Origin of the sequence: Gardnerella vaginalis, assembly GCF_040427915.1 — a bacterium.
Taxonomy (GTDB): Bacteria; Actinomycetota; Actinomycetes; order Actinomycetales; family Bifidobacteriaceae; genus Bifidobacterium; species Bifidobacterium vaginale_C.
The window spans coordinates 1,268,770-1,384,112 of the sequence record NZ_JBETXJ010000002.1; the positions used below are offsets into that span (position 1 = coordinate 1,268,770).

Genomic DNA, 115,343 nt, shown 5'->3' on the forward strand with positions numbered 1-115,343 from the left:
TCCTCTTCTATACTAAATATTTCTTCAATACTTGTATCAAAAAACTTAGCAATTTTAAAAGCCAACGGCAGTGACGCTATATATTTCCCAGTTTCAATGGAAGTTATGGTCTGCCTTGTAACTCCAACTTCATTTGCCAATTCTTCTTGAGTTATTTTATGCTGTTTTCTTAATTGAGAAATTGCATTTTTCATTTTCCTCCTCCAACAGCAAGCTCACTTTACATATAATGTATAGCTCGCTTTGCTTTTTTTGTCAAGCGTACTTTGCTTTTTTATAATTTCTTAAACTAAAAGACTATAGATTTTATTAACCATGTTCGTATAAAAAATGATGGAACAGAACCACAGTATTATGTAAAAGATAGCCACGCTTCGATTATTCCAAGAGATATTTTCTTTAAAGTTCAAGAAGAAATGGTAAGACGAGCCAACATGTTTAGCGGTGAGGAGAATAAAAAAAGAAGAGTCTATTCCAGCAAGTACGCTTTATCCAGTCTATGTGTTTGTGCTAAATGCGGGGATATTTACAGAAGAATTGCTTGGAACAATCGAGGAGTACGTTCTGTTGTTTGGCGTTGTTGTACCAGATGGGAAAATGGTCCTAGTGCTTGTGATGCTCCGACAGTAAAAGAGGAAGAACTGCAGTCTGCCATAGTGAAAGCCATAAACAAGGTGTTTAGTATACCGGATGAAGTATTGGATACGTTGAATAACAATATTAGAGAAATTATCGCGGGCAACAACTTAAGCGAGATTGAAACGGTTGATAAAAAAATCGCAGACAAACAAGCGATACTACTAACCTTGCTTAAAGCTAAAAAAGACTACACGAAAATAGCTGATGAGATTGATGAACTTAAAGTTAAGAAACAGCAGCTTCTTATAGAAAAAGCAGGTCAAGAAGATGCTAAAAGACGAATCAGAGAAATGGAAGATTTTCTGAAAAGTGAGCGTCACGAGCTTAGTGAATATGATGAGAAGCTGGTAAGAAAGTACATCAAGAAAATAAAAGTTTACGAGGACAAGTTCAGCGTAACTTTTAAATCAGAGATTAGTGTGGATATTGAAAGGGCATCGTAAAAGCCAAAAGAATGTGAGCATTTGAAATGTTACAAAACTCAGCCTAGGGGGAATCATCTCTAGGCTGTTTTTTGTTTTTAGGTTCAAAGACCAAGTTATCAAGCCAATCTTAAACTTTTTAACGATAGCTTTTCCTATCGTTAAAAAGTGCACCCACTATCAATAGTGTGCACTCAAAAAAGTGTAGCTATACTTGGAGTTCTCTCAATCCAACTGGCGACAATGAGTTTAATGTAACCTACAGTGTAGACCAGCTCATTACAGAGGGAGAAAATACAAAGACCGTCCACTCTGCTTATATAGTGAGTGTCTATGTAGATGGTTCTGGAAATATGGTACTGGTTAAGAATCCGACCATTACCAACATACCTAAGAAATCAAGTTATAAACCAAAAGCCATTGAAAGTGAGGGGACGGTTGATTCCATTACAACCAATGAAATCAATGAGTTTTTAACGACGTTCTTCAAGCTCTATCCTACAGCGACAGCCAGTGAACTTTCCTACTATGTGAATGACGGGATATTAAAACCAATCGGAAAAGAGTACATCTTTCAAGAACTGGTAAATCCTATTCACAATCGTAAGGATAATCAAGTCACGGTATCGCTGACAGTGGAGTATATCGACCAGCAGACCAAAGCAACGCAGGTATCTCAATTTGATTTGGTACTTGAAAAGAACGGGAGTAATTGGAAGATTATAGAATAACAAATATTGGTACATTATTACAGCTATTTTGTAATCACGTACTCTCTTTGATAAAAAATTGGAGATTCCTTTACAAATATGCTCTTACGTGCTATTATTTAAGTATCTATTTAAAAGGAGTTAATAAATATGCGGCAAGGTATTCTTAAATAAACTGTCAATTTGATAGTGGGAACAAATAATTGGATGTCCTTTTTTAGGAGGGCTTAGTTTTTTGTACCCAGTTTAAGAATACCTTTATCATGTGATTCTAAAGTATCCAGAGAATATCTGTATGCTTTGTATACCTATGGTTATGCATAAAAATCCCAGTGATAAAAGTATTTATCACTGGGATTTTTATGCCCTTTTGGGTTTTTGAATGGAGGAAAATCACATGAAAATTATTAATATTGGAGTTTTAGCTCATGTTGATGCAGGAAAAACTACCTTAACAGAAAGCTTATTATATAACAGTGGAGCGATTACAGAATTAGGAAGCGTGGACAAAGGTACAACGAGGACGGATAATACGCTTTTAGAACGTCAGAGAGGAATTACAATTCAGACAGGAATAACCTCTTTTCAGTGGGAAAATACGAAGGTGAACATCATAGACACGCCAGGACATATGGATTTCTTAGCAGAAGTATATCGTTCATTATCAGTTTTAGATGGGGCAATTCTACTGATTTCTGCAAAAGATGGCGTACAAGCACAAACTCGTATATTATTTCATGCACTTAGGAAAATGGGGATTCCCACAATCTTTTTTATCAATAAGATTGACCAAAATGGAATTGATTTATCAACGGTTTATCAGGATATTAAAGAGAAACTTTCTGCCGAAATTGTAATCAAACAGAAGGTAGAACTGTATCCTAATATGTGTGTGACGAACTTTACCGAATCTGAACAATGGGATACGGTAATAGAGGGAAACGATGACCTTTTAGAGAAATATATGTCCGGTAAATCATTAGAAGCATTGGAACTCGAACAAGAGGAAAGCATAAGATTTCAGAATTGTTCTCTGTTCCCTCTTTATCATGGAAGTGCAAAAAGTAATATAGGGATTGATAACCTTATAGAAGTGATTACGAATAAATTTTATTCATCAACACATCGAGGTCCGTCTGAACTTTGCGGAAATGTTTTCAAAATTGAATATACAAAAAAAAGACAACGTCTTGCATATATACGCCTTTATAGTGGAGTACTACATTTACGAGATTCGGTTAGAGTATCAGAAAAAGAAAAAATAAAAGTTACAGAAATGTATACTTCAATAAATGGTGAATTATGTAAGATTGATAGAGCTTATTCTGGAGAAATTGTTATTTTGCAAAATGAGTTTTTGAAGTTAAATAGTGTTCTTGGAGATACAAAACTATTGCCACAGAGAAAAAAGATTGAAAATCCGCACCCTCTACTACAAACAACTGTTGAACCGAGTAAACCTGAACAGAGAGAAATGTTGCTTGATGCCCTTTTGGAAATCTCAGATAGTGATCCGCTTCTACGATATTACGTGGATTCTACGACACATGAAATTATACTTTCTTTCTTAGGGAAAGTACAAATGGAAGTGATTAGTGCACTGTTGCAAGAAAAGTATCATGTGGAGATAGAACTAAAAGAGCCTACAGTCATTTATATGGAGAGACCGTTAAAAAATGCAGAATATACCATTCACATCGAAGTGCCGCCAAATCCTTTCTGGGCTTCCATTGGTTTATCTGTATCACCGCTTCCGTTGGGAAGTGGAATGCAGTATGAGAGCTCGGTTTCTCTTGGATACTTAAATCAATCATTTCAAAATGCAGTTATGGAAGGGATACGCTATGGTTGCGAACAAGGATTATATGGTTGGAATGTGACGGACTGTAAAATCTGTTTTAAGTATGGCTTATACTATAGCCCTGTTAGTACCCCAGCAGATTTTCGGATGCTTGCTCCTATTGTATTGGAACAAGTCTTAAAAAAAGCTGGAACAGAATTGTTAGAGCCATATCTTAGTTTTAAAATTTATGCGCCACAGGAATATCTTTCACGAGCATACAACGATGCTCCTAAATATTGTGCGAACATCGTAGACACTCAATTGAAAAATAATGAGGTCATTCTTAGTGGAGAAATCCCTGCTCGGTGTATTCAAGAATATCGTAGTGATTTAACTTTCTTTACAAATGGACGTAGTGTTTGTTTAACAGAGTTAAAAGGGTACCATGTTACTACCGGTGAACCTGTTTGCCAGCCCCGTCGTCCAAATAGTCGGATAGATAAAGTACGATATATGTTCAATAAAATAACTTAGTGTATTTTATGTTGTTATATAAATATGGTTTCTTGTTAAATAAGATGAAATATTTTTTAATAAAGATTTGAATTAAAGTGTAAAGGAGGAGATAGTTATTATAAACTACAAGTGGATATTGTGTCCTGTATGTGGAAATAAAACACGATTAAAGATAAGGGAAGATACTGAATTAAAAAAATTCCCCCTCTATTGTCCGAAATGCAGACAAGAAAATTTAATTGAAATAAAGCAGTTCAAAGTAACTGTGATTACAGAGCCAGACGCAAAGACGCAGAGCCGATAAAATGAGATTAATACAATCTCATTTTATCGGCTCTTTCCGTTATGTATGGATTCTTTTAATTAGTCTTCGATGTTTCTTGCTTCGTTGATACCGCTGGCTAAAGATTCCATTAAGGATAGTTCTTTGTCTGTAAAGCTATCCATGTATTTCTCTATCTGTAATCGTCGGGTGCTTTTTACCAAGTTATTAGCAGGTAAGAAAAATTCGGCAGTGTCAAGAATTTTGTGTAAACTCCACTAGTTGTCAATCAAGCTATCAATCCAATAATATTTGCTTTTCTACGAAAAGCAAATATTATTGGATTTCGAATTTTTCGTGCAGGTCATAAGACGCTAATCCAAATCCTCTATGAATTCTTTCTTTAGATAATTCATTTTGTTCAATACAAAATACTCCTAGATAACGATTTAAACTATCCTCTGCTGGAAACTGTTCCTTTGCTTTTAATCGTTTTTTTAATCAAAAAATCAGACATTTAGTTTCTGGTGAAGCGATTACTTTCGTTGGTCAGATGCCATTAGAAGGTGTCTTTTTAGAATTGCTGATTGAGCTTCTTAAGCCTGGAACAACATTAGCTTGCGTATTTCCTAAGACACATTTAATGGCGCGTGGTTTAGAAGCAAAAACTATAAGAAAATTATTATTAAATAAGTTTGGACTCCGTCTGGTTTTTACATATCCAGGAGACGAAATTTTTGATGGTGTAACAAAAGATACTTGTGTCCTTGTTGGCAAAGTGAAAACTTCATCTGAGTACATAAAAGTTATTTCAAGTTATGACACTATTCCTAATATTGATATTCACAGATTTGTGCAAACTCTCTCAGATGATATGACATATAACTTTTCTCCAATGATGCCAGGAATTGTTGCGAGAAAGATTTCAGTACAGGGAATGATTGCTGACATTGAGGATGGATGGAGAACACTTAATAGTGAAATGTCTGATGCAGTCGCCTTTGTAAAAGATAATTTTAAGAATTCAAGTCAATTTCTAGAGTTATCTATCTCTAATTACATAATTAAAAGAGGGCACGCGGGGAACGAGGGCGGCAGCGATATTATATTTTTTGACGCTCGTAGTGAATTATATAACAAATTTGAAAATAAAAATATCAGCTTTTCAATCGGAATGCGTAATGCTAAATTGGATACAATAGATATTGGAACAGGAGATAACTATTTTCTGGATATTTCCAATAACTCTGACCAGGTCATAGATGCAATTATTGACACATATAACAAATTACCTGAAAGAAAAGGCAAACAGCAGCGTGGGAGAAAAACAAAGCAGGAATGGAAGAAGATATTAGCCAAAGAGAGCAAAGGAGAATTTGGCGCAAATTCTGTATTGATTCCAAGGGGCATCAGAGCAACGGGGAAAATTTATCTATCAAAAAATCCTGTATTTGTGTCTACAAATTTTGTTGTTTGTACGTTGCCTTCATTGAGCGAAGCAATCATGCTATCCACTTGGATGAGCACAATTTTTTATCAATTAATATGTGAAGTATCATCTAAAGATCAAGAGGGAATGAGAAAAATGGAGATTTGCGATATAGAAAAAACATTCATTCCAGTTTTTGACAACATTAAAAAAGAAACGAAAGATGCGTTGTTTAAAGAGTATTCTTCAATAAGATTTTTAAAATTGATTGACCCACAAATACGACAAGTAGATAGAATATGGGCAAATGAATTGTTTGGAGAAAACTCAGACACTATGTTAGATAATGCACGAAGAATGCTTGAATATCTCGCAAAGAGAAGGAACGCTTGATTTTTTATTCATTTAATGAATTAACTATTATACTGCCCCATTTATTAGAATGGGGCAGTAATACTGAGTGTTATAAACAATTAATAATAAATTTTGGCAGTATTTATTCTTCTACGTTTTCCATGATGTCTTCCAGTTTACAGTCCAATGCTTCGCAAATTTTGATGAGAACTTCAGTGGTGACGTTTTCACCTTTGCCAAGTTTTGCAATAGTTGATGAGCTGATTTTTGCAGCATTTTGCAAATCAGCCCTGTTCATGTTTTTTATCTATTAGTAGTTTCCATAGTCGGTTAAGAAAATAAAAATTTACGAGGACAGGTTCAGCGTAACTTTTAAATCAGAGATTAGTGTGAATATTGAAAGGGCATCGTAAAAGCCAAAAGAATGTGAGCGTTTGAAATGTTACAAAAGTCAGCCTAGGGGGGGGGATCATCTCTAGGCTGTTTTTTATGCTCAAGAATCAAGCTATTAAGCCAATCTTAAACCTTTTAACGATAGCCTTTCCTATCGTTAAAAAGTGCACCCACTATCCATAGTGTGCACTCAAAAAAGTGTAGTTATACTTGGAGTTCTCTCAATCCACGTCGAGAGTGTCGTATTGATGTCAAAGGCTTAATAGGTGGGTGCAAATTTGCCCTTGTGTAGCAAGGCTTAGCGAGGGCTATCGTTAAAAGGTTTAATGTGCGGCGGCTTTAAGCTGGGTTCTCGTGATTTTTGAGTGCAGTTTGGCTGTTTGAGGGAAGATGTCGACGCTCTAGGGTTGAGTGCACAGGATGTTAACGTTAAAAGGTGCACACACTTTGCACCCACCCTGTGAAGTGGGAAAATATAGCTCAAAAGGTAAAATGAAACCTGATTATTAGTATGTGCACGAGGAGGTGCTTAAGGAATGGATAATAAGAAGTTTATCGCAGAGACGAAAGATGTTCGTTTAACGGTGAAACGTGCTGATACTTTTGGCGTGAGCTTTGTTAACTGTGAACAAGATATGTTGAGGGTTGAGGAAGCGCAAAATGTTATAAGGCTTATTCAAACTAAAAAAGTCTCAGCTTCGAATTGGCTGAGGTGGTTTACTCAGGGTATGCCTGAAATTGTTGTGAGTTTGCCACATGATGTGGAATTTTGTGAGGTTGAATCTGATTCTAATCAAGTGCTCATCACGGATATTGAGATTGGTAAGCTTTATGTAGAAGTGAACAATGGCAAGGTAGAAGTTGTTAATTTGAAGGCGGATGATGTCTTTCTTAAATGTTATAATGGGTCGGCTTCAGCAACAAACGTAGAAGTAACTCATGTTTGTACGCTTGATACGTTAAATGGCATGAGTATTTTAGAAGGAACAATCACCAAGGATGCAAGCCTTGAAGTAGATTGTGAGAATGGTGTCACCGAGGTTTCAGATAAGAAGAAGGTAAATTGTAAAAACGATGGATTTGCGCATTACATGGTGCACTGTCTTAATGGGAAAGCTATTGCGAAGTAGCAGACATATAGATCAAAAAAGAAGCAATAAAACTTGATATAAGTTGGAATTAGAGCGTATATAGACATACCGATAAAGGAGGAAGCCGTATATGCTCTATGTAAAATTTGATGATTTCGAAGATGTTAGCGTCATGGGAAATGAGAAAGATCATGGAATGTTTATTCCGATTAAGGATGGGAATGTGTATGCTGAGTGCGAACGGTGCGGTGTAGTTGAAAGGATCACCTCACCATGCGAATTCATTGCTAGCACATTTAGGTCAAGAGTGAACTTCAATGAAGGTTATGAACTTTGCGAGAAGTGCTTGCAAGAGGTTGAGTTTGTTACTGTTGCTTTGAGAACTGGAAAATTACCTAATCGAGAATTGAAATAACTGAAAAAGCAAAGCAGTGATAACCGTAGTAATACAGGAAAAACTAAACGTTAAAAGGTGCACACACTTTGCACCCGGGCGGTAAATGATAATTTAGGGAGGCGTTTTATGTCAGTAATTAAAATTGAAAACCTCACTTTCTCATATTATGGATATGTAAAACCCATATTTAAAAATGTATCGTTTTCCTTTGATACAAACTGGAAAACGGGATTGATAGGAAGAAATGGAATCGGTAAATCAACTCTATTTAAGTTACTTTTAAATCAAGAAACTTATCAAGGTAAAATAAGCAAGGATGTTGAATTTATTAAATTTCCACCAAATATAAGCGATACTTCAAAATTAGGAATTGAGTTATATAAAGAACTAATATCAGATGATGAAGAATGGAAGTTATTTAGAGAACTCAGTTTGCTAAATGTAGATGAGAACCTTGTTTACAGAGAGTTTGAAACGCTTTCTAAAGGGGAACAAACAAAAATCCTTTTAGCTATTTTGTTTACAAGAGAAGATGGCTTTTTACTTATTGATGAACCAACAAACCATTTAGATATGGACGGAAGAAAAATTGTAAGTGAATATCTGAAAAGTAAAAAAGGATTTTTGCTTATATCTCATGATAGAGATTTTTTAGATGGTTGTATCAATCATGTTATTTCTATTAACAGGAATTCTATTGATGTCCAATCGGGAAATTTTACATCATGGTATGAAAACAAAGTGATGAAAGACCAATTTGAAATTAGTCAAAATGAGAGATTAAGAAAAGATATTAAACGATTAAAAGAGTCTGCAAGACAAAGTCAAATTTGGTCTGATAAAATTGAAAATACTAAAAATGGTGTAAAAGTATCAGGTGTAAAACCAGACAAAGGACATATAGGTCATCAATCAGCCAAGATGATGAAAAAATCTAAGAATTTGGAGAATAGACAAAACAAGGCAATAGAAGAAAAACAGAGTTTACTAAAAGATATCGAAACAAAGGAAAGTCTATTATTGCATCCATTACATCATCATAAAAATCCTCTAATATCGGTTAGCAATTTATCATCATGCTATGGAGAGAGACAGATCCTAAATAATGTAAGTTTCGAGATAAAGCAAGGCGACATAGTGGCTATATATGGGGGTAATGGTAGCGGAAAATCAACCTTGATTAAAATTTTATTAGGTATAAATCACGAGTATACAGGTGAGATAAAATTAGCAGGTAATTTAAAAATCTCGTATATTCCTCAAGACACATCTAATTTAACAGGTAGCCTAAATGAATATATTCACAAGCAAGATGTTGATGAAACATTGTGTAAAACAATTCTAAGAAAATTAGATTTTTCAAGAGAATTATTTGAAATGGATATGAAGAATTATAGTGATGGACAAAAAAAGAAAGTTTTAATTGCTGTAAGTTTCTCAAAGCCAGCTCATATATTTGTTTGGGATGAACCACTGAATTATATAGATGTAATATCAAGAATACAGATTGAGGAAATTATAAAAGAAGCAAAGCCTACACTCATATTTGTGGAACACGATAAGCGATTTGTAGAAGATATCGCTAATAAAATAATACAATTTTAAGTAAAATCCAAATCCCAGTTTGTAGTGCCTTAGACTTTTATCATCATACGACATTCCCCTTGTCAGCTTCTTTCCTGCAACGAACGTTAAGGCTCTTTTTTGATGCATGGTTATCATCAGGGTAGTCTTGAAACATGTGAGACTGTCGTATTGATGTCAAGGGCTGATTAGGTGGGTGCATTTTTGCCCTTGTGTAGCAGGGGTTTGCGAGGGCTATCGTTAAAAGGTTTAATGCGTGCCTGTTCTAATCTGAGTTCTCGCGGTTTTTGAGACCAGTTTGGCTGTTTGAGGGAACATGTCTACGCTCTAGTGTCGAGTGCACAGGATGTTAACGTTAAAAAGTGCACACACTTTGCACCCCCTTGTCTAAAAAATTTAACATTTTGAAAGGAGGAATAATGGAAACAATAGTATCCGCTTTATTAGTTTTTGTTTCTACATCCATTGACTACTTAGTTGTTTTGACTATTTTATTCGCTAGTCAAGGAAAGAAAGGTTTGAAATCAATTTATGTAGGGCAGTATTTAGGTACAGGACTGCTTGTACTGGCTAGTCTTATTGCCGCTTACTTTTTAAATTTTATTCCACAAGATTGGATTATCGGACTCCTTGGTCTAATTCCGCTAGGTCTTGGTATAAGAGCAATTTTTGTGGATGAAGATATTGATGAAGAAGATATCGAGGGGAAAATTACCGGAAATGGATCAAAAATCTTAGCATTTACAAGTTTAACAGTGGCAATGGGTGGAGATAATTTAGGAATTTATATCCCTTATTTTACAGGAAAGAGTTTGATTGAGATTAGTATAAGTTTAGTAATATTTGCCTTAGGGATTTTGATTCTATGCAAATTATCTCAAAATCTCGCCTCAATTTCTGCTATCGGAGAGACTGTGGAAAAGTACGAAAAAATAATTGTACCAGTCGTGTTTATTGGACTCGGTCTCTATATATTGATTGAAAATGGAACTATTAATTATTTCATAGGTCAAGTCCTAAAAGTGGTGTAAATTCATTTCCTTCCCTTTATCTGCTATTTTTATGTTCAAACTCAAACGAGAAAATAAGTGGTGCTTCCCACCGTCACGGCGCTTCACCGTGCTATCTGATGCAGGAGGCTGATTAGGTGGGTGCATTTTTGCCCTTGTGTAGCAGGGGTTTGTGAGGGCTATCGTTAAAAGGTTTAGCGTGTGGCGGCTTTAGGCTGGCTTGGTGTGGTTTTTGAGCGCAGTTTGGCTGTATGAGGGAACATGTCTACGCTCTGGGGTTGAGTGCACAGGATGTTAACGTACTTCGCTTGCGTTGAAAGCACACTGTGCTTTCAACTTTGAGCAAGCTCAGCGAATCGAAGTGCATTCGCGAATTATGTTTTAATCGCTCATGCAGGTCGATTCGCCACTTTGCACCCACCCTGTGAAGTGAGGATATACAGTATAGTTTGCGTAATTATTTATCACGCAAAAAACATGATAATAAAATTTATACAAGCAAAAAGAGATGTTACTCAAATGGCATAATTGTAAAAAGTTACTTTATAACATTCTCCTATATCGTGGGGCTTAAATCTAAGCCCCACTTTTTATATTAAAAACTATTTTTTCAAATAAATAAAAGTCAAAGACTTTACATATTTAACGCTTATTCTTAGCTAAAATACCTGTTTTTAATATCATTCGTAAGCATGCACTGAACAAAAAAATACAAAACAATATATTGCATATAAAAGGTGAAATACTGCGCGCAGTTATTGCGCCTAAGTTTACAGTAAATGTCGCAAAAATACCGATAATAATTCCTTCAGTAAAATGAGTATAATGGTAACGAGCATTAGCAATACTACCACTTATAGCTGTAGGAAGCGTGACAAGCAAAGCAGTTCCTCTTGCCATAAGGTCTCCCATGCCGAGCAAAAGTTGCACGCATGGCACTATAATTCCTCCGCCACCAACGCCTAAAATACCTGAAAAAATACCAGAAAAAACGCCTATAAATATAAGACATATAGCTTTTAAAAAACTAACATTAAAATCTACATTTCTTAACGGAATCCAAACTTGACTAGAACATATAACTAGTAATACAAAAAGTGTAAAACACCAAGGAAATATTTTTTTAGGCAAAATATGTGAAAAATATACCCCAATTTGTGATCCGAAAACTGAACCTATTATTAGAAAAAATGCTGATAAAAATGACACTTTGCCGTCTAAACCGTAAACAATGCTTCCACAAAGCGACGTTATAATTATGGCAACAAGAGAAGTAGCAGTAGCATGACGCTGATCAAATTTCATAAAAACAGTTAATGCAGGAACTATCACAATTCCCCCACCTACAGCGAACAATCCTGATAAAAAACCTGCTAATAGTCCAATGAAAACGATTAAAACAATATTATGGAAATTATATTTGGTTTTAAAAATATTTCTCAACATATATCTTTTCTTCACAAATTACCTCCTCGTACTTTATCCACTACTTTTACTATGTTATATGAAAAATAGAATATTTCCATATTAGTTCAATTGTAATTTATGTATTTATTTATCTAATTAACGTAATTAATGGGTAATAAGAAGTTTATCGCAGAGACGAAAGATGTTCGTTTAACGGTGAAACGCGCTGATACCTTTGGCGTGAGCTTTGTTAACTGTGAACAAGATATGTTGAGGGTTGAGGAAGCGCAAAATGTTATAAGGCTTATTCAAACTAAAAAAGTCTCAGCTTCGAATTGGCTGAGGTGGTTTACTCAGGGTATGCCTGAAATTGTTGTGAGTTTGCCACATGATGTGGAATTTTGTGAGGTTGAATCTGATTCTAATCAAGTGCTCATCACGGATATTGAGATTGGTAAGCTTTATGTAGAAGTGAACAATGGCTTTGTATCCACTGGAGAAAGATAAAATTCATATTTAATGAAATTGACAATCAGGCCTTATGGAGGGTTTTATGGCTGAGATTTGGGATGCGTATGATAAAGAATTTAATAAATTAAAGAATATTACATTAGTGAGAGGAGAACCAATTCCTGACGGCATGTATCATTTGGTGGGCGAAGTAATTGTTAAACATATAGATGGGACTTACCTTATTATGCAAAGAGATTTTGAAAAGAAATTCGGTGGAATGTGGGAGTTGACAGCAGGTGGTTCTGCATTGCAATATGAAACACCATTAGAATGTGCAGTAAGAGAATTAAAAGAAGAAACAGGTATTGAAGCTTCAAAAATTATGGAGATCGGAAGATTTATGCAGGATGTTTACCACTCTCTTTATGTTGAATATCTATGCGTAACCGATTGTAAGAAAAATGCAATTGCTCTTCAAAAAGGAGAAACGGTTAATTATAAGTGGGTAGATAAAAAGAGCCTTTTGGAAATGAGCCAAGACGAGTTAGTATCATCAAGGGCAATCAAACTTATTAAAACAGTAGATATATAAATTCAAGTTTGGCTGTTTGAGGGAAGATATCAACGCTCTATGGTCGAGTGAACAGGATGTTAACGTACTTCGCTTGCGTTGAAAGCACACTGTGCTTTCAACTTGAGCAAGCTCAGCGAATCGAAGTGCATTCGCGAATTATATTTAATCGCTCATGCAAGTCGATTCGCCACTTTGCACCCAGGCTGTGAAGTGGTAAAATATAGCTCAAAAGTTAAAATGAGGCCTGATTATTAGTATGTGCACGAGGAGGTTTTTAAGGAATGGATAAGCTCGTTCGTTTTTGCCGTGAAGTAGCGACATTCGGCTTGACGGTTGCTTTAATCGCGATGCTGCTTGCCTTAATATGGGGTGGCACACTTGCTATTAGAGTTGGTTTTACCTCTTTTGTTATTGGTGTCACAGTGATCTCGCTTAAGACTGTCCTTCGAAAGACTGATTGAATTTTGTTTGGTTCAAGTCAATAGTTGAATATCTCACGTTGGGTGACTATTACTGATCTCTGTCAGTAATAGTCACTTCTTTTTATGAATATTAAAGTCAGGCTCAATGTCCGTCCTGTTTAGCCGGTGATTAGTTAGGGTGATCGTTAAAAGATTAACAACTGTATCAATGAAAATGCACGGAAATTGCAGAACCAGGATGAGTATGAGAAAAAATATGCGAGTCTAGTGAACAGGTTTAATACCGTAGAAGCAAGGCTTAAAGAAGTAAAAGCTAGCATTGTCGACAAGCAAGCAAGACGTGATGAGGTTGAATATTTTATTGATGGCTTGAAAAACAGGACTTGTTAACTGTGTTCTATGAAAACGTCTGACTTAGCATGGTTGACCATCTAACCGTGCATCAAGATGGAAAGGCTGATATTATCTTCCTTGATGGGAGTGTAATGAAAGTAGACGAGTAAATAACAAATATACAATATATGAAGGCAAGTCAATATAGATTTTTTCTTGTATAATTAACTCAAGAAAAGTTAGCATAAAAGGTTGGCAAGCCATGAAAAAACTGACAAAATCCTTGACAGACAGACAGTGTAGTTCTGTCTCTTTTCACGTAGAATTTTTTAATTGGTAGAAATATATATCTGATGGATAGGTATGTGTTCCTGCCTATTTTATGCAATTTTTCAAAACAATAAAAAGAACATTATTAGATTAAAAAGGAGGATTTATGAAAAATATGAAAAAATGCCCAAAGTGTGGGGGAAGTGAAATTATATTTGTGCCTGGATCTGCTGGGGCTTATGGGACTGGAAATAATGTTATGACTGGACATACAATTATGTCAGCAGTACCTGTTGATAGGTATATTTGCACTGCCTGTGGTTTTAGCGAGGAGTGGATTGACCTTGATAATATGGGTAAATTAAAAAAGAAATATGATGAGATTTAAATGAGAGTTACTTTTATATGAGGGTGGGATAATAGTTAAGACAGCAGGTCGAGGATTACAATCGACCTGTTTTTATGTTTAAGGCACTTAGCTTTCAAGATATAATGAGTATTAGAAGATAAATTTGTAAAAGCTCATTTCAATAGATGAAGGAGGTGCTTTCATGTCCAATTTAAACTCAAATTACACTAAGCAACTCATTGATGATTACTGTGTGCTAGATACCGAAACGACCGGCTTATCTGCTTATTATAATGAGATTATTGAGATTGGTATCTTAAAAGTTAGAAATAATGAGATAGTAGACCGTTATGATCAGCTGGTTAAGCCGAGTACCGGAGTAGATGGTTTTATTACAGCATTAACAGGAATAACTAATGAAATGTTGGAGAGTATGCCGTCTATCGCTGATGTGAAAACGGCTGTGCTTTCATTTATTGGTGAGGATATTATTCTTGGGCATAGTACTTCTTTTGATATGCGTTTTTTGAATGAGGGTTTTAAGGAACAATTGTCTAATCAGTATATGGATACGATGCAATTTGCTCGTAAACTGTATCCTGAGTTGAAGCATTACAGGCTTTCTGATTTAACTGATTATTTGGGTTTGCATAATAATGAGCATCGTGCTTTAGTTGATTGTATTGCGACGAAAGAATTATATGATGCTGTTAAAACACGCATGGCTGAGAAGAATCTAGTAATTGAAGATTTATGGCCTGTTAGCGGAAGTCACGGTGGTAAAGGGATAGATATCAAAGCAATTAAGCCTGATGAAGTGGTTGTTGATGAAGATGGATTTTTCTATAATCGGCACGTGGTTTTTACTGGTAAGCTTGAGAAAATGGTTCGCAAGGATGCTAAGCAGATTGTAGCGAATCTCGGCGGTGTCTTAGATAATAGTGTGACTAAGCAAACAAACTATCTGATACTTGGGGATAATGATTACAATGCAATTCTTAAAGGTGAGAAGTCATCAAAGCATAAGAAAGCAGAAAAGCTCAAGCTTGAGGGGCAAGATATAGAAATTATTGATGAGCGTACTTTCTATGATTTGTTAAATGAGTGAAATTGGATGATTGAGAGGTAGTTAGGTGTCTAAAATAAATGTTGAAGGTTCAGATATCAGCATTATTGCCATTGGCAATAGAGATTATATTTCTTTAACGGATATGGTTAGAAATATTGATAACGGTTCTGCTTTGATTGAAAAGTGGCTTAGGAATAAGAATACAATAGAGTTTTTAGGTATTTGGGAAGAAATGTATAACACGAATTTTAATTCCACCGAATTCGAGGGAATTAAAAATGAAGCAGGACTTAACCGTTTTATATTATCTGTTAAGCAATGGGTGTAGAAATCAATTTTATTTATGCAAATGAAGCGGATATTCTTAATGTTTCTTTATTTGGAATAACAGCTAAAGAGTGGCGTGATGAAAATCCGGATTTAAAATGCAATATTAGAGATTATGCAGATATATCTCAGCTTGTTTGCCTTTCTAATCTTGAGAATCTTAATGCGGTATTTATAAATGAAGGTATGAGTCAATCTGAAAGATTGGAGAAATTAAAGGCAAATAGCTATTGAACAAATGAGGATACTGTCTGAAAGTGAATCAATTAAAAAATTGCAATAAGCTGCGTCGTATCATTGGGAAACAGTAGCGGTGTCTCGGGAAGAGTTTCGTATACCAGAAAACTATATGAATAAGGATGAATTGTATCTCTTTGCGTCACGAGATATTCTGGATTCTCACTATGATTTGTCTAAAGTCACTCTTGGAGATAAGCCCATCAAATTAGTTGACTCACAGTTTAATTTGCCTAGTTCAGGGTATAAAGCTTTATTTTTAGTTGGTAAATTTGATTTAAAAGACAAGCCAAGCTCTAATGTTCTTAAAGTACCAGTACTTAATAAAATAGGTAATGTTGCTATAGGTTATAAGGAAAACTAGTAATATTTTTCACTCAAGAATCAAGCTATTAAGCCAATCTCAAACTTTTTAACGATAGCTTTTTCTATCGTTAAAAGATGCACCCACTATCCATAGTGTGCACTCAAAAAAGTGTAGCTATACTACCCGTTCTCTCAATCCATACAGAATCGGTGGCGCTCCTTTGCAAATCGCACTTAAATAATATATCGTTTTGATGACACCTGCTTGCGTACAGTCTAGGTCCTGAATTTAAAAAGTTGCTTGTTGAATATTATGAGGGTGAAGATTTGCAGGTGATTGCTTCGTTTATGATGGATATTGTTGGAAGCATTAAACGAGCACTGATTGGCTATTTTGTTTGCTGCGTGCATTTTCTGCATAAGAAGATAAGTTAACCAATTTGAGCGTAATTTTAAAGTTGAACTTGAAATTTACGCCCATTATTAGAACACTGCGGCTTCAATCTCAAAGGTGAATTTTTAATTTGTTTCGTTTATAATAGAAACAACTATAAAAAACAATAAATTTATCGACTATAATCGAAATTGTAAGCAAAGCTGTAATCGAAAGGTGTGAGGATATGTCATATATATTACGTAAAAAATATCTTAATAAGATCAAACCTTTTATTGACAAGCCTATTGTGAAGGTGATTACAGGTATGAGACGAGTGGGAAAGTCCACTTTGTTAAAAATGATTCAATCTGAATTGCTTGTAGACGTTCCTCAAAGTCGTATTATTTATATCAATTTAGAATCAGCTCAATACTTATCTGTGAAAAATGATTTTGATCTGCAGAAATTAATTACAGAACGTAGTCAACAAATAGAAGGTAAAATATATTTTTTCTTTGATGAAATTCAATTAGTTTCTCACTGGGAACGTGTTATAAATGCGCTTAGAGTTGATTATGATTGCGATATTTATTTGACTGGTTCTAACTCAAAATTATTGTCCGGAGAGCTTGCCACCTTGCTTGCAGGGCGTTACGTAAGTTTTGAGGTGCTTCCTTTTACTTTTAGCGAATTCGTGAATTTGTATCAAAGTTTGAATTTAAGCATACAGGAATTATTTCAGCTATATATCAAAATTGGTGGTATGCCTCCTCTTCATTATTTTAATGGGGAAGAGGAGCCGAGTTTTAGATATTTAAACGACATTTATAATACCGTTGTTGTTAAGGATATACTTGAATACAATTCGATCCGAGATGTTGACGTATTTAATCGCATTTTACTTTTTTGTTTAGATAATATTGGACAAAGTTTTTCAGCTAACAGTTTACGAAAATATTTTGTTAGCGAAAATCGTAAAGTTTCAGTCGATACCATTTTGAATTACTTGAATTTTTGCCAAGCGGCGTATCTTCTAAAAAAAGTTCCACGCTATGACAGTGTTGGGAAAAAGTTACTGACGGTTGAGGAAAAATATTATGTAACAGATCATGGTTTTAGGCAAGCAGTAGGTTTCTCAAACGTTGCGTCAATTGAACGTATTCTAGAAAATATTGTCTATATTGAGCTTTTGTCTCGTGGTTTTCAGGTTCAAGTTGGTCGTATTAATAATCAAGAAATCGATTTCATTGCTACTAGACAAGGTGAAACTGAGTATTATCAAGTCTCTTATTTGATGGCTAGCGAAGAGACTCGTAGCCGGGAATTTGGTGTTTATCGATTGGTTAAGGATAATTATCCTAAATATGTTTTGTCGATGGATACAATGAATTTTTCGCAAGAAGGGATTATACACAAATATTTACCAGATTTTCTACTAGAAGAGAATGCGTAATCTGCTTGATTTTGCTCTTATGTAGATTATGTTTCGCGATGGCTATTATTAAAAGGTTTAATTTGAAAGCGTAAGTGCGATGTTTCATAGTTTTCCTTGCGAATTGGCGGGATATTAGTACTACGATTGGCGAGTTTTCATTCCGACGATTGGCGAAATTCTGTTCCGATGTTTGGCGGCATCAGTGAAGATGATTGGAAAGGGCGGTGAAAAAATGAAAGAAAACGAATTGGCGGTCGGTTGCGCTCATTTGTCGGCAGAAATTGCGCTTTTAACGGCAATTGCCAACTGAACTTGCTACTACGCAACTGCTGTTTTAGCTATAATTTCACCATGATCATGATGAATTCTAGTTTGAAATGGAGATGTTTTTATGATTTTAGCAGATAAAATATTGGAACTGCGTAAACAAAACGGTTGGTCGCAGGAAGAATTGGCGGACAAATTGGGCGTCAGTCGCCAAGCTGTTTCCAAATGGGAAGGCGCACAAAGTATCCCGGATATGGAACGGATAATTGCATTGAGCCGTTTGTTTGGTGTTAGTGCAGATCTTCTGGTAAAAGATGAAATTGATGTTATGGGGAAGAACGTCAACGCAGATGAAAATGCCTGCCAGGAAGATGCTGGCGTTCGCATGCGGGTAATTGAACTGGAAGAAGCCTCCGCTTATATTGCTCATAGAATATCATTTGCCGCTTATGTTGCTCTAGGTGTTCTTCTTTGTATTCTGGCGGCAATCCCGTTGGTCGGCAGTGATCTTTTGCTTTCTCACACAGTAAATGCGCAAGTCGGTAAAACTATGGGCTTAGTATTTAGTGTTGCGATTATTACTGTAGCTGTAGCTATTTTTATTATTCAGAGTTTCCACGGAAAGCGTTATCAATATTTGGAAAAAGAGGACTTTGAAACAGCTTACGGTGTTGACAGTGTGCTCAAAGAACGCTTGGAACGGTTCATGCCGTCGTATGTGCTGCGGACGGTCAGTGGTGTCGTTTTATGTATGGTTGCTTTTATTTTTCTTATAATTTCGGATATAGCGCCGAAATTTTATCAACTTTCATCCGGCTTTTTTGTAGTTGTCGCTATTGCTCTGGTGGCAGCAGCTGTTTATTTATTCGTACAGGCGAATATTGTCCGCTCGTCCTATTACCGTTTGCTGCAACCAAAGAAAAAAACTGTCTATCCTACAAAGATTAGGTTATTCCTCCAAGCTTACTGGCTTATAGTTGTCTGCATTTATTTAGCCTACAGTTTCATTACGTCCGATTGGGGAAAAAGTTGGATTGTTTGGCCGTTGGCCGCATTGACTTACGGAGTAATAGAAGTGGTGCTCAAAGCGTGGAGGCTCGGAAAGAAATAAGTGACTTTCAGCGTCGATTTTGTGGCGATGTTTGGCGACGTCAGTGAGGATGATTGGAAAGCGCGGTGCGTAAAATACATGTCATCAAATCATAAAGGGCAAGATATTTAGTGTGCTGTGATAGTTTGCGTTTTCGTTCTGACATTTGTTTGTGTTCATAAAGGTGAGTGTAAGACTAAATAATCTTGTTAGAAAGAAAAAATTTGTGCTAGTTTGAAAGATTTAATAAAATACTCTCATTGGTGTAGCATACGTAAATAACAGTATCCGACGCGCCTCTTAACAATGCAGACCAAGTCGGGTCTTTTGATTTTTGGTCTATAACCCGATATTTAACAAGGGAGTTGTTCAAGTGGTGAATAGTAGGAAGTTTGTAGCAAAAACGAAAGATGTTAGCTTAACGGTTAGAAGGGCTGATTCTTTTAGTATTAGTTATGTTAATTGTGAAAAAGATATATTTCATATTGAAGAAAATCAAGACGGTATAAAACTTGTTCAAACAGAGAAAGTGTCGGCTTTTTACTGGTTGCGTTGGCTTGCTAAAGGCAGTCCTGAGGTCATTGTTTCGTTGCCAGAGAGTGTTGATTTTTGTGAGATTGAAGCTGAGTCGAATCAAGTATTAGTAACGGATATTAAAGCTGACAAGATTTATGCCGAGGTTCATAATGGCAGGGTGGAAGCAAGGAATGTTCAGGCGAATGATGTTTTTCTAAAGTGTCTTAATGGTTCTGCTGTGGCGAATAATGTTAAGGTTGTTGCTTCTTGCATGGTGGATACGTTAAATGGTACGAGTGTTTTAGAAGGAGAAATTACCAAGGGTGCATGTCTTGAAGTAGTTTGTGAGAATGGTATTAGCGAGGTTTCTGATAAGAATAAAGCTAATATTGGGCGCAAAACAGATGGATGTGCTCACTACGTTGTGCATTGTTTGAATGGGAAAGCTGTAGTGAAGTAATACTGTTGTGGTGTTTTATGTCCGCTACTTTGACTAGTCGCACGAAATAGAGTTTGTCATATTCTAAAAATGCTTCGGAATGTTGGAGTATTAGGCTTGGTGGTTTTTAATCCAAGTGTAAAGGTCATTTTCATTTGCTTTGCCTGATGCAACTTTGAGAATAATATCGATCAGTTCTTCATTTGGCAAGTTTCTCATAGACTTTTGTATTCTTTTTGATGAACATATCCGATAAAGCCATGACCTCATCATCAGCTGGAGTAGAAACCTCATCGGTTTTTGGGAATTCTAAAATCACATAGCGCGGAGAGTTGTTTTTTAGTATTACAGCTGAGCCGTATTTATCGACAAGACGAGCAACCTTTGAGAAGTTTTGATTGGCTTCATAAATTGAAATCAGCGTATCTGTATTTACATTCATAACGATAGCCTCCTTTTAAGGAGTTTGTACCCTATATTTTAGGATGAATCATTCCTAAGTATTTCAAATCTACGTCATAACTATTAACTCAGAAAAGATGTGACAGGTGTCAATCGGAACTCATGGTTTGCCGATTGAGGCTGTATAAATACAACAGTCTTAGGTTGAGCATTAGACGGCAACGTAGCAAAAAATACTTGACTAAAATACTTGACTATGACGTTGCGTAATACTTTATTCTAGTGATAAGGAAGGAGGTGAGATAGTGAAAACAGTGAATGAAGTCAGCAAGATAGCAGGAATTAGTATTCGTACTCTTCAGTATTACGACAAAATAGGTTTGTTAAAACCGTCTGCTTATTCGGAGTCAGGATATAGGTTGTATGGTGATGAGGATCTAAAGGTACTACAATCCATTTTGCTGTTTAAAGCTTTGGAATTTCCGCTCAAAGAAATTAAAGAAATAATAACCAGTGAGCATTTCGACAAAGATTTAGCACTGGAACAACAAATCAAATTATTAATTCTGAAAAAAGAGCATTTGGAAAATTTAATTCTTTTTGCAAAGGGATTAAAAGAATTAGGAGGTAACTATATGAACTTTACAGCATTTGACACAAGCAAAATTGATGAGTATGCCAAACAGGCAAAAGAGTATTGGGGAGATACACCGGAATTCAAGGAATTTGAAGCTAAAGAAAAAAGGAGAAACAGCGAGGAAACAAAAATGCTCCATAAACAACTCATGCTGATTTTTGCAGAATTTGGCAAGGTAAAATCACAACCCAGCGATTCAGTTGAAGTTCAGGCTTTGGTAAAGAAACTGCAGGACTTTATTACAGCTAATTTCTATAAGTGCTCGAATGAGATTTTATCTGGACTTGGCAAGATGTATGCTTCTGGTGGTGATTTTACGAAAAATATAGATGCGTTTGCAGGCGAAGGGACATCAGTATTTGTCAACAAGGCAATCGAATATTATTGCAAGTAAGTTTTATAATCGAGTTATTGATTAAAAACACTTAATTAATTAATGTAGTGCTCCCAAAAGTTGGACCAAAAATCTAACTTTTGGGATCATTGCAAAAAGGTGCTTTAATTTTCTACCAGAATAAAAAATTGTTTTGTAGAAAATAGATTCTCAAACTTTTTAACGATAGCTTTTTCTATCGTTAAAAGGTGCACCCAGTATCCATAGTGTGCACTCAAAAAAGTGTATAAATACTACGAGTTCTCTCAATTCAGATTGAAGTACTGTTTTTAGTAGTCTTTAGTGTTAATTTATCATCGCATTTATTACCATTTTTGCTTAATTCTCAATCATTAAGAGTTAATGATACCCAGTTGCATATTGCAGTTAGAGAAGCTCTTGCAAACACGTTGATTCATGCTGATTATTATATGCGAGGAAACGCGGTTATTACATATAATGATGCTGTGAGTACTGATGTTGATGGTTCTTCACAATCTTCTATAGAAACAAATAGCGCAAATGATGGTTTTAAGCTTTCTTTTGCAAACCCTGGGTGTTTACGTATGCCTATAGAAGTGGCTTTGACTGGAGGTTTTTCTGATTCTCGAAATCCCGCACTGCTTAAAATGTTTGCACTGATTTCTGTTGTTGAACGTGCAGGAAGCGGATTTGATGCTATGCGAGCTGGATGTGATTGGGCTGGAATACCTCATCCAAGGTTAAGTGAGTCCTTTAATCCTGACCGCACCACTCTTGAATTTTTTGTAAACGATAAGAATAACTTTGTATCTGTTTCTGCAAAAAACAAAACTGAACTTAATGCTAATTTATTGAATTTAGTGAACGGTACTTATAATTCAGAACTTACTACAAATTCACTTTCGCAAGATTCTAATAACTCGCACAAACGTATGAGCGTTGACGATTGCTATAAAAAGATTATTGAAGCAGTAAATAATCATGGAACAATAAAGCGTGAGCAAGTGCAAAATATTCTTAACGTGGGTAGCACCAAAGCTAAGCAATTGTTATCTTATTTAGTTAGTAGGGGAGATATTTCAGTTTGTGGAAAAGGTTGGTCTACTACTTACGTTTTTAACCGCTAGTTAAACAAAAACCGCACATGTGTGAATTAATCCACGAACATGTGCGGTTTTTGTTATTTATTACTGATTAATCAAATCAGGCGTTTACGCGATCGATACCAGACTGTACGTCAGCAATCACGGAATCCCAAGACTTGATGAAGGCGGCAACACCATCGGCCTCAAGCTTGTCGGTAACATCCTTGATGTTGATGCCAAGCTCAGCAAGCTTGTTCATAACAGCATGGCTCTCTTCGTAAGTACCCTTAACGGAAGGAGCACCGTTGCCGTGATCAGCAAGAGCGTTCAAAGTCTTCTCTGGCATGGTGTTAACAACATGCTCAGCAACCAACTCGTCAACGTACTTGCAATCAGAGTAAGCTGCGTTCTTGGTGCCAGTAGAAGCCCAAAGTGGACGCTGCTTCTTAGCACCCTTGGCCTCAAGTTCAGCCCAACGTGGATCAGCTGCGAACTTCTTCTCGAAGAGTTCGTAAGCCAAGCGAGCGTTAGCAACAGCAGCCTTGCCTTCAAGAGCCTTAGCTTCTTCAGAACCATTAGCTTCGAGGAGCTTGTCAACAGCGGTATCAACGCGGGAGACGAAGAAGGAAGCTACGGAGCCGATGTGCTTCAAGTCGTGGCCGTTAGCTGCAGCCTGAGCGATACCTTCGATGAAGGCGTCGATAACCTGCTCGTAGCGCTCGAGGGAGAAGATCAAGGTTACGTTCACAGAAATACCCTTAGCAAGGGTAGCGGTGATAGCTGGAAGACCTTCCAAAGTTGCTGGAATCTTGATCATAACGTTTGGACGATCAACCTTTGCCCAAAGCTCTTCAGCCTGCTTCTCAGTGTTAGCAGTATCGTGAGCCAAACGTGGGTCAACTTCGATGGAAACGCGACCGTCAACGAAATCGGTCTTTTCAGCAATCTCGCGGAAGATATCAGTTGCGTTACGAACATCGGTGGTGGTCAACTCGCGGATAGCGGTTTCAACGTCAACCTTGCCGAGTTCCTTAAGCTGTGCGTCGTATGGACCAACCTGGCTCAAAGCCTTCTGGAAGATAGATGGGTTGGTAGTAACACCAACAACATTCTTGTTAGCAATCAAATCCTGCAAAGAACCAGACTCAATGCGGGTACGGGACAAATCGTCCAACCAAATAGAAACGCCGGAATCGCTAGTGCGCTGCGTTGCTTCAGTCATGTTATCTCCTTAACACTGTGCTCCACCAGTTGGAACACGTTGGTAGTGTTGGCGTTTTTACAGGAAACAGCGGTTGATGCTAAACCAGCTGTAGCTTAACATCAACACGCCTTTGCTGTTTCCAGTGAAGTTGCTAAATTAGCACTTCGAGTTTTGTGATGAATCAATTTTATTTTGATACATCAAGTTTTTATTTTGCTTAATTTCTATCTTAAGCGCGAGCTTCTTCGATAGAAGCCTTAGCAGCTTCTACTACATGCTCAGCAGTAATGCCCAAATCGATCATGTTCTGACCGCCGTCACCCTGCAAGCCGTACTGTTCGATAGAAACAGCCTTGCCGCAATCGCCAAGATACTTATACCAAGGCAATGCCAAGCCAGCTTCGATGGAAACGCGAGCCTTGACGGACTTTGGCAAGATTGCTTCCTTGTACTCTTCGTCTTGCTCTTCGAACCACTCGAGAGATGGCATAGAAAGAACGCGAGCCTTAATGCCTTCTGCTGCCAAAGTCTTAGCGCCAGCAACAGCCCACTGAACTTCAGAGCCAGTAGCCATGATGATTACGTCTGGAGTGCCTTCGCAGTCAACCAACACATAACCGCCGTGCTTTACGCCTTCGCGAGCCTTCTCAGCAGTTTCTGCGAGGGTCGGCACGCCCTGACGGGTCAAAATCATAGCGGTTGGGTAGTTGTTCTTCTTCTCGAAGAAGTAGCGGTAAGCTTCAGCAGTCTCATACTCATCTGCAGGGCGTACAACCTCAAGCTGAGGAATAGCGCGGAATGCAGCCAAGTGTTCGATTGGCTGGTGAGTTGGACCATCTTCGCCCAAGGCTACGGAGTCGTGAGTCCAAACGTAGAGGTTTGGAATCTCCATCAAAGCAGCCAAGCGAACTGCTGGGCGCTCGTAGTCAGAGAACTGGAAGAATGTGCCGTTGAATGGGCGAGTGTCAGAACCAAGCAAAATGCCGTTGGTAATAGCACCCATTGCGAACTCGCGCACACCAAAGTGAAGCTGGCGACCGTACTCGGAAACGTTTGGCCAAGTGCGAGTTGCGTCTTCGGATGGACCGAAGGAGTCAGCGCCCTTAATATTGGTGTTATTGGAGCCACCCAAATCAGCGGAACCGCCCCAAAGTTCTGGCATAACAGCAGCGATTGCGTTAAGAACTGCGCCAGAAGCCTTACGGGTAGCGACCTTGGAACCGGCTTCGAAGCCAGCGACCAAGTCGTCAATAGCCTTGTCGAATCCTTCAGGAAGCTTGCCAGCCTTAAGACGCTCGTAAAGAGCAGCCTTATCTGGGTTTGCAGCAGCCCACTTTGCAAGAGCTTCATCCCAAGCCTTGTGAGCAGCCAAGCCGCGCTCTGCAACCTTGCGAGCATGAGCCAAAGCTTCTTCGTCGATTGGGAACGAAACTTCTGGATCGAAACCGCAAAGTTCCTTCAAGCCCTTAACAGCTTCTTCACCAAGCTTAGAGCCGTGGGAAGCTTCATTGTTGGTCTTACCTGGGGTTGGCCAAGCAATCAAAGTGTTAACCTTAATGAAGTGAGGCTTATCGGTAACTTCCTGAGCCTTTTCAATAGCTGCAGCCAAAGCCTGAACGTCTTCCTTGTAGGAGCCGTCTGGTTGGATGAAGCTAACTTCATCGGTGTACCAACCGTATGCACGGTAACGAGCAAGAATATCCTCGGAGAAGGTGAGCTTAGTATCGCCTTCAATCTGAATGTGGTTTGCATCGAAGATTACGGTCAAATTGCCAAGCTTCTGGTTTCCAGCCAAGGAAGCAGCTTCAGAAGAAACGCCTTCCTCAACGTCGCCTTCGCCGCAGATAACCCAAACCTTGTGATCGAATGGGGAAGTGCCAGCTGGAGCTTCTGGATCAAGAAGACCACGCTCAAAACGCTGGCCATAAGCGAAACCAACAGCAGAAGCAAGACCCTGTCCAAGAGGACCAGTGGTCATTTCAATGCCTGGAGTCAAGCCATATTCTGGGTGACCTGGAGTACGCGTGTCTGCGCCGCCACGGAAATACTTGAGATCATCAAGAGTCAAGCCGTATCCAGAGAAGAACAGCTGCACATATTGCGTAAGCGAAGCGTGACCGCCAGAAAGAATAAAACGATCGCGACCGGCCCACTTTGGGTCAGCTGGATCGTGCTTAATGAAGTGCTGGTACAAGGTGTACGCAATCGGTGCCAATGAAACAGGGGAGCCAGGATGTCCGTGTCCTGCTCGCTCAACAGCATCAGCCGAGAGAACCTTCGCCATCTTTACGGCGCGCTCGTCTAATGCAGACCAGTTGAATTCGGTCATGTGATCTACTTTCCTTCCAATAATTCGGGTTTTTTGCGCACAGCTTACGCTGGCCATCACCCTCACATTGCCATTTAATCCTATCTTTTATATCAGACGAATTTCTAACAAAGTGTGTCAAAACTTAACAAAAGTTTATATTTATAGTTAGTTGTTAAGATAACAAAAAATAGTTAATCACATATTATTCTGGAATATATAATAGTTGACAGTAAAAGTTACATTACCTAAATAAAAGGAGGATCAATGCAGTCACGTCGCATGATGATACTCCGTGCGGTTGTTGAAGATTATATTCGTTCACACGAGCCAGTTGGGTCAGCGTCTTTGGCTAAAAATCACAAATTAGGTGTTAGCTCTGCAACAATTCGCAACGATATGTCAATACTAGAAGAAGAAGGTTATTTAATTCAGCCACATACATCTGCTGGTCGAATTCCTACGGAAAAAGGATACAGATATTTCGTTGATGGAATGGCAGCGCTAATACCACTTTCTAATGCACAAAGAAGAGGAATACGCAGTTTCTTAAGTGGATCTGTAAGTTTGCAAGACACACTTCAACGTTCAGCTCGTCTTCTTGCAAGTATAACTGGGCAGGTTGCTCTTGTTGCGTCACCTGCATTATCTAGATCAAAAGTAAAAAGAATTGAGATCGTTCAAGTATCGTCATCAACTCTTCTTGTTGTAGTAATTACAGACGCTGGAGGAGTAGCGCAACATATGATTCAGGCTTCCAATGTGGATTCAGATGATTTGTTGCATTTAACAAATATGATTAATGAAGATTGCATTGGATTGTCGCTTTTGAATGCATCTAAAAAAGTGTGTGCATTGTCGGAACGTAAAGATCTAGTTTCCTCGTTACAAATAATTAAACAATTGTCTAATGCTATTGAAGATATGTACGATGGCGATCGAGCACACGAATTATACATGGCTGGAACCTCCCAGCTTGCACATAGACAGAATATTGGTGATTTTGCTGCTCTTTTTGATGCTTTAGAAGAGCAGGCTGTTATTATGCGTTTGATGACTTCGCTAAGTGAGGAGGCAAGTGATTGTGCAAGTGGAGTCAGTGTTGCAATAGGTTCAGAAACTCACACGCCTGGTCTTTTGAACGCTTCTGTTGTGACGAGTGCTTACGGATATAATTCCGATCCTGATTCCGCATTCATTGGTTCAATCGGACCTACTCATATGGATTATGCTGCAACAATGACTGCGGTTAAAGCAGTGGCTAAGTATCTTAATGCGTTTATATCCGAAAATTCATAAAAATATAACTGGCTGTGCCTTATGCAAGAATTATTTTATTAAGGTAAAAGGGGAGTTAAGTGACTGACTACTACAAAATTTTAGGTGTTGATTCTAACGCTAGCGATGATGAGATTCGTAAAGCATATAGAAAATTAAGTCGAAAGTACCATCCAGATATCGCAGGTCCTGAGTTTGAAGACAAATTCAAGGAAGTTAATGCTGCATACGACGTTTTGTCTAATCCAGAAAAACGCAAAATGGTAGATATGGGTGTTGACCCAAACAATCTATCGGCATCGGGTGCTGGTGCTGGCGCTGGCGGATATGCCAATATGAATATGGATATGGGAGATATTTTAAATCAGTTCTTTTCTGGATCATTTGGAACAAGTACGGGTTCTCCTATTCCGCGCGTGAATCGTGGTGAAGATTCACTCACAGAAGTTAAAGTTGATCTTAAAACAGTAGTATTTGGTGGAAATGCTAAGGTTCATGTAGTGACTTTTGGCTTGTGTCAAGATTGTGCTGGAAAAGGCTCTGCAGATAAATCAGACCCTCTAACTTGCCCGCAATGCAAGGGCGCTGGTTTTGTACAAAGGGTTACCCGAACAATGTTTGGTCAAATGATGTCATCTGAGCCATGTAGAGAATGCGAAGGTCACGGAACAATCATTAAGAATGTTTGCCCAAATTGTCATGGACATGGTCGAATTCGTACATCAAGAGAAATTGGGATTACTATTCCTGCTGGTATAAAAGACAATTCTCGATTGCGACTTGCTTCGCAAGGAGCAGTAGGAGAATGTGGCGGTCCTGCTGGCGACTTGTATGTTGATGTACATATTCGAGAAGATAAACAGTTTACTAGGAATCTAAACGATTTACATTGTTGGATTGACGTTCCAATGACTTGGGCTGTTTTGGGGCATAAAGTTGATATAGATACTTTTGACGGCAAAAAGAGCGTGGAAATCCCTTCTGGTTCTCAAAGTGAAAATACTATTTCTGTACCTAATTTAGGTGTAACGGTTCTAGGCTCTAAAGAACGCGGAAATCTTGTTGTTCATATTCTTGTTAATATTCCAACAAAGCTGAGCGATGAAGAGCGTAAACTTATTGAAGAGTTTGAAAAATTGCATGATGGAAAAGATAGTGTTATTGTTCAACGTGCTATCCCAGATTCAACTACAAATCACAAAGGGTTCTTTAGCAAGTTAAAGGATGCTTTCTGCTAATTTGCTAATTCTTAGTATTTTCATGACTATTCTCGTTACTGTTCGATTGTTGAGAGTATATGATTTTTGAAGATGCTAGGAATAATGAAGATATTTTTTAAGGGGGTTTACGTATGGTGCTACCTATTTTATTTGCTGGAACACCAGAGGTTTCTGTTGCGCCATTGCGTGCTTTAGCTCAAGATAAAGAGCATTTTGATGTTCGTGCTGTTCTTACGAGACCTGATGCTCCGACAGGCAGAGGTAGGAAAATTGTTCCTAGCGCTGTTAAAAAAGCTGCGATTGAACTTGGAATTCCTGTTTTAGAGGTTAATCCTAGTGATGAACAGGAGTGCATAAGAGCTTTAAAGTCAACTGGCGCTAAACTTGCTGCCGTGGTTGCTTATGGAAAGATTCTTAGACAATCTGTTTTGGACGCTCTTCCTCTAGGATGGTACAACTTGCATTTCTCGCTTCTTCCACAGTGGCGAGGGGCAGCTCCTGTTCAGCGTGCGATTTGGGCTGGAGATGATATTACAGGTGCCACTGTTTTTAAGATTACGCGTGGAATGGATGAAGGACCTATTCTTGCACAAATGACTACAGAGATTGGCGCTCATGAAACAGCTGGCGACTTACTTATGAGACTAAGCAATGATGGTGCAAATCTTCTTTGCTCTGCTCTTATTGGGATGGAATCTGGTCAAATTATTCCTGTTGAGCAAGATCCTACACCTTGCCAAATCGCGCAAAAAATCACTGTTGAGGATGCTCATATTCGTTTTGATATTCCAGCATTTGCAATCGATAGACAGATTCGTGCTTGCACGCCAAATCCTGGAGCTTGGTGTAATCTTCACGCTTATTGCGAAGATTCACAAATCATTAGTTTGCATGTTCTTTCTTGTGCATTGGCAAAAGATGAAGATATTGCATTACATAATCTAAGCGAGCTTAAGCCTGGGCAGATTTTTGCAGGCAAGCGAAATGTTTGGGTTGGTTCTGCAAGTGGTGTTCTTGAGCTTTTAGAAGTTAAAGCGCAAGGTAAAAAGGCTATGAAGGCTGCAGATTGGGCAAGAGGAGCGCATTTAAGTCAAGAGTCCTATTTGGATTAAAGCGATAAGTGTAATCTTGAAAAACGCAAAGTAAAATTTGTATAAATTCAGTTAGTTAAGTTTAGTTTAGTAGATCTAAAACTAGGCTTAGGTCACGCGTATCTATGCTTTTTTTAGCTTGGGTTTTTAAAGATTGTTTTGCGCAAAATGCTATGCCTAATTCGGCTGTTTTAATCATATCGATATCGTTAGCGCCGTCTCCAATCGCAACGCTTTGACTAATGTCAATATTGTTTTTTCTCGCCCAATTAATCAATGCTTTTGCTTTATATTGACGATTTACTATAGGCTCAATAACTTTCCCACTTAGCTTAGAATCTACTACTTCTAGATTGTTTGCTACCCAAAAATCTATGTTTAGATTTGGCAGCAAATCATCTAAAACATTATTGAATCCTCCAGAAACTGCTCCTATTTTCCATCCAAAGGAATGTAATGTGTCTATAAGTTTTTTGGCTCCACTGGTTACGTGGATACTTTCAATAGCTTTTTTAAAACAAGTGCATTCGAGTCCTTTTAGCATTGAAACCCTTAGTTTTAACGATGTGTCAAAGTCAATTTCTCCTTTCATTGCTTTAGAAGTTATATATGCTAAATTTGACCCGACTCCAGCAATATCTCCTAGTAAGTCAATCACTTCTTCTTCAATAAGAGTGGCGTCAACATCTAAAACAAGAAGTCCTGGTTTTTGCAATGAAGGAGCATTGATTAATCTTCGGTTTTTTAACTCTAGTATTTTAGTCATGTTACAATCTTTTAAGAGAGATGTTAGGTTATGAATTAATTTTAAGGCTGGTTTAAGAAATTTAAGGATTTGTTTGCTATACGTTTTGCGTTGTAAGACTTTTCTATAAAACTTATATCAAATGTGAAAGTTTATTGATTTTATTGGAATATTGCGTGTGGAAGTTTGGTTTAATTTAATTAGTTGAGTAGAATAGTTGCAGATTTTATGAGAACAAGATTAAAGAATTTGAAAACAACTGTATTAGACAGAGGGGTGAGAAGAATATGGCAGGTATGAATTTAAGGGATGTAGCTCTTGAAGTTGCTAGAATATTAGAAGATGTTGGTAAACATGCATATCAGGATCAGCTTAATCCTAGAGATATGGCAAGTATGATGGTTCTAGGTGATCCTAATCAATCTGATTCAGCTTTTGGAGATAAGCTAGTACGCTTTATTGAAAACCGTCTTACTTATATAAATACTTTTCAAGGATTCTGGAGAAATAGACCAGATGATTGCAAAACAGGTGATCGTTTTTGGTGTGTAGGCAATATTGACGGTGCTATTAACTTTAACCGCGACATGGCTGAATGGACCTTAACTGTTTCACTTTTTGAGTTTAACGATCAAGGCTCTGCTAGACCTGTTCTTGGTGTTGTTCATGCACCAGCTTTAGGGCTTACATATTTGGCTGCTAAGGGTCAGGGTGCTATCCGTATTCGTAAAACTCCTAACGGAGAGAAGCGAGAGAAAATCACGCCTTCTACAACATCAACATTGCATGGCTCTGTTGTTTGCTATGGAATGTCTTATATTCCAGGTGAATCTAAAAGAGCTTTAGACGTTGTTTCTTCGCTTGAGGAAGAATGTCCAGCAGATATTAAACGTATTGGTCCTGCTTCGCTTGACTTGTGCAAAGTGGCAGATGGTACTTACGACGCATATTTTGAGCCACATCTTCATAGGTGGGATATTCCAGGTGTTTCAGCTGGTGCCGTTGTTGTTAAAGAAGCACAGGGGCATGTTCGACAATGGAATGGTGACTCAATTCATTGGAGACGCGAAAATGACGTTATTGCTTCAAATGGTTTAATAAACAAAGAGCTTCAAAACTATTTGCGATAAATTAGAGTTAAAGATTTTAGCAATTGTTTGCATGATTTTTAGTATTAAAGCTTTAATTTTGGGAAAAACATTTATGCAATCGTTATCATTAAATAGACAATATATAAGCGTGTCGCTTTAGCAATATTGTAGAATGAACATGATATCCCATTGTCCGACATTCAGAGGGGAGTGTTAACGATGATTGACACTGCACAAGCATTTGGCGTAGATATTGGTGGCTCTGGTATTAAGGCAGCACCAGTTAATTTGGAAAAAGGCGAGTTTGCAGAACCGCGATATAAGATTCTCACTCCAGCGGTTTCCACACCTCAAGCTGTTGCAGATATTGTTCGTCAGCAACTTGAGCATTTTGATGTTCCTGCAGGTGTTCCTGTTGGAATCGCTTTTCCAGCTCCTATTAAGCCTGGAAAGAAGCTTGAGTTTATGGCGAATCTCGATCAGTCTTGGATTGGTGTGGATGTTACAGAAGTGTTCAGTGAAGCTTGCGGTCGTCCTGTTACCGTAGTGAATGATGCTGATGCTGCTGGTCTTGCCGAGCAACACTTTGGTGCTGCAAAAGATAAAGATGGCTTGGTTATTGCTACTACGCTAGGCACTGGAATTGGCACAGCATTGATTTATAACGGTACTCTTATTCCTAATACAGAGCTTGGTCATATTCAGCTTGAAAAGGGTAAGGGAGATGCAGAAAAGTATGCTGCTTCTTCTGTTCGCGAAAAGTTAGACATGGGTTATAAAAAGTGGGCTAAGCGTCTTACTAAGTATTATGGTTTGATGGAAAAGTACTTTAACCCAGACTTGTTCGTTGTTGGCGGCGGTGTTAGCCGTGTTAGCGAGAAGTTCTTGCCTCATATCGATATTAAGACACCTATTGTGGTTGCGTCTTTGCATAATGAAGCTGGTATTATCGGTGCAGCTTATTATGCAATGCAGCAAAGAAACAATTAAGGATTTTTGATATTTTATTTGCGCTGGATGCTTTTGCGTTCAGCGCATTTTTTATATTTGCATATTTTTGTATTTTTATATATTTGGTTTATACAATGCGCTAGTGTAGTCGAGTGCGATTTTCTTCAAGAGTTGATGTGAGTGAGCCAAATCCAATTATTCTGGCTCAACGTGTTGCTATATCTAAAGGTATTAAACTTACAAAACTTAACGATTCAAACCCAACAGTACATGGTCTTTCTCCAGAGTGCTTAAATGCAAAATATACTGCTGATCCTAGAGGACCTGTCGAAGTTAGGCGCATTCTTGCTAACTTTATAAATCATAGAGATAATCGCATAGATCAAAATATTGTAAATAAAAAGGGTAGTTCAGCTAAAGCTCTTAATCCAGATAATCTATACGTATTATCATCAACCTCTCAAGCATACGCATGGCTAATGATGCTAATGTGTGATTGCGGTGATTCCGTTTTAGCTCCGACTCCTGGATATCCTCTTATAGAATCGATTGCAAGACTCCAAGGCGTAAAATCTATACCTTATCCGCTTGTTTATGATGGCTCTTGGACTATTGATATTCCTAGGGTTAAAGAACTTTTAGAGAATACGTATAATCGTATTCGTGCACTTGTTTTAATAAACCCAAACAATCCAACAGGATCTTATATAAAACCTCAAGAAAGAGAAGCATTATTGCAATTATGCAATAAAAATAATGTGGCAATTATAGCTGATGAAGTTTTTTATGATTATTGTCTAGAACCTTTTGATGGAAACTGTAGGTTAGCAGGTGAAGAATCTACGCTAGTTTTTGCTTTAGATGGATTCTCAAAGATGCTTGCAGCTCCGCATGCAAAAGTTGGATGGATTGAGGTTTCGGGTCCTAGTCAAGACGTACAGGATGCTATGAAACGCCTTGATGTTATTGCTGATGATTTTCTTCCAATTGGTGCAACTGTATCAGAAAGAATTCCAGAATTATTGCAATGTGCTAAAGAACAAACCGATCTTGTTCAAAACAGAGTGATGTCGAATCTTAAAACTCTTAGAACAATTCTCGCAAACTATTCAAATTGTTGTGTTAGTGCATTGCGTGCAGAAGGCGGATGGAATATTCTTATCCGTGTTCCATCATGTTTAGATGATGATGATTTAGCTTTAAGACTTATGCAAGATTATCATCTTGTTTCTCAGCCTGGCTATTACTTTGATATGCCGAATAATGGATATTTGGCATTATCTTTGCTGCCAGAAGAAAAACAATTTGTGTATGGTGTTAAAGCGTTGCTAGATACTGTTCATACAATGTTGGAAGAATTAAATTAATGAAACCAATTAGATTAATGTGAACCAGCATCTCACAGTATGCCACATTTGAGGATTAAAACGTAGTATTGAGTCTTCTCTACCTGGTACGAACCAGCTTAGAAAAGCTATTGCTATGGAGAAAAATAGAAGACCACAAATAACGAATCGCAGTAAATAGCATAATGTTTTCGTTTTCCAAGTGTCACATACTGTGATATCAGCATATTTTTGTAGCAAAGAGTTAATACCTATTATTGCGCTTAAAGCGAAAAGCCATGCAAAATCCGCAATATATCGCCATCCTATACCAGCTTTTAAGCTGTCAAAAACAATAACAATTGTGCCAGAAATTACAGATATTATAGCTAATCTTGCAGCGGTTTTACTCATGTTTCTAGCCATTGTGAAAACGCATATAATTCCTAGTAATGCCAGTGGAGATAATGTAAACATTCCACCAATCATCGGCTCGGCATATTGCCATTTTTCAAAAGCAATAGGCTGAATTGCTATCCAAGGGAAAGTTGATATAAAACGTATTGGCAAAGCTATATAACTTAGGATAGAAGGAATGATGTTCTGCGAAGGAAGACGCATTGTAGTCATATCTGTAATCGTAATCTGATATTCATTGCCAAAATTAAAAGGAGACCCAAATCTTAAAGCATTATATAATCCGATTGGTATTGCAACTATTATAAATGGAATAATTATGCAAAGAATTAGTTTTAATAAGTTTTTAAGATTTTCTATAGATTTTTTGTCACTAATAATCAAATTTTTAATATATGAATAAAAATGAGTATAAAATAGCGGAATTGCGAATAGAAAAGCGATTATAAAAGTTGGTCTACAACCAAGATTAAAAGCAATAAACAATGATCCTGCTGCAATATGCTTAAACGATACTATTGATGATGGTTTTAATTGTTCCACTATTTTGTGCGTTTTTGTAGTTTCTTCATCTTTAATAGACCCGAGATAAAACCATAATCCAAGTGAAGTGAAGAATAATGATGCGGCCATTGGAACTGAATAAAAGGATGTTCTAAACCACAAGTAAACGGTGTTTGAAGTAATAAAGAATAAGGTTAAACAAATTGATACACAGGCAAGAGTTGCCTGAGGATTAACGCGTTTAATTAGACGAATAACCAATAGTGAGCCAAAAATTAAAAATCCAATTAAGCATATGAAAGTGGCTATTGTTGTAGGGAGCATGGCTCCACCAGGAATCCACAAATTAGATATAATCTTATACGGTATAAAGAATAAAACAACTGGAATTACACCAAAATACGAATACCAATGACCCTTATAATACGCATGATCCCAATAAATATTGTGTACACAATCAGAAAGAAGATTATTTCTTTCAATTGGATCATACGGATTAGGTAATTTTTGCATTTGCGGCGGAACAGGTAAATCAAGATGTGTCTTACCTTTAAGTAGAGCGTCTGCTGTACGTGCATATTGATCAAAATCGTAAGTGTAGTTTCCAGCAACATCAAAATGCATTGGAATACCGTTAAAAACATTCCAAAATATTGCAAAAATGGCAATCAAAAGGAAAGGTGTCCAGAATAAAGTGAGTAAAAGCCTTTGATTAATACTTTTTGTATTAAGTTTGATTTTCCATAATTTAGACCAAGGATTCCACAAAGAAATCAAAATTGAAACGACTATAAGAAGAAAAACGCGACCCCAATTCCAGCTAAAAGGTGCTCTAACATTTGCTTTAGCATCCTCAACGTCTACAACATCTCCTTTAGGATGTTGTATCCATAATCTAAGAGTGCTTTTAACTCCAATTGCTTGATCTGGAACTGGAAGCATAGCAAAACTAATGGCTCTAGGGTTGGTGCTCAAAGGCTTTCCAGCGATTTTATTAACATCAATTCGTACATGTACATCTGTTTTAACAGGATTTTTGCCAATTTTTTTCGGAGTAATTAGTGAAGGCTTAAGCTGAATATACGGCGAAGATCCGTCGGAATTAACTTCTAAATAAGATTCCGAAGGATCGGTAATTAAAAGTCCTCCAGAAGAAAGTCTTTCAATACCTGGACCAGTTGCATTGTGTGCAAACATACTATCTGTGCTGCCAGTAACACTATTCCAAAATGGAATATTCCCAACAGTGCATTCAAACAATGCTATTAACAGCAAGATTGCTAAAGGAGCGCGAAGAACATAGAAAATGTGTTGTAGCGTAAAATTAGCAAGTCTAGCTGTTGGTCTCATAGCAATCCTAAATCCTATTCTTCCGCAACCAAATCAAGATAATCATCACTCCACAAATCTTCGTCACCGTCTGGCATAAGAAGGACTCGTTCAGGGTTTAACGCAAGAACTGCTCCTTCATCGTGAGTAACCAATACAATAGCGCCTTCGTATTTTGCAATGGCTTTAAGAATTTCATCTCTAGAAGCTGGATCTAAATTGTTAGTAGGCTCATCGAGCAAAAGCACGTTTGCTTTTGAAGTTACAAGAGTTGCCAAGGCTAGACGAGTTTTTTCGCCTCCCGAAAGCACTTTAGCTGGCTTCATTGCGTCATCTCCAGAAAATAGGAAGCTTCCTAGCATAGATCTTGCTTGAGTGTCGTTTAAATCTGGAGCAACATGCTGAAGATTTTCTAATACTGTAGCATCTAAATCCAAAGTGTCGTGTTCCTGAGCAAAATAGCCAATCTTGCAGCCATGCCCATAGTTTACGATGCCAGTATCTGCACTTTCTTCTCCAGCTAGAATACGCAAAGTGGTTGTTTTACCAGCACCGTTATATCCAAGAATAACAACTCTTGAACCTTTATCTATAGCCAAATTTATGCCTGCAAATACAATATTGGATCCATAAGCTTTTGAAATATCTTCAGCCATAATAGGTGTTCGTCCACAAGGAGTAGGTTCTGGAAAACGAATATCTGCTACTTTCTCGCGGCTTTGTGCTTCGCTTGTTTCATTCAACAGTCGTTCAGCCCTACGCATCATGTTTTGAGCTGCCACTGCTTTAGTTGCTTTTGCATGTAAACGAATACCTTGTTTCATAAGGCGTTCAGCCTTTTTTTCAGCCACTTCGCGTTCTCTGCGCCTGCGTTCTTCGTCTACAACGCGTTGATGTAAGTATGCTTTCCAACCCATTGAATACATGTCTATTTGAGCCAATTGTGCATCTAAATGCCAGACTTTATTTACAACCTCATCCAGCAATTCTGTTGAATGTGATATCACTAAGAATCCACCAGAGAATTTTTTCAAATAGTTTCTCAACCAAATTATAGAATCTGCATCTAAGTGGTTAGTAGGCTCATCTAAAATCAGCGTGTCTGCATCGGAGAAAAGTATTCGTGCAAGTTCAATTCGTCTACGTTGACCGCCAGATAGAGTTCCAAGAGCTTGCTTCATAATTTCTTGTGGAAGCCCAAGGCTGTTTGCCATCGATATTGCTTCCGATTGCACAGCGTATCCACCAGCTTTTTCAAAGTCTTCAATGGCTTTGTCGTAGCGATTCATGGCTTTCGTCATAATATCTGGATCTGGATTCGTCATCTCTTTTTCTGCTTTTCGTATACGAGATACAATTGACGAAATGTCGCGAGCGCTCATGATTCGATCTAATGCGCTTTGTTCTGGGTCTGCTGCATGAGTATCTTGTGGTAGATACCCCAATCCACCGCTTACTCGTACGGTTCCGCCAGCAGGGAGCATTTCTCCTGTTATTACTCGTGTAAGAGTTGTTTTTCCAGCTCCATTCCTTCCAACTAAGCCGATTTTGTCGCCTTTTGTTACATGAAAGTCGGTAGGGTTTAATAGCGTACGCGCACCAATTTGTATAGTTAATCCTTGTGCGTCAATAGCCATTTGCACCCACTCCTTAAAATAATGCTTTTAATCTGAATATCTTCAAAATGTGTTAGCCAAACTCACAATTATACAGTTAGGCTTGCATAGTTTTTACTAAAGGATTTTATCTTTTATTTTTCTATGTATTTCGTCAACACGCAGAAAATTATCTACTTCGAACAAGTGTTCTATAATTAATCGTATTGTATAATTAATGCTCAATCAAGAATGGGTTTGGTGCAAAGTCTTGATTCTTAAAATAGCTCTTAGGGAGGCAGAATGCAAAGCAAATCAGATTCTTCGCAAAACATGCAATTACCTTTATCCCAAGATGCAATTTTAGATAACAAAAACCGTGAATGTGCTAAAAAAGCTGACATCTTGCAATCTATGCTCGATTCTGCTCAGCCTGTAAAAGACAATGACAATTTAGTATATGATTTGTCTTCTGTTCCTTCAGATTTAAAGATAACCATACAAGGAGCTAGAGAACACAATTTAAAAAATGTTAGTTTACAATTGCCTAGAAATCGTATGATTGTTTTTACTGGATTATCAGGATCTGGTAAGTCTTCGCTTGCATTCGATACTCTTTTTGCAGAAGGTCAAAGAAGGTATGTTGAGTCATTAAGCGCATATGCTAGGCAATTCCTTGGAAGAATGGATAAACCAGATGTAGATTTTATTGAGGGATTAAGCCCAGCTGTATCTATTGATCAAAAAACTACTAATCGTAACCCTCGTTCTACTGTTGGAACAATCACAGAAGTTTATGATTATTTAAGGCTTCTTTTTGCTAGAGTTGGAATTCCTCATTGCCCTAAATGTGGTGAGCTTGTCAGTGCTCAAACACCACAACAAATGGCTAATTCTATACTTTCTTTACCAGAAAGAACAAGATTGCAGATATTAGCACCTGTTGTTAATGGCAGAAAAGGCGAATTCAAAGATACAATTACTCTTCTTAGATCAGATGGTTATTCGAGAGCACTTATAGATGGTCAGATGAAAGAACTTTCTGAAGATATTACTTTAGAAAAACAGAAGAAACATACAATCGAAGTTGTAATAGATAGATTAATTATAAAAGATGGCATACGTACTCGTTTGACTGATTCTATAGAAACGGCTCTGAAACTTTCTAAAGGAGTTGTTATAGCTGATTTTGTAGATGAATCTGTTGATTCTAAAAACAGGCGCCGAAGTTTTTCTGAGCACAGAGCTTGTCCTAACAATCACCAGCTTAATTTATCAGAAATAGAGCCTAGAACATTCTCATTCAACGCTCCTTATGGAGCGTGCCCTGATTGCTCAGGAATAGGATATAACTTAGAAATTGACCCTAATCTTGTTGTGCCGAATGTAGAAAAATCACTTAATGAAGGTGCTATAGAACCTTGGGCACTAAATAAATCTGCAGGAGAATACTATAGGCATGTGCTACAAGGACTAAGTGTTGAACTTGGTTTTAGTATGGATACACCATGGTGTGAATTGTCGAAAGATACGCAAAATTCAATACTTTATGGGCATGATTTTGAAGTAAAAGTATCTTATAAAAATCGATGGGGAAGACAGAGGGAATATTCAACAGGATTCGAAGGCGTAGTGCGCACTCTTATGCGCAAGCATGATGAAACAGACTCAGATCAAATGCGCCAATACTACGAGTCGTACATGCGAGAAGTTCCATGCTTAACATGTAACGGTAAACGATTGCGTCCAGAAGTCTTAGCAGTAACAATAAACTCATACTCAATTGCAGATGTATGTGATATGCCAATAGAAAAAAGTCTTGAATGGATTAATTCTTTAAAACTAGAAGGATCAAGCAAGATAATTGCTAAAGAAATTGTAAAAGAAATCAAGGCAAGATTAGGATTCTTAAATGATGTTGGCTTAAATTATTTAACTCTTTCTAGAGCCGCAAAAACACTTTCAGGTGGAGAGGCACAAAGAATAAGACTGGCGACTCAAATTGGATCTGGACTAGTTGGAGTCATGTACGTTCTTGACGAGCCTTCAATAGGATTACATCAAAGAGACAATGAGAAACTCATATCAACATTGCACAATCTTCGCGACTTAGGTAACACGCTTATAGTTGTTGAACATGATGAAGATACAATTCGACAATCCGACTGGTTAGTAGATATTGGACCCGAAGCTGGAGAAAACGGTGGAGAAGTAGTATATTGCGGACCAGCAAATCACATAAAAGATGCAAAACGCTCAATCACAGGAGACTATATTGCAAAAAGAAAATGCATAGAAATTCCTAAAAATCGTCGAAAAATAAACAAAAATCGTTTACTAACTATTGTTGGAGCAAAAGAACACAACCTTAAAAATATAGATGTACAAATACCTTTAGGCGTATTTACTTGCATAACAGGAGTATCTGGATCTGGAAAATCTAGTCTTATAAACTCTATACTCTACCCAGTTTTAGCAGATAAACTAAACGGCGCTCGCATTGTTCCAGGGCTTCATAAACGAGTTGATGGTATTGAAAATTGTGACAAGGTTGTTCATGTAGACCAAAATCCTATTGGTAGAACGCCAAGATCAAATCCTGCGACTTACACTGGTGTCTGGGACAAAATACGTACACTTTTTGCTCAAACACCAGAAGCAAAAGTTAGAGGTTATGGTCCTGGAAGATTCTCGTTTAATGTAAAAGGAGGAAGATGCGAAGCTTGCAGCGGAGACGGAACGCTGAAAATTGAAATGAATTTTTTGCCAGATGTATACGTACAATGTGAAGAATGTCATGGGAAAAGGTACAACAGAGATACTCTAGACGTAACGTATAACGGTAAAACCGTTTCAGACGTGCTGAATATGCCAATTGCTGAAGCTGCTGTATTCTTTAAAGCATATCCATCCATTTCAAGATATTTGGATACTCTTGTACAAGTTGGTCTTGGATATATTAAACTAGGACAAAGTGCTCCAACATTATCTGGTGGAGAATCACAAAGAGTAAAGCTTGCTACAGAGTTGCAAAAACGTTCAACTGGCAAAACTGTTTATATTCTTGATGAGCCTACAACTGGATTGCACTTTGAAGATGTTCGTAAACTTTTAAGCGTTCTTCAATCTTTGGTAGATAAAGGCAATACTGTAATAGTTATTGAACACAATCTTGATGTTGTAAAATGCGCGGATTGGATTATTGATTTAGGACCAGAGGGAGGAGACAAAGGCGGCGAAATAGTAATCACTGGCACTCCAGAAGAAGTTGCAAAATCGAAAGAAAGTTGGACGGGCAAATTCTTAAAGCCTATGCTCAAATCTTAAAGGAATATAGTTAAATAGTATTTTTATGAAAGGAGGTGAACAGAATGGAAATTGTGAATAATAACATAGATATCAAAGAAGATGTTATAAGCAGTCAAGGCAAATGGAAGAAAACTCACCTATCTAATTGTGATATAAGTACTACTGACATTTTGAACAATTCAGTTAAAAATAATTTTGGAGCATCACTTTTAGGCGACACGAGAGACTTATTTAGACCAAAAACTTCTGATATTCCAAATCAACCGGGAGTATACAAGTGGAGAGATGAGAAGGGGAAAGTAATATACGTTGGAAAAGCAAAAAGTTTAAGAAATAGGTTGTCTAATTATTTTCAACCGTTAAATCAGCTTCATCCTAGAACTCAGTCGATGGTTTTAACAGCTCGAAGCCTAGAATGGACCGTCGTAAACACTGAGCTTGAAGCTTTAACACTAGAATACACGTGGATTAAGGAGTTTAATCCACGTTTTAATGTTGTTTTTAAAGATGATAAAACATATCCATATCTTGCCGTATCTGTGAATGATGATTTTCCAAGAGTCTGGATCACAAGAAATAGGAATTCTAAATCAACTAGATACTTCGGTCCATATGCGAAAGTGTGGCAGCTAAGGCACAGCCTAGATTCTTTACTTAAGACTTTTCCTGTAAGAACGTGTAGACAATCCGTTTTTGTCAAGGCTCATAAAACTGGTAGACCTTGTCTTCTTGCAGCTATTGGAAAATGCTCTGCACCTTGCATTGCAAAAGTGGATCGTAAAACTCACAGACATAATGTTGAACAATTAGTAGGTGTACTAACTGGTTCTATAGGTGATTCTTACATTAACGATTTAACAAGAGAAATGAAAGAATCCAGCGATAATCTTGATTTTGAGAATGCTGCAAAAATAAGAGATAAAATAAACATTTTTAAAACCGTTATGCAACAAAATTCTGTTGTTTTTGACGAGAACGTTGAAGCAGATGTTTTTGGTTTTAGTGGAGATTCTCTAGAGGCATGCGTCCACGCATTCTTTGTTCGCGAAGGCTTATTGCGAGGAGAGAAAAATTGGCAGGTTGAAAGAAGCGAGGATATTAGCGATGCAGATATAATAGCTAATTTGCTTATGCGAGTTTATTCAGAATATGAATCAAATAATAATTTGCAATATGAAGACTCTTTGAAAATAGAGCAATCAAGAAATGCATTGCAGATTGACTTGGAGAATACCAAGAGTAAATATATTGACTCAGCGTATCGTGCAAAAACCACAAAAGAGCGTAAAAAAAGGCAGGAATCAACAGGAAGGGGAGATTTGCTAGACCCAATTACCCCAATCCCTAGAGAAATAATCATTCCTTTTGGGATATCACAGAATCAATGTGAAAATTTGGAAAATTGGTTAAGCAAATTGCGTGGATCTAAAGTTAGCATTAAGGTTCCTGAACGTGGCGATAAACGAAATCTTATGAATCAAGCAAATGATAATGCTAAACAATCATTAATGAGACTGAAATCCAGCAGAATCAGCAGTTTAGAGGCAAGAAGTAGCGCCATGAACGAGGTGGCCGATGCTCTTGGAATGAGCGAATCTCCTTTGCGTATTGAATGTTATGATATTTCCAATACGGTAAATGGAGAATATCAGGTTGCATCAATGGTTGTATTTGAAGATGGTATTGCTAAACCTAGCGAGTACAGAAGATTCTCCATAAAAGGGTCTGATGGCAACGGAAAACTTGATGATTTGAGCGCATTGTATGAAACTATTTCTAGGCGTTTTAAGCATACAAGTAGTGGCGATGTAGATGATGATTACGGAGAAAATCTTGAAAAATCAAAATATAAAAAATTCGCTTATACGCCTAATCTTATAGTTGTTGACGGGGGTAGAGAACAAGCCAGAGCAGCCCAAAAAGCTATGATAGATTGTGGCATAAAAAATATAGTCGTATGCGGTTTGGCTAAAAAGCTTGAAGAAGTTTGGCTTCCTGATAATGAATACCCAATTATTCTTAAACGAAGCTCCCAAGGATTATATTTGCTACAGAGAGCTAGAGATGAATCGCATCGTTTTGCTATAACTTATCATAGGCAAAAAAGAAGAAGAGCTATGCTAAATTCGTCGCTAGACTCGATTCCTGGTATTGGAGAGTTTTACAAAAAACGTCTTCTTTCCGTATTTGGTAGTGTTAAGAAATTAAAAGATGCGAGTATTGACGATTTACAAAAGGTCTCTGGCATTGGTCAAGCTAAAGCTAAATCTATTTACGAATCATTGCATAAGTGACATTGATATTCAATAGAATTATCTTATAAATTAGTTAAATAATTTTCGGCATGTTGATTCGTCATGATAAGACACTAGCCTTGTAAGTATGTCTCAGGAAATTGAAATAGGACTGGGCAAAAAAGCCCGAGTCGCTTACTCACTTGACGATATTGCTATACTACCTTCGCGTCGTTCTCGCGACCCGCAGGCTGTTTCTACGTCCTGGCAAGTCGATGCTTATAGTTTTGACGTACCAGTGATTGCTGCGCCAATGGATTCTGTTACTAGCCCAGATACGGCTATTGCAATGGGTCAGATGGGCGCCTTGGGTGTACTTGATTTGGAAGGTTTATGGACTCGTTACGAGGATCCAGAACCACTTCTAAAGGAAATTTCGGAGCTTCCAAACGAAATTGCTACGAAGCGTATACAAGAAATTTATTCTGAACCAATTAAGCCTGAACTTATTGTTAAACGTTTGCGCACTATTCGTGATTCTGGAGTTACTGTTGCAGGTGCTCTTTCCCCTCAGCGCACTCAGGAATTTTACTCTACTGTGTTAGAAGCTGGAGTAGATCTTTTTGTTATCCGTGGAACAGCTGTTAGTGCAGAACATGTTTCTAAAGATCATGAACCACTTAATCTAAAGAAATTTATTTATGATCTTGATGTTCCAGTTATTGTGGGAGGCTGTGCTGATTACACTTCGGCTCTGCATTTAATGAGAACTGGTGCAGCTGGAATTCTCGTAGGTTTCGGTGGAGGTGCAGTTTCTGCAACTATGAATACTCTTGGTGTTCAAGCTCCTATGGCAACTGCAATCTCAGATGTTGCTGAAGCTCGTCGTGATTATATGGATGAATCTGGCGGAAGGTATGTTCAGATTATAGCTGATGGAGGAATGGGAACCTCTGGCAACTTTATTAAGGCTTTGGCTATGGGAGCAGATGCAGTTATGCTTGGAACTCCTTTAGCGCGAGCGACCGAGGCTCCAGGCCGCGGAATGCATTGGGGTGCAGAGGCTCGCCATCCATCTTTGCCACGCGGAATGCGTACGAATGTTGGAACTGTTGCTCCGCTGGAGAATATTTTGTTTGGTCCAAGTCATATGGCAGACGGAAAAACAAATTATGTTGGCGCGTTAAGGCGCACAATGGCATCCACTGGGTATGTTGATGTTAAGAGTTTCCAGCGTTGTAGTGTTGTATTTAACCCATTCCATCAGGATGTTCGGTAATTTTTAATATTATTTGTTTACTTCCTTGTGAGCTTAAAACTAAAAATTTAAGTGCACAAGGAAGTAAAAACTATAATGTGCATAACTTAACACTAAATAATCCTTGATTTTTCAACAAAAATCGAGGATTTAATTTTATTTATGCACACTTAGAAATAATGCTTTGAATTTTTGAAATAAGTTGTATGCTTTATTTAAACCTTTGCTAGACATTGGTTTTAAATTAAAAATACAAAAAAATAAAATAAGGAATTTAAAAATAGAAAATGGGATAAGTAACAAATTTTAACGGGAAAGAGCAGGAAAATGAATAATACTCTTGGTACCATAGTCAGCGATAACTATGACGAAAATGATGCATTCTGGGAAGTTGTAAAAAACGACTTTGCTGCAAATGATGATCATCCTACGTTCAAGTGGAATGATCGCAAGCCATTGCCAGTATACGAAGGTTCATTCCCAGTGGGTTCTTCGCATTTTATGGCAACATATCATGTATCATCATGCTTTAATAATTCGGCAGATGAGGAATTATACTTGGACCTCGCTTTAAGAGCGTGCAAAGTAGCATGTATTGCTAGTGACATTTCTAGAGGAAGACCGATATCGTCACAAATGCGTAAGGCTCTTAGTGAGGAATGTATTTTTAAGCTTGAAAACATGTGGTATCTAATATCTCAATGTTTCTCAGACAAACACGATGAATATACAAGTTGGCAACTACGTTGCAAACCGACTATGCCAAGAATGATAAATGGAATGCTAATTAGTCCAACTCGTTTTGAGGCAGTTGTTTTATTGTCTATTGGAAGCTTAAATTATTGTGCGTCTTTGGCATTCAAATCTCAAAACGGGAGTTGGATATGTACATTAGTTGACTTGGGATGATTGGTAGGAAATGTACTAGCCTTTAAATTCCATTGTCAATTAAATAATAGTTAAATATAAAAATATGACTCTTCTGGTTTAGGTAATCATTATTAGTTTGTTTCTAAATTATCTAACCAGAAGAGTTTATTTGTAAAAACCACCAATTTTAGGTTGACATTTTTGTACGACTTTCGTTTGTGTCGTGTTAGATATACCGTACAATTAAGACTATGCTGCGAGAATTTGCTGTAGAGGTCATTCACCCAACAAATGACGGTGACACAATTTATTCACTGCTTGCCAATAGGGCAATGCGAGATCCACAAGGCGTAATAGCCCAATGGCAAGACGATGATACTCGTCAATGGCATGATGTTACTGCATCGGAAATGCTATTAAAAGTTCGTGCAACAGCTAAGGGGTTGATTGCTCTTGGCGTTGAACGAGGAAGCAAAGTTGTTATTTATTCCCCAACCTGTTATGAGTGGGGTGTTACGGATTTTGCTTGCGCGTGCATTGGTGCTGTAAGCATTCCAATTTATGAAACAGATTCAGCAATTCAAGCTGCTGAAATTATTTCTGAAGTAAAGCCTGTTATAGCTTTTGCAGGTGATGATGAACATGCGCAGTGTTTAGAGCGAGTTCGCCAAGACAATAAGCGTATGTCTTTAAAGACTATTTTTAACTTTAAAGCTGCTGGAATAGACGCAGTGATTGATTTTGGAAAATCAATCAGCGACGACGAGCTTAATAGAAGCATTGGTCAAGTAAAAGCTGATGATTTAGCGACTATTGTATACACCTCTGGTTCAACTGGAAAACCAAAGGGTGCAATGCTTTCTAATAGGAATTTTACGCATATTGTGTATGCGGCTTATGACGTTTTAAATGATATGCTTTATAAGCCAAGTAGACTATTGCTGTTCCTTCCATTAGCTCATTGCTTTGCCAGATACATACAATATGTGGCAATAGGTTCTCACGGCGTTATTGGATATGTGCCAAATGCGAAGCATTTATTAGCAGATTTGCGTAGTTTTAAACCTACATATTTGCTTGGAGTTCCAAGAGTGTTTGAAAAGGTTTATAACGCTGCGTCTCAAAAAGCTGGAGCAGGTATACGCGGTAGGATTTTTGCGAAGGCTGTACAACATTTTATTGAGTGGTCTAAAGATGAAGTTGAAGGCAGAGCACATTCAATTTATGCAAAACTTCAGCATGACTTCTATATGAAAACTGTTGGATCTTCCATAAGGTCTGCTTTGGGACCTAATCTGTCGTGGTTAGCTTGCGGCGGAGCTCCAATAAATGCTGAACTTGCTCATTTCTTTAACGGATTGGATGGAATAACCTTTATTCAAGGTTATGGAATGACCGAAACAGCAGCTCCTTGTGTTGTTAATTTTGAACATGCTAATCAAGTTGGTTCTGTGGGTCGCCCTGGTCCTGGAATTACTATCCGTATTGCAGATGATGGGGAAGTTCTTGTAAAAGGTCCTAACGTTTTTATCGGATATTATGATAAGCCAGATCTTACTTCGGATGTTATTGACGAAGATGGATGGCTCCATTCTGGAGATTTAGGCGAGATAGACGATGAAGGATTCTTGTCTATTACTGGTAGAAAGAAAGATATTATTATCACTGCTGGTGGAAAAAATATAAGTCCAGCGCCTTTGGAAAGTATTATCTCTAAGTGTCCTCTCGTATCTCACGCAGTAGTTGTAGGAGACGGCAAGCCATTTGTTTCCGCTTTGATTGAGGTTGAGCCAGATATGGTTCGTTCTTGGCTTAAGAGTCAGGGAATGGATGAAAATCTTTCTATGAGTGCTGTTGCGGAAAACGATGCTATTCGTTCTGTTGTACAACAGTTTATTGATCAGGCAAATAGCACTGTTTCTAGAGCTGAGTCTATTCGTAAATTTATTATTTTGGATGAAGAATTTTCACAAGATGCTGGCACTTTGACTCCAAGCATGAAAGTTGTGCGTCCTAAGGTTTTGAAGAGGTATTGTGATCTTATAGAGAGTCAGCTTTATGCTCCAAAACCAAACAGTAGACCATTACCTGCTACAGTTAAGATTTTAGATAAGACAACTGAGACTGTTAAGCAAGCGCAAGAAACTGTTAAACAGGCTCAAGAAGCGGTTACTCCTAGAGTTAAACAAGCAATAGATCAGGCTGCTACTCATCTGAAACGTTTTGGTGAGGATTTGCCTACACAGGTTAATGTAAAAGATCAGCATACTGAATATGCTGATAAGAATAATAATTCTAACGACAAAGAATAGTTATTCGAAATTAAATTAGCTATAAAACGTTAAATAGGCTGATTAAAATTGCAATTTTAATTACACTAAGTCTTGTATAATTGCATTGCATTTTTAATTAGCCTTTTAGAATTTTTAAGGAAGTACTGTGACTATTAGACAGATTCGCATTGTTCCAGATCCTGTTCTTAGAACACCATGTGACCCAATTCGTGAGATTACTCCAGCAGTTAGAAGTCTCGTAGAAGATTTATTAGAAACTGTAAACGATCCAGGTAGAGCTGGGCTCAGTGCAAATCAAATAGGTATTAGCCTTAGAGCGTTTTCATACAATATTGAAGGTCATATTGGATATATTCTCAATCCTGTTATTGAAGAATTGAGTGGTGAACAATATGGGGATGAAGGTTGCTTGTCTGTTCCAAGATTATGGTATAAGACTCGCAGGGCGGATTATGCTAGGGCTAAAGGCATTGATTTAGACGGTAAAACTATTGTTCTAGAAGGCAAGGGCTTAATGGCTCGCATGATTCAGCATGAGTGTGATCATTTAGATGGACACGTTTATTTGGATCGTTTAGAGAAAGATGTTAGAAAACAAGCTTTACGCCAACTTCGTAATGGATTAGCTAAATAATATCTAAATAAGAAATATCAACAACTATAGTATTAGTTCGTAATATTTATTTAGTATTAAGCGTTTGATATGATTAACCTTTGCGTGTCCATTGAGCATGAATATTGTCGCGTTATATGATTGCTCGTTTTTTATTGTCTACTCGGATGCGCGAATACGCGCCATGTACGCGTCCGTTCGTGTCGGTCGGCTTGGATTTAGACATATGTTAGCCAAGTTGCATGCGAACAGGCATGGCCAGGCAAGAACCGACAAGAAAGGTATATAGATATGGCACAGATTACCATGAGTGAAATGCTGAAGGCAGGTTTGCACTTCGGACATCAGACTCGTCGCTGGAATCCAAAGATGAAGCAATTTATTCTAACCCAGCGCAATGGTATTCATATCATCAATTTGTTCAAGTCGCTCGACATGATCGACAAGGCTTATGACTTCATTAAGCAGACTGTTGCTCACAACGGTACTGTTTTGTTCGTGGGTACCAAGAAGCAGGCTCAAGAGGCTGTGCAGAATCAGGCTACTCGTGTGAACATGCCTTACGTGAGCGAGCGTTGGCTCGGCGGTATGCTGACGAACTTCCAGACTGTTTCCACTCGCGTAAAGCGTCTCAAGGAACTTGAGGAAATGGACTTCACTGATGTTCGTGGATCTGGTTTGACTAAGAAGGAGCTTTTGCTTCTTGAGCGCGAAAAGGACAAGCTTTCCAAGCAGCTCGGCGGTATTCGCAACATGAACCGTACTCCTTCGGCAATGTTCGTTGTTGATATTAACAAGGAAGCTTTGGCCGTTGAAGAAGCTCACAAGCTTGGTATTCCAGTTGTGGCAATCGTTGACACCAACACCGATCCAGACTCTGTTGAGTATCCAATCCCAGCAAATGATGATGCAATTCGTGGTGTCGAGCTTCTTACTAGCTTGATGGCTGACGCTGTTGCAGAAGGTTTGCTTGAACGTGCTGGAAAGGGCGCAAAGTCTGAAGGCTCTGACGCTCAGCCAATGGCAGCATGGGAAAAGGAACTACTCACTAAGGAAACTGAACAGTCTGAAGACGAAGCCAAGGCTGAATAAGTCTGTTGGCGGTTAATGAGGAGAACAAAATGGCAGCAATTACTGCAGCGTTGATTAAGCAGGTGCGCGAAGAAACTGGCGCTGGCATGATGGACGTTAAGAAGGCTCTTACCGAAGCCGAAGGCGATGTAGCTCGCGCTAAGGAAATTATCCGTGCTAAAGGCATTCAGGCCGCTGGCAAGCGTGAAGGTCGCAAGGCTCAGGAAGGAACCGTTGCTTCTAAGGTTGTTAAAACTGCAGAAGGTGAAACTGGCTATGCAGTTGAATTGAATTCCGAAACCGACTTTGTTGCTAAGACTCCAAAGTTCGTTGAATTCTCTGAAACCGTGTTAAGCAATGCTATTGAAGCTGACGCTTCCAGCGCAGAAGAGCTTCTTGCCGCTAAGGCTGGAGATGCTACTGTTAAGGAAGAAGTAGAAGAAGCAGCAGCTTTGTTTGGTGAGCACGTTAAGGTTGGTCAGATTGCCAAGATCAGCGGTCCTCATGTAGAGATTTATGCTCACAAGAAGTCCGTTGAATTGCCTCCAAGCATTGTTTCTATGATTGCTACTGATGAGGCTGGTGCTAAGGTCGCTCATGAAGCTGCTTTGCAGATTTCCGCTATGGGCGCTCAGTGGCTTCGCCGCGAAGACGTTCCAGCTGATGTATTGGAGTCTGAGCGTCGCGTTGCTACAGAGAAGTCTTTGGCTGAAGGCAAGCCAGAGAAGATTGTTCCAAAGATTGTTGAAGGTCGTTTGAATGCCTTCTTCAAGGAAACCGTTCTCCTTGAGCAGTCCTACGTCAAGGATCCATCTAAGACTATTGGAGATTTGTTCAAGGAAGTCGGCGGTTCTGCTTTGGCTTTCGCTCGTGTTGAGGTTGGCAAAGGCTCTGCTGAATGATTTTTAAGCGAAAGCTTATTAAAAATTCATAAAACAAGAATGGGTTTGCGTGATAAGTCATGCAAGCCCATTCTTTTAATTTATACATTATAAAATCGTGTTTTGCTGTGTCGTCATTGAAAGATATCATGGCAAAGATATGCTTGCGTTCGCCGTTATGACTGGAGGAAAGTTTTATGACTATCGCACAAGCGGGGGAAAGCAAGTCTCGTAGAGTTTTATTGAAGCTCTCGGGAGAAGCATTTGGCGGTGGCGCCGTTGGTATTGATACTCATGTTATTCGTAGAATTGCTGGAGAAATTGTAAAAGCAGTGCATGAAGGCGTGCAAGTTGCAATTGTTGTTGGCGGTGGTAATTTCTTCCGCGGAGCAGAGCTTCAGCAGGCTGGAATTGATCGTAGTCGTGGTGACTATATGGGTATGCTCGGTACTGTTATGAATTGCTTGGCTCTGCAAGATTTTCTTGAACAAGCTGGTCAGGCAACTCGTGTACAAACTGCTATAACAATGGGCCAAGTTGCAGAACCTTATATTCCACTTAAAGCAATTCGACACCTTGAAAAGGGTCGTGTAGTTATTTTTGGTGCTGGTGCTGGAATGCCATATTTTTCAACTGACACTGTATCTATTCAGCGATCTTTGGAAATACATTGCGATGAGGTTTTGATGGGCAAGAATGGTGTAGATGGTGTTTATAGCGCTGATCCACGGAAAGATAAGAACGCGAAGAAATTTGTAACGTTAAATTATCAACGTGCTCTTGTCGATGGTCTTGCTGTTATGGATGCTTCTGCACTATCTATGGCTAGAGACAACAAGCAGAAGATTCGCGTATTCGGATTAGAGGGCGAAGGAAACGTCACTAGAGCACTGGTTGGTGAGGAAATCGGAACTTTAGTTTCGGATGCTGAGCCTGCATTTGCTTAAATATGCGAATATTCATAATTTGAATATTTAAAATTGAATAAACATGAAAATAGTTAAATAATAAATTTTAAAATTGGCACATACCGATAAAGGAGATTACATGCCAGCGATTATCGATCAGGCTCTTGAACAGATGAACAAGTCTGTGGAAGCTACTAAAGAGAATTTCATGGGCATTAGAACTGGACGTGCTAATCCTGCTCTTCTTAATGGCATTATGGTTGACTATTATGGTGCTCCAACACCTATTAAGGCTGTTGCTTCTATTGGTGTTCCAGAGCCTCGCACTCTTTCTGTAACTCCTTTTGATGCTTCGCAAGCTAATGCTGTAGAAAAGGCTATTCGCGACTCAGATTTAGGAGTAAGCCCTAATAGAGATGGCAATGTAATTCGTGTTACAATGCCAGAACTTACAGAAGATCGTCGTAAAGAATACGTAAAGCTTGCTAAGACAAAAGCTGAAGAAGGTAAGGTTGCTGTTAGAAATATTCGCCGTAAAACCAAGGAGAATATTGATAAGTCTGTAAAAGATGGTGAAATCGGCGAAGATGAAGGAGAGCGTTTACAGAAAGAGCTTGATAAAGTTACGAAGCAAGTAACTGATTCCTTAGACGCTTTGCTTGATGGCAAGCAGAAGGAAATAATGGAGGTCTGATTCTTCAGAAACTTTTAGGCTGAATGGGTGTCGTATGAATCAAGAAAATCTTGAAGAATTGTCTAACAAAGTTGATTTGTTAACTAATAACAATTTAGTCGGTAATAATAAGTCAGCAAAATCTGATTCTTCACGTGAGAAGACTATTAACGGCACCCATGATGCTTTGGGCGATATAAATCGTCGTACTGGCAGAAATATGCCTCAAGCTATAGCAACTGCAGCTTTATTGGTTGCTGTGATTATCGCTTGTCTTGTAATTAGCATAGATGCTTTTGTTATTCTTTTAACTATTTTTATGGTCCTCGCGTTGTGGGAGTTGCATGTAGATTTTGCTACCGCAGGTTTTAGGATTCCATTTCTGGTATTGTCTATTTGTTCTGTAATCACTATTCTTTCTGCTTTTTATGCAAGATGGCATGCTGTTGCTATGGCAAGTGGCATAACAGCGTCATTGCTTTTAACTGTTGTTTTTGCTACATTGAATAGCACTGTTTCTCAAAGGACTTTGCGCGCTGTAGAAAAAAAGCTTCAGCATCCTACATTATCTAAAAGTGCAAAGGCAAATACTTTCACTAATACGGCAGTCTCATTATTTGTTGTATTGTATATTCCTTTGCTTGCCTCGTGCATTGTTTTGTCTTTAACAAATACTAAGTATGCTATAGCGCATGCGATGCTGCTTGTGTTTCTACCAGCTTTAAGCGACACTGGTGGTTTGTTTGCTGGTGCGTGGCTTGGTAAGCATAAGCTCTCTCCCCGTATTTCTCCTAAGAAATCAATAGAGGGTCTTTTAGGGTCAATGCTTTTTGCTTTGATAGGTGCTTACGCTATCATATCCGGCTTCTATGGATCTTCTTGGATAAAATTCTGGTGGATGCCAGCAATAATGGGTGTTGCATCAGGCATGGTTGGTACCTTTGGTGATTTATGTGCTTCAATGCTTAAAAGGGATATTGGTATTAAGGATATGGGGCATTTGCTTAAAGGCCACGGTGGCGTTTTAGATAGAGTGGATTCTATTTTGCTTTGTGCGCCTGTTCTTATGGCGTTGATTAAGGTTGTAGGGTTCTAATTTATAGGTAATATTTTAGATATTAATCGTTTGTTTTGTCATAAAACCATTACAAGTAACCGTCATGGTTTTCTACTAACATGAGGACTTATGACGATTTGTTCTATTCCTAGTCCTAGTATTTCTCAGATTACATTAGGACCTATCACGTTAAGATTTTATGCTTTATCAATTCTTGCCGGTGCACTTGTTGCAATGTGGATTACCACTCGCAGATGGAAACGAGAAGGCGGAGATTTTAATCAGATATTAGATGTTGCACTGGTTAGTCTTCCGTCAGGAATAGTTGGAGCACGTCTTTATCATGTTATTACCACTCCTGAAAAGTTCTTTGGACCTAAGGGAGATTTGTTGGAGATATTTAGGATTTGGAATGGTGGCTTAGGAATCTGGGGAGGAGTAATCCTAGGATCTATTGCTGCAAGCGCACTGTGTGCCTATAAAAAATATCCAATAAGCTTGCTTGCAGATGCCGCTGCACCTAGTTTGCTTATTGCACAAGGTATAGGGCGGTTAGGTAATTGGTTTAACCAAGAGCTTTATGGTGCTCCAACTACTTTGCCATGGGGCCTAAAACTTAATTATTCTGCTGCAAATGCTATAGGGCACAGTGAAAGTTGCTACGATGGTCTCACATGCCCAGAGGGTACTCTGTTTCACCCTACTTTCTTATATGAAATGATTTGGAATTTTGTTGGAGCAGCTTTGCTTATTTCTTTCGGCAAAGTTCTTAAGCAAAAACTTAAATCTGGATCTGAGTTTGTTCTTTACGTAATGTGGTATACAGCAGGAAGAATGTGGATTGAGTCTTTAAGGATCGATTTTTCGCATACTTTCCTTGGAGTAAGAATTAACGTATGGGTTTCTATAGTTATATTTATTATTTCAATTATTGTTTTTATGATTTTGCAGAATAGCCACAGGTCAAGAACAGATCTTGTGAATCGTCTTATTGATATAACTGCAGATGAACGTGAACGCGAATCTCAATCTAATTCAAATATTAAAACAAAAAGATTATCCTAAAATATTCTTAAATATATAGTTATTTTGTTTTTCTAGTCGCTTGCTTTTCTTAGAATGGAACACATGAATATACAAATAGCACCTAGCATTCTTTCTGCAGATTTTTGCAATCTTGAAAGAGATCTTGTAGCAATTTCAAATGCTGATCTTGTTCACGTTGATGTTATGGATCATCATTTTGTACCGAATTTAACTTTAGGGGAGCCTATTGTTAAACGTATTTGCGAGGTAACCGATCTTCCTGTAGATGTTCATTTGATGATTGAGGATCCTGATCGTTGGGCTCCAGAGTATGCAAAACTTGGTGCTGATTCTGTGAGCTTCCATATGGGTGCCACTCATGCGCCTGTTCGTCTTGCTCGTCAGCTTCGAGACATGGGTTGCAAAGCTTGTTTTGCAGTTCGACCAGCTGAGCCAGTTGAACCTATTTTCGATATTCTTGATGAATTCGATATGGTTCTTATTATGACTGTTGAGCCTGGTTTTGGTGGACAGAAGTTCTTGAGCAATCAAATGGGTAAGGTTCGTCGTTTACGTGATGAAATTACTCGTCGTGGATTGGATACTCATATTCAGGTTGATGGTGGAGTAAGCCCTTCTACAGCTGCTATAGTCGCAGAAGCTGGTGCTGATGTGCTGGTTGCAGGATCTGCTGTTTATGGTGCTGAAAATCCATCAGCAGCTATTGATTCTATTCGTAATATTGCGCAAGAGGCTTGGCGAGCATGAAACTTTTATTGGGGCATTTTTAGAATAATGCCCCAATATTTTATTTATGCAAAATAGAATACAATTAGTGAATCTTTTAAATTGTTTTAAGGAAATTGGTATGGTTAAGTTCGTTTCTAATCAGGAGTACAGTCCTGAAGCACTTGATCGAGTTTTTACTGTACCTAATGTGATTAGTTTTCTGCGTATATGTTCAATACCATATCTTGCCATTTTAATTGCGCAAAATAAAATGTGGTTTGCTCTAATTATTCTTGCTATATCTGCTTTTTCAGATTGCGTTGATGGTTATATTGCTAGAACTTTTAATCAGGTTAGTAAATTAGGGCAAATCTTAGATCCTGTTGCGGATAGGCTTTTAATAGCATGCAGCATTTTAGCTTTAGCGTTTGCCAAGATTATACCTTGGTGGGCGTTGGCTCTTGTTGTTTTGCGAGACATAATAATGGCTATTTTGATTGTTATTCTTGCACAATATGATTATGGACCTTTACCAGTGAACTTCATGGGTAAAACTGGAACAGCATTATTGATGGTTACTATCGTATTATTTATGATTGTTTATGCTGTTGCGACTGAACCAATGCTTATTTTGTATGCTGCAGCAATAGCTTGTGCAATTTGGGGAATAACGCTTTACTGGTTTGCTGGAGTGTTGTATTGCATTCAAGCTTATAAGTTATTAATAAAAAAGTTTAAATAAGGATTATACGTATTATAAACTGGTTTGAATAACGGACATATTTATGGTGCAAAAGACTTCTAATCTAAATCATGGTGTGAATGACACTGATCATAGTGTTATTCCAGAGTCTTTTCCTGCTCCAACCGTTATCTTATTTTCAAAACGCAGAGCAGTTTTTTCCAAATCAGTGTTTGCTCTTGGTCCTCATCATGTGACTACTTCAAGTTATAACTTTTCTAACCACAATGAAAAAAGACGTCGTATTGAAGACTATTCATTACGCTTAATCGATGATTTGAGCAATAGACCAGTGGATCCTCTTTTTATGGATTCCCGTCTTAATAAGCAGAATGTTAGTAAGATTAATATTTGGATTACTAGAATAATTGTTTTTATTATTTGTGTTGCTCTTGGCACTGTGGGAAGTCAATTTGTGCAAAAATTGCATACGGATTCTCGTAAAGCCATACGTTTATCGCTAGCTAACGAGCTTACTTCTCGCACGAGTCGTTTTGACAATCTTGTTAAAGATGTGACTAGATTGCGTACGAGTGTAGATCGTGAGTCAAAAAGGATTAATACTCCTTATGAAAATCAAGTTGATAAATCTGACAATATGACGAATGGTACACATGGCGTTATAGGGTCTGGAATTGTTTTAACTATTGCTAATCCTATTTCTACAAACAATGACGTTTCTAGCGGTAATATTCCTAGAGAAATGGCTAAGGGAGCAAGAATTAGGGTTGTTACCGATAGAGATATTCAGATTTTTGTTTCTATTCTTTGGGATGCAGGTGCAGAAGCAATATCAATAAACGGTCATAGAATTGGCGCTCAAACGTCAATCCGTACTGCTGGGTCAACTATTCTTATAGGTGTTAATCAGACTCAAAGCCCTTATACGATTGAGGCTATTGGAGATAGTTCTAGTCTTATCGAAAAGTTAAATTCTCAAAAGCGCTCTCCGTGGTTTGTTTCTCTTAGCGATGCAGGTATTAATCCGCAAATTTCTAAGTCAAATGCGCTTAGACTTTCCGCTGCTGGAACTGGTGAAATTAATTTTGCAAAAGAATTATTGAGTAGGAGATAGGAAAATAGGTTATGACAGCTGTTCTTGGATTGATTTTAGGTGCTCTTATTGGGATTGTTGTACATCCTGATATTCCAGTAGTTATTCAACCGTATCTGCCGATTATGGTTCTTGCAGCTTTGGACGCTCTGCTTGGAGCTGCAAGAGCTTATTTTGAGCGTAGTTTCTCTGATAAGGTGTTTGTTATTTCATTCTTTTCGAATGTTATTGCTGCTACTCTTTTAGTTTTACTCGGAAATCAACTTGGAGTTGGAGCACAATTGCAAACTGCTGTTATTGTTGTATTAGGAATACGAATCTTCTCTAACGTTTCTGCAATACGTCGTTTTATATTTAGAGGTTGATATGCGTCATCCATTTTCTAATGCATCAAAAAATAGCATAAAGAACGACAATTTAGACGATACTTTTGATAAAAATGTTGACAAAAATATTGATAAAAATATTGACAATATCGTCAGAAAATTGCATCGTCAGCATGCTAAAGATCGCGAAAGTGACCGTACACAAACAGGTTCTTTCCCGATTGTTAAACGAAAAAATAAGCCTTCATTGCAAGGTCATATTACGCGTACGCGTATTTTAACTGGCTTACTTGTTATGCTTCTTTGCGCATTGCTTGGATTTGCTTATATGATTCAAATTAATAGAAGTACACTTGTGTATCAGACGATGAGTGAGGATGAGCTTACTCGTTTAATTACAGAAACTAATTCGCAAATACAAAATCTAGAGCAGCGAAAGTTTGAGTTAACTAGCCAGCTTAATTCTTTAAAAGCGTCTGTTAACAAACAAGAGGAAGCTGCTAGAATTGCTAAGCAGAATTCTCAGACTAGTGGTTTAATATCTGGTCGTCTTCCAGCTGTTGGTAAGGGAGTAATTATTCACATTACTGCTGGAGAAAAAGAGCGTGTGGATGCTGCTACAATGTTTCAACTGCTCGAAGAGCTTCGTAATGCTGGAGTTGAGGTTATGTCTGTTAACGACATACGTATAGTGACTTCTAGCTATATTTCTGACACTAAGCATGGGTTATTGTGTGATGCAATTGAGATTAATCCTCCATACGTTGTTAAAGCTATTGGCGAACCACAGAACTTGCAAAACGCCGTAAACATTGCTGGGGGAGTTGGATCTAGATTAAAAGTTAAATTCGGTGCTTCCGTATATGTTTCAACGCCTGAAGAGGTCGAAATTCGCTCGACACGCGAACCAAAACAGTATCAATATGCAAAACCAGTCGAATAAGAAGGTAAAATAGCAATTATGACTGAACCGATTCCTACTGCTGGCGAAACAACCATTATTGGTATGCCAGCTATTACCATTCCAATAAACTCTAATGCAGATCGTCCTCTTAGGCAGGATGATTTAGATACTATAGCAAAGCTGCTTCCTGGTACTGCCTTGCTTATTTCTACACGTGGAGCAGTTTCTGGATCGCGTTATTTACTAGATGAGGACGTCGTGTCTGTTGGACGAGATTCTAGAGCTGATATTATGCTAGACGATTCTACTGTTTCTAGAGCTCATGCTGTTTTTCGTAGAAATGGTACTGTTTTTAGCATTGCTGATGCTGGAAGTCTAAATGGAACGTATGTTAATCGTAACCGTGTTGATGAAGCTATTCTTCATAATGGTGACGAAATTATGATTGGCAAGTTCCGATTAATGTTCTTTACGTGTGACGCTGTTACTAAACGATAATGACTTTTGAAAACTCTCCTGAAGATAGTGCGTTGGCTGATTCTTTAAAACATGATCATCAACCAACGCAGGGGGAGCTGTTTTCATTTTCGGATGATGAAGAGTATTCCACAGGATACCGTGGAAGTGTTGCTATGAATATCGCTGGTATTACATATAGGCAACTTGATTATTGGGCGCGTAAACACATAATTGAACCTTCTATTAATCCGTCTCATGGTTCTGGATCTCGTCGTTTATATTCCTTTAAAGACATTGCAATTATGGCTGTTTCTAAGCGACTTTTAGACGCTGGAGTAAATCTTACTAATGTGACTACTGCTATAGTGTTTTTAAATTGTTTTAGCGTAAAGCATCTCGAAAATATGACTATAATTTGCGATGGACAATCTGTTGTTGAATGCGATAGTAATCAGGAAAATATGCGAGATATGCTTGAATGTGGTACAGCTGTTTTTGCTATCGCTGTTGGTCGTATTGTTAAACAGGTTAAAGCTGATTTAAACTCTGAATTATCTAAGTAAATTTCTTAATATATTTGTATCTTTTATTCCTAAAATATATCTAATCTGACATAACGTACATTATCGGGTAAATACTCATATATGTTCTAGCAAGAAAAAACAAATAATATTTCAAAATTATTCAAAATACTCGTTAATGGCATTATTCAAATCAGAAACACTGTCGATAATACGATAAGCTCCGTGAGCTTTAAGCTCACCAGGCTCGGCATAACCCCAAGAGCAACCCAAACAATCAATATTGCATGCTAAAGCGCCATCAACATCCGTCCAACGGTCACCAACCATTAAAGCACGGTCTCGTAAAGGATCGAATCTAATATTTTCAAAAACATAGCGAATAACTTGATCTTTATTAATCCTAGACATATCTTTGCTAGCACCATAAATACCATCAATCAAGTTTGTCAATCCAAAATGATCACAAATTGGTTTAACTTGATATTCTGGCTTGCAAGATGCAGTAGCAAGATAATAACCAGACTTTCGTAGCAACTTTAGCTGCTCAGGAATGCCATCATAAACTTTGTTCAAAAAATTCCCCGTAATCATATCACCATTTGGATTATCAGGATCTATAAAAGTTGCAACTTCGGAATAATATTTCCTATACAATTTAACGCCTTCAGATTGCAATTCTTTAGGCATATGATTCCTCTGAAAAGATTCAAGTATAGACGGTCCAACAAAACGCAACATTTCAGTATCATCAGGTATTTGCATACCAAGATCAGACATCGCTTTTTTAGCGCAGGCAATAATACCAGCATGCGATTGTGTTAAAGTACCATCTAAATCAAGAAGAACAACTTTCATAACAGCTTATTTCCCTTAGAAGTGTTTTGTTTGTAAAAATAATTCTCACTCGTAATCAGGAATCCAACCCTCATGATGCATCTTTAAACGCTTATCAAGTAAAGCTTTAAGCTCTTCTTCACTTCTACGCTCTAAAAGCATATCCCAATGCGTACGTGCTGGCTTATTAAAATCATCATCTGGCCTGTCTGCATCGCCTTCCTTATGCGCTAATGCACCACAACGGCATTCCCACTCTTCAGGAATTTCAGCACCTTGAGCAAATGGAAGAATCGTTCTGTGACCTTTAGGACACACATATGCAACATCGTTACGAGCAGCGAAATCAACATTATCGTCGGATTCCAATGATTTAGCTCCAATGCTCATTCCACGTAAACTGCGCTCTGCCATAATATATTATTCTCCTTTTTGTTTTCATTATAAAGCTAGCGAATTGCACGGACGATACACAAATGTATACCATGATATATCAATAACATATCAAACATCACAATAAGCAACTACCCCGCGATTAATAAGTTTAGCTGCTTCATAAGCATTGTGCGCTAAAGAATCATCTACGTTAGGCAATATTTTCAAATATTCGCTAGCAACAGCAAGTTGATTAAGTAAGTCAATAAGTCTTTTTGCAAATCTGACAAAATCACCACCCGTTATGTCAGTATTCTGCAATATGTCAAGTAAATCAGCACCCTGAGCCCAATCATAAATCATATCAATTGCACCAAAATCAAGAGGTCTTAAAGCATCAAGATGATTATTCAAGCACATATCACTTATACGAATAAATAATTCTTTCATCCTTAAAACTGTATTGAATACAGGCGCATTTAATCCTCCAGGATACCTACGCGGCTCTCCCCCAACAGGACCTCTAGACTCGTACACTAATGCAGATAAACAAGACAATAATTGAATAGGTGTTAGATTATTAAAAATTCCTTCACAAATTGATTGAGCAAAAACAACATCAAGCTCGTTGTAAAGTCTACGAAGCAACTGACCCTTGTCTGTTAACACTAAAGCATCGTTCGTATTTTTTAAATAATCTAATCTACAAAGGACTTCACAAATACTATCGAAACATCTTGCAACTGAGCCAGTGCGAGAATTATAGCGATCCTTAACCTGATTTAGTTCACGCATTTCTCGAGCCCAATAATAACCCCAGTGTAAATGACCTTGAATATCTGGGCATCCTGCACAAGGATGGTTACGCTCCTCGTTGCGTAAAGTATCGATAGTTTTATCTAATTCTTTAAAAGCTTTAGTACGCTCAGTTTCACTAGCAAATATTGTATGCTTAAGTTTTCTACGCTGATCATGCTGAGCATCTTTAAGACGCATTCTAAGAGTCATAAACTCAGCAAAATCACCTTGAGTGCAATGAAATGCTTGTTCGTAACCACTAATAGCTTCTTTAAGATCTTCAATACGACTTAAAAGCCTTTGAGCAGAAGCATTGGCTTCCCATTGAGCAAAAGAACTACTTAGAGTTATGCGAGCAGTTTTAACATCACTATTATTTAGGAGATTAACAGCCATGTTGAATGTAGGAACAAAGCTAGAATGAAGAGGATACACACGTTTACTAGACAATGATGCAGCCTTAGAAGGATCAAAATCATGATTGTCAATTAACACTGCATGACCAATATCATCTATGCCACGTCTGCCAGCGCGACCAGTAAGTTGTGTAAATTCACCAGGAGTTAATGGAACGTGACCTGTACCATCAAATTTAACGAGTTTTTCAACAACAACACTTCTCGCAGGCATATTTAAACCTAAAGCAAGAGTTTCTGTAGCAAAAATAACTTTAATAAGACCTCGTTCAAAAAGCGTTTCGACAATATGACGAAAAATAGCAATCATACCAGCGTGATGAGCTGCAAAACCTTGTTCAAGAGCATACCTAAAACGCTCAAATCTAAGTGCCTTTAAATCGCTTTTGCTTAGCTTATTTTCCGCAATCATAGAATCAACTATTCTGCGGATTTCATACATTTCTTCATCGCTAGTAAGAGATAATCCAGCGTTTAAACATTGTTGAACAGCCTGATCGCATCCAGAACGAGAAAAAATAAAATATATTCCTGGGAGCATATCAAGGTAATCAAGCTCATCTATAACAGCCCACCTTTTAGGTGTGTGTCTAACAGCAACTTCTCCCCTATTACTTTTAGATGAATTATCATATTTGTTAGAAAACTTGCCTTTTCTAAAACGTTTATTCGTATTACGATAAGATGCTTTACGGCGTAAAGAAGCATTCTCCCATTGAGTGATTTTTCTTGTTAAGGCAAGATTCACATGATTAGTACTATTACCGTTTTTATCAACATCATATAAGTTAAGTAGTTCAGGCTCTGTGCGTCCATCCTTTTGGATAATAACATGTCTTTCAAGTGGAACAGGACGATGCTCATCTACAACCAAATGTGTTTCTCCGCGCACAGAAGAAATCCATGCACTAAAATCTTCCACATTAGAAACGGTTGCAGAAAGACCAATAATCTTAACGCTCTGAGGAAGATGAATAATAACTTCTTCCCACACAGCACCCCTGAATTTATCTGCAAGATAATGAACCTCATCTAAAACAACAAATCCAAGAGATTTAAGAGTAATTGAACGTTCGTAAAGCATATTGCGTAAAACTTCTGTAGTCATAACAACAATATCAGCTTCTGGATTAACCGAAGTATCTCCAGTTAAAAGTCCAACTCTATCTATTCCATAAACTTCACAGAAATCATGATATTTTTGATTACTTAAAGCCTTAATAGGAGTTGTGTAAAATGTTTTAACTCCACGATTTACGCCTAGGAAAACGGCAAAATCAGCAACAACAGTTTTACCTGCTCCAGTAGGAGCTGCCACAAGAACATTATCTCCATTTTCAAGAGCATCAATGGCTTCAACTTGAAAATCATCTAAATCAAAACTTAAAGATTGTTCAAATTTTGCAGCCATAGATCGAGAGTGCTTAATAGTTTTCTTAAATGAATTAAAGCGCTCAGCTGGAGATAAAGGAATTTCAGAATCATTCTTGCAATCGTTTGAATCAACAAGAATATCATTTTTCTTTTTCTTGCGATATGACGTCTTAGACATAAAAAAGTTTAGTTCTTTCTTCTTAAATCAGAATAATTTTAAGTTCGCAATTCACTAAGATTCTTTTGACTCTTTAAAAATAGGATTATCAATATCTTCTTGACGCAACGACTTTGTATTCCAATTTTGCCAAATGGACTTATGCGTTTCTCTTATACGATTATGACGCTCATTAACCTTAATTCGAGTATGCTCGTATCTACGCGCTGCATCCTTTATAGGACGAGTGAATAGCGGACTTGTATCATTAGCTAAAGAATCATTATTGTCTTGAAGTCTTTCAAAGCAAGAAGAAACTTTTTCAAGAAAACTTGAAGAATTCTCAAAAATACTAAAAGCATTTCTAACAGCGAAAACAGTTCCGCAAGCAATCATACAAAGCATGAAAAGCGTAATAATAATCCAAATCCACCACGGCATTTTAATTCTCCACAATAGGAGAATCGCTATGATCAACACTCAATTCACGTTGAGCACGAGCAATAATCATAGTCCGCAAAGTTTCTGGAGAAACGGCTTTGATATGACGGGCATGAGCAATACAGAAAGCAACAAACCAAGAATCTGAGCAAACAGTCAAATGAACTTTAACGCCACTCCCACAAGGCTCAACCGTAGCACCCGAAAGACTCTTTAAGAAGTTTAAATCAGGTTCATCAGTGATAAAGCATGTTTGCGTACCATTGTCAAAACTCCACTTACGAAGTTCGCTAATAGGAACATCTGGAATTTCTACAGGGCAAACAGGCGCAATTACCTCTGCATGCTCAATGCGAGCAACGCGAAGAACTTGCCAAATTCTAGGCAAACCATTTGCCTTATTGATAGAAGTATCCTTCGCAACGAGATTACGTTTATCTTCTGGAGCCTGATTTTCGACATCAGTCCAAACTGCAACATAATAGACACCTTCATCAACAAAAATCTTAGAAGGTGCAACAACTTTCCTACGAGTTCTGCCCGCTCCGTCTGTATACTCCATGTCAATTAGAGCACCAGCATTAATAGCGCTACGAACTATAGAACAGTTTCTAGGCTCTACTTCATAACCAGTAAGACTCAGCCAAGGAGTTTCACCTGGACGCACATGCCTACGCAAACGCATATACAACGCCTTAGCCTGGTCTCTCTGTTCAACAGGAAGAAGCGGTGAATGAGCAAGATAATTAACTGATGCGGTCAACATGCTCATATACTGCTGAGAAACGCCAGCCAATCGCTCAAGCCCTAATGAATTTGTTGCAGAAACAATTCCTTCAGCTTCTAGCAAAGACCAATCAATATCGAAGAACTGACTACCAGCCATCTCTCCATCATCGGATACAGTCGTAAGAGTGTTGATATCTTTGTGCAAAATAGCAACAAACCTACGAAGTTCGTCTTCACTCTTTGGCTTGCCTATAAATCTAACAGCAAGCTCATCCAATGGGAACTCTTCACCAAGATGTGCAGAAAGGAAGAGCATTAATCGAAGTCTGCGATCAACCTCACTTCCAGTTTGGAAAGATGCTTTCTTTTGGCGTGATTTGTCTGGCTCAGAGTCAGACAAATCCTGATTATCGTCAGAGCTATTTTGCGATAAATCGTCTTGCTCAACATAATCTTCATCGCAAGACACAAATTCCGTTGCAGCATTAAGTCTACGATGGAATGCATCTACTGCTTCTTGTGGGCTTACAACACAAGAACCTGGATGTTCAAGCACAAACATCGCTAAATCATCCGAATCGGTATAAGCAACATTCAAATGCTCGCCATCAACATCAACTGTTGCAGCAAATCTACGCGAATCAATAACCTTAACTAACGCATCTGGGATTGTCTGAGTGCCTAAACCTGGAGCAATAGAATCAAGACCTAATCCAGGTATAGGAGTTTGAGGAACTCTCGGAGCTGTACGAGATGCAGAAGAATGCTGTTGCTCAACTTTACGAGATTCAGAAGAAGAAATAGACATAGACCTAGCCAAATAATTGGCAGCAGCCAAAACAGGAAGTTCTTCTTGCTCGAAACGTATACGAACTCTTGGCTCATCGCCGAGCTGCAATCTATAAGATGCGAAATCTTGCCCTTCGGATTTGGAAGAATATTCTGGCTGTCTTGACTCAATTGCAATTCCCATAGCCGCAAGTTTTGCACGATCCCTTTGGAACTGCTTAGCAAAAGCTGCCTTAGCAGCCTGATCTGCAAGTTCCCCATATGAATCAGCATAAGCTTTAACTCGTTGTGCAATCTGACGCGAAGTCAGCCATTGTGGAAATGCGGAAGACAACACCGCGAGCACGTCTAGCTCATGTTTGCCCCACTTATCGGAAAAACGACGTCTTCCGTTACTTCCTTCTGCCATTGGTCCTCACGTATCGTTTCTTTTGTAGTTTCCTTCCATGCATAGAGAATCTGCGATTAATGTAAGACGCTAAATCCTCCACACACACTTTATCTATTTTAATGGTGTTTTGCTATACGTGTGGACATTTTTAAAAAAACTCATGATTTTTCTTATTTTATTATTATGAAGGGTAAGAAAACCCTTGAAAACAAGCCATTTCACACGCGACACGCCATAAATATTTTTTAATTCCCAAATTTCACACGCTATTTACACCCATTCATCTGGTTCAATACCCTGAGGTCCAACAAATTCCCCATTTGGAACGTAGCTCGGCTCTCCGGTATCTTCTAAAACAGCATCAGAGAACATAGAAACCTGATTTCCAAATGTCCAATCACCACGAATAGTAACTGACTTTGCAGCAGCTAAAGCAGGTACTGAGTAAGGGAATCTTTCATTGAAATCATTGATATTTCGATAATAACGAGGATCAAGATCAATATCTGGGAATATGTAGTTGCCATCCTCCATCTCATAAGAATCAGTAAGATGGAATCTGTCTGAACGCATTATAAACAAATCATTGGTTGTCTTAACGGGTAAGAATCTCATTCTATCTACTTCTACACAAATAGCATCATTAAAAAGCGAGATTGCAGCGCCCATCGCAGTTTCCAGCTGAATAACTTTCTCGCTTTTTTCATTTGTAGGATCAATAGTTTTTCTATTGCAAATCACGGGAAGAGGAAGAACGCCATTGTATTCTTCCAACTTCTTTTGCAACGCGTCAACGCGAACCCAAATATTATTTGTATTAAAATAGGGATGTTTTTTAATACTTTGAGCACTTCTTCGATCTTCTGGATGAACTTGAGTCATTTCTCGAAGCATCATTCTTCCGGTTTCGAGATCTCTAACAATATGACCACCCTTACGATCTGCTTGAGTACGCTTAGCAACCTCAATCATTATTGAAGCACCAGTGTTTTCAAAATGCTGCGCAAGAGTACGAGAAGGTCTAGCGCCTAAATTATCCGAATTTGAAATAAATAAATACTCAATACCATTTTTCTTCAAAACGTTTAACAATCCTGATTCCCAAATTGTTGAGAAAATATCTCCATGACCTGGAGGACACCACTCTAACTCAGGATCTTCTGGATAAGAAACTGGCTCACAAGTTTCCTCTAGTAATTTGGGTTCTTGATGCTGAATAATTTCAACAGGAATATTTTTTTGAGAAAATTTACGATTACGCTTCAGCACTTGTAATGTATCTTTAGATGTGCGGAAAGAGTTCATAAAAATAAGAGGTAAATCAACACCTAAGCGTTGACGTGCTGTAAGAACCTGACCGATTATTATATCTATAAATCGCATTTGTCGAGCTTTGTGCCTACGGACAGGTAACAAGGATTTTGCGCATGACAATCCCATAGATGTTCCCAAACCACCATTAAGCTTAATAAACGCTGTTTTTGCGAAGGCGTTTACAGCCTTATCATGATCAATAGTCTCATAAATTTCGTGAAAATTAGGAACACTCTTAATAGGCTCTACAGTATTTTCGCGAATAAATTCACCAGACTTATCATTAATCCACGAGTCATAAAGATGCGCAAATTGATTAATCGCAATCTCACTCATACCTTGTTCGCGCATCTTTGCAGCGGACAATTCAAAAGTGTCGCCCATTTAAGACAGCCTCCTTGTATGCATTATGTTTAATAGTTTATCTATTCAATCTATATGTTGCAAACAAGGTGAATTGATTTTATTACTAAACATTATTACTAAACATCAAAAAAATAGCGCAACAGGCGGAATCAAACCCATTGCGCTATTACTCATAATTAATCTAAAAATTAGGATTAATCATGCTTTTTATTATTTTTATCTTGGTTAGTATTTTGACTATCATCTAGATTCTCGTCACCAGTTTCTAGATGATGCTCATCGTAGCCTTGCAAGTAACGAGTACGACGCCAATGGTGAATAGAAGCGTTTGTACCGCGGTGATGCACGTGGTACTTTCTAGGAGTTCCACCATACGGAAGCTCTTTAACTTCCTTAGCAACAGCAATTTGGTTCACGTTAGAAGGATCCATAATTGCGATTGGAGCAACAGGTTCTGGCTCTGTTGGAGCTGCAGTTCTGCTACTGAGCTTTGATGGAAGCCATTCAGCAAACCAAGAAAGCGCCCAGCAAATTAAGAAGTACACAATTGCAGCAACAGTCAAAGTTTGCAAAATGTTAAAGTACATTGATCCAAGTCGTCTAGATTCTTGGAGCAAATCAGTGTACATAATGATGGAACCTAATGCAGTATCTTTTAACACAACAACAAGCTGAGTCACAGCTGCTGGGAGCATTGCGATGATAGCTTGTGGCATTTCGATTTGTGTTAAAGACTGATATTGAGATAGTCCAAGTGCCAAAGACGCTTCACGCTGACCGTTAGGAAGATTTCCAACGCCAGATCGAACTAGCTCTGCAACAACGGAACCGTTGTATAAAATTAAAGACAATACAACAGCCCAATAAGATGCACCATTTATTCCTGCAAACGCAAATCCTCGCCAAAGGAATATCATAAGCAAAAGCACTGGCACAGCGCGGCAAAACTCAACAACAACGGCAGAAATGCTGCGAAGAAACAGGTTAGGCAATAGTCTTAAAAGACCAAATAAAAGTCCAAAAACTATCGATCCCACAACGGCAAGAAGAGAAGCTTTAAGAGTCATCCACAATCCTGGAAGATAAAAATCAGTCCATGCCTCTGCTTCTACAGCAGGATTCCACAAAGACCACGAAAGCTGGTTTTCACCTTCTGGAGGATTGCTAAGTCTTAAAAGCAAAGCAATAACAATAAGCGCAAACACAGCGCACGCGACAATATTTGCAATGCGAATCTTCTTTAAAGCCTTAGGTCCAGGCGCATCAAATAACAGAGATTTTTCTTGTTTTTTTGCCATTTTTATCACCTTCTAACCGCAAGCTTATTAGACAAATAAGTTGTGAAAATACCGATTGGAATAATCAACACAATATATCCGCACGCAAAAATCAAAAAGATTGGAACAATCAAATCTGCGTGCCTTTCAATCATCTCACTCATAAGAGTAGATGTTTCAGTTGCTACGGATGCAGCTGCGGCAACAGTAGAATTTTTAAGCAACGCAATAAAAGTGTTTCCAAGAGGTGCTACAGATCCGCAAAATGTTTGAGGCAAAATCACATTAAAAGCTGATTGGAAGAAGTTAAGTCCAAGCGCTCTACATGCTTCTGCCTGACCCAAAGGTACAGTATTTAAACCAGATCTTAAAGATTCGCAAACAAATGCTGCAGTGTAGAAACTCAAACCAGCTATAGCAAGCCAGAAGAAGTTTATGCTGAAAACAGTTGAGAAACCGAGCTTTAGCTGAGCGTATACGCCAAGAACCATAAATACCATGATTATAGTTAGAGGCATATTCTTAAAGAACTCAACATATGCGCTTGCAATAATGCGAAGCGAATGAATTGGGCAAATCCTCATCATAACTAAAATCACACCAAGAATCGTGGAAAATAGCACACTCCATAATGTGATTTCAATATTTACCAAGAATGCTCCTGGAATATTGTACGAGGTAAATAATTGCACAAAGTCTTGCATTTTACTCCTCCCCCTCATTTGGTACTGGCGGATTATACTTTGCGTTTGGCTTAAAACCAGTTCCGTGCATGTTATCGTCTAAAGCCCTTTTCCATGAACCATTTTTAATCATGTCTTTAAGAGCATTATTAATGCGCTTAGCTAGCTTCGTGTTTCCTTTTTTAATGCCAATGCCGTAGTGTTCTTCAGTAAATGGCTTACTAACAAGTTTTAGTCTGCCTCTAGAAGCTGTAGCAAGACCGGCAAGAATAATATCGTCTGTTGTAACAGCGTCTACGATTCCAGAGAATAATGCCGTTGCACACTCCGCATAGCCAGGCTGTTGCATAAGTTGTACTTTTGAAGAGTATTTCTCTTTAATAACTATTGCAGACGTAGAACCAGTTACTGAGCATAAACGCTTTCCGTCTAAATCATCTGGACCGCTTACTTTATGCTCATCTTTACGAACTAATAAATCTTGACCTGCAATAAAATATGGTCCTGCAAAAGAAACAGTGTTTTTTCTAGCATCTGTTATGGAATATGTTGCAACAATCATATCAACATCGCCATTTTGAAGCATTGCTTCGCGCTGTTTTGAAGGCGATTCCTTCCAAACAATCCTATCTTCGGAGTAACCCAACTTTTTGGCAACGTACTTTGCAACGTCTACATCAAAACCAACGTAGGTTCCAGACTTTTTAAAGCCAAGACCAGGCTGATCAAACTTAATACCAATTCGTATTACATCGTTGCGACTATTTCTACTGCAAGCAGTAAGAGGGAAAATGCAGCACATTACGCAAAGCATAGATAAAATTACACGATACGTGTGCCTTAATCCCAGTCTGCAACGCTTACACTTAAGCGCAATATTGTGTAAATATTTCATAACTACCTCTTAAAGATTTAAAAAATCGATACTAATGATTTAAATTAATGAGTCAAAATCTTTGAAAGGAAGTCTTTTGCTCTGTCTGTCTTTGGATTTTCAAAGAACTCTTCTGGCGTATTTTGCTCAAGAATTCGACCATCTGCCATAAACACGATTTTGTCTGCTGCTTTACGAGCAAAGCCCATTTCGTGAGTAACGCAAATCATTGTCATGCCTTCTTTTGCAAGCTCAACCATAACATCAAGAACTTCGTTAACCATTTCTGGATCAAGTGCAGATGTAGGTTCGTCGAAAAGCATCACCTTTGGATGCATTGCAAGTGCGCGAGCAATTGCAACTCGCTGCTGCTGACCACCAGAAAGCTGAGAAGGCATTTTGTTAGCTTGATTATCAACGCCAACTCTAGCAAGAAGATCCATTGCCAAACTTTCTGCTTCTTGCTGCTCCATATGACGAACCTTAATAGGAGCAAGAGTAACATTTTCTAGAATCGTCTTGTTTGCAAAAAGATTAAAAGACTGGAACACCATTCCTACTTCTGCACGCAATGCAGCAAGCTCTTTTCCTTCTTGAGGAAGAGGCTTACCATCAATGCGAATATCTCCAGAGTCAATAGTTTCAAGACGATTAATCGTCCTGCACATTGTTGACTTGCCAGAGCCAGACGGTCCAATAATTACAAGCACTTCGCCTTTATTAACTGTCAAGTTAATATCTTTTAAAACGTGAAGCTTACCATAGTGTTTTTCAACGTGGCTAAGTTCCACCAACGGCTGTGCTAATTTTTTTGTGTTGTTTAATTTAGTATCCATAGAAAGGATTCTAATGTTCTTGTGTTACATGCGTTTATCGTAATAGTTACTTTTAAACGCTTATAAAGTTACGAAAAACAATAAAAATGATACAAAAATGTTAATTTTAGTTTAAAAATGCCGTTAAGTGCGGATTTCCTAATACAATCACACAACTTAACGGCATTATTAGCAATATTTAAATTGCAAATTATTGCATTCTATTATATTTACGATTACTCGTCTTCTTCTGGATCGTAATCAACGCCAGTTTCAGCACGCTGTTCGTCAGAAATTGGAGCAGGAGCGCCAGTTAGAGGGTCGCGTCCGCCACCAGCCTTAGGGAAGGCGATTACGTCGCGAATCGAGCTTGCGCCTGCAAGAATTGCAGCAGTACGATCCCAGCCCAAAGCAATACCAGCGTGAGGTGGAGCACCATACTTAAATGCTTCGAGCAAGAAGCCGAACTTTTCGTCAGCTTCAGCCTTATCGATTCCAAGAACGTTAAGAACGCGATCCTGAATATCGTCGCGGTGAATACGAACGGAGCCACCGCCCATTTCGTTACCGTTGCACACGATATCATAAGAATCGCTCATAGCATGCTCTGGATCTTTATCGAACTTATCAATCCAATCAGCAGATGGCATTGTAAACGGATGGTGCATAGAAGTCCACTTGGAGTGGCCGACTGCAACATCGTCATCGTCTGGATCATCCGTGCGCTTGAACAGCGGGAAGTCAACAACCCAAGTGAAAGCAAACTCATCTGGGTGAAGCAATCCTGCGCGGCTAGCAAGTTCTACACGAACAGCACCGAGCAAAAGCTGCGAAGACTCGCGGCTTCCTGCAGCGAAGAACACTGCATCGCCATCTTGCGCTCCAACAGCTTCCTTAAGACCTGCACGCTCTTCTTCACTAAGATTCTTAGCAACAGGGCCCTTCAACTCGCCATCTTCACCAAATACAACGTAAGCCAACCCTTTAGCTCCACGCTGCTTAGCCCAATCCTGCCAAGCGTCAAACTGACGACGAGGAGTTTCAGCACCGCCCTTAAATAGCACAGCACCAACGTAAGGAGCTTGGAATACGCGGAATGGAGTGTTTTTAAAGAAATCAGTCAACTCAATAAGTGGGTTTCCAAAACGCAAATCTGGCTTGTCGGAACCATACTTATCCATAGCTTCCTGCCAAGTAATACGAGGCAAAGGAAGAGTGATTTCGTGACCTGCTTCCTTCCAAATAGCAGCAATAACGCGCTCTGCCATAGCCATAACATCTTCTTGGCTTGCAAAGCTCATTTCCATATCGAGCTGAGTAAACTCAGGCTGACGGTCCGCACGGAAGTCTTCATCGCGATAGCAGCGGGCAAGCTGATAGTAGCGTTCAACGCCAGAAACCATAAGCAACTGCTTTAAAAGCTGAGGAGACTGTGGAAGCGCGTACCAAGATCCTGGAACCAAACGTGCTGGAACAACAAAGTCGCGCGCGCCTTCTGGAGTGGACTTAATAAATGTTGGTGTTTCAACTTCCGTAAAGTCCATATCTTCCAAAGCGTGACGAGCAGCTTTAGCCATATCAGAGCGAAGCTTCAAATTGCGCTGCATTGATGGGCGGCGCAAATCAAGATAACGATACTTCAAACGAACATCTTCGCTTGGAAGCTTGTTTTCGGACTCGTTTTCCAAAGCTGTAGAAACCTGGAATGGCAACGCGTCGGACTTAGCGAGAATTGTTACTTTATTTGCAACAATTTCGATTTTTCCTGTTGCTAAATGATCATTTTCATTTCCATCTGGACGCAGGCGAACCTCACCAGTAACCTGAACAACAAATTCACTACGCAATGGTCGCGCAGTTTCCTCATCGTAAATAACAACCTGCACTAAGCCTGTGTTGTCACGAACATCTACGAAAGCGACGCCACCGTGATCACGGCGACGATCAACCCAACCAGCAATGGTTACGTTCTGTCCGACCAAGGTCTCAGTCACTTCAACGGCATGGTGTGTGCGATACGCCGTCTGGCTCATAAGTCCACTTCCTTGTTTAAATAATTTTGTTAATTTTTGTTTTGACTTTAATAGTTTACCGCATGAATCGCGCGTTCAAATATTGCAAAATATATTCTTAAAATATAAAGCAAATTATTGAGCGCAAGAAACAGTCTGCCGGGCATAAACAGTATCTGGTTGCCAAGACGTGACGTCTGCAGAAACTTGTTCCCCAGTAATAATATTCTTCACTTCATCATGGATAGATTCAGAATCTGCACTATCAGCTGGGAACCACACATAAGGAATACCTAACTTATCTGCATATTTTATCTGCTTACCAAGTTTTGCTGCACTTGGAGAAACATCAGCAGCAATTCCTCTAGAACGAAGCTTTCGAGCAATCTCGTTACAAGCAGACCTATCTTCCTCATTCCAAACCGCCACCAATACTGCAGCAGGAGAAACACGGGAAACAGTGGCACCAGCTGTGTGAAGCATATAAGAAAGTAAACGCGAAAGTCCTATAGAAAGACCTACGCCTGGATACTTTTTATTACCTTGAGAAACAAGATTGTCGTAGCGTCCGCCAGAGCAGATTGATCCAAGGGATTCAGCACCATTTAAGAATGTTTCATACACGGAACCTGTGTAATAATCCAATCCTCGCGCAATCTTCAAATCTGCCACAACAGCACCTGGACGAATTTTTGCTGCGTCATCCACAATCATTGCAAGAGTTTCAACACCCTGTGAAGCTAAAGTGTACGACTCGTTATCTTCACTGCGAGAAATATCATGCTTATCGCATAATTCGTCGAAACGAGACTTCAACTCATCTCCTGTTTCGGCAGTAAGTTCAGCCAATTCTAAACATGCAGCAGCTTGAGATTCAGTAGCTCCGCACTCTTTTACCAAAAGCTTAGCAACTTCTTCAGCGCCAATTTTGTCGAGTTTGTCGATTTCTCGAAGAACTCCCTCAATATCGCTTAAACCAATACCGCGATAAAAACCTTCAGAAAGCTTACGATTATTGGCATGAACAGTGGCTTTAGGTAATCCGAATTCGCGCAAACGCTCAAGTGCTTCTACCATAACAAGAGGAAGCTCCACTTCGTAGTGAGACGGCAAATCACCATTTCCCACAACATCAATATCTGCTTGAACAAATTCACGGAAGCGTCCTTCTTGCGGACGTTCGCCGCGCCAAACTTTTTGCATCTGCCAGCGCTTAAAAGGAAAAGCTAAATCGCCAGTGTGTTCAACAACATAACGACTAAGAGGAACTGTTAAATCAAAATGCAAACCTATTCTATTTTCAACAGGAGTGTCGCTTTCATGCCCCACCTCTTGCAATCTAGACAAAAGATAGATTTCTTTGCTAGTTTCGCCTTTTTTTAACAGACTTGAACCCTGCTCAACAGCACGAGTTTCAATGCCTATAAAACCATTTAATTCAAATACTTCCCGCAATGTGTCCATAACACGCTGTTCAACAGCGCGCTCACTAGGAAGCCACTCTGGAAAACCAGATATTGATGAGCCTTGTACCATGTCCACTATAATAGGTTATGTTGCGGAAAAATCATGGCTTACCGTCATACTTATTCGTAACACTGTTACCGTGCATTTGCTGTAAGGAGTCGACCCGTGACCGAACAGACTAAACCTGAAGAAACTACTAAACAAACTACCCCAAAGCCGCATGCGCCGTCGCCTGCAAACTTTGCTAACAAGGCTCGCGTTGTTGCTGCAGTTCCAACTATCTCGTATAGCGACGAAGATGTTAAAACCGCTAAAACCTTTGGGCGAGTTGATGAAAATGGAAACGTTTATGTTCGTGAAGGAGCTGACGAACGCGAAGTAGGTCAGTATTCTACTGGTACTCCAGAAGATGCTTTGACTTTCTACGTACATCGTTATCTTGACTTAAAAATCAAGCTTGATCTTTTCGAAAAAAGACTTGAGTCGTCTAATGTGAGACCTAAGGAAATTGATGAGACTTTAGCTACTTTAGAGGCAGATCTTAAAGAGCCATCGGTAGTTGGAGACATCGCTGCTTTGAACGCTCGACACGCCGAATTGCAGGCTAAGGCTGCATCTAAAAAAGAAGAACTTGCAAAAGCTCGCAAAGATGAATTAGATAAAGCTCTTAAAGAACGTACTGCTATTGTTGAACAAGCAGAAACATTAGTTGCTCAAATAGGTGATTCTACAAATTGGCGTTCGCTTTCAGATAAGCTTCGTTCCCTGTTTGACAAGTGGCAGCAACATCAGCGCACTACTATCCATCTTAATAAGGCGGATGCTGACGCTTTGTGGCAGCGATTTTCTAAAGCTCGTTCTGCTTTCACTCAAGCACGCAACGCTTGGGTTAAGGAACGTGATACTGAAAGAAATACTGCTAAAGAAATTAAGGAAGCCATTATTGCTGAAGCTGAAAGCTTGAAGGAATCAACTAAATGGCGTGAAACTTCTATGAAGTTTAATGCTTTGATGGATCGCTGGAAGAAGGCTGGAAATGCTGGTCGTCAGCACGACGATGAGTTATGGGCTAAATTCCGCGAAGCTGCAGACACATTCTATCATGCTCGTCAAGAAGATAGAGAAAAGATGAATGCTGGTGAAAAAGAAAATCTTTCCAAGAAGGAAGCTTTGCTTGTTAAGGCAGAAGCTCTTCTTCCTGTTAAAGATGAAGAAGCAGCAAAAGCAGCTCGCAAAGCATTGTCTGAGATTCAAGAAGAATGGGACAAGATTGGTTTTGTTCCACGCGAAGATATGCGCAGAATTGAGTCCCGCTTAAATGATGTGGATAAGAAGATTAAGGCTGTTGAAGATGCTGCTTGGAAAGATGCTGACCCAGAGGCAGATGCTCGTAAGTCTAGTTTTGCTACACAATTGAAGGCTCAGCTCGAGGAGCTTGATTCTAAGATTGCAAGTGAAAAAGATGCAAAGCGTAAGGCTAAGCTTCAGGCTGAAAAAGCTACAAAAGAACAATGGTTGAATGCTATTAAGTAATTAATCGTTAATCATTTAAATATGGGGTTACTTAGAAATTAAGTGACCCCATATTTAATAGTTTTATTTAACAGTTTCCATTAAAGCCTTTGCAAATTGAATAAAGGTGTTAGCTAATTGTGAATTTGCTAGACTTCCGTCCTCTTTAAGAACTGCAGGTCTTCCAGACTCTCCAATTTCTCTAATACTCGTATCTAACGGAATTTGTGCTAAAAGAGGAACATTCTTACCAAGAGCTTTACAAAGCTGGTCACTAACGCGTTTTCCGCCACCTGAACCAAAAATTTCCAAGCGCGCTCCATTATTTTCAAACCAACTCATATTTTCTACAACTCCACGCACATTAACTGGAATTTGCAACGCCATAAGCCCTGCTCTAACGGCAACATCTGAAGCACTAGGCTGAGGAGTTGTAACGACCACAAGCTCCACATTAGGCAATGATTGGGCAACAGCCAAAGCCATATCTCCAGTTCCAGGCGCCAAATCTAAAAGAAGCACATCTGGGTCTGCCCACCAAACGTCGCAAAGAAACTGTTCAAGAGAACGTTGCAAGCGAGGACCACGCCACAAAATCGCACGATCTGTTCCAGCAAACATTCCAATAGAAATCAGTTTAACCCCCCAAGCTTCTACTGGCATAAGCATGCCATTCAAATTAGTAGGCTGACTTGTAACACCAAACATGCGCGGTAGAGAAAATCCATAAACGTCTGCATCTATTGCTGCTGTTTTGTATCCAAGAGCCGCGAAAGTGGCTGCTAAATTGGCAGTTATGGAGGATTTTCCAACTCCCCCTTTTCCAGATGCTATAGCAAAAATTCTTGTTTTAACGCCATTTTTATTAAAAGGATTTTCTTTACGTTCCTCTTTCAAATCCGAAACAAGCTTTGCAAGCTTATCCTTACTCATAGCGCTTATATTTACGTGAGGAACGAGATTTGCATTAGGATATTTTTTTACAGCTGATTGAATTCTCTGTGTAATTACTTGTGCTAGAGGACAATCTGGAACAGTAAGTTCTATGCTTATAGTCACATCATAAGTTGGATAAGAGTTATCAAAATCGCATACACCAGTGACATTTTGTTTTTCACTTACGTGTATGCCAGTTACCATATTTAGTTCAGTAACTGAACGACCTAATTCTGGATCAATAACACTTCCTAATAGATCGTAAATGCGAGTTTCGAGTTCAATAGTGCTGCTCATTTTTAACTTTTACGATTCGCTCTTAAAATCAAGTTCGTATTTGCTATCTAGAGCAGATTCAATACTGCCAGTATTAAGCAAAATCTTAAATTGATTCTCATCTAGCATAGGTATACCAAGTTCTTCTGCTTTAGTGGCTTTAGAACCAGCATTTTCTCCGACAATAACGCAATACGTCTTTTTGCTAACAGAAGATGCTGCTTTTCCTCCCCTAGAAGAAATAGCTTCTTTGGCTGAATCTCTGGTAAAACCTTCTAATGATCCTGTAACAACAACCGTTTTGCCACTAAGAGTCTGTTCGACACTGTCCGCATTAGAAGAGTCAGAAGATCCAACTACTCCAGCTTCATTCCATTTACGTAAAACTTCACTACGCCAATCTTGAGGATCCTTCGATTTTTCAAACCAATCGTATACTGCTTGGGCAATTTCTGGACCAACTCCATCAATTTGTGTTAAATCTTCAACAGATGCTTTAGAAATATTCTCAATTGAACCAAATCTTGCCGCTATTAGTCGTGCTGTAGGCGGACCAAGTCTACGAATAGACAAAGCCACTAGCACACGCCAAAGTGTTGCAGACTTACCCTTTTGAGCTATTTCTTCTAACATTGCTCTTGTTGTTTCACTTGGACGAGTGTATTCAGGAACACTCACTGTTTGAAGAACATTATTTTTACGAATTTTCTTTTCAACTAACCTTATTACATAAGCGTCAGAAGGAACTTCAAACATTGGGTAATCTGGATTTAAAGATTCCTTAAGCTCATCACTGTTAGAATCATCATTGGATTTTCTTCTTGTAGCTTCTAAAGGTCTAGTCCAGAATGCAGAAACCTGTCTCCACAATCCGGATCCGCCTATTTTTTTAGTTCTTTTCTTTAATTTTCCGTCTTTTCCTAATTCTTTCCATTCTTCAACAAGAGGTATTTCCTTCCAAACTTTAATATTTCGCAAATCGTCTGCAGTAATGTTAAAAATATCCGCTTCGCTTCTTATAACAGGTTCTTGAGATTTTGGAAGATCAAACACGGATTCTGGAATAGTTGGTTGCAAAGAAGAACCGCGCTGAACTACTATTTTGTCAATATCAGGATGATAGACCTCTGCGGTTGTCGGTCTAGAATCTTCTGGATTTGTTAAAGCTAGTGCAGAAGATTCTCCAAGATTTTCAATATCGAATGCATGCCTCGATGCAAGATTAATTATTCTCTCTGTTAATTGTGCTGGGCAGTTTTCTACATTTGGACAACGAATATCCTTGTCTCCCTCTTTAGCAGGTGCAAGCTTAGATCCGCATGATGGGCAATACTCTGGCATAACAAATTTGCGTAATTTGCTTTCATTCCCATCCCTATACTTTAGTACTGGACCAACTAATTCTGGTATAACATCGCCAGCTTTACGAACAATAACAGTATCGCCTATAAGAACACCTTTATGCTCAACTTCGTAAGGATTATGCAATGTTGTGCGCGATATTGTAGATCCTGCAACAGTTACTGGGTCTAAAACAGCAACAGGGGTGACTCTACCTGTTCTTCCTACTTGAACAACAATGTCTTTGAGAACAGTATTTACTTCTTCTGGAGGATACTTGTACGCAATTGCCCATCTTGGTGCTCTAGATGTAGACCCTAGTTCTCTTTGCAAAGCACGATCGTCTACTTTAACTACAATTCCGTCTAAGGCATGAATAATAGAGTTTCTATGTTCTCCATAGTATTCAATCATATCTTCTATTTGTTCAAAAGACGTGACTTTGCGAGTATAAGGAGATACGGGTATTCCCCATTTTTTATACAGCTCGTATGCGTCTGACTGATTAAACGATGTTTGAGTATGCGATTTATGCTCAGAATCTTTTTTTACTGAATCTTTCCACTTTAAATCGCCTAATCCATGCGCTATAAAGCTTAATCTTCTTGTTGCAGTTATTCTAGGATCCTTTTGTCTTAAAGACCCTGCAGCAGCGTTTCTTGGATTAGCAAAAGCAGGCTTTCCTAAATCTTCTTGCTCAATATTCAGCTTTCTAAAATCCGCCCATTTCATAAAAACTTCACCACGAATTTCCACAAATTCCGGAATATCGTCTGAATTTTCGCATTTAAGCTGAGTCGGTATTTCTTCGATTGTTCTTACATTCAGAGATATGTCTTCTCCAGTAACGCCATCTCCTCGAGTTAGACCTTGTTCCAAAGTTCCATTTCTGTATATGAGATTTAACGCAAGTCCATCGATTTTTACTTCACATGTCATTGGCAATGGCTTATTTTGAGGCCATTTTAAATCGCGAATAATGCTATCGTACCAAGATTTTAGCTCTTCTAATGAGAACACATCATCCAAACTCATCATTCTTGATGGATGTTTAACTGACGCAAAATCGTTCGAAAAAGTTCCGCCAACTCTATGTGTTGGTGATTGAGGCGTATCTAATATTGGGAATGTAGATTCTAGTGAGCTTAAAACTCGCATTCTTGTGTCATAAGCAGCGTCAGAACTACTTGGTGAATCATCAACATAATAAGCTATCTGGTCTGATTGAGCCCAGGCAGCTAATTTTGCCCATAATCTAGCAGCCTGCTCGCTTGTTAAAAGCGAAGGTTCTAGCTTAGATAATGCAATAGCGTCTACATCTGTTGGCTCTAATTTAGAGATCCAATCATTAAAATCTGTAGTTGAACTAAACTCGTGTGATGTGCTAGATGTGCTAGATGTATTATTCTCGCTTGGCTCATGAACATTTTGGTTTTGATTATCGACTTTGTTAATGCTTGAAGATAATGAATCGTTGTTAACACTTGATTTATCAGTATTTAACGAATCATCAAAATCGTCGAAAAGAGATAATTGTTCTCCAACTGCGTGTGACGACTTATCGCTATTAGACGCAATCATAAGCTTTCCCTTCAAAACCTTTTAACTATCCTATCTACCAGACAGGCGTCAATAACTGATTATAATTACTGATTAATAAGAGTTGTTTATGAGTTAAGCGAGCGCAAAAACTGCATTTGAACAACGTTATCTGATGAATTGTTGCTGAACAGCATTCTTGCTCTTGCAACAGAAAGCGTTCGTGCAATAACAAACATTCCCTCGTTTACTGTTATTTTTGCAGCTTCATCGATAATCTCATAAGCTTCAACATCTGGCCATTTTGGAACATTGTTTATTTTTAAAACTTCTTCTACTTGAGACATATCATTAGGAGCTGGAATGCACTGTGACTGCATGCGGCTCAGTAATTCATCAAGCTCTATTTCAATAGACTCAATTTTTCCAGAAGATAAATTGTCTGCCATTTTATATGCTGCTACAGCAAGAGGAAAATTATCTTGCATCCATTCTGCGTAAGCAAGTCTGTAGTATATAAAAGCGGCGTCTTCTCTATCAAAGCATACTGGTAATGCGTTTAGACACACTGCTTCTACAGAAGTCCAATCTTCTTTCTCCGTAAGCTGTGAAGCTAACTTGAGATGAGAAATAACATATGTTGGAGCGTATGAAACCATTGTGTTTAAGTGTTTTAGTGCATCCTCATGCCTGTTGAGTTGAGTTAGTAAATCTGCTAACTCCATATGTGCGTAAAAAAGACCATCTGGTATAAGTATCATACGTTCATTTTGGGTCGCAAATATTCGATTGTAGACAACTCGCTCTGCATAGGAATTAAAGTATCTTGGTACAACATCGTTGAAAGAAAACATGGAATCGAAATGTTTTACTGCATTTTCGTATTCTTCGATGGCATTTTCCAAGTCTCCACTCATAAATTGTTCATGAGCATGAAGTCTCATATTATAAATATCTTTTGAAACTTTAAAAGATATTTCTGGTATTTCTTTTTCGTCTATTAAAGCGCTTGTTATAAGATTGGCTTTCTCATTTAATTCTGGATCGTCAATACTTTCCACAATATCCATTGCCATACGAGCTTTTTCTGCATTAGATATCATTACTTCTGACGATATGTGATGAAAATCTGCAACAGCCTGTTGTAATAAATCTTCTCTTTGAATTGAAAGACCTTTAGAGTTGGTAGTACCTAATGCTTTTTGAGATTTAATGTCAAAAATTACATCTGAAAACTCAGGTTCTTCCTGTGCTCCATGAGGAGAAAAACAACTATCTCTCAGATCAAAGCTTGGTTCAATCGGGTTTAATGCGCCTTCTCCATCTATTTTCATATTTGCGTTAAATTTTTTGTATGCGTCAAGAGGATTATTCAACCCATTTGCACGAATATGTTTTATAAAAGATCCGCGATTGAATGTGACTGTCAATAAAGACTTTACAGTTGGATATTTGCTAAAAGCATCCATAGGATCAGGTTCAATAGAGTCCGATTCAATATCGTTCGTATTGCTATTACTAATCTCAGTATCACTGTAGCTATCACTAGAGTTTATCGATTTGCCAGCAGTGGCTTTATTGCTACTATCAGACACAGTCACTTCATCTTCGTGAAGAATAGGATGATTAGTAAAGTTTTGTAAATCTTGAACATTCGCTAGTCCGTTATTAACATCTCCATGAATATCTCCATCTTTAGGATCGCCTTTAGAACGAGCTGCTTCACGATTCATATTATTCAAAGCATTAATTGTTTGATTTAGGATTTTACTCATAGCATCATCTTGAGCAGCAACCATTTCTTCTAAGCCTATTGAATCTAATCTTATAGATACATTCTGTACTTCTTCACTTGCTCCAAATGCAAGGGTTGCCATTATTATTCCAAGTTGAAGATTGTAATCAGTTGTCATACGAGACTTATCTGCATTAGTTAAAGTGATCCATTTTTGGTTAGCAGAATCAAATCTTCTAGTTGGCATCATCGAATTGCCAGTTGCCATAAATGCTAATGCAACATTACCGTCTTCTAGATTAGAGCGAAAATCAGTATCAAATCTAAATGGTAAATAAAGGCTTCTAATTAATCCAGATAATCTTTGCCTATAAGACCATTCACAATTAGAAGATCCATCTGACTTGTAAATATACAGGTCGTTAGATTTTTTTGCCGTATTCCACAAGTGCATTAATGGGCGAATATTGTCGTCTTGTAAAGGATTACCAAAACTATTCATATCCAATTCGCCGTTAGCGCAAAACGCTGGATCTTCTATAAACGATAAATCTATTTCAGATATTTGACCAAAGTTTACAGAATTTTCCGTTAAATTACCACCATTAGCACAATTTTCTTCTAAACAACTACTAATGGATTGGAAACGGTTAATGGCACCTTCTATTCGCAATACTTTCAACGCTGCTTTTGCTTCTAAAGAATCATCCCATACTAGGAAATTAGCGTCTGAAACTTGCGACTTTTGCAGATGCAAGCGTTCTGCCCCATGAACAGCTTCAAGAGGACCACTATGTTCTAAAGCGCCAGAATCTAACATAAGGTAAGCAAAATATTTTTCCATTGACGAAACACGCAAACCTGCTTTTTCCGCCACTTTTGAATCCATAATGCTTCTTCTAATAGCTCCAAGAGGGGCTTCCTTTGTAAGACGCCTAAAAATATTCCCAGATCCAAAACCGCTAAACGCTCTCGTTATATCTGGAATAAAGAACGATGCAAAGAAAGATGTTGAAATAGCATCGCAGTATGAAAGATTGCAACGGAGTCTGTCAGGAAGCAAAACTCTAGTTTCTTCAAGAGTATATGCTTCTTTTTTGTCATTAACTTTACGAATCCAAGATGATACCCATTGCATGCCTTCATCTTGTGATAGTTGAACAACTACATCTCCTCTTATCACAACTAAATCAGATTCACGATTATTTTTATTGATTGAATTTACTTTTTTACGCGCATGACTTGCGTGAGTAATCTTCTTATCATCAACACCGTAGAAACGTAACGAATCTTTAAGAGTCATAGAATTTTGTTCTACAAAAGATAACTCTGGTATTCTTTCTATCGTATCCTCAATAGAAATGTCATGTCCTGTATAAACACGACCTTCAAAATCTGCAACAGCAAGCTGACGAAAACGCTTGCAATCATCATTGAATAGTCCAATAGCTATACCGTGTTTTTTCCCAGAAAGTTTAATCCAACCTAACTTTACGTTTTTTGGCATCATTGGAAAATCTTTAAAAATATGTTTTTTAGAAAATAGCCTAACTGGAATAGATTCTCTATTTTCCCACAATGTTTTAATGGTTTCCTGCACAATCTGCATACTATCATCTGCAATATCTGAGCGATTTTCCTCATTACTTTCGGCAGAATCTATTTTCTTGCTAGATTGCACTTCGTCTTGCATATTCCTCGTTCTTTCGTTTTAAAGCCAACTACTATTTTCGTAAAACCCGTAAAACTAAATATTTAAGTGATTTCCACACGTGTTGCATTTATTCTTACTCAAACATTTTAAGTATAGCTGATTATTGATTCGAAAAACACAATTAGAAGTAGAATATGCTTTAACTCTTTGAGAACAAAATCAAATTATATTCATTTCAATCTTGTTTTAATCTAAGATGTGAATGCTTTAATTACTTTTAAAGTTTAAAAATATAAATTTTATTAACTTCACTTATGCAAATTTGCGCATGCACCAGAAATAATCTTAGATAAACCGTCCATAATTTGGTCTACAGGAGAAGCTGCTCTCCAGTTTAAATACAGTGAACGATATGGTTTTGGATCTTTAAACTCGCGAATTGTCAATCCTGACGGCTGAACAATTGGAGGAAGAATAGAAAGACGCGGAAGCAAAGTCACATCTTTACTTCCAACAACCATGTATCTTAATGTTTCTAAAGACGTAGCACAAAATTCAGACTGCTTTGCACCAACTTTTTGACATACATCTATCATGCTTCTACGCATGCAATGACCATCTTCTAAAAGTAGCACTTTTTGGCTAGACAATTGCGAAACATCAATTGGAGTTTTTTCATGACCAAACTGCGAATTTGTAGAAGCAGCCAATAAAAAGTCCTCGTCAAAAATATGTTTTACTTTTAAAGAAGATTCATTTAATCGCTCGCTTAATATTGCGCCATCAATCTGACCGCTATGCAACATTTCTACAAGGCTAGCAGACTTTTCTTCTACAAACCGAATATTAAAATTCGGCTTAACTTTACGCAAAACTGGCATTATTCTTGGCAAAAGATAAGGGCATAATGTTGGAAAAACGCCTAAAACTATAGTAGACGACCATGGGTCTTCTAATCGCCTTGCTGCTTGATAAATACTTGAAACGTCGGCATGAATACGCTTTGCATAATACACAACTTCTCTGCCTGCTGGAGTTAGAATTTGCTTTCCAGGAGTTCTTTCAATAAGACAAACTCCAAGCAAATCTTCTAATTTTTTAATTTGCGTAGACAACGTTGGTTGAGAAACGTGCACACGTTCAGCTGCTTTTGTAAAACTTTCCTCTTTTGCAAAAGCAATTAAGTATTCAAGCGATTTAATGTTCACGTAATCATCTTTCTTATTAAAGGTAGTAAAAAATATAATATATGTAAATTTTAAGCATTAAAAGCTTATGGGTTAAGAGTTAATCTAATTTTTGCACATTTCTAATTAAATAGTCGAATGCACTAAGAGCAGCATTTGCGCCAGATCCATATGCTGTAACAATTTGCTTATAAGGCTCATCTGTGCAATCGCCAGCAGCAAAAATGCCACGAACACTCGTGCATCCTTTTCTATCTGTTACTATTTCCGAACGATTATTCAAGCTTAGTTTGTTTGAAATCCACTTAGTATTTGGCATTAAACCAATTTGAACAAACACGCCGTCTGTGTGTAAAATTTTCTCACTGTTTTCACCATTAGCATTGCGATCCGTATAATGCACTGCAATAACCTTTGTACCATCTCCTTCTATAGCACTAAGAGCAGCACTTGTTATTACAGTCGTATTAGAAAGATTATTTAAAGAATCAACTAATATTTGATCTGCTTTAAGTGTGTTCATATACTCGATTAGAGTAACGTGATTTGCAACACCTGCTAAATCTATTGCAGCTTCGACTCCAGAATTTCCTCCGCCAACAACTACAACATTCTTATTTTTAAACAATGGACCATCGCAATGCGGGCAGAACGACACTCCCTTGTTTCTATATTCGTCTTCCCCAGGAACACCAAGAGTTCTCCACGTAGCTCCAGTTGCAATAATCACTGCTTTAGCTTTTAAACTTCCGCCAGATTTGGTGTTAATCGTGTGCAATCCGTAAGGTTCTTCTGCAATATCTAAAGATGTAGCCCAATCGGGAGTAAATACGTCAATGTCGTATTGAGCAATGTGGTTTGTTAAATCGCTAGCAAGCTTTGCACCTGTTGTGTGCGTTTGTGAAATATGATTTTCTATGCTTTCAGTTTCAACAACTTGACCACCTCTGTGATCCATAATCATTGCTGTTTTAAGACCTTTGCGAGCTGTGTAAATCGCTGCAGCACTCGCAGCAGGACCTCCGCCTACGAGAATAACGTCGTACGGATTTTTGGCGTTCATTTTTTGCGCTAATGAAGAATCGCCAGAAACCGTAGAATCACTTGAATTTCTTGAATCGCTATTTTTCTCTTGGCTTAAAAGAATCGCAACTAATTCGTCTATAGAAGACCTTCCAGAAGAAATCATCTTTCCGTTTTCAAAAACAGCAGGAACGCTCATAACTCCAAGAGCATCCACCTCGTCTTTAAAAGCGCTTCCTTCTACAGCAATATGTTTTACTTTAGGATTAATAATCGAAATTGTATTAAGTGATTGAACAACCTCTGGGCAATTAATGCAAGAAACAGACATGTATGTAGTAACTTCATGACTTCCAATGCTCAAAATTGCTTTGCGCTGATCATCGCTTATTTTGGGAGCATAACCGCTTACTTGCAAAATAGCCAAAACTAAAGAGCTAAACTCGTGTCCAAGAGGTAAACCAGCAAAACTTACAGACACATTAGTTTGTGGATTAAGTACTGCAAAACTTGGTTTGCGATTTGCGCTATTTTTATCACCTTTTATAACAGTGATTTTGCTGCTTTGATCTGCTACTTCATTTAAAAGCTCAATAACTTTTTGAGAATTTTCGTCATTTTCAACATACGCAACAAGATTAATAGGATTAACCATTTTTGTTAGTAATCCAGCAAGTTGAGTAGTTAAGTTTGAATCCAATAAAGACATTATTTTCACTTTCTATTCTTAAGTAGCAGATCTTTAGCAGTAAATTAATTATTAGAGAAACAGACTTTTAAAAAATCAGATCTTCCCAACTAAGTCAATAGATGGAGCAAGTGTTTCTTCTCCCTGCTCCCACTTTGCTGGGCATACTTCTCCTGGATGTGCTGCAATGAATTGAGCAGCTTTAACTTTGCGAAGCATCTCATCTGCATTTCTGCCGATTCCATCTGCTGTCATCTCGTAGAATTGAATATTTCCTTGAGGATCAACCAAGAATGTTGCACGGTGAGCTAAGCCAGATTCCTCATTCAAAGCATTAAAGTTTCTAGAGAGCGCACCGTTTGGATCACCAAGCATTGTGTATTTTACTTTTGAAATAGCTTTAGAATCATCGTGCCAAGCTTTGTGAACAAAATGAGTGTCTGTTGAAACAGAATAAACTTCTACGCCTAATTTCTGAAGATCTTCATAGTGATTTGCAAGATCTTCAAGCTCTGTTGGGCATACAAACGAAAAGTCTGCTGGATAGAAGAAGAATATAGCCCACTTTCCAAGAATGTCATTATCGCTTACTTCTACAAATTCGCCATTCTTATATCCATTTACTTTAAACGGAAGAATATGCGTACCAATAAGACTCATAACAACTCCAATCTTTAATTGTTTATTTAAAAAATTTTCATTTCTTGCAATTAGCAATATTTTGACCTATTTGCTAAATCCAATTATTCCAATTATTTAGAATCTGAATTCAGCATTAAAATCATAATAGATTATTTATATCAAAAAGACTATATGTATAGGCAACATCTATAACACTAGATGGCATACATCAATAACTATTTAATAAATTTATATTTTCACAAAACAAAGATGATTAAAAGCAAACTAAAAAAAAATTATTACAAAAGCAGAAAAAAATGGAGCGGACAACGGGACTCGAACCCGCGGTCTCAACCTTGGCAAGGTTGCGCTTTACCAACTAAGCTATGTCCGCAAACAAAATGCCATAATAGCCTGATTTCTCTTTAAATGCAAGTTATGAGTAAAAATAAAAATATATAGTGATTTTTCTGCAATATACATGCAATTTCACGGAGTGTTGAATAACATAAAACGATAAGAAAAATATTGAATACGATAATTATTATCATTAAGCCATAAATTTTTATAAAATTTTTCTTAAAATGTGATTTTTATCATGAAAAATCGTAAAAATAATGTAGAATGAAAATTAGCTTTTACCAAACAGGTAAAAGAAAACTGAAAAGGTAATGTTTTTCTAAAACGAAGCATAGAACAAGGAGGTTTCTATGAAGGCTATTGTTGCAACCAAAGATAAGAAGGCTCAGGTTGTAGAGAAGGAACTCCGCCCATTGGAATTTGGTGAAGCCTTACTCGATATGGAATGCTGCGGCGTATGCCATACTGATCTTCACGTTAAGAACCAAGATTTTGGCGATAAAACAGGCGTCGTTCTTGGACACGAAGGTATTGGCATTGTTAAGGAAGTTGGTCCTGGCGTTACAACGTTGAAGCCAGGCGATCGCGCATCCGTAGCATGGTTCTTCAAGGGTTGCGGACATTGCGAATATTGCACCACCGGCCGAGAAACACTTTGCCGTAGCGTTTTGAACGCAGGATACACTGCCGATGGTGGCATGTCTCAAGAGTGCATCGTCGCAGCAGACTACGCAGTAAAGGTCCCAGAAGGATTGGATCCAGCTCCTGCAAGCTCCATCACTTGCGCCGGCGTTACAACCTACAAGGCTATTAAGGAATCTGGCGTACATCCAGGCGAATGGCTTATTCTATTCGGTCTTGGCGGTCTTGGCAATCTTGCGTTGCAATATGCAAAGAACGTATTTGGCGTACATGTAATCGCGGTAGATGTTAACGATGCTCAGCTTGAATTTGCTAAGGAATATGGCGCAGATTTGTGCGTGAACCCACTTAAGGAAAATGTTCCTGAATTTGCTATGAAGAAGGTAGGCGGCGCTCATGGCGCTGTTGTAACCGCTGTAAGCAAGGCTGCTTTTAACTCTGCAGTTGACTCTGTACGAGCAGGCGGCACCGTTGCAGCTGTTGGTCTTCCACCAGAAGACATGGAACTTAGCATTCCTCGCCTTGTTCTTGACGGAATCCGTTTGGTTGGTTCCCTGGTTGGAACTCGCAAGGATCTGGAAGAAGCATTCCAGTTCGGAGCTGAAGGAAAGGTTGTTCCACAGTGCCATATGCGCAAGATGGAAGACATTAACGACATCTTCGACGAGATGCTCAGCGGTAAGATTCGTGGTCGAATGGTAATCGACCTCTCCCACTGAAAAAGAGATAAGTTATAAAAACTAGAAGCCACTTAGCAATTGCTAGGTGGCTTTTAGTTTATAATTTCATAACTATTAAAATTTTATAAAATATTTAATATTAAACATCATTTCAATGGTGGCATTGGCTTCCAGTTAGAATCATGCAAAATTCTTCTGCTTGCAATCCAACCAGTAAAAAGTTTTTTAACTCCACTTAAAATATGCTCACGATCTACTGCAACAAGTCTAATACTCTCTTTTGCTGCAGTCAAAGCAGTTCCAAGAGCAAACATAAATGGTCGATAATCGCCATGAGTCATAAAGTATCGCGCCATAAAACCACGATTTCGCATAATATGGTAACGATTCATGTCGGAAGTGGAATTTAACTGTCGAACGCCAGCAATATCCCAATTAGGAATATTACGAGTTCTACGAAGAATAATATCCTTTACAACAATCGGATTTGTTACTTTACTGGCAAGATATCCATAAGTTGTGTCATCCCAATAAATAAAATAATGCGGATCTGGCAAACCGATTTTTTCTACAATATTGCGCTTAAATAATCCACCTTCAAAGCACATAGTGTTCATAACACGATATCCAGATGGTCCAAATGCTGCTGGAGCAATTGGGTTAGGAATTCCAAGAGAAACAATAAAGTTATATTGCCAATAAAAATCGCCACCGTCGTAGTCTAATCGGCTGCCTTGGATCACATCGTGGCTTTTAGTCCATTTTGAAAGACGTTCAATAGATTCTGGCACTGTTTCAACGTCATCGTCCATAACCCAGAACCACTCAGCGCCAAGCTCGTACGCTTTTTTAACACCAGCACTGAAACCGCCAGCTCCCCCAAGATTGCTGCTTTGAGGCGCGTAAACAACGCGGCTTGAATCGCCAGAATCGTCCTTGCTAGCAGAACCCCAGCGACGTGTAAGAACATCATCTAAATCATGCACCATATCACGAGTTTTTTCACTCTTCTCATTGTCTACAACAACAATCCTCCATGGGCATTGGTTTAATCGCTCAAAAGATTTAAACAGATTTTCAAGCAACTCCTGACGCTTATAGGTAACTACAACAACAGCAAGCTTATCAATAGTATTATCATTTATAACTTCGCTCATATTTTTAATATTACACTTAGCATTGCCATCAATATTATTAACAAAATTCAAATTTTTTAGTACAAACTTTCATTTTCAGATAAATGTTCTTAGCATAAGATAAAAATAAAGAGTAGTTTCAGGGAAGGTGAAAATCCTTACTGGCGGTAACGAGGTAATTCTTGGATTACTGAATTTTCTCGAAGCCCGCGAGCGGCACTACTGCTGCTGATTCGGTTAAAATCCGAAGCCAACGGTTAAAGTCCGGATGAAAGAAACGGAGGCTCTAATGAGCATTTCACGCGAAAATAATCATAAAACAAGCAATCACGCAGCAAATAATCACGCAACTTACTCTGGCATAAACTATTGGTCAAGTGAAAAAATTGCTAAATACGCACTATTCGTGGCGCTTTCTATGGCTGTAAGCTTTATAGAATTCCCACTTATTCCAGACTTAAGCTACCTTAAATACGATCCTTCGGGAATTGTGTGCTTAATTGCAGGATTTGCCTACGGACCATTCGCCGCTGCAATCGTAAGTGTTCTCGGATTTGCTCCGCACTTCTTCACTAACCCGTTTGGCGCAATAATGGCAATATTGGTTTCACTGGGCGCTTCTGTTAGCGCTGCAATCGTCTACAAAAAAATTAGAACCAAAGAAGGCGCTATTATTTCGCTTGTAATTGGCTCTATAGTTGCGATTGTTCTTGCAATAGTCGGAAACCTTATTATTACACCATTTTATGCTCATATTAGCGTTGAACAAGTTGCCGCTCTTATAGTTCCAGCTCTGCTACCATTTAATGTGATTAAGCTTGCGATTCATTGTGCAATAACTATGCTTGTTTATAAGCCTGTTTCAAAACTTCTTAAATACAACAAATAGCATTAGCCAAAATAGCATTAGTCAAATTAAGTAAAAAGCAAGCTGATTATGCAAAGCAATAAAGTTATTCAAGATAAAACAAGTTGCAAAGGCGAAAATAGTAATACGGATTATTGTGCTAAAAAAGATAATGCTGTTTCTTTGCAAAATATTCGTTTTAGCTATGATGGCGGAAAAACTTGGATTTTAGACGGAATAGATCTTGAAATTGCATATGGTCAAAGAATTGCAATAATCGGCAAAAATGGTAGCGGAAAATCTACGCTAGCTAAAATTATTGCAGGACTTTCTTCCCCAGATTCTGGAATTGTTACGCTATGTGGAATAAAAGTTTTTGAAACCAACAACGTTGATCCAAAAGCGTACCAAAAAGCACGAGAATCTATTGGAGCATTGTTTCAAAGCCCAGAAGACCAAATCGTTACAACAGTTGTAGAAGACGATGTTGCTTTTGGGCTTGAAAACTTATGCGCTTCTAAAGAATTCATGAAACACAATATAAACAATGCTTTACGCGCTGTAAACATGGAAAATCAACGTTTTAGCAACCCAAGCAATATGAGTGGAGGTCAGCAGCAGCGCGTTGCAATTGCGTCGTCGATTGCTATGCAATCAAAACTTCTTGTATTAGACGAGCCTACAAGCATGCTTGATTCTTATGCAAAAGCAGATGTCGACAAGCTTTTTGAAACATTACAAACGCGCGGCACAACAATCGTACAAGTTACACATAAGATTAGCGAATGCAAAAATGCGGATCGAATATTGATGCTAGAAAACGGTAGGTTGCGTGATGTATGCATATCTAAGTTAGAGGGATTTTGTAAGGAAAAATCGCCAGCTGTTATTGAATCAAAAAGCATGACGGAAAATGTAGAAACATCAAATCCAAAAAAATCAAATACAGCAATTGAAATATCTAATTTAAATGTGAGCTATGCGAATAGTCAAAGTCCAATAATAAAAGACTATTCTCTAAGCGTAAAAGCAGGCGGAATCGTTGCAATAATGGGGAAAAACGGATGTGGAAAATCTACGCTAGCAAAATCAATATGCGGACTTATTAAATATGATTCTGGCTCTGTTTATATAAACGGAATAAAAATTAGCGAAAAAACAAGCAAATCTCAAATGCGTGAAATTCGCAAAAACATTGGTTACGTTATGCAATTGCCAGAACAGCAACTTTTTGCGCAAACTGTTTTTGAAGACGTAGCATACGGTCCAAAAAACTTTGGATTAGAAGGATGCGAATTAGATTCCCGCGTATTAAACACGCTAAAATCATTGCATATTGAGCATTTAGCACAAAAATCCCCATTCGAACTTTCTGGAGGACAACAACGATTAGCAGCAATTGCAGGTGTTTTAGCTTGCAATCCAAAAATTTTGGTTTTAGATGAGCCTACTGCAGGGTTAGATTTTGAGTCTGCAGAAATTTTACGAAGAATATTAAATGATTTACACAATAAAGGCGTAACAATTATCGTTGTTACGCATGATTTAAATGAAGCAAAAACACTTGGAGCGCGCATAGTTACGCTTGATTCGCGCGAAAAGAAGGAACAAGCACAGGACGAAAAGCTTGAAAACGCTAGCGAAAATGTTAGCGAAAACAAAAATAAAAACAAAAACAAAAACAAGTCATTGCTAAGCTTATTCAATACGCGAATCATTCTAATATCATGCTTAATTCTTATGTTTAGCGCGTTTAGCATTACGAACTTCTATCAACTAGGAATTCTTGCGTTATCAACGCTTGTTCTAATATTTCTCGCTAGAATATCGCCTATAAAATTATTGTCATCATTACACATGTTTATTGCAATATTCGTATTTTCTGGAATGTTTAATCTTCTAGTTGTACATTCTGGAAGAAGACTTTTTAGAATCGGACCGCTATTAATAACAGATGATGGAATAAAGTTTTCAATACTTTTCGCTTCAAGATTTTCGCTTGTTATACTAATCGGATCAATAATTGTACTGACAATAAGCAAAACGCGATTGACTGAAGCATGCGCGTCTATTATTTCACCTCTTAAAATCATAGGGTTGCCAAGTCAAGAAATTGCTCTTATTATGAGCCTTGCTTTGCGCTTTTTGCCGACTCTTTCAAAAGAAGCAGAATCTGTTGCTTTAGCTCAAATTGCAAGAGGCGGAAACATAAAAGACGGGTCTATAAAAAAGCGATTGCGAGCAATAACATCTCTTATAGTTCCAGGATTTGCAAGCGTGATTCGGCATGCAAACACGCTGGGACTTGCGCTAGATTCTAGATGTTACGTTCCTGGAGCTAAGCGCACGCACTTACATACGGAGAAAATGCGCTTAAAAGACTTTGCGCTTTTAATAATTACATTGGCCATTGTGTTCGGAATAATTTTTGCTGGAATATTTGTATAACTGGAATATTTGTATATTGAGCGCATTAATCGTATTGAACGTGTTGATTGCGGATTCTTACGGTTAATGTATAATCCGATAAGCATTGAAAATTTAAGCGTTATAAATAGATGGTCGATAGTTGGTTGTCGATAATTGCGTTTGACAATATAGCGTTTTGACGTTTTAATGTTTTGAAAATTGACGCTTGGGCGTTTTACGCATGTTGAACGCGATTTGGAAGGAAAATAATGGCATTAACTAAAAAGCAGATTAAGCAATTGCGCGCGCTCGCTAACACTTTAAGCCCATTGCTTTATGTTGGAAAAAACGATATTAGCGACGCTGCTGTTAAGCAAGCAGACGAAACAATGCAATCTCATGAGCTTATGAAGTGTGCTGTGCAAGATGGTTCTGGCTTAAGTGCTAAAGAAGCTGCGCAAGAACTTGCAGAACATCTTGGTGCAGAAGTCGTGCAAGTAATTGGCAACCGTTTTGTGTTATTCCGAGTTTCAAATCGCGAAGATATTGACCACATTATGCTTGTTCGTGAGTAAAACTCTCTCTTAATATTTTTATATTTTTGCGATAATTCGTAAATAAAAAATGCTCCATGGTTGTTTGACTACATCAATAGTTTTGCAATCATGGAGCATAAAATTAATGGATAATTATAACTCTCAATAAGTGTGTTGCTACCTTGAATCGTATAAAACAGCAACACACTTATGCTTATGGGATTATGTGATAATAATCACTTATCGCAACATCATTATTCTTAATCCATAAATCTCGATTTTCATAAAATAAAATCCCGTGCACTTTTCCGAAGCATGCAATAGGCAAAAAGTAAGCTACTGTTATTTTTTTACCGATATTCTTTTTGATTGCTCGTTGTGTAAAAACGGGACCATGATAACCGTCTAAGTCAGTAAATTCAAGTAGATAATCATATACTTTATAAGGCATTGTTGCACCCTTAAGCCAAACATAACCGTCATCATAGTCACTTACAACACCAGTAACTATTTGATACCCTTTTTCCATCCAATGTTTTACTTCAGATACATGATTTTTTTCTGACTCACTCATCTTACTATAATTAATCATATCTAATAAGTCAGAACTATCATTAGAAGGTGTATCCCATCTTAGTATTACGCTTCCCATTAACTTATGATAGGAATTCGCAATACGTTCATATTCTTCTTTCAGACGTTTAATATTATCAATATGAATAATATTATCCTTAAAAATATTATCCTTAAAAATGTAATAGTAGTTTGAGATAACTGACTGAGTTTTTTTATACAATGTTATCTTACCGTTGATTAATTTATATGAACATTTATCAATTCTTAAATTATCGGAACCATACCATCCAAAACCTGTAAATCCATTATTATTTTTGTCAGGGAATAATTCATCAGAATGATCATTGAGTAATGTATAAGCTACATTAACAGTTTTTCCATCGTATGAATATACACAAACAAAATCAGGTTTTGTAACAGAACGTGAATGCACAATCATATCAGGAATATGATCACCATTAATATCCCATAGTGCATATTTAGTTTCAACATACCAGTCCCATATATAACTATCATCCCATAGTTTATTATTATCTTTTAACCCTGATTCTTTTAACAATAATTCAGCATACTTTGATTTAGATCCGTTTTTGCGCAAATCTTTTAGTACGTCCATATACGCTTTTCCAGCTGCAGAAATCACATTAGGATCCACATTATGTTGTACATCAGGTTGCGGTTGTGGTTTCGGTTTTGGCTGAGGCTTCGGCTCAGGACTTGGTTGCGGTTTCGGCTTTGGTGTAGGACCTGGCTGAGGCTTATCTCCAGCTCCACACTGCCCAATCGTCCACGGATTATCCTTATTGCTGAATAATACATCTTCATGAGTCCAAGGATCAGGATCCCAATCTAATATATTCTGAGCAATCAAAGGTAGCCTAAATAGAGTTATTCTTAATCCACAGTTAAAAACACTTTTAAGTGTTATATATGCTTGCGCAATATGATTATCCTTTTCTGCATTACTAGCATTACCTTCAACTTTTCCTAACAATTCTGCTCTTAGAGAAATACCATTGAAATCATATAGATATATGCCTGGTTCCATCCATAAACCTGCCTCTAATGCTAATGTTCCACTTATCTGTACCATACTTCCGCAAGCAGGTTTAACATCATTAGATCTAATATCAAAGTCGTGGATTAAATCCCAATTATCATTCTCGAATCTAACTCCTACTCTTATTTCTTGATGGAACTTTGTCCCCATGCCAAGTGAAATCTTAGCATCTAAACCAGTTTTAAAGCCAACTGGCAATTCAACAGTTATAGTTACAGGAACAACACCCAAACTAAATGTAATGGCAGTTTTTGGCTTTAGAACAGCTTTTTCAATATGTTTTTCAACTTTTGTCCATGCTTGCACATCTAAGGATTCGTCAGCATCTGCTATAACATATGTTTCAAATTTCCTTACATGCGCACCACTCCAATCTAGTTCAATTTTCAAAGTGAAGTGCAACTTGAGATAAGCCATAGCTCCAAAAGAAATAGATGCACCACTATCTTTAGCATTCTTATTCTTATCTTCCTTCTTCTTCTTATTTGCTTCATCATAATAATCTGTAGGACGCTTATATCCTCCTTCGCATTCAATATTCGATTTATCATTCGTCAAGTCTGAATTGCATACAATACCAAATGATGATTTAAGTAAATCAGTATCTTTACCAATATCCCAACCACGATTACTGCGTTCGGAAGGAGCGTCATTATGTACAATCGACTTGAAAGAATCCTTTGATGAATTACTATTTTCCCCATTTTTATCTGGAATAGGCTCTAAAGACATATCACCAGCAGAAAATGGCCTATCTTCGCTAATATCCGCTTGATAAATAGCATCCGTAATCATTGCAGGCTCGGTAACAACAACCCAAGTATTGCCTTGCAGCGTTACTCCAACAACTTTACGTAAGAAGCCCTTAGGAGCATTCTTTCCAGGTGCAGCAGCCAAAATATCCCCAACCTTATATTCAGGCTTCTTGTTAAACACTAATGAATCTGGATTAACAGCAGTAATATCATTGCTCAGAATGTCAGGATACACAGTCTTAGCATTTTTGGCTACAATAATATCTTTCTTGTTTGTATTAGGAACTTTAGTGTTTATAGTTCTAGAATCAATTCCAGAACTACTATCATCACGTACAAATGCTCTAGCGTTCAAAGTTTGATTACCAGCAACTGGTACGGTAATTTCCATACTCCACTTTGCTTTACCATTAGCATCGTAAGAAACAGCGGCATTACCTAAATTAACCGTATTATTATCAGAAGAATTAACTGTTACATTCACATAGTCAACTGATGAAGATGCGTCAACAGTACCAGAAATTGTTAACTTCTTACCTTTCGAGAAATCAATAGAAGCATTTTCCTCAGGGGAAGTCCATTTAACGGTAACAGTATCAGAATTATTGTTTTTCGGCCTTTTACCAAGAATGCTTCCAAGCATCAAAACTTTTGAAGATACTTTACTTCCTCGAGCAGATACTTTCGCACTCTTTGCATCAGTGTCCACAAAGTCAAGCTGAGGTATTGCACCTTCTTGTGCGTCAACTACTGTACCAGTAGACCTGCCTTGAACAGGCTTTCCGTACTCAACGAATGCGCGCTTACCAGAAGCGTTAGCACTAACTAGAGCAAGTTCAAAGACGCTATCACTTGATTGTTTACTCAAAGCAACAGTCGAAGTTTTGTCTTTTTCTGTTGTTGAGCTAACCCATTGCTTAGAAACTGATGGCACAAAACTTCCAGTTACGTTAGCATGAGCCATGTTTGGCATAGCTCCTGCAACCCATCCGCGCACATACAGCTCAGCAGAAGTAGCATTCTCTGATTCAACGCTAATTGAGCCATCTGTAGAATTTGGAACTACGATTGTAGAAACTACAGAATCACCTTGTGGAAGAGCTATCTCTTGCCCAGCTACCTTAACATCTCCAGCATTTTTCATATTGACTTTCATAGTCACATATGCTGCTCGTACATACTCTCCAGGAACATTACCTAAGCCAAGTAATCCAACTTTGCAATGTGCAGATGAATTCATGCTTGTGCAAGATAATTTCTGATTAGTATCCATACGCGTTACTGGTTTTACCAAAGAAACAATTGCGCCAGGAACATAAGCTGGCTTTTGATTCTTAGCTGCTGCAACAGTTTTTGATTGTAAGAATGCGACAACTTCAACACGTGCATTAACTGCATTAGAAGCATAAATGTGAAGATTACCGTCTGTAACATGAGCTAACACAGTTTGTGAAGCATCATATTTTGCAGCTATTTGTAACGCAGGAGTGTTATCAACATACACGGTGGTATCACTATTTGCATTAAATACACTTACACGAACGAGCGCACTATCGTAACCAGTAGAACCAGGCAAATCAAGCGTTGCACCACTATTTGTTGATATAGAATTTGCAATAGGAGCATTAGAGTCACCAAATGCTTCAAGATATGGAACTCTAGAACGAGCATCAACGTTTAATCCCAACTCGTCATTATGTCTGTTTGAATCACTAGCGTAAGCATTATAAGCTGGAGTTACGCAAAGAATCATAGAAAACGCTATAACACTTACAAATGTTCTATAAACAAATCTTGCACTCTTAATAGCATGCATAACATTGAAGAGAATTTTATTGCGTTTCATTTTACTTATGCCTCCCTCTTTACATGCGCACCATTTACACTAAAGTGAATTCCAATTCCAAACGAAATCAAAAGAATTGAAGTAATTAAAATTAAGGTAACTCCAACACCAGTTACATATAGCATTCCAGAAAAACGCTTATGCTTATTATTTTCTGATTGACTAGAAAATGCCTGACCACTATTGTTATTAGCTTTTGCAGAATCTGAATTTGAGTCTGAACCTGATTTTAGATTCAGGTTTGAGCTTGAATTTGAATTCGGTTTTATACTTGACCCTGGATTTTGATTTGACTTATCAGTTTTAATCGTATTTGAGTTTGAACTATCAATATGATCATTCTTTGAACCATTTATGATTGAACTAATACTATTCAAACTACCGTTAATCGAATTATTGCTATTAAAATTATTGCTTATTGAATTATTACTACTGTTGTATGAACTATCATTGTTGATATCAGTATTGGTGTTTGGATAATAATCATCAATCTTGAATCCGCCAGCTAACGTCATTGTAAGCTTAGATTCTTTAAGAACTATACGATTTGAATTTACAAATGAGATAAAAACAGTTTGATTAATGTGTTGTTTTGTAGCATTTAAGCTTAACTTATGATTCCCCCCCCCCATAGAGACAACAGATGTGATTCCCGAAGGAGAAGAAGCAAATTTCATATCGTGATTGTCAATCTTACCGCCAATCTCATTAGGTTTAATATCAGTTCCTTCAATATCAAACCAAATTTGTGTCGTTTTATCTGGAGCGGTAATGTCTGCTGAATTATCAGCTGCGTAACATTGCGGAACGCAAATAAACGAAACACATAGTGCTAATAGAATACAACAATTGCGCATAATGATTTTAGGCGAACACATCATGTTAGACACACTCCGCTTTGAGGTACACAACGACTTTCTCATTTTTCATCTTTCTCACAAGTTCAACACTTAAGCTGCAAGCGATTTCAATAAAAGCATCTCACTCTATTTTCGCTTAAAAAGCTATAAAGTAAACATTAATACTACAAGTACCTAAAACAGAATATTATTTGTTTCTTACAATAAATTTAGATGAAATAGTTTCTAAAAATTATAGTAAATATAGTTATATGATTTTGCAAATATTATAATTAAATTAAATTTTCTATGAAAAATATACTTTTATGCAAATTTTTTAGAATCTTCTGACCGATAATAATTTATGATTCAAAATCAACAATTGTTACTTTTCTATCGCAAAACTAGTATTTTGTTTTTTAGTTTTTGATAAATACGAATAATCATCAATTAATCATCAATTTTTATCTTCAGAATTGTGGAGAATATTGCGAATTTGAGATAAACGTTGCGAAATCTCGTGCTCGTAGCCGCGATTATTTGGGTAATAATATTCGCGACCAACTAGCTCATCTGGCATATATTGCTGAGATACAACAGCACCCGGATAATCGTGAGCGTACTTGTACCCATCATGATTGCCCCAACTTTTCATCAAAGCAGTTGGCGCGTTACGCAGATGAAGAGGCACTTGACCAATATTTCCAGCATCAACATCTTGCAAAGCCTTATTAATCGCATTATAGCTTGCGTTTGATTTTGGAGCAGTTGCTACAGCAATCACAGCTTCCGAAAGAATAATCCGCGCTTCTGGCATGCCAATTAGAGCAACCGCTTGAGCTGCAGCAACAGTTACTTGCAAAATTTGTGGAGCCGCCATACCAACTTCTTCGGCAGCAGCAATCATAATTCGCCTTGCAATAAAACGCGGGTCTTCACCAGCTCTAAGCATTCGCGCTAAATAATGCAAAGAAGCGTCAACATCACTTCCACGCATTGACTTAATAAAAGCAGAAATCACATCGTAATGGTCGTCGCCATCTTTGTCGTAGCGAACTGTAGTAGTATCCATTACATTAGAAACAATATCAGCAGTAATTACAGGCTTATTTTTACCATGCTGCAACGCAACATCTCCTGTTACTGCTCCTGCAGCCGCCTCTAAAATAGTGAGAGTTTTGCGAGCATCTCCCCCACTTAAACGAATAATTGAATCAATAGCATCATCGTCGATTTTAAGCTGATCATTAAGACCATTTTCGCTTGAAATTGCGCGTTCTATAAGCGTGTGCAAATCTTCTACACTGAGAGACTCAAGTTTAACAACTACTGATCTACTAAGTAGTGGCTTAATGATTGAAAAACTTGGGTTTTCGGTAGTAGCTCCAATAAAAGTTACATCGCGATTTTCAACGCTTGGAAGCAAAGCATCTTGCTGTGATTTAGAAAAACGGTGAACTTCGTCAATAAACAGAACTGTTTCTTGACCTTTACTAACTAAACGCTCATGTGCTCGATCTAACACAGCTCGAACATCTTTAACTCCAGAAGTTACAGCAGAAAGCTCTTCAAACACGCGACCAGACTGTCTAGCCACAATATAAGCAAGCGTAGTTTTACCAACTCCTGGAGGTCCAAACAACACAACAGAACTTGGAGATGTAAGAGAACCTTTAGATTGCGGATTCGCAAGCCTGCGCAAAGGCGAACCATCTTTTAGCGCATGAGTCTGCCCAAGCACGTCTTCGATAGCGCTTGGGCGCATACGCACTGCCAACGGACGCGTCACATCGCTAGGTGCACTACTTGCGGAAAATAAATCTTTCTCCATAATTACCAGCTTACACTACATATAGAACAAACGTTCGATTGCATTCTGCATTCTGTGTTTTGCATTCTGTGCTCTGTTAGCACATTTTTAAGAATCACACGTGCGACACGCTGTAGTCAAAGAACACAACTTCGCCTGTATCTTGTGTGGAATCCAAATCAACAATTCCAGTAATAGCCCAATTATGGTCTCCGTCCGAATCGTCAATAATTTGCCGAACTTTCCACGAATGTTCACTCTTCTCAAGAGAATCATCCAAAATAAACAAGTCGCCACTTCTAGCCTTGGCATCGATACCAACATACTCGTGCTCATCGTAATAGTCGTCAAGCACATCATTCCACTCGTGAACACCGTAACCCCAAGCTTTGTCAAGCTCTCCTAAAGTATCCGCATCTTCCAAATCCATAAGCTGCACGCGACGGAACATTGCGTTTCGAATCAACACAATAAGTCCACGACGATCCTCAACTACAGACTCAGAAGTTCCAGGCGCAGCCATAGTTACAGCGCTAGCTTCAGCGTCCGACCCTCCAGCACTTTCCCACTCGTCAACAAGACTTGAATCAATAGATCGCACAACAAGACGAAGCCACGAAATAATATCACGTAATTCTTCGTTAAGCATGTCTTCTGGCACAGTACGAGCAAGCGAACGATAAGCGTCCGAAAGGTAACGAAGAAGCGTTCCCTCACTTCTAGCAATGCCATAACGAGAAATGTATCCAGTAAAATCGGATGCGGTTTCAACCATGTCTCGAAGTACAGATTTAGGCTTAATCCAGTAGTCGTTTGCCCACGGAACATCTTTGCGATATTGCGCAAAAGCAGGCTCAAGCAAATCTTCAAGAGGCTTAGGGTAGCTAACTTCCGCTAAGCGTTCCATGCGCTCCTCGTAATCAATGCCATCATCCTTCATACCAGCCATTGCAGCATCGCGAGCCTTACGCTCTTGTGCGCGAAGCACAGGCTTAGGATCATCTAAAGTTGCTTCAACCATAGAAATTACATCAAGCGCATAGCTTGGAGATTCTGGGTCTAGAAGTTCCAAAGCTGCGAGCAAGAACGGAGAAAGCGGCTGATCCAGCGCAAAGCCCTCTGGCATAGCAACATCAAGATCATAATCACAAGAACCATCCGAAAGCTCTCTGCATTCAATAACTTGAGTATCGAGCAAAGTTTGGAAAATATCGTTGCAACGCTCGAGCAATTTCTCTTTATCTTGCGGCTTTTGCGCACTATCTTCAATAAGTTTTTCAACGCGTGCTCTAGCATCCCCACCTTGCGTAACTTCGTTCAAAATCATTGAGTGCGTTACAACCATGTGAGGATTCAAAGTTTCTGGAGCGCTTTCAATAAGATTAGTAAACGTTGGCTCGCCCCAAACTACAAAGCCTTCTGGAGCTTTCTTACGCTTAACTTTTTTAAGCTTCTTAGGATCATTTCCAGCTTTTGCAACAGCGCGCGCATTCTCAATCTCGAACTCTGGAGCCTCTGCAACTACTAAGCCCTCAGTATCGAATCCCATTCTGCCTGCACGTCCTGCAATTTGATGAAACTCGCGAGCACGAAGCTTTCTACTACGATTCCCATCAAATTTTGTAAGAGCTGTAAGCACAACCGAGTGAATTGGCACGTTAATGCCAACTCCGAGAGTGTCTGTGCCACAAATAACGGGCAGCAATCCTTGCTGTGCGAGCTGTTCGACAAGCCTACGGTAGCGCGGAAGCATACCAGCATGGTGTACGCCGACACCGGTGCGCAGTAGCCTTTGCAAGATTTTGCCGAATCCTGTAGTAAATTTAGTACCTTTAATTGCTTGCGCTATTTTGTCTCGCTGTTCTTTGCTTGAAACTCCCGTACTTGCGAGCGCTTGCGCTGTTTCAAGAGCTGCGTCTTGCGAAAAATGAACTACGTATATTGGCGTTAAACCCTTGTTAAATAAGAGTTCTACAGTTGTTGCGAGCGGCTTATCTGTGTACTCGTATTCGAGTGGGATTGGTCTTGGCGCATTAGCAATAATATCAACACTACGTTTTGTTGATTTTTCTAAGCGTTCCGCAATATCCGTTACGTCTCCAAGAGTTGCGCTCATAAGTAAGAATTGCGTGTTTGGAAGTGTAAGTAGAGGCACTTGCCAAGCCCATCCGCGCTCTGGATCACCATAGTAGTGGAATTCGTCCATTGCAACGCAATCGACTTCAGCGTTTGCGCCTTCACGTAAGGCTTGATTTGCTAAGATTTCTGCAGTGCAGCAGATTATTGGAGCGTCCGCGTTAATATGCGAGTCGCCTGTAATCATGCCAACGTTGTCGCGCCCAAAAATCGCAACTAAATCGAAGAATTTTTCAGAAACAAGAGCTTTAATTGGCGCAGTATAGTAGGAGCGTCTGCCAGTGGCTAGCGCTGCAAAATGCATGCCGAGCGCTACTAGAGATTTTCCAGAACCGGTTGGAGTATTTAAGATTACGTGATCCCCTGCAAGCAAATCCATAACAGATTCTTCTTGATGCGGCCACAAATCCACATGCTTGTTATCTTTAACCCAATCAACAAATGCTTGAAAAATCTCATCTTCGCTAGCATGATGCAAATCAAAAGCTAACTCGCCCAAACCAGCCATATTGCGCTCCTACTTTACTTAAGCTTTACTCGTGACTTTAATCGCAAATTTATTTACTTGCGATTTTACTTGCGCTTCTTCTTATCTCGTACTTTTACTGAGATTTGAATAGGAGTTCCCTCGAATCCAAACTCTTCTCGAAGCGATCGCTCAATAAAGCGACGGTAGCCGTGCTCTAAGAAGCCTGTTGTGAATATCACGAAACGCGGTGGACGCGTAGAAGCTTGCGTTGCAAATAAGATTCGCGCTTGCTTTCCACCTCGCAAAGGATGCGGATGAGCAGACTGAATACGCCCCAAGAAAGCGTTGAGCTTGCCTGTAGGAATGCGCTTATCCCAGCTGTCTAAAGCTGTTCGCATAGCGCGCGCAAGACGATTCGTATGCCAGCCTGTTTTTGCGGAAAGATTTACACGCTCAGCCCAAGTTACGCGCTCAAACTCAGTTTTCCACAAGCGTTCCATGCGCTGTCTGGAAAATTCGTCCATCAAGTCCCACTTGTTAAACACAAGTACGATTGCTCGACCCGCGTCTACAGCCTGGCTCATAACTTTCAAATCCTGCTCTGCAATCGGCTGGGAAGAATCGAAAAGAATCAAAGCAAGTTCAGAACGCTCAATCGCAGCTTGCGTACGAAGTGAAGAATAGTATTCAGCACCCGTAAGCTTATGCTGCCTGCGCTTAATACCAGCAGTGTCAATAAACAGCCAGTCTTCTCCATCAACTCGCACAACCTCATCAACAGGATCTCGAGTAGTTCCAGCCAAATCGTTTACAACAGAACGTTCTTCATGAGCTAAATGGTTCAAAAGCGAAGACTTACCAACGTTTGGACGACCTACTAAAGCAACTCTGCGAAGTCCTTCTGGAGTCAAGAATCCTGAAGTTTTATTCGCTTTCTTTAAAGAGCTAAGAGCCGCGTCAAGCAAATCTCCAACGCCTCTTCCGTGCATTGCAGAAATTCCGTAAGGCTCACCCATTCCAAGCTTCCAAAACTCTGCAGTCAAATACTCGCTTCTAGCGTCGTCAACCTTGTTAACTGCCAGAGTAATAGGCTTACCTGCAGCGCGAAGCATTGAAACAATGCGCTCGTCGGTAGCTGTTAAACCAACTTGACCATCTACTAGGAAAATCACAGCATCGCTTAAACGCACTGCCACTTGCGCTTGCTGAGCAATAGAAGAATCAATGCCTTCAACATCTGCTTCCCAGCCGCCAGTGTCAACCAGCTTAAAGTTGGTTCCAGCCCACTCAGCGTCGTAACTTACGCGATCTCTCGTAACACCTGGAGTATCTTCTACAACAGCGACACGATGGCCCAAAATACGATTTACAAGAGTTGATTTTCCAACGTTTGGTCGACCTATAACGGCGATTACTCCAACAGCTTTTGTATCTTTCGATTCATCATCGCTTGCAAAATCACCGCTAAGAAGCGCACGATCTTCATCATCAAGATCGTAGCCTTCAAGATTTGCAGCATAACGGTCGTACTCATCTTGCTCAATTGCATCGTCAACAATCTCTACAAGCGCGTCAAGAGTCTGCTCAAAAGTCAAATCAGAATTATCTAGAGTTGTAACACCGTCTGCAGCTTTAAGAAAATTTGTAACTTTAGCATCTTTAGCGTCGCGAGCACGAATATCGTCTTCTTCAGATTCATTATTCTTAGATCCATTATTTTGCAAATTTTCTTGCGCAATATCCTGCTTATTTCTGCGAGCTTGACGCACTTCCTCACGAGCAGTAAGAAGCACTCGAACTTGAGCATTTGGAGCCACAACAGTAGTAATATCGCGGCCTTCTGCAACTATTCCCTCTCCGCCTGAGAAAGAATCTTCACTAGACTCTGAAGCAATATACGCGCGCTGAGCAGCAATAAGCATGTGTCGAACTGCAGGAATCGAAGAAACCGTAGACACGTGCGAAGAAACTTCGCTGGAACGCAATTCTTCGCTAATATCTTCACTATCAATTACGACTACAGGATTTTTTGGATCAACACTAAATTCAGCATGATCTTCCGTAAACAATGCTCCAACAGCTTCAACAATTTGATTAAAGCGTTCTGCATCTGCAGAATTCGTTGGATTTCCTTCTTCATCCAACTCAAGCTGCTTACTTAAATCAATACCTTGCTTCAAGCACCACCAAGCAGCAGCTCGATACATTGCCCCCGTATCTAAATACGCAAAACCATAGTATTGCGCTAAAGCACGAGAAGTAGAAGATTTACCTACTCCTGCTGGTCCATCAATTGCTACGCAAATCACAGGCCAACCTCCTTAGAAAGCGAGCGCACTTCTGTTTGAGAAAGCACTCGATACGATCCAGCTTTTAAGTCCCCTAACTTAATAGGCCCAATTTGAGTACGCACAAGACGCTTTACAGGGTATCCTACGGCTCCAAAAATCCTGCGCACAATACGATTCTTGCCAGAATGCAACACAACTTTCACAATAGTTGCATCGTGATTCTGGTCGATTATTGCGCAACGATCAAGCTTAATCCAGCCGTCTTCCAGATTTACGCCTTGCGAAACTAGCCTTCGGCAAACCATTCCGTTGATCTTGCCTTCAACAGTTGCAATATACGTTTTCTCAACTTCGTACTTTGGGTGCATAACATGCTGGCTTAACTCACCATCGTTGGTCATTAAAATAAGACCTTCAGAATCGTAGTCCAAGCGTCCCATGTGGAAAATCCGCTCGTACTTGTCTCCAACAATGTCTCTTAAAGTGAAGCGACCTTTTGGATCATCCATTGCACTCAAAACTCTTTTAGGCTTATTAAGCGCGAGCGTTACAAGCTTGTGATTAAATTTCACTCTCGATCCGTCTACGCGTATTTTTTGTTTACTTGGATCTACTCGAGTTCCGAGTGTTGTTACAAGCTCATCATCTACTTCAACACGCCCATCTAAGATTATTTCTTCACACTTTCGGCGTGAACCAAATCCCGCTTCAGCAAGTAGCTTTTGCAGTCGAACAGCGTTTTTGGATTCTTGTTGCGCCTGATTGGCGCGGGAATATGCGTTTGGCATCGTTCTCCCAACGTGACCTTATTCGTATTCTTTTAATAAATTAGTAGTAAATTTTTATATTCTGCAATAAATACAGGAAATTACCACGTTTTTCTATGTTAGCGTATGGCATAGCCGTGATACTATAGCAAACGTTTGGTTGTGCTGTAAATAATAAAAACCAGCATAGCGGTGTACACAATTAACGTAAGGAATTGTTATGAACTACACTTCAAATGCAGAATGCTCTGTTTCTAAACAATCATCTGCACCTAGAACTCCGCTCATTTTTAGAATAGGAGCAGAATTCATTGCAAGCGCTTTTGCAATGTTCACTATCTACATGTTCTCATCTATTGTTACTGCAATGTATGGCGTAAATGTTCTTATGATTGCAGTAGGAACTGGTATTGCTTATGCTGCTGCTATTGGTATTGCATCTAAGTTTTCTGGCGGACATGTGAATCCTGCTATAACTATCGCATCTATGCTTACTGGCAGAACTCCTTATATTTCTGGAATTTTATACATTATTGCTCAGGTTCTTGGAGCTATTGCTGCAGCTGGAGTAACTGTTTTTGTTCTGCCACAAACAAAGATGGTTCCAGCTCACACTTGGTTTGCTCCTGTTGTTAATGGTTTTGAAAATGCTTCCATTTCTGCAAACCAACTTAAGAGTGTTAATGCATCTTTTGGCGTTATTACTGCTCTTGTTGTTGAAATTATTGCAGTTCTTGTTATTGTTGCAACAGCCATGACGTACATGAATGACAATGGCAGCACAAAATGCGGATACTCTACTCACATGGGCATTGCTTATGCCGCTGGAGCTTTCATTACTTATCAAATTACTGGAGCTGGTTTAAACCCTGCCCGTTCTACTGGCATTGCTATTCTTGCTCAATCGCAAAAGTTATCTGTCTCACCATTGAGTCAACTTTGGGTATTTTGGATTGCACCTGTTTTTGCCGCTGCACTCGTAGGATTTGTCATGCTTATTTGCAAGCTTGCAACATCTTCTTCAAATAATCAGAATCCTGTTGCTGCTGATTACTCAAATCAAACTTCTCCTGTTCTACAGAATACTGTTCCTGTAGTTCCAGAACCTCCTGTTAACACAGAGTCTTCAGTAACCCCTTCTACGACTTTGGATTCTACTGGAAACGATAATGTTCCATTTAATCCTTTTAACAGAGATGATAAATAGAATTTCGTGAATTAAATCTATCGGATTCTACATTAAGAAAAAAATTGAAAAATACGTTATCAATAGTCCAATTCCTAGCGAAATGCTTATGAAAGAATCGAAGGCTACAGATCTAACCTTCCATGGACTTTTTTGAGTAAATATTAAGCGTATGATTCCAAGAACAATGGCTGTTGCGGCAATTATTACCGTGGCAGCCATTGTTTTACCCATAAACGCCAATACTGCGCTTACGCATACTATTGCTGCCACAATCCATTGCGCATACGGTTTTCCTTCTTTGACTTCCGAAACGTATATATGGTTTGATTTTTTTGCTAATTCAGATTCATTTACATTTAAAATGTTCTTTTGAATTTTTGCTACATCGTCTTGTTTTTCATACCGATCATTAATTGTCATACTTGTATAATACATAAAAGACCTTGGAAAGTATACGAAAATACAATCCAAGGTCCTTTTTATAGAATACTTGTATTAATTAAAAAATTAATAAATATTTTATTATTCAGTTAAATACTATTTAGTGGAAGAAGTGCCTTGTACCAGTGGTGTACATTGTTACTCCAGCCGCACGCGCAGCTTCAAACACTTCCTCATCTCTGATTGACCCTCCTGGCTGCACAATTGCTTGCACACCTGCGTCAATAAGGATTTGCGGACCGTCAGCAAACGGGAAAAATGCATCCGAAGCCGCAACAGCTCCACGAGCACGCTCAACACCATCAGCAAGAGTATTAGCACGCTCAACAGCCAAGTGGCAAGAATCCACGCGATTAACCTGCCCCATGCCAATGCCAACAGTAGCATTATCGTGTGCAAGTAGAATTGCGTTAGACTTTACGCAACGAAGCGAGCGCCATGCAAACTCTAAGTCTCTCAAAGTATCAGTATCTGCAGCTTCTCCAGATACAAGAGTCCAATTTTGAGGATTATCGCCAAAATCGTCAATCTTATCTGCGCTTTGTACCAATGCGCCACCATCAATAGGATGCACCTGCAAGCCCAAAACTGGAGGATTTGCAACCTTTAAGATTCGCAAATTCTTTTTCTTAGTGCGCAATAACTCCAAAGCCTCAGGCTCATAATCTGGAGCAATAATTACCTCTGTGAAAATTGGTCGAACACTTTCAGCCATTTCTAGTGTAACAGTTGAATTGCAAGCAATCACACCGCCGTAAGCACTTACAGGATCGCAAGCGTGAGCTTTCTTATGAGCAATAGCTGCAGTTGCACCTATTGCTAAGCCGCAAGGATTATTATGCTTGCATACTGCAACAGCGATTTGTGGGGCAAAATCCCATACTGCACGCCAAGCCGCATCCGCATCAACATAATTGTTGTAGCTCATCGGCTTTCCACCAAGAAGTTCAGCTTGAGCTAAACCTCCCTTATGCAATGGGTCAAGATAAAGCCCCGCCTGCTGATGTGGATTTTCACCATATCTAAGCTCGCGATTTAACTTCCACGTACGCGTATAATCAGTTGGAAGAATCAAATCCTCACTTGTTTTATCAACTGAATTTGCGTCTTCCTCCGACTTGGTCTTCATACTTTCTGGAATTGACCAAACTTCACTTGTCCACTGGCATATTGCAGCATCGTAAGAAGCCGTATGTTCAAATGCTTTATGCGCCAAGTATTCGCGTTCTTCTAGGCTAAAACCTTCTCCAGATAACACTCTTTGGGCAAGAATATTATAATCTGCAGGGTCTGTAATAACAGCCACAGATTTATGATTTTTCGCGGCAGCGCGAACCATAGATGGTCCACCAATATCGATTTTCTCAATAATCTGAGCTTCGCTTCCACCGCTCATAACAGTGTTTACAAACGGATACAAATTCACTACGACAGCATCAAATGGCTCAATATTTAACTCTTTAAGCTGCTTTACATGATCAGGATTGCTCATATCTGCTAGAATCCCAGCGTGAATATGTGGATCGAGCGTCTTAACCCTACCATCTAAGCTTTCTGGGAAACCTGTTATATCAGATACTTCCGTAACCTTTACACCTAATTCTTGGAGTTTTGCAGCTGTTGAACCTGTTGAAACAACCTGAGTTCCGCACCTTTTAAAAGCGTCTGCCAGAGTTTCTAGCCCTTCTTTGCAAAATACTGATACAAGTACTCGCTTGATTGACCTTTTACCTGTGGTTATCAGCACATCTGCACTTGATTCTTGCGCGTGTATCTGTTGCACGGTGGTCTTCCTCCTTGATGTTGGACGAGGATTATTTTTTATTGACTTTCGAACTAACTGTTCTAGGTTTTCTAGTATCAGTTTTGTCCTCAAGCAAAGGTTGTTTTTTAGTGGATTTAACACTTCGCGGCTGACTTATATTATCTGTTTCATTTTGACTAATTGAACAAGATGAACGCGTTTTTTCTTTTTTTGAAGACATATCATCAGCAGACTTTTCAGACATATTGTTTTCTTTAGGAGTTATTACTGACGTTTCACATGACTGTTTAACTGGTTTTGATTGCGATTTTATGTTCTGATTTTCTTTTGACTTTTCACTAATATTTTCAGATAACTTTTTGGAAAATATATTAAAATTCGACGGCTTAATGGAATCATATTTCTCAAAAATTTTAGAACTTAACGCACGAATAGAAATTATTATTGCGCACACAAATATAACGAGAATCCAGGCAAACCCAAAGCCAAATACTGTTAAATGACCTAAAGCACGAACACTTCTACTTACATTTATACCAACATTGGATAAACGATATTTACCTAAATCACCGTTTGCGAACAAGAATAGTATACTCATAACGAGTATTACTAATATGCAAGTTGATACCAAAACTACAGCTGATTCCACAAAAGCAATAACGGTAGACTTCCAATCAAGTTTATCTTTATCGAAATGCAAACGAAGATTACAAGACTTAGAATATAAGATCACAAATAACGCAAATACGCCACATAAGGCAAAAACAATACCATTAACAAGAAGCCTATAAAGTGAATCACCTATAGAGTCTGGGAATATGGCAAAGAATGGAACAGGAGGCAAAGACTTACGATTAACTGCATAAATTGTGAAATTAGCAACTGATCCTATCGCAAATCCTGAACCTGAAATCCATGATAATGCCCATAATGCAACGTTTGGAAGCCATACCAGACATGCAATTGTGGTTAAAATTCTTGAACCTAATTGCATTCCTAACTTTGAAAAAACTATCTCAACATTACTTGCTCCAACAATGGACCAAAAGATAATCGTTGATAATGCAATAATTGCATAAATTGACAACACGATTACGGTTGAATAAAGGCAAATTCTTATGCGTTTTAATATATGTTCAGGAACATTTTTTGTTACATTATTTTTAATTAATACAAACAATGAGCTGTATGGGAAAACAGCTATTAACTGTGCAAAAGCATATACACAAAAGCTTTTTAACAATATGACTGGTAACGAATCCAATAACTCAATATTAGTATTTTGAGATATAACTCCATTGATGAAAACCCAAACAAACAAACCAATACAATTTACTAGCGATCCACCTTTTAGTTTTCTCATCAGAATCGCAAGCATTGTAATTATAAGCAAAGTCAAACCAAGTGGAATAACTGTAAGAATAAAATCATCAAAGCCTAGACCAACTCCTTGCGCAAAAAGAAGAGCAGCCCACGTCATCGACATTGATGAATCGGAAAGATTACCAGTTCCTTCTTCTATAGAAATAACAAGAAGGGTTAGTGACATGAATAATCCAACAACTATTGCAAAAATCAAAGTCGCAATAGCGGGTATAGATATCCCCTTCAAAATGCTAATAAGAGAAGACTTCAGTTTTTTCATAACATCATCCTCCCTTATTAGCCGCTTGAAGTTAGATCTAAGTTGTTCGATTTTTTATGATTACACCTAAAAACAATATATGGATAAATGTAGCTGCCTAATTACAACACAAGCTACTACTCATACACCACTTTTATGCAGGCATCGTCATTAAACTAGAGCATTTATAAGATTGCAACTCATTCATCCCGCTAATTCCTGTTAACTCCATTACAAAGCAGAATCCAGCAACAGTGCCCTGCGACCTTTCAACAAGTCGCGCAGCAGCTTTTGCAGTTCCTCCTGTAGCAATTAAATCGTCAACAATAAGAACACGCTGACCAGGCTTTATAAGATCTTTCTCAATCTCTATCTTAGCTTCCCCATATTCGAGAGAATATGATTCGCTTATGACTTCGGGAGGCAATTTACCTGCTTTTCTTACGGCGACAAAACCTTTATTGAGTCGAGCAGCCAAAGCTGGACCAAACAAAAATCCACGAGCCTCAAGTCCGGCAACTAAATCAAATGAATCTTTAGAAACTGGCAACGAATCTACTAATGAATCAATAAGAATTCGCATACCACGATTATCAGCAAAAACAGGAAGAAAATCGCGGAAAACAATCTTTGGATTTGGAAACCCTGGAATTGTTCTAATAAGAGATGCTAAATATTTAACATCCTCATCACTAACATTCTTCAAAGATTTTACTGTAATATCAGTTGTTGTCATAATCTTATTGTTCTTATCTCAGTTTTCTTTGACTTCACCAGTCTCGCTGGATTCTTGAATCTGCTCAGTTTCGCTCGATTCTTGAGATTCATCTTTATCAGATGCATCAACATCTTCCGAGTTATCAGCTTCATCGTCTTTGTCATAGCTGTTGAAATCTACACGAACATAAACTCTATTCACAGCTCTGAAAGACACTCGAAGTAAACTACCTTCTGAATCTAGAACAATCTCTTCGTGATCAGAATCAACTACGACGACCTTACCGATGATTCCACCAATTGTTATAACTTCAACGCCTGGTTTCAAAGAATCATGGAAGGACTTCAACTCATTTTGGCGCTTCTTCATATTACGAGATTGGAACCACATGATACCAACCATGGCAATTACGAGTACAATAAGCATGCCATACTGGCTAACAAATTGGGGCACAATAAACTCCTTATGTATCCAACCCTGAGACGGACAAAACACCGTCCAAAACACTTATTTTATGTTATCTATCTGACATTATCAGGCGCTTTAAGACCTAAGTGTTGCCAAGCTTTTTCAGTGGCAACACGACCTTTAGGAGTCCTAATAAGAAACCCTTCACGCACTAAATATGGCTCACAAACGGTTTCTACAGTTTCTGCCTCTTCTCCAACCATTGCAGCCAAATTATTAAGCCCAACTGGACCACCATTAAATTGATTCACAATAGCTTTCAAAACCGCAATATCTAGACGGTCAAGACCTTGAGTATCAATCTGATACAACGATAAGGCTTCTATTACAGACTCGCGATTTACATCTTTAAGATTATGCACAACTGCCCAATCACGTACGCGTCTTAACAGTCGATTTGCGATTCTAGGAGTTCCTCTGGAACGAATAGCAAGTTCTTTAGCTGCTTGATCAACAAGATGAACACCAAGAAGAACAGATGAACGTTCAATCAGTTTTTCCAACTCATCGTGAGGATAAAAATCCAAGTGAGCCGTAAAACCAAAACGTGCTCTAAGCGGAGAAGGAAGCATACCTTCGCGCGTAGTAGCACCAACCACGGTAAAATGCGGCAATGTAAGAGGTATAGAAGACGCCCCTGGTCCTTTGCCAACCATAACATCAACTCGGAAATCTTCCATAGCTATATAAAGCAACTCTTCTGCAGCTCGAGGCAAACGATGAATCTCATCAATAAACAGTACTTCACCAGTATCAAGAGAACTCAAAATTGATGCTAGATCACCAGCGTGTTGAATAGCAGGGCCAGACGTAACTCTAATAGATACGCCTAACTCATTAGCAACAATCATTGCTAATGTTGTTTTTCCAAGCCCAGGAGGACCTGCAAGCAACATGTGATCTGGAGGAACATCACGCAATCTTGCAGCATCCAAAAAAAGTTGTAGCTGCGCCTTTAAAAGAGGCTGTCCGATAAATCCATCTAGAGCATGAGGTCTTAATTCTTCATCGCTAATCTGTTCATTTCCTATAGGAGATGATGAAACAATTCTTAATGAATCTTCGGATACGCCAGTATTTAAAGCTTGTACGTCGATTCCTTCATCCAAACTCATGAATCACCTGCCTCTATCTAACGCTGCCAATGCCATGCGCAAAACATTAGACATATCTGAATCACTGATTGGCAGAGCAATTTTTTCACTATTACACACGTTTTCAACCGCTCTTTGAGCATCTGACTGCTTCCAACCTAAAGACATAAGTCCTTCTACAACCTTGCTGATGCCAGATTCATCAAATTCCTTTTTATAAGATTTTGAATCTTTAGAAGTATCATCTTCATTTAATTGAGATACGTCAATAGAACCTTTAAGTTCAAGAACAATTTTTTGAGCACCCTTTTTACCTAATCCTGGAGCAGAAGACAATGCGGTGATATCGCCATCTGCAATAGCCTGCAATAAACGATTCACATTTAAAGTGGAAAGTAAAGAAAGAGCAACTTTAGGACCAACACCACTAACTTTCTGCTGAATTTGAAGAAAAATACGCTTTGCAGGCATACTCGTAAAACCATACAAAGTAACAGCATCTTGACTTACTTGTAAAGACGTATAAACCTTAACATCTTGACCTTCATGCAGCGAAGCCAAATCAGACGATGGCATATAAACTTCATAGCCAACACCACTAACACAGATAAGCGCACATCGAGAATCAACTGATTCAATAACGCCGCTAAGCATACCAATCATCAGCGCTCACCTTTCTAGATAAATAGAACATCTGTTCTATAAAACATACTACATGTCACGTCCGACAGAAGAATGTCTGCTAGCAGAACGCAAAGAATCAGCCCACTTTCGTTGAGCCTCAGTTAAATGCTGCTCTCGCTCTCCTCCTTGCAAAGCCCCTGCTGGGCGAAGCGCGTGACAAATCGCTTGAGCCAAGGCATCAGCTGCATCTGCAGGAGTCGGTAAAACATTAAGATTTAAAAGACGCGCAACCATGCGCTCTACCTGAGTTTTATCCGCCTTTCCATTTCCAGCAACAGCGAGTTTAACCTCTGTAGGAGTATGCAAAGCTACAGGAATACCTCTCTGAGCAGCAGCCAACATTGCAACACCTGCAACTTGAGCAGTCCCAAGAACAGTGTTTCGATTTTCTTGAGCAAAAACACGCTCAATCGAAATAGTATCTGGCGAAAACCTTTCGATTTTCTCCACCAGTCCATTGTAAATTTCGAGCAATCTTAAATCTTGAGAAGTCTTAGGATCACTTCTTAATACATCGACGTGAATAAAAGAAAGCCGACGAGAAACGCCGGCTTCAATCACGCCGACCCCGCAGCGAGTAAGCCCGGGATCAACGCCCAAAATCATCATAGGAAACTATTCTGCTTCCTCAAGCTGAGCCATAACCTCATCCGAAGCAGTCCAGTTGCTATAAATATTCTGAACATCGTCCAAATCGTCGAGATTGTCAATCAAACGAGACACCTTCTGAGCATCTTCAAAGCTCAATTCAACCTCATTGTTTGGATGCATAACGATTTCTGCGGAATCATAGTCGAAACCAGCATCTTGCAAAGCCTTACGAACAGTTACCAAATCGCTAGAATCAGTGTATACGGAATACACATCACCGTCGTCAGCAACATCTTCAGCGCCAGCTTCTGCAGCAATATCAAAAAGCTTGCTATAGTCAACGCCTTCGCTAGGAACTTCAATCAAGCCCTTGCGCTCAAAGTTGAAGCTAACAGAACCGCTTGTAGCCAAAGAACCATTGCCCTTTGTAAGAGTGGAGCGAACGTCTGCTGCAGCGCGGTTGCGATTATCAGTAAGGCACTCAATAATCAATCCAACACCTGCTGGAGCATAGCCTTCGTAAACAATCTCTTCGTAGTTTGCGCCGCCTGCTTCTTCACCAGAACCACGCTTAACAGCGCGCTTAATATTATCTGCTGGCATAGAAGCTTTTTTAGCCTTAACGATTGCATCGTACAAAGTTGGGTTACCATCAGGGTCTCCACCACCAAGACGAGCAGCGATTTCAATATTCTTAATAAGCTTGGCGAAAAGCTTGCCGCGCTTAGCGTCAATAGCGGCTTTCTTATGCTTTGTGGTCGCCCACTTGGAATGACCTGACATGATACTCCTAAAAAGTGTACGGTTACGTAAACGTGATGATTTTAATGCTCTTTAGCGACAAATCATCATACGCTAGTATTTTTAAGCAAATTTTTAACTTCAAAAATCCTCTGTATAACGGTTATGATACCACCAATACAAAGGATAAACATGGCTAAACTAAGCCATAAAAGCCAGCCAGTTAATCCACTTAATCCCATTGAAATCAATATAATAGCCACTCTGTCTGCTCTAGTAATCAAACCTTTTTTAGCTTCCACCCCAACAGACTCAC

Annotated in this window: 97 protein-coding genes, 1 tRNA gene, 4 pseudogenes and 1 riboswitch (2 of these 103 only partly in view); of the genes and pseudogenes, 55 read left to right on the forward strand and 47 right to left on the reverse strand. The window is 38.6% G+C overall.

From position 1 onward, the window contains the following. Positions 1 to 194, reverse strand: the 5' portion of a protein-coding gene (locus ABVC65_RS05120; RefSeq protein WP_004128511.1) for a helix-turn-helix transcriptional regulator. 7 nt of this gene lie to the left of the window's left edge; only the first 194 of its 201 coding nucleotides appear in the window; its start codon is at positions 192 to 194; its stop codon lies off the left edge, out of view. 240 nt (positions 195 to 434) lie between these two features. On the opposite strand from ABVC65_RS05120, the gene ABVC65_RS05125 reads away from it, so the two are divergent. From ABVC65_RS05125 to ABVC65_RS05145, 5 genes are all read left to right on the forward strand, one after another. Beyond that, positions 435 to 1,082: a zinc ribbon domain-containing protein gene (locus tag ABVC65_RS05125; protein WP_353582749.1), complete on the forward strand. Its 648-nt coding sequence runs from the start codon at positions 435 to 437 to the stop codon at positions 1,080 to 1,082. A gap of 167 nt (positions 1,083 to 1,249) precedes the next feature. Beyond that, positions 1,250 to 1,792 carry a conjugal transfer protein gene (locus tag ABVC65_RS05130; protein WP_435528276.1) on the forward strand — a complete coding sequence of 181 codons (543 nt, stop codon included), beginning with the start codon at positions 1,250 to 1,252 and terminating at the stop codon, positions 1,790 to 1,792. Between the two features lie 274 nt (positions 1,793 to 2,066). Beyond that, positions 2,067 to 2,153, forward strand: coding sequence for a tetracycline resistance determinant leader peptide (locus tag ABVC65_RS05135; protein WP_011058339.1), 87 nt, complete (start codon positions 2,067 to 2,069; stop codon positions 2,151 to 2,153). 15 nt (positions 2,154 to 2,168) lie between these two features. After that, on the forward strand, positions 2,169 to 4,088 hold the full coding sequence (gene tet(M), locus ABVC65_RS05140) for a tetracycline resistance ribosomal protection protein Tet(M) (protein WP_000691736.1): 1,920 nt from the start codon (positions 2,169 to 2,171) through the stop codon (positions 4,086 to 4,088). A gap of 118 nt (positions 4,089 to 4,206) precedes the next feature. Then, positions 4,207 to 4,374 (forward strand): cysteine-rich KTR domain-containing protein, encoded by a 168-nt coding sequence (locus tag ABVC65_RS05145; RefSeq protein WP_000336323.1) that lies wholly within the window; start codon positions 4,207 to 4,209, stop codon positions 4,372 to 4,374. Positions 4,375 to 4,433: 59 nt separating this feature from the next. Here ABVC65_RS05145 and ABVC65_RS05150 read toward each other — a convergent pair whose 3' ends face one another. After that, positions 4,434 to 4,556 (reverse strand): hypothetical protein, encoded by a 123-nt coding sequence (locus tag ABVC65_RS05150; protein WP_427876568.1) that lies wholly within the window; start codon positions 4,554 to 4,556, stop codon positions 4,434 to 4,436. 112 nt (positions 4,557 to 4,668) lie between these two features. Further along, a pseudogene (locus ABVC65_RS05155) lies at positions 4,669 to 4,833 on the reverse strand (IS256 family transposase); the annotation flags it as partial. Between the two features lie 52 nt (positions 4,834 to 4,885). Here ABVC65_RS05155 and ABVC65_RS05160 point away from each other — a divergent pair. Continuing rightward, a complete protein-coding gene (locus ABVC65_RS05160) occupies positions 4,886 to 6,154 on the forward strand; it encodes a hypothetical protein (protein ID WP_075038927.1) in 1,269 nt (422 codons plus the stop codon). A gap of 103 nt (positions 6,155 to 6,257) precedes the next feature. Here the strand turns inward: ABVC65_RS05160 and ABVC65_RS05165 are convergent. Then, positions 6,258 to 6,426: pseudogene (locus ABVC65_RS05165) on the reverse strand (helix-turn-helix domain-containing protein). A 618-nt stretch (positions 6,427 to 7,044) separates the two neighbouring features. Here ABVC65_RS05165 and ABVC65_RS05170 point away from each other — a divergent pair. The 4 genes from ABVC65_RS05170 to ABVC65_RS05185 all read left to right on the forward strand — a co-directional run bounded on the left by ABVC65_RS05170 (position 7,045) and on the right by ABVC65_RS05185 (position 10,611). Next, on the forward strand, positions 7,045 to 7,638 hold the full coding sequence (locus tag ABVC65_RS05170) for a DUF4097 family beta strand repeat-containing protein (RefSeq protein WP_353582750.1): 594 nt from the start codon (positions 7,045 to 7,047) through the stop codon (positions 7,636 to 7,638). A 91-nt stretch (positions 7,639 to 7,729) separates the two neighbouring features. Then, a complete protein-coding gene (locus ABVC65_RS05175; RefSeq protein ID WP_004114737.1) occupies positions 7,730 to 8,014 on the forward strand; it encodes a hypothetical protein in 285 nt (94 codons plus the stop codon). 108 nt (positions 8,015 to 8,122) lie between these two features. Further along, positions 8,123 to 9,601: an Lsa family ABC-F type ribosomal protection protein gene (locus ABVC65_RS05180; RefSeq protein WP_004113321.1), complete on the forward strand. Its 1,479-nt coding sequence runs from the start codon at positions 8,123 to 8,125 to the stop codon at positions 9,599 to 9,601. Between the two features lie 398 nt (positions 9,602 to 9,999). After that, positions 10,000 to 10,611, forward strand: coding sequence for a CadD family cadmium resistance transporter (locus ABVC65_RS05185; RefSeq protein ID WP_353582751.1), 612 nt, complete (start codon positions 10,000 to 10,002; stop codon positions 10,609 to 10,611). 621 nt (positions 10,612 to 11,232) lie between these two features. On the opposite strand, the gene ABVC65_RS05190 is transcribed toward ABVC65_RS05185, so the two are convergent. Further along, positions 11,233 to 12,036, reverse strand: coding sequence for a sulfite exporter TauE/SafE family protein (locus tag ABVC65_RS05190; RefSeq protein ID WP_016828854.1), 804 nt, complete (start codon positions 12,034 to 12,036; stop codon positions 11,233 to 11,235). A gap of 129 nt (positions 12,037 to 12,165) precedes the next feature. On the opposite strand from ABVC65_RS05190, the gene ABVC65_RS05195 reads away from it, so the two are divergent. The 12 genes and pseudogenes from ABVC65_RS05195 (at position 12,166) to ABVC65_RS05245 (ending at position 20,481) form a co-directional block, all read left to right on the forward strand. Beyond that, entirely contained in the window at positions 12,166 to 12,504 is a 339-nt protein-coding gene (locus ABVC65_RS05195; RefSeq protein ID WP_353582752.1) for a hypothetical protein, read from the forward strand. 46 nt (positions 12,505 to 12,550) lie between these two features. Further along, a complete protein-coding gene (locus ABVC65_RS05200; protein WP_004123511.1) occupies positions 12,551 to 13,042 on the forward strand; it encodes an NUDIX hydrolase in 492 nt (163 codons plus the stop codon). A 263-nt stretch (positions 13,043 to 13,305) separates the two neighbouring features. Beyond that, positions 13,306 to 13,485 carry a hypothetical protein gene (locus ABVC65_RS05205; RefSeq protein ID WP_016813572.1) on the forward strand — a complete coding sequence of 60 codons (180 nt, stop codon included), beginning with the start codon at positions 13,306 to 13,308 and terminating at the stop codon, positions 13,483 to 13,485. 186 nt (positions 13,486 to 13,671) lie between these two features. Continuing rightward, positions 13,672 to 13,949 (forward strand): annotated as a pseudogene (locus ABVC65_RS05210) (hypothetical protein). 266 nt (positions 13,950 to 14,215) lie between these two features. Beyond that, the gene (locus ABVC65_RS05215; protein WP_353582753.1) at positions 14,216 to 14,437 is read left to right on the forward strand and encodes a hypothetical protein; all 222 of its coding nucleotides are present in this window, start codon (positions 14,216 to 14,218) and stop codon (positions 14,435 to 14,437) included. A 163-nt stretch (positions 14,438 to 14,600) separates the two neighbouring features. Next, complete coding sequence (locus ABVC65_RS05220) at positions 14,601 to 15,506, forward strand: exonuclease domain-containing protein (protein ID WP_353582754.1); 906 nt, start codon at positions 14,601 to 14,603, stop codon at positions 15,504 to 15,506. A gap of 25 nt (positions 15,507 to 15,531) precedes the next feature. Further along, positions 15,532 to 15,795, forward strand: coding sequence for a KilA-N domain-containing protein (locus ABVC65_RS06570; protein WP_435528277.1), 264 nt, complete (start codon positions 15,532 to 15,534; stop codon positions 15,793 to 15,795). Beyond that, a complete protein-coding gene (locus ABVC65_RS06575; protein WP_435528278.1) occupies positions 15,786 to 16,028 on the forward strand; it encodes a hypothetical protein in 243 nt (80 codons plus the stop codon). Before ABVC65_RS06570 ends, ABVC65_RS06575 begins: the two co-directional genes overlap by 10 nt. 52 nt (positions 16,029 to 16,080) lie before the next feature. Further along, a pseudogene (locus ABVC65_RS05230) lies at positions 16,081 to 16,395 on the forward strand (hypothetical protein); the annotation flags it as partial. 562 nt (positions 16,396 to 16,957) lie between these two features. Then, positions 16,958 to 18,166, forward strand: a complete 1,209-nt coding sequence (locus ABVC65_RS05235; RefSeq protein ID WP_004120547.1) for an ATP-binding protein — start codon at positions 16,958 to 16,960, stop codon at positions 18,164 to 18,166. Positions 18,167 to 18,539: 373 nt separating this feature from the next. Next, complete coding sequence (locus ABVC65_RS05240) at positions 18,540 to 19,526, forward strand: helix-turn-helix domain-containing protein (RefSeq protein ID WP_353582755.1); 987 nt, start codon at positions 18,540 to 18,542, stop codon at positions 19,524 to 19,526. 352 nt (positions 19,527 to 19,878) lie between these two features. Next, positions 19,879 to 20,481 (forward strand): DUF4097 family beta strand repeat-containing protein, encoded by a 603-nt coding sequence (locus ABVC65_RS05245; RefSeq protein ID WP_353582756.1) that lies wholly within the window; start codon positions 19,879 to 19,881, stop codon positions 20,479 to 20,481. 178 nt (positions 20,482 to 20,659) lie between these two features. On the opposite strand, the gene ABVC65_RS05250 is transcribed toward ABVC65_RS05245, so the two are convergent. After that, the gene (locus ABVC65_RS05250; RefSeq protein WP_353582757.1) at positions 20,660 to 20,902 is read right to left on the reverse strand and encodes a type II toxin-antitoxin system Phd/YefM family antitoxin; all 243 of its coding nucleotides are present in this window, start codon (positions 20,900 to 20,902) and stop codon (positions 20,660 to 20,662) included. Between the two features lie 265 nt (positions 20,903 to 21,167). Here ABVC65_RS05250 and ABVC65_RS05255 point away from each other — a divergent pair, with 265 nt between their 5' ends. Together ABVC65_RS05255 and ABVC65_RS05260 are read left to right on the forward strand one after the other, a co-directional pair. Next, entirely contained in the window at positions 21,168 to 21,893 is a 726-nt protein-coding gene (locus tag ABVC65_RS05255) for a MerR family transcriptional regulator (protein ID WP_353582758.1), read from the forward strand. 314 nt (positions 21,894 to 22,207) lie between these two features. Further along, positions 22,208 to 22,981, forward strand: a complete 774-nt coding sequence (locus tag ABVC65_RS05260) for an ATP-binding protein (protein ID WP_353582759.1) — start codon at positions 22,208 to 22,210, stop codon at positions 22,979 to 22,981. Between the two features lie 76 nt (positions 22,982 to 23,057). Here ABVC65_RS05260 and tal read toward each other — a convergent pair whose 3' ends face one another. Continuing rightward, a complete protein-coding gene (tal, locus tag ABVC65_RS05265; protein ID WP_016828836.1) occupies positions 23,058 to 24,161 on the reverse strand; it encodes a transaldolase in 1,104 nt (367 codons plus the stop codon). 211 nt (positions 24,162 to 24,372) lie between these two features. Then, positions 24,373 to 26,472 carry a transketolase gene (gene tkt / locus ABVC65_RS05270; protein WP_019261268.1) on the reverse strand — a complete coding sequence of 700 codons (2,100 nt, stop codon included), beginning with the start codon at positions 26,470 to 26,472 and terminating at the stop codon, positions 24,373 to 24,375. A gap of 261 nt (positions 26,473 to 26,733) precedes the next feature. Here tkt and hrcA point away from each other — a divergent pair, with 261 nt between their 5' ends. The 3 genes from hrcA (at position 26,734) to fmt (ending at position 30,061) form a co-directional block, all read left to right on the forward strand. Beyond that, entirely contained in the window at positions 26,734 to 27,750 is a 1,017-nt protein-coding gene (hrcA, locus tag ABVC65_RS05275; RefSeq protein ID WP_016810515.1) for a heat-inducible transcriptional repressor HrcA, read from the forward strand. Positions 27,751 to 27,809: 59 nt separating this feature from the next. Continuing rightward, on the forward strand, positions 27,810 to 28,967 hold the full coding sequence (locus ABVC65_RS05280; RefSeq protein ID WP_353582760.1) for a DnaJ C-terminal domain-containing protein: 1,158 nt from the start codon (positions 27,810 to 27,812) through the stop codon (positions 28,965 to 28,967). Positions 28,968 to 29,080: 113 nt separating this feature from the next. Then, positions 29,081 to 30,061, forward strand: a complete 981-nt coding sequence (fmt, locus tag ABVC65_RS05285; RefSeq protein ID WP_353582761.1) for a methionyl-tRNA formyltransferase — start codon at positions 29,081 to 29,083, stop codon at positions 30,059 to 30,061. A 61-nt stretch (positions 30,062 to 30,122) separates the two neighbouring features. Here fmt and serB read toward each other — a convergent pair whose 3' ends face one another. Next, positions 30,123 to 30,806, reverse strand: coding sequence for a phosphoserine phosphatase SerB (gene serB, locus ABVC65_RS05290; protein WP_353582762.1), 684 nt, complete (start codon positions 30,804 to 30,806; stop codon positions 30,123 to 30,125). 266 nt (positions 30,807 to 31,072) lie between these two features. Here serB and ABVC65_RS05295 point away from each other — a divergent pair, with 266 nt between their 5' ends. From ABVC65_RS05295 to ABVC65_RS05305, 3 genes are all read left to right on the forward strand, one after another. Further along, positions 31,073 to 31,915: an inositol monophosphatase family protein gene (locus ABVC65_RS05295; RefSeq protein WP_004111680.1), complete on the forward strand. Its 843-nt coding sequence runs from the start codon at positions 31,073 to 31,075 to the stop codon at positions 31,913 to 31,915. Positions 31,916 to 32,095: 180 nt separating this feature from the next. After that, complete coding sequence (gene ppgK, locus ABVC65_RS05300; RefSeq protein WP_353582763.1) at positions 32,096 to 32,866, forward strand: polyphosphate--glucose phosphotransferase; 771 nt, start codon at positions 32,096 to 32,098, stop codon at positions 32,864 to 32,866. A gap of 113 nt (positions 32,867 to 32,979) precedes the next feature. Continuing rightward, positions 32,980 to 34,194, forward strand: a complete 1,215-nt coding sequence (locus ABVC65_RS05305) for a pyridoxal phosphate-dependent aminotransferase (protein ID WP_103013225.1) — start codon at positions 32,980 to 32,982, stop codon at positions 34,192 to 34,194. 9 nt (positions 34,195 to 34,203) lie between these two features. Here ABVC65_RS05305 and ABVC65_RS05310 read toward each other — a convergent pair whose 3' ends face one another. Together ABVC65_RS05310 and ABVC65_RS05315 are read right to left on the reverse strand one after the other, a co-directional pair. Beyond that, on the reverse strand, positions 34,204 to 36,423 hold the full coding sequence (locus tag ABVC65_RS05310) for a beta-carotene 15,15'-monooxygenase (RefSeq protein WP_353582764.1): 2,220 nt from the start codon (positions 36,421 to 36,423) through the stop codon (positions 34,204 to 34,206). Positions 36,424 to 36,437: 14 nt separating this feature from the next. Beyond that, positions 36,438 to 38,039 (reverse strand): ABC-F family ATP-binding cassette domain-containing protein, encoded by a 1,602-nt coding sequence (locus ABVC65_RS05315; RefSeq protein WP_353582765.1) that lies wholly within the window; start codon positions 38,037 to 38,039, stop codon positions 36,438 to 36,440. Positions 38,040 to 38,300: 261 nt separating this feature from the next. On the opposite strand from ABVC65_RS05315, the gene uvrA reads away from it, so the two are divergent. The 19 genes from uvrA (at position 38,301) to ABVC65_RS05410 (ending at position 58,968) form a co-directional block, all read left to right on the forward strand. Further along, a complete protein-coding gene (gene uvrA, locus ABVC65_RS05320; protein ID WP_353582766.1) occupies positions 38,301 to 41,324 on the forward strand; it encodes an excinuclease ABC subunit UvrA in 3,024 nt (1,007 codons plus the stop codon). Positions 41,325 to 41,368: 44 nt separating this feature from the next. Beyond that, a complete protein-coding gene (uvrC, locus tag ABVC65_RS05325; RefSeq protein ID WP_353582767.1) occupies positions 41,369 to 43,600 on the forward strand; it encodes an excinuclease ABC subunit UvrC in 2,232 nt (743 codons plus the stop codon). A gap of 88 nt (positions 43,601 to 43,688) precedes the next feature. Then, positions 43,689 to 44,819 (forward strand): GuaB3 family IMP dehydrogenase-related protein, encoded by a 1,131-nt coding sequence (locus tag ABVC65_RS05330; protein WP_004115105.1) that lies wholly within the window; start codon positions 43,689 to 43,691, stop codon positions 44,817 to 44,819. 306 nt (positions 44,820 to 45,125) lie between these two features. Continuing rightward, positions 45,126 to 45,707 (forward strand): hypothetical protein, encoded by a 582-nt coding sequence (locus ABVC65_RS05335; protein ID WP_004120610.1) that lies wholly within the window; start codon positions 45,126 to 45,128, stop codon positions 45,705 to 45,707. A gap of 212 nt (positions 45,708 to 45,919) precedes the next feature. Then, complete coding sequence (locus tag ABVC65_RS05340) at positions 45,920 to 47,980, forward strand: AMP-dependent synthetase/ligase (protein WP_016810520.1); 2,061 nt, start codon at positions 45,920 to 45,922, stop codon at positions 47,978 to 47,980. Positions 47,981 to 48,107: 127 nt separating this feature from the next. Continuing rightward, the gene (def, locus tag ABVC65_RS05345) at positions 48,108 to 48,596 is read left to right on the forward strand and encodes a peptide deformylase (RefSeq protein ID WP_004120615.1); all 489 of its coding nucleotides are present in this window, start codon (positions 48,108 to 48,110) and stop codon (positions 48,594 to 48,596) included. 270 nt (positions 48,597 to 48,866) lie between these two features. Beyond that, positions 48,867 to 49,667 carry a 30S ribosomal protein S2 gene (rpsB, locus tag ABVC65_RS05350; RefSeq protein ID WP_004111661.1) on the forward strand — a complete coding sequence of 267 codons (801 nt, stop codon included), beginning with the start codon at positions 48,867 to 48,869 and terminating at the stop codon, positions 49,665 to 49,667. Between the two features lie 29 nt (positions 49,668 to 49,696). Beyond that, positions 49,697 to 50,548 carry a translation elongation factor Ts gene (tsf, locus tag ABVC65_RS05355; RefSeq protein WP_004120617.1) on the forward strand — a complete coding sequence of 284 codons (852 nt, stop codon included), beginning with the start codon at positions 49,697 to 49,699 and terminating at the stop codon, positions 50,546 to 50,548. A 176-nt stretch (positions 50,549 to 50,724) separates the two neighbouring features. After that, on the forward strand, positions 50,725 to 51,474 hold the full coding sequence (gene pyrH, locus ABVC65_RS05360) for a UMP kinase (protein WP_004120619.1): 750 nt from the start codon (positions 50,725 to 50,727) through the stop codon (positions 51,472 to 51,474). A 100-nt stretch (positions 51,475 to 51,574) separates the two neighbouring features. Beyond that, positions 51,575 to 52,129 carry a ribosome recycling factor gene (gene frr, locus ABVC65_RS05365; RefSeq protein ID WP_004111654.1) on the forward strand — a complete coding sequence of 185 codons (555 nt, stop codon included), beginning with the start codon at positions 51,575 to 51,577 and terminating at the stop codon, positions 52,127 to 52,129. Between the two features lie 34 nt (positions 52,130 to 52,163). Next, positions 52,164 to 53,204 carry a phosphatidate cytidylyltransferase gene (locus ABVC65_RS05370; RefSeq protein WP_353582768.1) on the forward strand — a complete coding sequence of 347 codons (1,041 nt, stop codon included), beginning with the start codon at positions 52,164 to 52,166 and terminating at the stop codon, positions 53,202 to 53,204. Positions 53,205 to 53,294: 90 nt separating this feature from the next. Next, on the forward strand, positions 53,295 to 54,230 hold the full coding sequence (gene lgt, locus ABVC65_RS05375; protein ID WP_004120623.1) for a prolipoprotein diacylglyceryl transferase: 936 nt from the start codon (positions 53,295 to 53,297) through the stop codon (positions 54,228 to 54,230). 63 nt (positions 54,231 to 54,293) lie between these two features. Then, a complete protein-coding gene (rpe, locus tag ABVC65_RS05380; RefSeq protein WP_019261676.1) occupies positions 54,294 to 54,959 on the forward strand; it encodes a ribulose-phosphate 3-epimerase in 666 nt (221 codons plus the stop codon). 100 nt (positions 54,960 to 55,059) lie between these two features. Next, a complete protein-coding gene (locus tag ABVC65_RS05385) occupies positions 55,060 to 55,662 on the forward strand; it encodes a CDP-alcohol phosphatidyltransferase family protein (RefSeq protein WP_004125866.1) in 603 nt (200 codons plus the stop codon). A 43-nt stretch (positions 55,663 to 55,705) separates the two neighbouring features. Continuing rightward, positions 55,706 to 56,737 (forward strand): DUF881 domain-containing protein, encoded by a 1,032-nt coding sequence (locus ABVC65_RS05390; protein ID WP_353582769.1) that lies wholly within the window; start codon positions 55,706 to 55,708, stop codon positions 56,735 to 56,737. A gap of 11 nt (positions 56,738 to 56,748) precedes the next feature. Beyond that, complete coding sequence (locus ABVC65_RS05395; protein WP_004111642.1) at positions 56,749 to 57,081, forward strand: small basic family protein; 333 nt, start codon at positions 56,749 to 56,751, stop codon at positions 57,079 to 57,081. A 1-nt stretch (position 57,082) separates the two neighbouring features. Beyond that, positions 57,083 to 57,985, forward strand: a complete 903-nt coding sequence (locus ABVC65_RS05400; protein WP_016810525.1) for a DUF881 domain-containing protein — start codon at positions 57,083 to 57,085, stop codon at positions 57,983 to 57,985. Between the two features lie 18 nt (positions 57,986 to 58,003). Beyond that, positions 58,004 to 58,444: an FHA domain-containing protein gene (locus ABVC65_RS05405; RefSeq protein ID WP_004111634.1), complete on the forward strand. Its 441-nt coding sequence runs from the start codon at positions 58,004 to 58,006 to the stop codon at positions 58,442 to 58,444. After that, positions 58,444 to 58,968 (forward strand): MerR family transcriptional regulator, encoded by a 525-nt coding sequence (locus tag ABVC65_RS05410; RefSeq protein ID WP_004120637.1) that lies wholly within the window; start codon positions 58,444 to 58,446, stop codon positions 58,966 to 58,968. The genes ABVC65_RS05405 and ABVC65_RS05410 overlap by 1 nt, the downstream gene beginning before the upstream one ends. Positions 58,969 to 59,085: 117 nt before the next feature. Here the strand turns inward: ABVC65_RS05410 and ABVC65_RS05415 are convergent, their stop codons facing one another. The 12 genes from ABVC65_RS05415 to hisS form a co-directional block, all read right to left on the reverse strand. Further along, a complete protein-coding gene (locus ABVC65_RS05415; protein ID WP_353582770.1) occupies positions 59,086 to 59,784 on the reverse strand; it encodes an HAD hydrolase-like protein in 699 nt (232 codons plus the stop codon). Positions 59,785 to 59,829: 45 nt separating this feature from the next. Next, positions 59,830 to 60,177: an RNA polymerase-binding protein RbpA gene (locus ABVC65_RS05420; RefSeq protein ID WP_004111625.1), complete on the reverse strand. Its 348-nt coding sequence runs from the start codon at positions 60,175 to 60,177 to the stop codon at positions 59,830 to 59,832. A 90-nt stretch (positions 60,178 to 60,267) separates the two neighbouring features. After that, positions 60,268 to 62,904, reverse strand: a complete 2,637-nt coding sequence (locus ABVC65_RS05425) for a DEAD/DEAH box helicase (protein ID WP_353582771.1) — start codon at positions 62,902 to 62,904, stop codon at positions 60,268 to 60,270. Positions 62,905 to 62,958: 54 nt separating this feature from the next. Then, complete coding sequence (locus ABVC65_RS05430) at positions 62,959 to 63,324, reverse strand: hypothetical protein (RefSeq protein WP_353582772.1); 366 nt, start codon at positions 63,322 to 63,324, stop codon at positions 62,959 to 62,961. A 1-nt stretch (position 63,325) separates the two neighbouring features. After that, positions 63,326 to 65,251, reverse strand: a complete 1,926-nt coding sequence (locus ABVC65_RS05435) for a helix-turn-helix transcriptional regulator (RefSeq protein ID WP_116692077.1) — start codon at positions 65,249 to 65,251, stop codon at positions 63,326 to 63,328. A gap of 252 nt (positions 65,252 to 65,503) precedes the next feature. After that, positions 65,504 to 66,931, reverse strand: coding sequence for a UTP--glucose-1-phosphate uridylyltransferase (locus tag ABVC65_RS05440; protein WP_353582773.1), 1,428 nt, complete (start codon positions 66,929 to 66,931; stop codon positions 65,504 to 65,506). A gap of 176 nt (positions 66,932 to 67,107) precedes the next feature. Next, positions 67,108 to 68,211 carry an amino acid ABC transporter permease gene (locus ABVC65_RS05445; RefSeq protein ID WP_032812200.1) on the reverse strand — a complete coding sequence of 368 codons (1,104 nt, stop codon included), beginning with the start codon at positions 68,209 to 68,211 and terminating at the stop codon, positions 67,108 to 67,110. Between the two features lie 5 nt (positions 68,212 to 68,216). Further along, positions 68,217 to 68,894, reverse strand: a complete 678-nt coding sequence (locus ABVC65_RS05450) for an ABC transporter permease subunit (RefSeq protein WP_016810532.1) — start codon at positions 68,892 to 68,894, stop codon at positions 68,217 to 68,219. 1 nt (position 68,895) lies between these two features. After that, the gene (locus ABVC65_RS05455) at positions 68,896 to 69,768 is read right to left on the reverse strand and encodes a glutamate ABC transporter substrate-binding protein (protein ID WP_353582774.1); all 873 of its coding nucleotides are present in this window, start codon (positions 69,766 to 69,768) and stop codon (positions 68,896 to 68,898) included. Between the two features lie 44 nt (positions 69,769 to 69,812). Next, positions 69,813 to 70,583, reverse strand: coding sequence for an amino acid ABC transporter ATP-binding protein (locus tag ABVC65_RS05460; RefSeq protein WP_016810534.1), 771 nt, complete (start codon positions 70,581 to 70,583; stop codon positions 69,813 to 69,815). Positions 70,584 to 70,798: 215 nt separating this feature from the next. Continuing rightward, positions 70,799 to 72,595, reverse strand: a complete 1,797-nt coding sequence (aspS, locus tag ABVC65_RS05465) for an aspartate--tRNA ligase (RefSeq protein WP_004120649.1) — start codon at positions 72,593 to 72,595, stop codon at positions 70,799 to 70,801. A gap of 114 nt (positions 72,596 to 72,709) precedes the next feature. After that, entirely contained in the window at positions 72,710 to 74,110 is a 1,401-nt protein-coding gene (gene hisS / locus ABVC65_RS05470) for a histidine--tRNA ligase (protein ID WP_353582775.1), read from the reverse strand. 96 nt (positions 74,111 to 74,206) lie between these two features. Here hisS and ABVC65_RS05475 point away from each other — a divergent pair, with 96 nt between their 5' ends. Next, on the forward strand, positions 74,207 to 75,574 hold the full coding sequence (locus ABVC65_RS05475) for a DUF349 domain-containing protein (RefSeq protein ID WP_004111602.1): 1,368 nt from the start codon (positions 74,207 to 74,209) through the stop codon (positions 75,572 to 75,574). Positions 75,575 to 75,637: 63 nt separating this feature from the next. On the opposite strand, the gene ABVC65_RS05480 is transcribed toward ABVC65_RS05475, so the two are convergent. From ABVC65_RS05480 to ABVC65_RS05510, 7 genes are all read right to left on the reverse strand, one after another. Next, entirely contained in the window at positions 75,638 to 76,786 is a 1,149-nt protein-coding gene (locus ABVC65_RS05480; RefSeq protein WP_353582776.1) for an Mrp/NBP35 family ATP-binding protein, read from the reverse strand. A 9-nt stretch (positions 76,787 to 76,795) separates the two neighbouring features. After that, positions 76,796 to 79,687, reverse strand: a complete 2,892-nt coding sequence (gene ligA, locus ABVC65_RS05485) for an NAD-dependent DNA ligase LigA (RefSeq protein ID WP_353582777.1) — start codon at positions 79,685 to 79,687, stop codon at positions 76,796 to 76,798. Positions 79,688 to 79,773: 86 nt separating this feature from the next. Further along, a complete protein-coding gene (locus ABVC65_RS05490; protein WP_353582778.1) occupies positions 79,774 to 83,073 on the reverse strand; it encodes a tetratricopeptide repeat protein in 3,300 nt (1,099 codons plus the stop codon). A gap of 269 nt (positions 83,074 to 83,342) precedes the next feature. Continuing rightward, positions 83,343 to 84,242, reverse strand: a complete 900-nt coding sequence (locus ABVC65_RS05495; protein WP_004125920.1) for a LysR substrate-binding domain-containing protein — start codon at positions 84,240 to 84,242, stop codon at positions 83,343 to 83,345. Positions 84,243 to 84,321: 79 nt separating this feature from the next. Beyond that, positions 84,322 to 85,953, reverse strand: coding sequence for an alkyl hydroperoxide reductase subunit F (gene ahpF, locus ABVC65_RS05500; RefSeq protein WP_353582779.1), 1,632 nt, complete (start codon positions 85,951 to 85,953; stop codon positions 84,322 to 84,324). 75 nt (positions 85,954 to 86,028) lie between these two features. Next, the gene (ahpC, locus tag ABVC65_RS05505) at positions 86,029 to 86,592 is read right to left on the reverse strand and encodes an alkyl hydroperoxide reductase subunit C (protein WP_032812201.1); all 564 of its coding nucleotides are present in this window, start codon (positions 86,590 to 86,592) and stop codon (positions 86,029 to 86,031) included. 279 nt (positions 86,593 to 86,871) lie between these two features. Next, positions 86,872 to 86,947: transfer RNA gene (locus tag ABVC65_RS05510), tRNA-Gly, on the reverse strand. A gap of 316 nt (positions 86,948 to 87,263) precedes the next feature. Between ABVC65_RS05510 and adhP the strand changes: the two genes are divergently transcribed. Beyond that, positions 87,264 to 88,274 carry an alcohol dehydrogenase AdhP gene (gene adhP, locus ABVC65_RS05515; protein WP_004120661.1) on the forward strand — a complete coding sequence of 337 codons (1,011 nt, stop codon included), beginning with the start codon at positions 87,264 to 87,266 and terminating at the stop codon, positions 88,272 to 88,274. Between the two features lie 107 nt (positions 88,275 to 88,381). Here adhP and ABVC65_RS05520 read toward each other — a convergent pair whose 3' ends face one another. Beyond that, positions 88,382 to 89,392: a glycosyltransferase gene (locus ABVC65_RS05520; RefSeq protein WP_353582780.1), complete on the reverse strand. Its 1,011-nt coding sequence runs from the start codon at positions 89,390 to 89,392 to the stop codon at positions 88,382 to 88,384. A gap of 110 nt (positions 89,393 to 89,502) precedes the next feature. Then, positions 89,503 to 89,655: riboswitch (FMN riboswitch) on the forward strand. 5 nt (positions 89,656 to 89,660) lie between these two features. On the opposite strand from ABVC65_RS05520, the gene ABVC65_RS05525 reads away from it, so the two are divergent. The 3 genes from ABVC65_RS05525 to ABVC65_RS05535 all read left to right on the forward strand — a co-directional run bounded on the left by ABVC65_RS05525 (position 89,661) and on the right by ABVC65_RS05535 (position 93,202). After that, complete coding sequence (locus ABVC65_RS05525) at positions 89,661 to 90,260, forward strand: ECF transporter S component (RefSeq protein WP_353582781.1); 600 nt, start codon at positions 89,661 to 89,663, stop codon at positions 90,258 to 90,260. Between the two features lie 48 nt (positions 90,261 to 90,308). Continuing rightward, complete coding sequence (locus ABVC65_RS05530) at positions 90,309 to 92,666, forward strand: energy-coupling factor transporter ATPase (protein WP_353582782.1); 2,358 nt, start codon at positions 90,309 to 90,311, stop codon at positions 92,664 to 92,666. Between the two features lie 230 nt (positions 92,667 to 92,896). After that, positions 92,897 to 93,202, forward strand: a complete 306-nt coding sequence (locus ABVC65_RS05535) for a YhbY family RNA-binding protein (protein WP_004117809.1) — start codon at positions 92,897 to 92,899, stop codon at positions 93,200 to 93,202. A gap of 175 nt (positions 93,203 to 93,377) precedes the next feature. Here the strand turns inward: ABVC65_RS05535 and ABVC65_RS05540 are convergent, their stop codons facing one another. The 6 genes from ABVC65_RS05540 to ABVC65_RS05565 all read right to left on the reverse strand — a co-directional run bounded on the left by ABVC65_RS05540 (position 93,378) and on the right by ABVC65_RS05565 (position 105,733). Beyond that, positions 93,378 to 97,400, reverse strand: coding sequence for a hypothetical protein (locus ABVC65_RS05540; RefSeq protein ID WP_353582783.1), 4,023 nt, complete (start codon positions 97,398 to 97,400; stop codon positions 93,378 to 93,380). A gap of 5 nt (positions 97,401 to 97,405) precedes the next feature. Then, a complete protein-coding gene (locus tag ABVC65_RS05545) occupies positions 97,406 to 98,281 on the reverse strand; it encodes a hypothetical protein (protein ID WP_353582784.1) in 876 nt (291 codons plus the stop codon). Between the two features lie 415 nt (positions 98,282 to 98,696). After that, positions 98,697 to 100,070, reverse strand: a complete 1,374-nt coding sequence (locus tag ABVC65_RS05550; RefSeq protein WP_353582785.1) for a replication-associated recombination protein A — start codon at positions 100,068 to 100,070, stop codon at positions 98,697 to 98,699. A 94-nt stretch (positions 100,071 to 100,164) separates the two neighbouring features. Further along, positions 100,165 to 102,693, reverse strand: a complete 2,529-nt coding sequence (locus ABVC65_RS05555) for a DEAD/DEAH box helicase (RefSeq protein ID WP_353582786.1) — start codon at positions 102,691 to 102,693, stop codon at positions 100,165 to 100,167. Positions 102,694 to 102,758: 65 nt separating this feature from the next. Continuing rightward, positions 102,759 to 104,963 (reverse strand): bifunctional cytidylate kinase/GTPase Der, encoded by a 2,205-nt coding sequence (der, locus tag ABVC65_RS05560; RefSeq protein ID WP_353582787.1) that lies wholly within the window; start codon positions 104,961 to 104,963, stop codon positions 102,759 to 102,761. After that, a complete protein-coding gene (locus ABVC65_RS05565; RefSeq protein WP_004113665.1) occupies positions 104,960 to 105,733 on the reverse strand; it encodes a pseudouridine synthase in 774 nt (257 codons plus the stop codon). The genes der and ABVC65_RS05565 overlap by 4 nt, the downstream gene beginning before the upstream one ends. Positions 105,734 to 105,932: 199 nt before the next feature. Here ABVC65_RS05565 and ABVC65_RS05570 point away from each other — a divergent pair, with 199 nt between their 5' ends. After that, on the forward strand, positions 105,933 to 106,919 hold the full coding sequence (locus tag ABVC65_RS05570; RefSeq protein WP_285069046.1) for an MIP/aquaporin family protein: 987 nt from the start codon (positions 105,933 to 105,935) through the stop codon (positions 106,917 to 106,919). 27 nt (positions 106,920 to 106,946) lie between these two features. Here ABVC65_RS05570 and ABVC65_RS05575 read toward each other — a convergent pair whose 3' ends face one another. From ABVC65_RS05575 to ABVC65_RS05620, 10 genes are all read right to left on the reverse strand, one after another. Continuing rightward, a complete protein-coding gene (locus ABVC65_RS05575) occupies positions 106,947 to 107,336 on the reverse strand; it encodes a DUF3017 domain-containing protein (RefSeq protein WP_353582788.1) in 390 nt (129 codons plus the stop codon). Between the two features lie 106 nt (positions 107,337 to 107,442). Further along, entirely contained in the window at positions 107,443 to 109,083 is a 1,641-nt protein-coding gene (purH, locus tag ABVC65_RS05580; protein ID WP_435528284.1) for a bifunctional phosphoribosylaminoimidazolecarboxamide formyltransferase/IMP cyclohydrolase, read from the reverse strand. A 73-nt stretch (positions 109,084 to 109,156) separates the two neighbouring features. After that, positions 109,157 to 110,752: a cell division protein PerM gene (locus ABVC65_RS05585; RefSeq protein WP_353582790.1), complete on the reverse strand. Its 1,596-nt coding sequence runs from the start codon at positions 110,750 to 110,752 to the stop codon at positions 109,157 to 109,159. Positions 110,753 to 110,885: 133 nt separating this feature from the next. Then, entirely contained in the window at positions 110,886 to 111,467 is a 582-nt protein-coding gene (locus ABVC65_RS05590; RefSeq protein WP_004125952.1) for an adenine phosphoribosyltransferase, read from the reverse strand. 18 nt (positions 111,468 to 111,485) lie between these two features. Beyond that, positions 111,486 to 111,902 carry a preprotein translocase subunit YajC gene (gene yajC, locus ABVC65_RS05595; protein WP_004113655.1) on the reverse strand — a complete coding sequence of 139 codons (417 nt, stop codon included), beginning with the start codon at positions 111,900 to 111,902 and terminating at the stop codon, positions 111,486 to 111,488. 68 nt (positions 111,903 to 111,970) lie between these two features. Next, entirely contained in the window at positions 111,971 to 113,032 is a 1,062-nt protein-coding gene (ruvB, locus tag ABVC65_RS05600; RefSeq protein WP_004113654.1) for a Holliday junction branch migration DNA helicase RuvB, read from the reverse strand. 3 nt (positions 113,033 to 113,035) lie between these two features. Continuing rightward, positions 113,036 to 113,674 carry a Holliday junction branch migration protein RuvA gene (ruvA, locus tag ABVC65_RS05605; protein ID WP_353582791.1) on the reverse strand — a complete coding sequence of 213 codons (639 nt, stop codon included), beginning with the start codon at positions 113,672 to 113,674 and terminating at the stop codon, positions 113,036 to 113,038. Positions 113,675 to 113,722: 48 nt separating this feature from the next. Continuing rightward, positions 113,723 to 114,304, reverse strand: a complete 582-nt coding sequence (ruvC, locus tag ABVC65_RS05610) for a crossover junction endodeoxyribonuclease RuvC (protein ID WP_353582792.1) — start codon at positions 114,302 to 114,304, stop codon at positions 113,723 to 113,725. Between the two features lie 6 nt (positions 114,305 to 114,310). After that, the gene (locus ABVC65_RS05615) at positions 114,311 to 115,069 is read right to left on the reverse strand and encodes a YebC/PmpR family DNA-binding transcriptional regulator (RefSeq protein WP_004113651.1); all 759 of its coding nucleotides are present in this window, start codon (positions 115,067 to 115,069) and stop codon (positions 114,311 to 114,313) included. A 65-nt stretch (positions 115,070 to 115,134) separates the two neighbouring features. Then, positions 115,135 to 115,343, reverse strand: the 3' portion of a protein-coding gene (locus ABVC65_RS05620) for a CDP-alcohol phosphatidyltransferase family protein (RefSeq protein WP_353582793.1). It continues 454 nt past the right edge of the window; the window shows 209 of its 663 coding nt (coding positions 455-663); its start codon lies off the right edge, out of view; the stop codon is at positions 115,135 to 115,137.

Bases quoted from the DNA above. Each gene is read 5' to 3' on its own strand.
- ABVC65_RS05125 (WP_353582749.1), top strand. From the start codon at position 435: ATGTTTAGCGGTGAGGAGAATAAAAAAAGAAGAGTCTATTCCAGCAAG.
- ABVC65_RS05135 (WP_011058339.1), top strand. From the start codon at position 2,067: ATGCTTTGTATACCTATGGTTATGCATAAAAATCCCAGTGATAAAAGT.
- ABVC65_RS05160 (WP_075038927.1), top strand. From the start codon at position 4,886: ATGCCATTAGAAGGTGTCTTTTTAGAATTGCTGATTGAGCTTCTTAAG.
- ABVC65_RS05170 (WP_353582750.1), top strand. From the start codon at position 7,045: ATGGATAATAAGAAGTTTATCGCAGAGACGAAAGATGTTCGTTTAACG.
- ABVC65_RS05175 (WP_004114737.1), top strand. From the start codon at position 7,730: ATGCTCTATGTAAAATTTGATGATTTCGAAGATGTTAGCGTCATGGGA.
- ABVC65_RS05180 (WP_004113321.1), top strand. From the start codon at position 8,123: ATGTCAGTAATTAAAATTGAAAACCTCACTTTCTCATATTATGGATAT.
- ABVC65_RS05185 (WP_353582751.1), top strand. From the start codon at position 10,000: ATGGAAACAATAGTATCCGCTTTATTAGTTTTTGTTTCTACATCCATT.
- ABVC65_RS05190 (WP_016828854.1), bottom strand. From the start codon at position 12,036: ATGTTGAGAAATATTTTTAAAACCAAATATAATTTCCATAATATTGTT.
- ABVC65_RS05195 (WP_353582752.1), top strand. From the start codon at position 12,166: ATGGGTAATAAGAAGTTTATCGCAGAGACGAAAGATGTTCGTTTAACG.
- ABVC65_RS05200 (WP_004123511.1), top strand. From the start codon at position 12,551: ATGGCTGAGATTTGGGATGCGTATGATAAAGAATTTAATAAATTAAAG.
- ABVC65_RS05205 (WP_016813572.1), top strand. From the start codon at position 13,306: ATGGATAAGCTCGTTCGTTTTTGCCGTGAAGTAGCGACATTCGGCTTG.
- ABVC65_RS05215 (WP_353582753.1), top strand. From the start codon at position 14,216: ATGAAAAATATGAAAAAATGCCCAAAGTGTGGGGGAAGTGAAATTATA.
- ABVC65_RS05220 (WP_353582754.1), top strand. From the start codon at position 14,601: ATGTCCAATTTAAACTCAAATTACACTAAGCAACTCATTGATGATTAC.
- ABVC65_RS06575 (WP_435528278.1), top strand. From the start codon at position 15,786: ATGGGTGTAGAAATCAATTTTATTTATGCAAATGAAGCGGATATTCTT.
- ABVC65_RS05235 (WP_004120547.1), top strand. From the start codon at position 16,958: ATGTCATATATATTACGTAAAAAATATCTTAATAAGATCAAACCTTTT.
- ABVC65_RS05240 (WP_353582755.1), top strand. From the start codon at position 18,540: ATGATTTTAGCAGATAAAATATTGGAACTGCGTAAACAAAACGGTTGG.
- ABVC65_RS05250 (WP_353582757.1), bottom strand. From the start codon at position 20,902: ATGAATGTAAATACAGATACGCTGATTTCAATTTATGAAGCCAATCAA.
- tal (WP_016828836.1), bottom strand. From the start codon at position 24,161: ATGACTGAAGCAACGCAGCGCACTAGCGATTCCGGCGTTTCTATTTGG.
- tkt (WP_019261268.1), bottom strand. From the start codon at position 26,472: ATGACCGAATTCAACTGGTCTGCATTAGACGAGCGCGCCGTAAAGATG.
- hrcA (WP_016810515.1), top strand. From the start codon at position 26,734: ATGATGATACTCCGTGCGGTTGTTGAAGATTATATTCGTTCACACGAG.
- fmt (WP_353582761.1), top strand. From the start codon at position 29,081: ATGGTGCTACCTATTTTATTTGCTGGAACACCAGAGGTTTCTGTTGCG.
- serB (WP_353582762.1), bottom strand. From the start codon at position 30,806: ATGACTAAAATACTAGAGTTAAAAAACCGAAGATTAATCAATGCTCCT.
- ABVC65_RS05295 (WP_004111680.1), top strand. From the start codon at position 31,073: ATGGCAGGTATGAATTTAAGGGATGTAGCTCTTGAAGTTGCTAGAATA.
- ppgK (WP_353582763.1), top strand. From the start codon at position 32,096: ATGATTGACACTGCACAAGCATTTGGCGTAGATATTGGTGGCTCTGGT.
- ABVC65_RS05310 (WP_353582764.1), bottom strand. From the start codon at position 36,423: ATGAGACCAACAGCTAGACTTGCTAATTTTACGCTACAACACATTTTC.
- ABVC65_RS05315 (WP_353582765.1), bottom strand. From the start codon at position 38,039: ATGGCTATTGACGCACAAGGATTAACTATACAAATTGGTGCGCGTACG.
- uvrA (WP_353582766.1), top strand. From the start codon at position 38,301: ATGCAAAGCAAATCAGATTCTTCGCAAAACATGCAATTACCTTTATCC.
- uvrC (WP_353582767.1), top strand. From the start codon at position 41,369: ATGGAAATTGTGAATAATAACATAGATATCAAAGAAGATGTTATAAGC.
- ABVC65_RS05330 (WP_004115105.1), top strand. From the start codon at position 43,689: ATGTCTCAGGAAATTGAAATAGGACTGGGCAAAAAAGCCCGAGTCGCT.
- ABVC65_RS05335 (WP_004120610.1), top strand. From the start codon at position 45,126: ATGAATAATACTCTTGGTACCATAGTCAGCGATAACTATGACGAAAAT.
- ABVC65_RS05340 (WP_016810520.1), top strand. From the start codon at position 45,920: ATGCTGCGAGAATTTGCTGTAGAGGTCATTCACCCAACAAATGACGGT.
- rpsB (WP_004111661.1), top strand. From the start codon at position 48,867: ATGGCACAGATTACCATGAGTGAAATGCTGAAGGCAGGTTTGCACTTC.
- tsf (WP_004120617.1), top strand. From the start codon at position 49,697: ATGGCAGCAATTACTGCAGCGTTGATTAAGCAGGTGCGCGAAGAAACT.
- pyrH (WP_004120619.1), top strand. From the start codon at position 50,725: ATGACTATCGCACAAGCGGGGGAAAGCAAGTCTCGTAGAGTTTTATTG.
- frr (WP_004111654.1), top strand. From the start codon at position 51,575: ATGCCAGCGATTATCGATCAGGCTCTTGAACAGATGAACAAGTCTGTG.
- ABVC65_RS05370 (WP_353582768.1), top strand. From the start codon at position 52,164: ATGAATCAAGAAAATCTTGAAGAATTGTCTAACAAAGTTGATTTGTTA.
- lgt (WP_004120623.1), top strand. From the start codon at position 53,295: ATGACGATTTGTTCTATTCCTAGTCCTAGTATTTCTCAGATTACATTA.
- rpe (WP_019261676.1), top strand. From the start codon at position 54,294: ATGAATATACAAATAGCACCTAGCATTCTTTCTGCAGATTTTTGCAAT.
- ABVC65_RS05385 (WP_004125866.1), top strand. From the start codon at position 55,060: ATGGTTAAGTTCGTTTCTAATCAGGAGTACAGTCCTGAAGCACTTGAT.
- ABVC65_RS05390 (WP_353582769.1), top strand. From the start codon at position 55,706: ATGGTGCAAAAGACTTCTAATCTAAATCATGGTGTGAATGACACTGAT.
- ABVC65_RS05395 (WP_004111642.1), top strand. From the start codon at position 56,749: ATGACAGCTGTTCTTGGATTGATTTTAGGTGCTCTTATTGGGATTGTT.
- ABVC65_RS05400 (WP_016810525.1), top strand. From the start codon at position 57,083: ATGCGTCATCCATTTTCTAATGCATCAAAAAATAGCATAAAGAACGAC.
- ABVC65_RS05405 (WP_004111634.1), top strand. From the start codon at position 58,004: ATGACTGAACCGATTCCTACTGCTGGCGAAACAACCATTATTGGTATG.
- ABVC65_RS05410 (WP_004120637.1), top strand. From the start codon at position 58,444: ATGACTTTTGAAAACTCTCCTGAAGATAGTGCGTTGGCTGATTCTTTA.
- ABVC65_RS05415 (WP_353582770.1), bottom strand. From the start codon at position 59,784: ATGAAAGTTGTTCTTCTTGATTTAGATGGTACTTTAACACAATCGCAT.
- ABVC65_RS05420 (WP_004111625.1), bottom strand. From the start codon at position 60,177: ATGGCAGAGCGCAGTTTACGTGGAATGAGCATTGGAGCTAAATCATTG.
- ABVC65_RS05425 (WP_353582771.1), bottom strand. From the start codon at position 62,904: ATGTCTAAGACGTCATATCGCAAGAAAAAGAAAAATGATATTCTTGTT.
- ABVC65_RS05430 (WP_353582772.1), bottom strand. From the start codon at position 63,324: ATGCCGTGGTGGATTTGGATTATTATTACGCTTTTCATGCTTTGTATG.
- ABVC65_RS05435 (WP_116692077.1), bottom strand. From the start codon at position 65,251: ATGGCAGAAGGAAGTAACGGAAGACGTCGTTTTTCCGATAAGTGGGGC.
- ABVC65_RS05440 (WP_353582773.1), bottom strand. From the start codon at position 66,931: ATGGGCGACACTTTTGAATTGTCCGCTGCAAAGATGCGCGAACAAGGT.
- ABVC65_RS05445 (WP_032812200.1), bottom strand. From the start codon at position 68,211: ATGGCAAAAAAACAAGAAAAATCTCTGTTATTTGATGCGCCTGGACCT.
- ABVC65_RS05450 (WP_016810532.1), bottom strand. From the start codon at position 68,894: ATGCAAGACTTTGTGCAATTATTTACCTCGTACAATATTCCAGGAGCA.
- ABVC65_RS05455 (WP_353582774.1), bottom strand. From the start codon at position 69,768: ATGAAATATTTACACAATATTGCGCTTAAGTGTAAGCGTTGCAGACTG.
- ABVC65_RS05460 (WP_016810534.1), bottom strand. From the start codon at position 70,583: ATGGATACTAAATTAAACAACACAAAAAAATTAGCACAGCCGTTGGTG.
- aspS (WP_004120649.1), bottom strand. From the start codon at position 72,595: ATGAGCCAGACGGCGTATCGCACACACCATGCCGTTGAAGTGACTGAG.
- hisS (WP_353582775.1), bottom strand. From the start codon at position 74,110: ATGGTACAAGGCTCATCAATATCTGGTTTTCCAGAGTGGCTTCCTAGT.
- ABVC65_RS05480 (WP_353582776.1), bottom strand. From the start codon at position 76,786: ATGAGCAGCACTATTGAACTCGAAACTCGCATTTACGATCTATTAGGA.
- ligA (WP_353582777.1), bottom strand. From the start codon at position 79,687: ATGATTGCGTCTAATAGCGATAAGTCGTCACACGCAGTTGGAGAACAA.
- ABVC65_RS05490 (WP_353582778.1), bottom strand. From the start codon at position 83,073: ATGCAAGACGAAGTGCAATCTAGCAAGAAAATAGATTCTGCCGAAAGT.
- ahpF (WP_353582779.1), bottom strand. From the start codon at position 85,953: ATGTCTTTATTGGATTCAAACTTAACTACTCAACTTGCTGGATTACTA.
- ahpC (WP_032812201.1), bottom strand. From the start codon at position 86,592: ATGAGTCTTATTGGTACGCATATTCTTCCGTTTAAAGTAAATGGATAT.
- adhP (WP_004120661.1), top strand. From the start codon at position 87,264: ATGAAGGCTATTGTTGCAACCAAAGATAAGAAGGCTCAGGTTGTAGAG.
- ABVC65_RS05520 (WP_353582780.1), bottom strand. From the start codon at position 89,392: ATGAGCGAAGTTATAAATGATAATACTATTGATAAGCTTGCTGTTGTT.
- ABVC65_RS05525 (WP_353582781.1), top strand. From the start codon at position 89,661: ATGAGCATTTCACGCGAAAATAATCATAAAACAAGCAATCACGCAGCA.
- ABVC65_RS05530 (WP_353582782.1), top strand. From the start codon at position 90,309: ATGCAAAGCAATAAAGTTATTCAAGATAAAACAAGTTGCAAAGGCGAA.
- ABVC65_RS05535 (WP_004117809.1), top strand. From the start codon at position 92,897: ATGGCATTAACTAAAAAGCAGATTAAGCAATTGCGCGCGCTCGCTAAC.
- ABVC65_RS05540 (WP_353582783.1), bottom strand. From the start codon at position 97,400: ATGAAACGCAATAAAATTCTCTTCAATGTTATGCATGCTATTAAGAGT.
- ABVC65_RS05545 (WP_353582784.1), bottom strand. From the start codon at position 98,281: ATGATGTGTTCGCCTAAAATCATTATGCGCAATTGTTGTATTCTATTA.
- ABVC65_RS05550 (WP_353582785.1), bottom strand. From the start codon at position 100,070: ATGGAGAAAGATTTATTTTCCGCAAGTAGTGCACCTAGCGATGTGACG.
- ABVC65_RS05555 (WP_353582786.1), bottom strand. From the start codon at position 102,693: ATGGCTGGTTTGGGCGAGTTAGCTTTTGATTTGCATCATGCTAGCGAA.
- ABVC65_RS05565 (WP_004113665.1), bottom strand. From the start codon at position 105,733: ATGCCAAACGCATATTCCCGCGCCAATCAGGCGCAACAAGAATCCAAA.
- ABVC65_RS05570 (WP_285069046.1), top strand. From the start codon at position 105,933: ATGAACTACACTTCAAATGCAGAATGCTCTGTTTCTAAACAATCATCT.
- ABVC65_RS05575 (WP_353582788.1), bottom strand. From the start codon at position 107,336: ATGTATTATACAAGTATGACAATTAATGATCGGTATGAAAAACAAGAC.
- ABVC65_RS05585 (WP_353582790.1), bottom strand. From the start codon at position 110,752: ATGAAAAAACTGAAGTCTTCTCTTATTAGCATTTTGAAGGGGATATCT.
- ABVC65_RS05590 (WP_004125952.1), bottom strand. From the start codon at position 111,467: ATGACAACAACTGATATTACAGTAAAATCTTTGAAGAATGTTAGTGAT.
- ruvB (WP_004113654.1), bottom strand. From the start codon at position 113,032: ATGAGTTTGGATGAAGGAATCGACGTACAAGCTTTAAATACTGGCGTA.
- ruvA (WP_353582791.1), bottom strand. From the start codon at position 113,674: ATGATTGGTATGCTTAGCGGCGTTATTGAATCAGTTGATTCTCGATGT.
- ruvC (WP_353582792.1), bottom strand. From the start codon at position 114,304: ATGATGATTTTGGGCGTTGATCCCGGGCTTACTCGCTGCGGGGTCGGC.
- ABVC65_RS05615 (WP_004113651.1), bottom strand. From the start codon at position 115,069: ATGTCAGGTCATTCCAAGTGGGCGACCACAAAGCATAAGAAAGCCGCT.